84 protein-coding genes, 4 tRNA genes, 6 rRNA genes and 1 pseudogene (2 of these 95 only partly in view) are annotated in these 115,343 nt (G+C 47.2%); 47 read left to right on the forward strand and 48 right to left on the reverse strand.

Annotation, left to right across the window (positions count from 1 at the left end):
- The 18 genes from HYN46_RS01850 to rrf (HYN46_RS01935) form a co-directional block, all read left to right on the forward strand.
- Window positions 1-6,308, forward strand: partial view of a type I polyketide synthase gene (locus HYN46_RS01850; RefSeq protein WP_114897850.1) — the 3' portion only. The gene continues 802 nt to the left of window position 1, outside the view; 6,308 of the gene's 7,110 nt are visible here — the last part of the coding sequence; the start codon falls outside the window, past its left edge; the stop codon is at window positions 6,306-6,308.
- 3 nt (window positions 6,309-6,311) lie between these two features.
- Window positions 6,312-10,739, forward strand: a complete 4,428-nt coding sequence (locus tag HYN46_RS01855; RefSeq protein ID WP_114897851.1) for a type I polyketide synthase — start codon at window positions 6,312-6,314, stop codon at window positions 10,737-10,739.
- Window positions 10,740-10,776: 37 nt separating this feature from the next.
- Window positions 10,777-11,061: an acyl carrier protein gene (locus tag HYN46_RS01860; RefSeq protein ID WP_114897852.1), complete on the forward strand. Its 285-nt coding sequence runs from the start codon at window positions 10,777-10,779 to the stop codon at window positions 11,059-11,061.
- A gap of 5 nt (window positions 11,062-11,066) precedes the next feature.
- Complete coding sequence (locus tag HYN46_RS01865) at window positions 11,067-12,242, forward strand: glycosyltransferase (RefSeq protein ID WP_114897853.1); 1,176 nt, start codon at window positions 11,067-11,069, stop codon at window positions 12,240-12,242.
- A gap of 3 nt (window positions 12,243-12,245) precedes the next feature.
- Window positions 12,246-13,040: an alpha/beta fold hydrolase gene (locus tag HYN46_RS01870; protein ID WP_114897854.1), complete on the forward strand. Its 795-nt coding sequence runs from the start codon at window positions 12,246-12,248 to the stop codon at window positions 13,038-13,040.
- Window positions 13,040-13,903, forward strand: a complete 864-nt coding sequence (locus HYN46_RS01875) for a class I SAM-dependent methyltransferase (protein WP_114897855.1) — start codon at window positions 13,040-13,042, stop codon at window positions 13,901-13,903. The genes HYN46_RS01870 and HYN46_RS01875 overlap by 1 nt, the downstream gene beginning before the upstream one ends.
- Window positions 13,900-15,120: a hypothetical protein gene (locus HYN46_RS01880; RefSeq protein WP_114897856.1), complete on the forward strand. Its 1,221-nt coding sequence runs from the start codon at window positions 13,900-13,902 to the stop codon at window positions 15,118-15,120. Before HYN46_RS01875 ends, HYN46_RS01880 begins: the two co-directional genes overlap by 4 nt.
- On the forward strand, window positions 15,117-16,337 hold the full coding sequence (locus HYN46_RS01885) for an efflux RND transporter periplasmic adaptor subunit (RefSeq protein WP_114897857.1): 1,221 nt from the start codon (window positions 15,117-15,119) through the stop codon (window positions 16,335-16,337). Before HYN46_RS01880 ends, HYN46_RS01885 begins: the two co-directional genes overlap by 4 nt.
- Window positions 16,337-17,026 (forward strand): ABC transporter ATP-binding protein, encoded by a 690-nt coding sequence (locus tag HYN46_RS01890; RefSeq protein WP_114897858.1) that lies wholly within the window; start codon window positions 16,337-16,339, stop codon window positions 17,024-17,026. The genes HYN46_RS01885 and HYN46_RS01890 overlap by 1 nt, the downstream gene beginning before the upstream one ends.
- A gap of 1 nt (window position 17,027) precedes the next feature.
- The gene (locus HYN46_RS01895) at window positions 17,028-18,194 is read left to right on the forward strand and encodes an ABC transporter permease (RefSeq protein WP_114897859.1); all 1,167 of its coding nucleotides are present in this window, start codon (window positions 17,028-17,030) and stop codon (window positions 18,192-18,194) included.
- A gap of 10 nt (window positions 18,195-18,204) precedes the next feature.
- A complete protein-coding gene (locus HYN46_RS01900; RefSeq protein WP_114897860.1) occupies window positions 18,205-19,377 on the forward strand; it encodes an ABC transporter permease in 1,173 nt (390 codons plus the stop codon).
- Window positions 19,358-20,608, forward strand: coding sequence for a hypothetical protein (locus tag HYN46_RS01905; protein ID WP_114897861.1), 1,251 nt, complete (start codon window positions 19,358-19,360; stop codon window positions 20,606-20,608). The genes HYN46_RS01900 and HYN46_RS01905 overlap by 20 nt, the downstream gene beginning before the upstream one ends.
- Window positions 20,609-20,780: 172 nt before the next feature.
- The gene (locus HYN46_RS01910) at window positions 20,781-21,212 is read left to right on the forward strand and encodes a hypothetical protein (protein WP_114897862.1); all 432 of its coding nucleotides are present in this window, start codon (window positions 20,781-20,783) and stop codon (window positions 21,210-21,212) included.
- 590 nt (window positions 21,213-21,802) lie between these two features.
- A 16S ribosomal RNA gene (locus HYN46_RS01915) occupies window positions 21,803-23,325 on the forward strand.
- A gap of 148 nt (window positions 23,326-23,473) precedes the next feature.
- Window positions 23,474-23,550 (forward strand) — tRNA-Ile (locus tag HYN46_RS01920).
- 65 nt (window positions 23,551-23,615) lie between these two features.
- Window positions 23,616-23,691 (forward strand) — tRNA-Ala (locus HYN46_RS01925).
- A 340-nt stretch (window positions 23,692-24,031) separates the two neighbouring features.
- Window positions 24,032-26,920: ribosomal RNA gene (locus HYN46_RS01930) — 23S ribosomal RNA — on the forward strand.
- 184 nt (window positions 26,921-27,104) lie between these two features.
- Window positions 27,105-27,219, forward strand: a 5S ribosomal RNA gene (gene rrf / locus HYN46_RS01935).
- Window positions 27,220-27,399: 180 nt separating this feature from the next.
- Here rrf (HYN46_RS01935) and HYN46_RS01940 read toward each other — a convergent pair.
- A complete protein-coding gene (locus HYN46_RS01940; protein ID WP_114897863.1) occupies window positions 27,400-27,807 on the reverse strand; it encodes an AAA-type ATPase lid domain-containing protein in 408 nt (135 codons plus the stop codon).
- A 611-nt stretch (window positions 27,808-28,418) separates the two neighbouring features.
- Between HYN46_RS01940 and HYN46_RS01945 the strand changes: the two genes are divergently transcribed.
- The 5 genes from HYN46_RS01945 to rrf (HYN46_RS01965) all read left to right on the forward strand — a co-directional run bounded on the left by HYN46_RS01945 (window position 28,419) and on the right by rrf (HYN46_RS01965) (window position 33,818).
- Window positions 28,419-29,941 (forward strand): 16S ribosomal RNA (locus HYN46_RS01945).
- A gap of 137 nt (window positions 29,942-30,078) precedes the next feature.
- A tRNA-Ala gene (locus tag HYN46_RS01950) sits at window positions 30,079-30,154 on the forward strand.
- A gap of 41 nt (window positions 30,155-30,195) precedes the next feature.
- Window positions 30,196-30,272, forward strand: a tRNA-Ile gene (locus tag HYN46_RS01955).
- A gap of 358 nt (window positions 30,273-30,630) precedes the next feature.
- A 23S ribosomal RNA gene (locus tag HYN46_RS01960) occupies window positions 30,631-33,519 on the forward strand.
- Window positions 33,520-33,703: 184 nt separating this feature from the next.
- Window positions 33,704-33,818: ribosomal RNA gene (gene rrf / locus HYN46_RS01965) — 5S ribosomal RNA — on the forward strand.
- The 16S, 23S and 5S rRNA genes sit together here with 4 tRNA genes alongside, the layout of an rRNA operon.
- 534 nt (window positions 33,819-34,352) lie before the next feature.
- On the opposite strand, the gene HYN46_RS01970 is transcribed toward rrf (HYN46_RS01965), so the two are convergent.
- Together HYN46_RS01970 and HYN46_RS01975 are read right to left on the reverse strand one after the other, a co-directional pair.
- Window positions 34,353-34,604: a hypothetical protein gene (locus tag HYN46_RS01970; RefSeq protein WP_114897864.1), complete on the reverse strand. Its 252-nt coding sequence runs from the start codon at window positions 34,602-34,604 to the stop codon at window positions 34,353-34,355.
- Window positions 34,605-34,634: 30 nt separating this feature from the next.
- A complete protein-coding gene (locus HYN46_RS01975) occupies window positions 34,635-35,174 on the reverse strand; it encodes a M23 family metallopeptidase (protein WP_114900525.1) in 540 nt (179 codons plus the stop codon).
- Between the two features lie 389 nt (window positions 35,175-35,563).
- On the opposite strand from HYN46_RS01975, the gene pstS reads away from it, so the two are divergent.
- The 5 genes from pstS (at window position 35,564) to phoU (ending at window position 40,574) form a co-directional block, all read left to right on the forward strand.
- Window positions 35,564-36,601: a phosphate ABC transporter substrate-binding protein PstS gene (gene pstS / locus HYN46_RS01980; protein WP_114897865.1), complete on the forward strand. Its 1,038-nt coding sequence runs from the start codon at window positions 35,564-35,566 to the stop codon at window positions 36,599-36,601.
- Window positions 36,602-36,889: 288 nt separating this feature from the next.
- Entirely contained in the window at window positions 36,890-37,843 is a 954-nt protein-coding gene (pstC, locus tag HYN46_RS01985) for a phosphate ABC transporter permease subunit PstC (protein ID WP_114897866.1), read from the forward strand.
- A complete protein-coding gene (pstA, locus tag HYN46_RS01990; protein WP_114897867.1) occupies window positions 37,843-38,706 on the forward strand; it encodes a phosphate ABC transporter permease PstA in 864 nt (287 codons plus the stop codon). The genes pstC and pstA overlap by 1 nt, the downstream gene beginning before the upstream one ends.
- Before the next feature lie 132 nt (window positions 38,707-38,838).
- Entirely contained in the window at window positions 38,839-39,741 is a 903-nt protein-coding gene (gene pstB, locus HYN46_RS01995) for a phosphate ABC transporter ATP-binding protein PstB (protein ID WP_407640766.1), read from the forward strand.
- 110 nt (window positions 39,742-39,851) lie between these two features.
- Window positions 39,852-40,574 (forward strand): phosphate signaling complex protein PhoU, encoded by a 723-nt coding sequence (gene phoU, locus HYN46_RS02000; protein ID WP_114897869.1) that lies wholly within the window; start codon window positions 39,852-39,854, stop codon window positions 40,572-40,574.
- 133 nt (window positions 40,575-40,707) lie between these two features.
- Here phoU and HYN46_RS02005 read toward each other — a convergent pair whose 3' ends face one another.
- Window positions 40,708-40,971, reverse strand: coding sequence for an oxidative damage protection protein (locus HYN46_RS02005; protein WP_114897870.1), 264 nt, complete (start codon window positions 40,969-40,971; stop codon window positions 40,708-40,710).
- 210 nt (window positions 40,972-41,181) lie between these two features.
- On the opposite strand from HYN46_RS02005, the gene argE reads away from it, so the two are divergent.
- On the forward strand, window positions 41,182-42,369 hold the full coding sequence (gene argE / locus HYN46_RS02010; RefSeq protein WP_228254859.1) for an acetylornithine deacetylase: 1,188 nt from the start codon (window positions 41,182-41,184) through the stop codon (window positions 42,367-42,369).
- On the opposite strand, the gene HYN46_RS02015 is transcribed toward argE, so the two are convergent.
- Window positions 42,342-43,013 (reverse strand): 4'-phosphopantetheinyl transferase family protein, encoded by a 672-nt coding sequence (locus HYN46_RS02015; RefSeq protein ID WP_114897871.1) that lies wholly within the window; start codon window positions 43,011-43,013, stop codon window positions 42,342-42,344. The two genes, argE and HYN46_RS02015, sit on opposite strands and share 28 nt — an antisense overlap.
- Window positions 43,014-43,246: 233 nt before the next feature.
- Between HYN46_RS02015 and argA the strand changes: the two genes are divergently transcribed.
- Together argA and HYN46_RS02025 are read left to right on the forward strand one after the other, a co-directional pair.
- Complete coding sequence (gene argA, locus HYN46_RS02020) at window positions 43,247-44,596, forward strand: amino-acid N-acetyltransferase (RefSeq protein WP_114897872.1); 1,350 nt, start codon at window positions 43,247-43,249, stop codon at window positions 44,594-44,596.
- Window positions 44,597-44,788: 192 nt separating this feature from the next.
- Window positions 44,789-45,682 (forward strand): sulfite exporter TauE/SafE family protein, encoded by an 894-nt coding sequence (locus HYN46_RS02025; RefSeq protein WP_228254860.1) that lies wholly within the window; start codon window positions 44,789-44,791, stop codon window positions 45,680-45,682.
- Between the two features lie 9 nt (window positions 45,683-45,691).
- Here HYN46_RS02025 and HYN46_RS02030 read toward each other — a convergent pair whose 3' ends face one another.
- The 6 genes from HYN46_RS02030 to HYN46_RS02055 all read right to left on the reverse strand — a co-directional run bounded on the left by HYN46_RS02030 (window position 45,692) and on the right by HYN46_RS02055 (window position 53,085).
- A complete protein-coding gene (locus tag HYN46_RS02030; protein WP_228254861.1) occupies window positions 45,692-46,354 on the reverse strand; it encodes a prolyl hydroxylase family protein in 663 nt (220 codons plus the stop codon).
- A gap of 45 nt (window positions 46,355-46,399) precedes the next feature.
- On the reverse strand, window positions 46,400-48,469 hold the full coding sequence (gene glyS / locus HYN46_RS02035; protein ID WP_114897874.1) for a glycine--tRNA ligase subunit beta: 2,070 nt from the start codon (window positions 48,467-48,469) through the stop codon (window positions 46,400-46,402).
- Entirely contained in the window at window positions 48,466-49,488 is a 1,023-nt protein-coding gene (glyQ, locus tag HYN46_RS02040) for a glycine--tRNA ligase subunit alpha (protein ID WP_114897875.1), read from the reverse strand. Before glyQ ends, glyS begins: the two co-directional genes overlap by 4 nt.
- 249 nt (window positions 49,489-49,737) lie before the next feature.
- Entirely contained in the window at window positions 49,738-50,574 is an 837-nt protein-coding gene (locus HYN46_RS02045; RefSeq protein ID WP_114897876.1) for a M23 family metallopeptidase, read from the reverse strand.
- 119 nt (window positions 50,575-50,693) lie between these two features.
- Window positions 50,694-51,611 carry a HEAT repeat domain-containing protein gene (locus HYN46_RS02050; protein ID WP_114897877.1) on the reverse strand — a complete coding sequence of 306 codons (918 nt, stop codon included), beginning with the start codon at window positions 51,609-51,611 and terminating at the stop codon, window positions 50,694-50,696.
- 187 nt (window positions 51,612-51,798) lie between these two features.
- Window positions 51,799-53,085, reverse strand: a complete 1,287-nt coding sequence (locus HYN46_RS02055) for a glutamate-5-semialdehyde dehydrogenase (RefSeq protein WP_114897878.1) — start codon at window positions 53,083-53,085, stop codon at window positions 51,799-51,801.
- Between the two features lie 343 nt (window positions 53,086-53,428).
- On the opposite strand from HYN46_RS02055, the gene HYN46_RS02060 reads away from it, so the two are divergent.
- Window positions 53,429-54,748 (forward strand): alpha/beta fold hydrolase, encoded by a 1,320-nt coding sequence (locus HYN46_RS02060; protein ID WP_114900528.1) that lies wholly within the window; start codon window positions 53,429-53,431, stop codon window positions 54,746-54,748.
- Window positions 54,749-54,768: 20 nt separating this feature from the next.
- Here HYN46_RS02060 and HYN46_RS02065 read toward each other — a convergent pair whose 3' ends face one another.
- Both HYN46_RS02065 and nagZ read right to left on the reverse strand, forming a co-directional pair.
- On the reverse strand, window positions 54,769-55,650 hold the full coding sequence (locus HYN46_RS02065) for a class I SAM-dependent methyltransferase (RefSeq protein WP_228254862.1): 882 nt from the start codon (window positions 55,648-55,650) through the stop codon (window positions 54,769-54,771).
- Window positions 55,651-55,735: 85 nt separating this feature from the next.
- Entirely contained in the window at window positions 55,736-56,764 is a 1,029-nt protein-coding gene (nagZ, locus tag HYN46_RS02070; protein WP_114897880.1) for a beta-N-acetylhexosaminidase, read from the reverse strand.
- Window positions 56,765-56,987: 223 nt separating this feature from the next.
- Between nagZ and HYN46_RS02075 the strand changes: the two genes are divergently transcribed.
- Window positions 56,988-59,270 carry a carboxy terminal-processing peptidase gene (locus HYN46_RS02075; RefSeq protein WP_114897881.1) on the forward strand — a complete coding sequence of 761 codons (2,283 nt, stop codon included), beginning with the start codon at window positions 56,988-56,990 and terminating at the stop codon, window positions 59,268-59,270.
- Between the two features lie 71 nt (window positions 59,271-59,341).
- Here the strand turns inward: HYN46_RS02075 and HYN46_RS02080 are convergent, their stop codons facing one another.
- From HYN46_RS02080 to HYN46_RS02095, 4 genes are all read right to left on the reverse strand, one after another.
- Entirely contained in the window at window positions 59,342-59,575 is a 234-nt protein-coding gene (locus tag HYN46_RS02080; RefSeq protein WP_114897882.1) for a hypothetical protein, read from the reverse strand.
- 106 nt (window positions 59,576-59,681) lie between these two features.
- Window positions 59,682-61,064, reverse strand: a complete 1,383-nt coding sequence (gene creD, locus HYN46_RS02085; RefSeq protein ID WP_114897883.1) for a cell envelope integrity protein CreD — start codon at window positions 61,062-61,064, stop codon at window positions 59,682-59,684.
- 107 nt (window positions 61,065-61,171) lie between these two features.
- Window positions 61,172-61,600, reverse strand: a complete 429-nt coding sequence (locus tag HYN46_RS02090; protein WP_114897884.1) for a hypothetical protein — start codon at window positions 61,598-61,600, stop codon at window positions 61,172-61,174.
- 144 nt (window positions 61,601-61,744) lie between these two features.
- Complete coding sequence (locus HYN46_RS02095) at window positions 61,745-62,191, reverse strand: PACE efflux transporter (protein ID WP_114897885.1); 447 nt, start codon at window positions 62,189-62,191, stop codon at window positions 61,745-61,747.
- A 198-nt stretch (window positions 62,192-62,389) separates the two neighbouring features.
- On the opposite strand from HYN46_RS02095, the gene HYN46_RS02100 reads away from it, so the two are divergent.
- A complete protein-coding gene (locus HYN46_RS02100; protein ID WP_114897886.1) occupies window positions 62,390-63,310 on the forward strand; it encodes a LysR family transcriptional regulator in 921 nt (306 codons plus the stop codon).
- Window positions 63,311-63,346: 36 nt separating this feature from the next.
- Here HYN46_RS02100 and HYN46_RS02105 read toward each other — a convergent pair whose 3' ends face one another.
- The 4 genes from HYN46_RS02105 to HYN46_RS02120 all read right to left on the reverse strand — a co-directional run bounded on the left by HYN46_RS02105 (window position 63,347) and on the right by HYN46_RS02120 (window position 67,882).
- Window positions 63,347-64,564, reverse strand: coding sequence for a BaiN/RdsA family NAD(P)/FAD-dependent oxidoreductase (locus HYN46_RS02105; RefSeq protein WP_114897887.1), 1,218 nt, complete (start codon window positions 64,562-64,564; stop codon window positions 63,347-63,349).
- 70 nt (window positions 64,565-64,634) lie between these two features.
- Entirely contained in the window at window positions 64,635-65,498 is an 864-nt protein-coding gene (locus HYN46_RS02110) for a 1-aminocyclopropane-1-carboxylate deaminase/D-cysteine desulfhydrase (protein ID WP_114900529.1), read from the reverse strand.
- 46 nt (window positions 65,499-65,544) lie between these two features.
- Window positions 65,545-66,867 (reverse strand): hypothetical protein, encoded by a 1,323-nt coding sequence (locus HYN46_RS02115; protein WP_114897888.1) that lies wholly within the window; start codon window positions 66,865-66,867, stop codon window positions 65,545-65,547.
- Window positions 66,860-67,882, reverse strand: a complete 1,023-nt coding sequence (locus HYN46_RS02120) for a hypothetical protein (RefSeq protein WP_114897889.1) — start codon at window positions 67,880-67,882, stop codon at window positions 66,860-66,862. The genes HYN46_RS02115 and HYN46_RS02120 overlap by 8 nt, the downstream gene beginning before the upstream one ends.
- Window positions 67,883-68,292: 410 nt before the next feature.
- On the opposite strand from HYN46_RS02120, the gene HYN46_RS02125 reads away from it, so the two are divergent.
- Window positions 68,293-69,990, forward strand: a complete 1,698-nt coding sequence (locus tag HYN46_RS02125) for an AMP-binding protein (RefSeq protein ID WP_228254863.1) — start codon at window positions 68,293-68,295, stop codon at window positions 69,988-69,990.
- A 74-nt stretch (window positions 69,991-70,064) separates the two neighbouring features.
- Here HYN46_RS02125 and HYN46_RS02130 read toward each other — a convergent pair whose 3' ends face one another.
- Window positions 70,065-72,968, reverse strand: a complete 2,904-nt coding sequence (locus HYN46_RS02130) for a valine--tRNA ligase (RefSeq protein WP_114897891.1) — start codon at window positions 72,966-72,968, stop codon at window positions 70,065-70,067.
- Between the two features lie 255 nt (window positions 72,969-73,223).
- Here HYN46_RS02130 and HYN46_RS02135 point away from each other — a divergent pair, with 255 nt between their 5' ends.
- Window positions 73,224-74,048, forward strand: a complete 825-nt coding sequence (locus HYN46_RS02135; RefSeq protein WP_114897892.1) for an SDR family NAD(P)-dependent oxidoreductase — start codon at window positions 73,224-73,226, stop codon at window positions 74,046-74,048.
- Between the two features lie 100 nt (window positions 74,049-74,148).
- On the opposite strand, the gene HYN46_RS02140 is transcribed toward HYN46_RS02135, so the two are convergent.
- The 6 genes from HYN46_RS02140 to HYN46_RS02165 form a co-directional block, all read right to left on the reverse strand.
- Entirely contained in the window at window positions 74,149-75,618 is a 1,470-nt protein-coding gene (locus HYN46_RS02140) for an efflux transporter outer membrane subunit (RefSeq protein WP_210009493.1), read from the reverse strand.
- Window positions 75,619-75,644: 26 nt separating this feature from the next.
- Entirely contained in the window at window positions 75,645-78,833 is a 3,189-nt protein-coding gene (locus HYN46_RS02145; protein WP_114897894.1) for an efflux RND transporter permease subunit, read from the reverse strand.
- Between the two features lie 12 nt (window positions 78,834-78,845).
- Window positions 78,846-80,138, reverse strand: a complete 1,293-nt coding sequence (locus HYN46_RS02150) for an efflux RND transporter periplasmic adaptor subunit (RefSeq protein ID WP_114897895.1) — start codon at window positions 80,136-80,138, stop codon at window positions 78,846-78,848.
- Window positions 80,139-80,534: 396 nt separating this feature from the next.
- Window positions 80,535-81,209 (reverse strand): MOSC domain-containing protein, encoded by a 675-nt coding sequence (locus HYN46_RS02155; RefSeq protein ID WP_114897896.1) that lies wholly within the window; start codon window positions 81,207-81,209, stop codon window positions 80,535-80,537.
- A gap of 47 nt (window positions 81,210-81,256) precedes the next feature.
- Entirely contained in the window at window positions 81,257-83,560 is a 2,304-nt protein-coding gene (locus HYN46_RS02160) for a site-specific recombinase (protein ID WP_114897897.1), read from the reverse strand.
- 324 nt (window positions 83,561-83,884) lie between these two features.
- Window positions 83,885-84,877 carry a polyprenyl synthetase family protein gene (locus HYN46_RS02165; RefSeq protein ID WP_114897898.1) on the reverse strand — a complete coding sequence of 331 codons (993 nt, stop codon included), beginning with the start codon at window positions 84,875-84,877 and terminating at the stop codon, window positions 83,885-83,887.
- A 419-nt stretch (window positions 84,878-85,296) separates the two neighbouring features.
- Here HYN46_RS02165 and rplU point away from each other — a divergent pair, with 419 nt between their 5' ends.
- Together rplU and rpmA are read left to right on the forward strand one after the other, a co-directional pair.
- Entirely contained in the window at window positions 85,297-85,614 is a 318-nt protein-coding gene (gene rplU, locus HYN46_RS02170) for a 50S ribosomal protein L21 (protein WP_114897899.1), read from the forward strand.
- A 73-nt stretch (window positions 85,615-85,687) separates the two neighbouring features.
- Entirely contained in the window at window positions 85,688-85,951 is a 264-nt protein-coding gene (gene rpmA / locus HYN46_RS02175; protein WP_114897900.1) for a 50S ribosomal protein L27, read from the forward strand.
- A 65-nt stretch (window positions 85,952-86,016) separates the two neighbouring features.
- Here the strand turns inward: rpmA and HYN46_RS02180 are convergent, their stop codons facing one another.
- From HYN46_RS02180 to HYN46_RS02190, 3 genes are read right to left on the reverse strand one after another with little or no spacing between them, the layout of a single operon-like run.
- The gene (locus tag HYN46_RS02180; protein WP_210009301.1) at window positions 86,017-86,505 is read right to left on the reverse strand and encodes an OmpA family protein; all 489 of its coding nucleotides are present in this window, start codon (window positions 86,503-86,505) and stop codon (window positions 86,017-86,019) included.
- A gap of 55 nt (window positions 86,506-86,560) precedes the next feature.
- Window positions 86,561-87,805, reverse strand: a complete 1,245-nt coding sequence (locus HYN46_RS02185) for a diguanylate cyclase domain-containing protein (protein WP_114897902.1) — start codon at window positions 87,803-87,805, stop codon at window positions 86,561-86,563.
- Window positions 87,802-88,272 carry a YfiR family protein gene (locus HYN46_RS02190; protein WP_162818063.1) on the reverse strand — a complete coding sequence of 157 codons (471 nt, stop codon included), beginning with the start codon at window positions 88,270-88,272 and terminating at the stop codon, window positions 87,802-87,804. The genes HYN46_RS02185 and HYN46_RS02190 overlap by 4 nt, the downstream gene beginning before the upstream one ends.
- A 435-nt stretch (window positions 88,273-88,707) precedes the next feature.
- Between HYN46_RS02190 and lolA the strand changes: the two genes are divergently transcribed.
- Window positions 88,708-89,427: an outer membrane lipoprotein chaperone LolA gene (gene lolA, locus HYN46_RS02195; protein WP_114897904.1), complete on the forward strand. Its 720-nt coding sequence runs from the start codon at window positions 88,708-88,710 to the stop codon at window positions 89,425-89,427.
- A gap of 49 nt (window positions 89,428-89,476) precedes the next feature.
- Here the strand turns inward: lolA and HYN46_RS02200 are convergent, their stop codons facing one another.
- Window positions 89,477-90,247 carry an SDR family oxidoreductase gene (locus HYN46_RS02200; RefSeq protein ID WP_114897905.1) on the reverse strand — a complete coding sequence of 257 codons (771 nt, stop codon included), beginning with the start codon at window positions 90,245-90,247 and terminating at the stop codon, window positions 89,477-89,479.
- Window positions 90,248-90,291: 44 nt separating this feature from the next.
- The gene (locus HYN46_RS02205) at window positions 90,292-91,599 is read right to left on the reverse strand and encodes a hemolysin family protein (protein WP_114900530.1); all 1,308 of its coding nucleotides are present in this window, start codon (window positions 91,597-91,599) and stop codon (window positions 90,292-90,294) included.
- A gap of 287 nt (window positions 91,600-91,886) precedes the next feature.
- Here HYN46_RS02205 and HYN46_RS02210 point away from each other — a divergent pair, with 287 nt between their 5' ends.
- The 3 genes from HYN46_RS02210 (at window position 91,887) to cysG (ending at window position 96,255) form a co-directional block, all read left to right on the forward strand.
- The gene (locus HYN46_RS02210) at window positions 91,887-93,332 is read left to right on the forward strand and encodes a DEAD/DEAH box helicase (RefSeq protein ID WP_114897906.1); all 1,446 of its coding nucleotides are present in this window, start codon (window positions 91,887-91,889) and stop codon (window positions 93,330-93,332) included.
- Between the two features lie 170 nt (window positions 93,333-93,502).
- Entirely contained in the window at window positions 93,503-94,774 is a 1,272-nt protein-coding gene (gene serS, locus HYN46_RS02215) for a serine--tRNA ligase (protein ID WP_114897907.1), read from the forward strand.
- A 95-nt stretch (window positions 94,775-94,869) separates the two neighbouring features.
- The gene (gene cysG / locus HYN46_RS02220) at window positions 94,870-96,255 is read left to right on the forward strand and encodes a siroheme synthase CysG (protein ID WP_114897908.1); all 1,386 of its coding nucleotides are present in this window, start codon (window positions 94,870-94,872) and stop codon (window positions 96,253-96,255) included.
- 57 nt (window positions 96,256-96,312) lie between these two features.
- Here cysG and HYN46_RS02225 read toward each other — a convergent pair whose 3' ends face one another.
- The 5 genes from HYN46_RS02225 to HYN46_RS02255 all read right to left on the reverse strand — a co-directional run bounded on the left by HYN46_RS02225 (window position 96,313) and on the right by HYN46_RS02255 (window position 102,047).
- A complete protein-coding gene (locus HYN46_RS02225) occupies window positions 96,313-98,097 on the reverse strand; it encodes an OmpA family protein (RefSeq protein WP_114897909.1) in 1,785 nt (594 codons plus the stop codon).
- Between the two features lie 333 nt (window positions 98,098-98,430).
- Window positions 98,431-98,862 carry a ClpXP protease specificity-enhancing factor gene (locus HYN46_RS02235; protein WP_114897911.1) on the reverse strand — a complete coding sequence of 144 codons (432 nt, stop codon included), beginning with the start codon at window positions 98,860-98,862 and terminating at the stop codon, window positions 98,431-98,433.
- Between the two features lie 96 nt (window positions 98,863-98,958).
- Window positions 98,959-99,642 (reverse strand): glutathione S-transferase N-terminal domain-containing protein, encoded by a 684-nt coding sequence (locus tag HYN46_RS02240; RefSeq protein WP_114897912.1) that lies wholly within the window; start codon window positions 99,640-99,642, stop codon window positions 98,959-98,961.
- Window positions 99,643-99,839: 197 nt separating this feature from the next.
- Window positions 99,840-100,763: a metal-dependent hydrolase gene (locus HYN46_RS02245; RefSeq protein ID WP_114897913.1), complete on the reverse strand. Its 924-nt coding sequence runs from the start codon at window positions 100,761-100,763 to the stop codon at window positions 99,840-99,842.
- Window positions 100,764-101,081: 318 nt separating this feature from the next.
- The gene (locus HYN46_RS02255; RefSeq protein ID WP_407640767.1) at window positions 101,082-102,047 is read right to left on the reverse strand and encodes an AraC family transcriptional regulator; all 966 of its coding nucleotides are present in this window, start codon (window positions 102,045-102,047) and stop codon (window positions 101,082-101,084) included.
- Window positions 102,048-102,233: 186 nt separating this feature from the next.
- Here HYN46_RS02255 and HYN46_RS02260 point away from each other — a divergent pair, with 186 nt between their 5' ends.
- Window positions 102,234-103,712, forward strand: coding sequence for a DUF2252 domain-containing protein (locus HYN46_RS02260; protein WP_114897916.1), 1,479 nt, complete (start codon window positions 102,234-102,236; stop codon window positions 103,710-103,712).
- Between the two features lie 65 nt (window positions 103,713-103,777).
- Here the strand turns inward: HYN46_RS02260 and HYN46_RS02265 are convergent, their stop codons facing one another.
- The 5 genes from HYN46_RS02265 to rplM all read right to left on the reverse strand — a co-directional run bounded on the left by HYN46_RS02265 (window position 103,778) and on the right by rplM (window position 107,446).
- On the reverse strand, window positions 103,778-104,512 hold the full coding sequence (locus tag HYN46_RS02265) for a cytochrome c1 (RefSeq protein WP_114897917.1): 735 nt from the start codon (window positions 104,510-104,512) through the stop codon (window positions 103,778-103,780).
- Window positions 104,509-105,735, reverse strand: coding sequence for a cytochrome b (locus HYN46_RS02270; protein ID WP_456061859.1), 1,227 nt, complete (start codon window positions 105,733-105,735; stop codon window positions 104,509-104,511). Before HYN46_RS02270 ends, HYN46_RS02265 begins: the two co-directional genes overlap by 4 nt.
- A gap of 32 nt (window positions 105,736-105,767) precedes the next feature.
- On the reverse strand, window positions 105,768-106,361 hold the full coding sequence (petA, locus tag HYN46_RS02275) for a ubiquinol-cytochrome c reductase iron-sulfur subunit (RefSeq protein WP_114897918.1): 594 nt from the start codon (window positions 106,359-106,361) through the stop codon (window positions 105,768-105,770).
- A gap of 260 nt (window positions 106,362-106,621) precedes the next feature.
- Window positions 106,622-107,014 (reverse strand): 30S ribosomal protein S9, encoded by a 393-nt coding sequence (gene rpsI, locus HYN46_RS02280; protein WP_114897919.1) that lies wholly within the window; start codon window positions 107,012-107,014, stop codon window positions 106,622-106,624.
- Between the two features lie 3 nt (window positions 107,015-107,017).
- Window positions 107,018-107,446, reverse strand: coding sequence for a 50S ribosomal protein L13 (gene rplM / locus HYN46_RS02285; RefSeq protein WP_114897920.1), 429 nt, complete (start codon window positions 107,444-107,446; stop codon window positions 107,018-107,020).
- 219 nt (window positions 107,447-107,665) lie between these two features.
- Here rplM and pdxA point away from each other — a divergent pair, with 219 nt between their 5' ends.
- From pdxA to HYN46_RS02300, 3 genes and pseudogenes are all read left to right on the forward strand, one after another.
- Window positions 107,666-108,652, forward strand: coding sequence for a 4-hydroxythreonine-4-phosphate dehydrogenase PdxA (gene pdxA, locus HYN46_RS02290; protein WP_114900532.1), 987 nt, complete (start codon window positions 107,666-107,668; stop codon window positions 108,650-108,652).
- Between the two features lie 108 nt (window positions 108,653-108,760).
- Window positions 108,761-109,582 (forward strand): annotated as a pseudogene (gene rsmA, locus HYN46_RS02295) (16S rRNA (adenine(1518)-N(6)/adenine(1519)-N(6))-dimethyltransferase RsmA); the annotation flags it as partial.
- 77 nt (window positions 109,583-109,659) lie between these two features.
- Entirely contained in the window at window positions 109,660-110,502 is an 843-nt protein-coding gene (locus HYN46_RS02300; protein WP_114897922.1) for a symmetrical bis(5'-nucleosyl)-tetraphosphatase, read from the forward strand.
- Here the strand turns inward: HYN46_RS02300 and HYN46_RS02305 are convergent.
- From HYN46_RS02305 to hflX, 5 genes are all read right to left on the reverse strand, one after another.
- Complete coding sequence (locus HYN46_RS02305) at window positions 110,445-110,996, reverse strand: hypothetical protein (RefSeq protein WP_114897923.1); 552 nt, start codon at window positions 110,994-110,996, stop codon at window positions 110,445-110,447. The two genes, HYN46_RS02300 and HYN46_RS02305, sit on opposite strands and share 58 nt — an antisense overlap.
- Before the next feature lie 111 nt (window positions 110,997-111,107).
- Window positions 111,108-111,593, reverse strand: a complete 486-nt coding sequence (locus HYN46_RS02310; RefSeq protein WP_114897924.1) for a DUF2147 domain-containing protein — start codon at window positions 111,591-111,593, stop codon at window positions 111,108-111,110.
- Window positions 111,594-111,794: 201 nt separating this feature from the next.
- Window positions 111,795-112,484, reverse strand: coding sequence for an LrgB family protein (locus HYN46_RS02315; RefSeq protein ID WP_114900533.1), 690 nt, complete (start codon window positions 112,482-112,484; stop codon window positions 111,795-111,797).
- On the reverse strand, window positions 112,484-112,954 hold the full coding sequence (locus HYN46_RS02320; protein ID WP_228254864.1) for a hypothetical protein: 471 nt from the start codon (window positions 112,952-112,954) through the stop codon (window positions 112,484-112,486). Before HYN46_RS02320 ends, HYN46_RS02315 begins: the two co-directional genes overlap by 1 nt.
- Window positions 112,941-114,401 carry a ribosome rescue GTPase HflX gene (hflX, locus tag HYN46_RS02325; RefSeq protein ID WP_114897925.1) on the reverse strand — a complete coding sequence of 487 codons (1,461 nt, stop codon included), beginning with the start codon at window positions 114,399-114,401 and terminating at the stop codon, window positions 112,941-112,943. Before hflX ends, HYN46_RS02320 begins: the two co-directional genes overlap by 14 nt.
- A 377-nt stretch (window positions 114,402-114,778) precedes the next feature.
- Here hflX and HYN46_RS02330 point away from each other — a divergent pair, with 377 nt between their 5' ends.
- Window positions 114,779-115,343, forward strand: the 5' portion of a protein-coding gene (locus HYN46_RS02330) for a GNAT family N-acetyltransferase (protein ID WP_114897926.1). 191 nt of this gene lie beyond the right edge of the window; the window shows 565 of its 756 coding nt (coding positions 1-565); its start codon is at window positions 114,779-114,781; its stop codon lies beyond the right edge, outside the window.

A 115,343-nucleotide genomic window follows, 5' to 3' on the forward strand; every position in this document is an offset into this window, starting at 1 on the left:
CGCTTGCCCGAGCGGTATCTGCGAAGTGTTCTTCCATTGAAGTTCTGATTAATACCTTGCGAACACGGATTGCTGGTCAGTTGCATCAGGCACAAAGTTTAAGTGTGTTTGCAGAAGGCAATGCTTGGGCAACGTCTCATGGCACACGTTATCCCATTGCACAAGGCCCGATGACCCGAGTCAGTGATACGGCTGCTTTTTCAGCGGCTGTAGCGGATGCTGGAGGTTTGCCCTTTACTGCACTTTCCTTGATGAACGAAGCTTCATCTCGCGACTTGCTGGAAGCGACACGTCAGCAAGTTGGTGATCAGCCGTGGGGTGTGGGGGTGTTGGGTTTTGCAGATCGAGCGATTCTTGATCCGCAGCTCGCATTGATCCGTGAATTTAAGCCCAGTGTTTTACTGTTGGCTGGTGGTCGTCCATCACAAGCCCGTCCGTTTATAGAGATGGGTATCGCGACTTATCTCCATGTCCCTTCACCAGGATTACTTGACCTCTTTTTGAAAGAAGGGGCGACACACTTTGTTTTTGAAGGCCGCGAGTGTGGTGGTCATGTTGGGCCACGCTATAGCTTTGTGCTGTGGGAGCAAGTGCTTCATTACTTGACTGAATATGAACATCCAGAACGCTTGCATATTTTGTTTGCGGGCGGAATTCATGATGCCAGATCCAGTGCCATGGTGGCTGCTATTGCGGCGCCACTGGCTGCACGCGGTGCAAAGGTCGGCATATTGATGGGTACTGCGTATATCGCAACAGCTGAGGCGGTGAGTGCTGGTGCGGTATTGGCTGATTTTCAAAGTCGAGCGCTGGCGGGTTCGACGACTGCTTTGGTTGAGACTGCTCCGGGGCATGCGATTCGCTGTATCCCTTCGGGTTTCATGACTTTGTTTGCCAACGAAAAGTCTCGTTTACAACAACAAGGGGTGGATCAGAAACAGGCTTGGAAACAGCTTGAAGATTTGACCGTAGGTCGTTTGCGTATTGCGACCAAAGGCGTTGATCGGGTTAATGGCCAGCTTGTTGCAGTATCCAGCCAAATTCAGTCCGATGAAGGCATGTATATGATCGGCCAAGTCATTGCCATGAAAAGTGCAGTGACCACGATTGCCGAACTCCATCAAGAAGTGACGACAGGTGCTGTCGCATATTTAAATGCGTTGACCCCACCTGAACTGATTCCTGCGCATCAGGCTGAACCGATTGCGATTGTCGGCATGGCTTGTCTATATCCGGGCTCTCCAGATTTGGAAAGTTACTGGGAGAATATTCTTTCTGAGCGTGATCTGGTTACTGAAGTTCCAGAAGAACGCTGGTCGGTCTCTCAGTATTATCGCGGTGCCAATGCACCTGCCGATAAGAGTGTGAGCAAGTGGGGGGGCTTCATTCCCGATACCCCTTTTGATCCCCTTAAATTTGGCATTCCGCCTGCGTCTTTAGCGGCGATTGAGCCTGTGCAACTGCTGTCATTGGAAGTTGCTGGTCAAGCGCTACGGGATGCAGGGTATGAACAGCGCTGGTTCGACCGTGAAAAAACGTCAGTAATTTTTGGGGCTGAGGCCGGGATGGACCTCAGTAGCCAATACACGTTTCGTAATTTATGGCAGCAATACGGCGGTGATATCCCGCCAGAGCTTGCCAATACACTGCCTAAGCTAACCGAAGATTCTTTCCCTGGCATGTTGGTTAATGTCATTTCAGGGCGTATAGCCAATCGTTTGGGATTGGGCGGTGTCAACTATGCGGTGACATCGGCATGTGCCAGTTCTCTTACGGCAATTGAACTTGCGGTTAAGGAGCTACGTGCACATACCAGTGAGATGGTGCTTGCTGGTGGTGCTGATTTTCATAATGGTATCAATGATTATTTGATGTTCTCTTCCGTAGGAGCACTATCCGCCAAAGGCCGTTGTCGTTCTTTTGATAATGAAGCCGATGGTATTGCTTTAGGCGAGGGTGTTGGTGTGGTGGTACTAAAGCGTTTGGCCGATGCCAAACGTGATGGCGACCGGATCTATGCTGTGATTGATGGAATTGCCGGATCTAGTGATGGCAAGGGCTTAGGTCTGACAGCACCACGCAAAGAAGGTCAGAAACGATCCCTTGAGCGAGCTTACTGGCAGGCAGGTATCTTGCCAGCTGATATAGGCTTGGTCGAAGCGCATGGTACGGGCACAGTCGTTGGGGATCGCACCGAGCTTCAGACCTTGACTGAAGTTTACTCTGCGGGCGGGGCACTTGCAGGTCAGGCGGGTCTTGGTTCGGTGAAAAGCCAGATCGGCCATACCAAGTGTGCTGCGGGTGTGGCGGGCTTGATTAAGATTGCCAAAGCACTACATCACCGTGTATTGCCTGGGACCCAATCTATTACGAGTCCGAATGACTGGTATCAACCGAGCAGCAGTCCATTTAATTTAAATTCGCAGGCTCGTCCTTGGCTTGCACCTAGTCACACGGCTGCACGTGCTGCAGTAAGCGCATTTGGTTTTGGCGGTGCGAATTTTCATGCAGTGTTGTCTGCATGGCCTGCCCATCAGAGTGTCTATGGGGCGCTGAGATTTCCTGCTGAGTTATTTGCAGTACGCGGTCATAGTCTGGCGGATGCGACAAACACGCTGGGTCGTCTCAGTACGTTGATCACGGCCTCAAGTTCAGCGCTTTACTTGCGTGACCTAGCCGTGACACTTTGGGAGGCGGGTTCAGGTCCTGTGCAATTGGCTTTTGTTGCGGGAAGCTTAGAGCAACTGCAGAGCAAGATCAGCGGTGCATTGACACAAAGCCGTGATCAAGGGATTAGCTATCGCGATGCAAATGCTGCCAATGGCAAATTGGCCTACTTGTTTTCAGGGCAAGGCAGTCAATATCCGGGCATGCTGCGTGAACTGTTTGTCTATTTTCCTGAGTTACAGGATATTTTGGCAGTAGGTGCTGAGCATGTGCCGATCCTCTATCCAAATACAGCTTATGATGATGCGACGCATGCCGAGCAGCAGCGAAAGCTGACGGATACCCGTCAAGCACAGCCCGCATTGGGTCTGGTTGAGTATGCGGCTTTCCGCTGGTTGTCAAACTTCGGTTTGAAACCTGATATGGCTGCAGGGCATAGCTATGGGGAGCTGGCTGCGCTAGCAACTGCTGGTGCATTTGATGTAGAGACGCTGATCAAGCTATCGCAGGCTCGTGCAAATGCCATGGTATCCGTCGAGTGTAACGATCCCGGTAAGATGGCGGCTGTTAGTTTGGATGCCACGGCACTTGAACACCTTTTGACAGATTTTTCCACAGTGGTCTTGGCCAATCAAAATAGCCCGACTCAGACGGTTATCTCTGGCCCAAGTCCAGATGTTTTGTCTGCGATGGCGCATCTGAAGGCACACGGTGTAGCTTGTAGGCAGATCGAAACGGCCTGTGCGTTTCATTCACCGCAGATGATTGGTGCTAGCCAACGTTATGCGGATGTACTCGAAAACTATGAAATTGGGGAGCTGCAATGGCCGGTTTATTCCAACCTGACTGCGGCGCCTTATGACTCTGCCGCCGTCAATATCCGCACCACGTTAAGTGCGCATATTAGTCATCCGGTTCGTTTTGTCGCTGAAATTGAGCGCATGTATGCTGATGGCGCTCGGGTTTTTCTTGAAATTGGTCCAAGAACGGTATTGACGCGTCTGGTGGGTCGTATTTTGAAAGATAAACCCCATACGACTATAGCTATTGATCATGACCATAAAGGACTAAAAGGACTGTTTGAGTCACTTGCGCAACTGGCAACGCTATTGCCTGATTTTGATGCCAGTGCACTTTACAAGGGGCGTGCGACGGTTATTGACTTGGATCAGCCGCAGGTTTTGTCTGCTTCGACGTGGATGGTCAACGGTGGACGTGCATGGCCGCTCAAAGGCAAAGCGCCTGCACATGCTGGCGTAGTGACACTGAATCCTGTGATTCAAGTTGCAGCGGGTTCTGTAGTGCAGCATGCCGTTGCACAAGTCAGCAGCACACCCAATGCAGATGAACAAGCGATCGTTAGCTATCTCAACAATATGCGTGACATGGTCCATGCGCAGCGCGATGTGTTATTGGGTTTCTTTGGTGCGCCGACTACGGTTAGAGCCCCAGCACCGAGTCCTACATTAGCTGTGCCTGTGTTACCTACAGTGACTGCTCCAATAGAAGTTGTTGCACCTTCCTCAGCCATGCCGTCTAGCCAAGATCATCGCAGTATTTTGCTGGCTTTAGTCAGTGATCGCACCGGATATCCCAGCGAAATGCTGGATCTGGATTTGGATCTTGAGGCGGACCTGTCGATCGACTCCATCAAGCGTCTGGAAATTATTGGTGAGTTGTCTCAGAAGTTGTCGCTGAGGAGTGCGTTAGGTACAGGTGCGGATGCACTGCTTGAGCAACTCGCAACACAAAAAACATTACGCGCAGTCCTCGACTGGCTCAAACAGCATTTACCAGATGCTCAAGTGCCTACTGATAGAGCGACAGAGACAACTGCGGCACCTGCCGTGAAAACCCCACAACCTGTTGCCGAGATATTATTGGCGATCGTAAGCGACTGTACGGGTTATCCGGTTGAAGCATTGGATCTGGACCTTGATCTTGAAGCGGACTTGTCGATTGATTCGATCAAACGTCTGGAGATTGTGGGTCAGTTGCTTAATCAACTGAATGCAGCAGGTGGCGCTGATCGGGACGCCATGTTGGATCATTTGGCGGCCTGCAAAACGCTCAAAGCAATGTTGGACTGGTTACAAGACTCTCACCAGTCGACCAATCAACCGACGACAAATGCCTTAGTTAAGGAAAATGCTGCGGATGCGATTCCCTTTGAACGCTATATCTTGCGTAGTCAAACTATCGAACCTCAGAAGTCTGCAACCTTAAACTTGTCAGGTTTACGTTTTTTGATGACCAACGATGGGTTGGGGATTGCGACATTACTGGTACCGCGCCTTGAGCAGTTGGGAGCACGTGTTCAACTGGTCGATTTTACGAATGGCGTGGAGTTGATCCCGGAACTGACTGAGATTGATGGATTGATCCATCTGTGGAGCATCAATCCACAGAGTCAGATTGATGATATCAAACGTTTCTTTACCGCAACCCGCACCGCACTCTTGCATAAGATGCGTCATCTGTTGGTGTTGACGGGTCTGGGTGGTGATTTTAGTGCGACCAGCCCAGACTATGTACGTGGTGGTGGCATGGCAGGGATGATCAAGTCCTTGTCTCGGGAGTTCACTGAACTCCGTGCCCATTGGGTAGATGTGGACACCCATGAAGCGCCTGATATCTTGGCGGGTTATATTGAGTCTGAACTTCATTCAGCCGATGCATTACCTGAAGTGGCTTGGCGTCAGGGACATCGTCGGCAGTTGAATATTCTACATTCTGAACTAGACCCTGCCAGTATCGCGAATTTGCCACTGAATCGAGAGAGCGTTGTACTGCTGACGGGTGGGGCACGAGGTATTACTGCACTGGTGGCGGTTGAACTGGCTCGGCGTTATCAGTGTCATGTCGAGTTGGTAGGGCGTTCTGCACCACCTCAGGATGTGGAGTCCGAGGCAACGCGCGGGATCAGCGATCAGCGTTTACTGCGCCAGGCTTTGTTGGCCGAAGACAAGACCCGTAAGCCTGCCGAGGTCGAAAGACTGGCGCGTCGCCTTTTGGCAGATCGTGATTTTCGGGCTACGCTTGCAGCCGTTCGTGCTGCGGGCAGTACAGTGAATTACACGGCACTGGATGTCCGTGATGATCAGATTTTTAGTGATTTTATTACCAGTATTTACCATCAGCGTGGCCGTATTGACGGTGTGATTCATGGGGCCGGCGTGGTTGAGGATAAACTGGTTCGTGACAAGAGCGATGAAAGTTTTTCCCGTGTTTTTGATACCAAAGTAAAAGGCGCAGTGATTTTAAGCCAGCATATTCGTAAAGATGTCGGGTTTGTGGTGTTTTTCTCAAGCGTCGCCAGTGCCTTTGGCAACCGTGGGCAAGTGGACTATGCAACTGCGAATGATGTACTCGACAAATTGGCGCATCATTGGCAGTCGCAAATTGATGGTCGGGTATTGTCGGTGAATTGGGGGCCTTGGGCGGATACCGGCATGGTCTCTGAGTCGCTCAAAAACGAATATGCACGTAAAGGCATCGGCTTAATTCCTCAACAGCAAGGTGTGGCCGCACTCCTTGCAGAGCTGGGTAGCCAGTCCATTGAAACGCAGATTGTACTGATGTCTGGTCGACCAGAAAGCTTTGCAGGTGAGACGCGTAAAGCCAAATTGGTTGAGATCTAGTGTATGGCTAGAATCGCAATTGTAGGGATGGCTTGCTTGTTTCCCGGTGCATCCAATATGCGCCAATTCTGGGAAAATATCTGCAATGGCGTGGATGCGATCAGTGATGTGCCAAACGCACGTTGGGATGCCAGCTATTTCGATCCGAACTCGAAGGCGGTTGATCGTTTCTACTGTCGCCGTGGTGGTTTTGTGGATGACTATGCGGATTTTGATCCGTTGCAATTTGGCATTATGCCTAATATTGCCGAGGTTGTTGAACCGGATCAACTGCTTACCCTCAAAGTTGGCTATCAGGCTTTGCAAGATGCAGGCTACAGTGATCGTGATTTTGCCCGTGCGAGGACGGGTGTTATTGTCGGGCGTGGTAATTATGTCAGTGCTGGGGTACTGCGGTTAGAGCAGCATGTGAGGATGTTGCCGCAGATTATCCAGACACTGCGTGACTTATTTCCGGATATGACCGAAGAGGCGTTGGCGGAGGCACGTACGCGCTTGCAAGCGGAGCTGTCCTATTATGGCCCTGATATGGCCTCGGGCCTGATTCCGAATTTGATAGCCTCGCGTCTGGCCAATCGTCTGGATTTGCACGGTCCTGCTTATACGGTTGATGCCGCGTGCGCCAGTTCCTTACTGGCTGTTGAGCAGGCTTGTGCCATGCTATCACGGGGTGATGTCGACATGATGTTGGTTGGCGGCGCTCATCTGACGCATGATTTGACCTTCTGGGCGACATTTTGTCAGTTGGGGGCATTGTCTCGGCGTGGCATTATCAGTCCACTATCGGCAGAGGCCGATGGCATTCTGGCTGGCGAAGGCGTGGGCATGGCTGTGCTGAAACGTTTAGAGGATGCAGTGACGGATGGGGATCGGATCTATGCAGTGATCGAAGGGGTAGGTTCCTCCAGTGATGGCCGTAGTAGCAGTCTGGTTGCACCTTCGGCCAAAGGTCAGGGCATTGCGCTAGAGCGTGCTTGGCAGAATTTGCCTTTTACACGAGATGATATTGGCTTGGTTGAAGCGCATGGAACCGGAACTCCGACAGGGGATGAGATCGAGCTTGAAACCATGGCGGACTTCTTTGGTCCGCATGTCGGCAGTGGAGAGCGTCCCGTCATTGGCTCTGTAAAGTCGATGATCGGCCACACCATGCCCGCTTCAGGGATGGCGGGTTTAATCAAGACGGCGCTATCGATTCATCATGGTGTACTACCACCGACTTTGCACTGTGCGGAACCTCATCCTCGACTCGCTACAACGCGATTTCGTGTTACGGCAAAAAGTGAACCGTGGTTGCAACCGCGTGAACAGCGGATTGCTGCACTGAATGCGTTTGGGTTTGGCGGTATCAATGCCCATCTGGTGCTGCGTGGGCTGCCTAGTGACCCTGCAAGTAATTCGGTGGCGGCCTTACCTGATGTATTGATGCTCGCCGCAGAAAATCCTGAAATGTTGCTTGCTCATTTGGATGCCCTGATCGCAGGTCATAGTGTGCCTGAAGGTTCTGGGGATTGTCGCTTAGTGGTGATTGCTCCTGATGCCAAGCGTTTAGTGACTGCACGAAAAGTCGTGGCGACAGGCAAGCCACATTCCGGACGACAACAGATTTGGTTTACCCCGCGCGGGTTACTCACGGCGGGCGGTAAGTTGGCTTTTGTCTTTCCGGGAGTGGATAGTGCATTCTCCCCTCAGGCAACCGATCTCGCTGGTTTCTTTAATCGACCATTACCGGCATGGTGTCAGACGCTTGACCCGAGCCAAGACCTGCTGAAAGTCGTCCTTGGCCTTCTCGGATTTAATCGCTTTTTATTTGAAATCTTGACGGAATTGGGCATTCAACCACAGGGCTTCGCTGGGCATAGCGTGGGAGAATGGAGTGCCATGCTGACCTCAGGGATGATGGATCAGGCTTTATCAGATCGGACCAATGCCGGTCTTGATTTTGATGCCATGCGGTTTCCCGATGTCCAGTTCCTTGCCGCTGCCTGTGATCAAGCGACTTTAAGCGCAGCTCTGATCGATCTATCTGACATCGCAATCTCTCATGATAACTGTCCACATCAGGTCATTGCCTGCGGACAGCGCAGTGCAATTGCGGTGACGGCCGAGCGGTTACGCAGTCAGAGTATCTTTGTCCAAATCTTACCCATTGTTTCAGGGTTTCATTCTCCATTATTTGCCGATCATATGGATTGGTATCGGGATTTCTTTGGGGCTGCAGAGTTGCGCGAACCCGCACTTCCAGTGTGGTCTGCGACCAGTACCAAGCCTTTTCCCAAGGATATGGATGCGAAGCGTCAGTTGGCGTTGGATCATTTACTCGAACCTGTGCGTTTTCGCGAATTAACAGAAGCGCTCTATGACGATGGCTTTCGCGTTTTTGTGCAAGTGGGTACTGGTTCACTCCCCGGTTTTATTGATGATACGTTGACGGGTCGTCCACACCATGCACTACATGCTAATCACGAAGCGCGTAGTGGCCTAGCACAGTTGCAGATGCTGAGTGCTGCGCTATGGGTTGAGGGTGCCGAACTGGATTTAAGTCTGTTGCAATCGACACAAACACAGCCGCCGCAAGTGGCAATGGATTCGCCACTGAGTGCAACATCCCGACGTTTAACGCTGGGCGTTCCATTGCTGCGTGTTCATGATCCTCTCCCTCGTCAATCTCGTTCAGATGTTGGGCGATCGTTTGCAGCACCTCGCTTATCTGATTCGATCGTATTGCCCAATGATCCTGTCGGTCGTTTGATGCGTGATACCTTGGCGGATATCGAGCAGGCTGGACGTGACGTACTGGCGCTTTGGCAGCAACACCGGGCGGGTCATGTCCCACCTGCATCGTTACCAGCGTGCTTATCGACCACACCAACGGCTTTAGATCTCGATACTCGAGTTACCCGTCTTTTGGATTTAGAAACCACCATTCCTTGGGTGAAGGATCATGCGCTTTATCCGCAGCGACCCAACTGGCCCATCATGGCCGATTGTCATCCAGTCGTGCCATTGACCATGGAGGTGATGCTGGTGCGGGAGGCTGTCGAACAGGCGATTGCAAATCTGCGTCCTGCTTGGAAGGTGATCGAAGTACGCAGCATTCAAGCCTATAACTGGTTGGTAGTCACAAAACCTGTGACGGTTGAAATCACCCTGCAGTCCGTAGCCGAAGACACGATCGCTGTGGAAATCGTCGGTTATTTTAAAGCGCAAGTTGTTGTGGCGGCAGAGTGGCCGGTTGCGCAAGTTCAAAAATTGGCACCATTGCAACAGCCTCGTAAGACGGCGGTGAGTGCACAAGAGCTCTATAGTCAAGGTTGGATGTTCCATGGTCCAACTTATCAAGGGGTGGAGCAGTTTAAACAGATTGGGATCAATGGTATTGATGGTGTGCTACGTGTGCCCAATGGCAGTGGGTCCTTACTGGATAATATGGGGCAGCTAGCGGGTTATTGGGTGATGGAACAGCCGGATAATTGCTTGGCGATGCCGATCGGTGTGGATTGCATTCGTTTTCACGCCACTGATCCCATACCCGGTGATCTGACCATGGCAGAGGTGCGTGTTCGCGAAGTCGATACCCTTAATTGTGTCAGTGACCTTCTACTGCGTAACGCACAGGATCAGGTGTGTATCAGTATCGACGGCTGGCGCACACGCCGTTATCAGATGGATAAAGTATTCTGGGAAGCATCGCGATTATTGTCGAAATATACCGTCTCAAAGCGCGTGCCGCCGAACGTAATGCTCTTTGATGATCGTTATGACACCGCCATATTGCGTGAATACATAAGTCGGCGTTATCTGACTGAAAAAGAACGCCACCTCTATGAGAACTTGGCACCCCGCAAGCGTCGGCAGTGGCTCAGTGGTCGAGTTGCAGCCAAGGATGCTGTACTGACGTGGGTTCGTGAACGAGGCGCAAGCTTAGTCTATCCGCAAGAAATCGTGATTGTGAATGATGAGCAGGGGGCGCCACATGTCCATGCAAATGTCACGAAGAGCGTGCATGATCATGGGAATGATCATTTATATATTTCGATTTCGCACAAAGATCATCTCGCGGCAGCGATTGTCGGTATTGAACCGGTTGGCATAGATATTGAACGCGTAGAACTACGGGATGCAGATTTTATTGCTATGGTTTTTAGTCGAGAAGAGCAAGCACTCTTAATGCAGGCATCGGAATTACCGGAAGTCTCCTATACCCGTGGTTGGGTGGCCAAAGAGGTCGTGGCTAAGGCCGCTGGGACTGGACTCGGCGGCCATTTACGCGACTATATCGTCACGGCACGTGATGGAGACTGTCTGCTCATTAATGATCGCTGGGTTGTCACGCATCACCTGCATGATCATGTCTTGGGTTGGAGTTTAGATAGTCAATTGTCTTTTTCTCAAGAAGAGTCTGAATCAACCACACACGAATTTCTTTAATAACATTATTAATAATAGGGAAGTCTAAGAGGTGACTATGAGTGATAACCAAACAGTTTTAGCCGTTGTGATTGAGAAGATTCGTACATCCATTAACGAAGACTGGATCATGGACTATGAGATTGATGCCACGACGCGTTTTAATGATGATCTTGAAATTGAAAGCATTGAATTTGTCAAAATTGCCAATGCCATCCAGCAACATTACGGTACGCATCTGAATATTGCCGATTGGCTAGCGGGAAAAAGTATTCATGAATTGATTGGATTAAGTGTGGGTGAACTGACTGATTATGTGAGCGCGGCATTAGCGAAGGGATAAAACGTATGGCACGAATTCTATTTACGGCGCCACCACTGGTTGGGCATCTTAATCCAGCTCTTGCCCTTGCGGCGGTCCTTGAACGGCATGGACATGAGATTGCTTGGGCAGTACATGCAGAGCGAGTGGGTTCTCGACTGCCTGAGGGTGCACGGGTCTTTTCGCTGGATGCGGGTGATGCGGTTAATGGCATTGAAGTTCCTGCGGTCCGTGGCATAGAAAGCGTGCGTTTATTCTTTGAGGATTATTCGATTCCGCTCGCCGAGCAAAGCTTACCATTGCTTGAAGATGCGGTCCGCAGCTTCAAACCCGATGTGATGGTGGTTGACCATCAGATGCCTGCAGGGGCGTTAGTCGCACGCAAATTTCAGTTGCCGTGGGTGTCTCTCGTGACCACAACCGCATCCATCCTCAAGCTCTCACCCATGCTTGATGCGTGGGTCGCTGAACAATATATGGGGTTACAAAAACGCTATTTGCCACCTCAGCTAATCACAGAACGACCAGATTTCTCACCTTACCGCGTCATTGTGTTTTCGATCGAAGCACTGCTCGGTCAGGAGCACGCTCGGGTTGAAGCTCCTTATGCCTTTGTGGGCCCAACACTGGGTGGCGGACGTCGGCATGTTGATTTCCCTTGGGATTGGTTCAAAGACGATACAAAGAAATTATATGTGAGTCTAGGGACGGTCAGTCGAGATCGGGACACGCGTTTTTTCGAGGTGATCATGGAGGCATTGACGGGTCTGGATCATATCCAAGCCGTTATGGTGGCGCCTGCCGTTCTGAAAGACAAAGCGCCACCTAATGTCTTGATTTCTGATTTTGTACCGCAATGGGAACTGCTACAAAAGGTGGATGCAGTGATTTCTCATGCCGGTCATAACACGGTGTGTGAAACGTTGTCTCATGACCTGCCACTCATTGTGGCTCCAATCCGTGACGATCAACCCGTTATCGCTCGGCAAGTGATTGATGCCGGTGCTGGAATTTTTATGCGGCATGGCAAGGTGACTGCCAATACGGCACGTAACACCATCCTTGAGCTGTTTGCCAATTCGCAGCTTGGTGTCGAGTCTGCTCGTTTAGGAGCCGCTTTAAGAGCTGCACCAGGTGTAGAAGGTGCCGCAGAGATTGTGGAAAGTTTACTGCAGCCTCAGCAATTACAAGTAGGTGGCTAAGGGATGCGGACAGTTATTCATCATGATGTTGAGCTGTCTACTTTAAGCTTAGGGCCAGAGGATGGTGAGCCCGTCGTCCTGCTGCATGGCTTGGTTTCGGGCAATATGGCGACGTGGTATACCTCCATCGCTATTCCACTTGCGACTTCAAGTCGTGTGGTGCTTTATGATTTACGTGGACATGGCAACAGTAGTCTGCCACCGCAAGGTTTTGATCTGGATAGTCAGGTTCAGGATTTGCTTGCTGTATTGAATCATTGTTTGGCTGGACGTCAACCTGTTGATCTTGTTGGTCATAGTATGGGAGCTCTGATCGCACTGCGCTTTGCACTACGTTTCCCACACCTCGTTCGTCGGTTGGTGCTGGTCGACGCACCTATGCCAGCGAAGCAATGGGTTGCACCTAGTTTGGTGGCTGCAGAATCAAGTTCTGTGTTGGCACAGTGGATTAATGAACAGCCTTACTTGGTCAACGACGTGCGTGGTCGAAGACGGGAACGGATCCATAAACGCCTAGAGTCGCTGTTGTTTGGAACGAGTATCGTTGCCGATGTCTTGGCGATGGATGTTGAACGTGATGAGGACCTTCGGGACTATACCCAACCCGTTCTTCTTATTTATGGCCGTGCATCACCGTGTCTTGCGGCAGGGCATCATTTGCATGAGACTCTACCCAATGCCGAATTGCGCTTGTTGGACTGCGGTCATTATGTGCCTGTGGAGGCACCCGATACACTACGGCAAATCCTTGAACAGTATTTAAATAAAAAAACGCAACGCATCACGGAATCCGAATAATGGACACGAATAAGGACAATGTCGCGGTATCGGCACTTTATACGGCAGGCACATGGCAATGGGCAGGCTTGCCGGGTTCTGATGCGGTGACACCCGCGGACTCTGAACGCGTTTTTAGTTTTGTAAATCGCTATATGGTGTTTTATACCTTTTTAAATCCCAAAACGTTTTCTCTACGTCATCAGCTTTTGCATCGTCACACAGCGATAGATTACTTGCGTGAGCAGTCGGGCTGTACTCGTACAGTGGAGGTTGCTTGCGGCTTTTCACCGCGCGGGGCCAGTGTGAGTGCAGACCCCGCACAGGAATATATTGAAATCGATTTGCCCGATATGATCACTTTCAAAGAAAGGCAACTCCAGAAAAGTGCTGAAGGCCGACAAGTTTTGGCCCGTGATAACTTCAAACTGCGTCCAGATAATATTCTGACGCTGGACTTTGTCGCAAATTTTGCTGATCGACGTACGGCGGTAATTACCGAAGGCCTGATGATGTATTTTACCCGTGAGCAGCAACTGCCGATATGGCAGTCGATTGCACGATTAGTCAATACGACAGATGGGGTCTATCTCTTTGACTATATTCCCTTAAGTGAGGAACCCGCTCGGAGCTGGTTAGGCGCTATTCTGCATTTTTTTCGAGTGAAACTGTTTGGTAAGGGTGATTTTGCTTACGATCAACGTAATCGCGAAGATGTTGCTCAAGATTTGCGTGCCAGTGGTTTTGGTCAGGTTGAGTCGTTTATTACGGGGGAGGTTGCAAGTCTCTGGAATTTGCCACAGGCGAATGTGCCAAGCCGGACGATTATCTATCGTTGCAGTGCAAGTTCAATGGCGCAAATAGCGACTGAGGAGCCAATATGAGTCAACCTCGCTATGTCCGCCGTCTATCTGCATTGGAACGTTACTCTTTAGTGCTGGATAGGGTCTATCGCTACCATGTCGATGCTATCCTTGAAGGTCGGGGTCATGTGGACACTGCTCAGTTACAACGTGCAGTAGATCAAGCCGCAGCCGCCAATCCCGCGATTCGCGTTCGCTTGCGTGGCTTTCTCGCTTATACCAAATGGGTTGATAGTGGTATTTCACCGCAGGTGCGTGAGATGCCTTTATCGGACTGGGACGGGAATAGTGAGCGGGGAGCGGCGTTTCTTAAAGAGCGTTTTGATGTGATGCGCGGTGGGGCTGTAGTTGACGTGTTGGTTGTGCCGTGTCGTGATGGGTATACGCGGATTGTTTTTCGAGCACTGCATGCTGCTTTTGACGGTCGTGGTTGTCTGCATTGGGTTAATGAGATCTGTCGTGCGATGCGTGGCGATGCGCTGCATGGCTCAGATTCATCCCTGACTGATCTGGATATACAAGCGCAGTATGAAAACCAAATAGAGCCTGAGCCTCCTCAGCCTCCCTCCAATTGTATTCCTGTTATACCGCCTGCTGTTGATCATACACAACAGCCCCTTGCATATATTTGGCGTCGTACAGTGATTGATAATAATGTCTCGCAAATGCTGACACGGACAGCGGTTTTTTTGGCAGAGTGGGCCCGTAAACGTGAAGAGGGAGATGTCGGTTTTACTATTCCAATCGATTATCGCGGCCTCCGTACGAATGAAATGAGTATCGGCAATTTGACCGGCTATGTGCGGCTGACCGTGCCACCCAATGCAACGTCACGTCAATTGATGCAGCAGCTCATTGGCAAGATCCGTGCAAAAGCAGATTGTCGACAGTTTCCTGGGATTCGTAAACTGCTCTGGATGCCCGTTTGGCTCATGCTAAGGCAACTGATGCCGAAGGTAGATGCCATTTTACATACGGTCACGCCAGCATTGCCCAGTGGTGGCATTGTGTCCATGGGCAATTTTGTGCCGCAAGATTATTCTTTTGAGGGCTTCGATGCGCACATGCTCTACGGTATTCCGGGGGCAGTCGGTAAGCTCAATGTTGTTTTTATCAATTACCCGAATTACACCGTAGTCAGTATAGCTGCGCCAGCAACCTATAACGATCATGGTCAGCTTGATGAACTCATTACGGCCTTTCAACAGCATTTTTCGAATACAGGAATTACACCTTGAGTGACATTGATATCAATAAGTTAAGGGTGGACCGTCAGCAGACTTCATCCCCAACCGTGACGAAGAAACGCCGTGTCAAAGTGTGGCATATCCTTGTGCTACTCTTCGTTGCAGCTTTGGCTTATTTTCATTTCTTTCCTTCGGCAGTGCTGGTACAGACCACGCAGGTGGTCAGTGCTTGGCCATCTCAGCAGTATGTCCTACTTGATTCTACGGGCTATGTGGTTGCACGACGCAAGGCGGCTGTGGCTTCGAAGGGAACCGGACGTGTGGAATGGCTTGGTGTGAGCGAAGGTCAGCATGTCAAACAGGGCACGGTGATTGCTCGTCTTGAAAACCATGATGTTGCATCAGCCTATAAAGCGGCAGTCGCAAACAGTGATGGCGCAGCCGCAGGGGTGCTCTCCGCACAAACGGTACTCAGCGATGCCAATGACAATTTACACCGCGTCTCTTTTCTTTATAACAAAGGCTTGGTCGCGCAGATTACGATGCATGAGGCACTCTCACGCGTGACACGCGCAAAACAATCGGTTGCAGGTGCGCAAGCCACTTTGGCTGCGGCAAGAGCGAATCAGGACAATGCGCAGAGCGCGCTGGACTATACCGAAATCCGCGCACCTTTTGATGGTGTCGTTATTGCGCGCTCTGCCAATGTCGGGGACATTGTCACACCACTCTCATCCGCTGCTGATGCAAAGGGTGCTGTTGCAGTGATGGCGGATATGAGCACTTTAGAAGTGAATGCCGATGTGTCTGAATCCTCACTGGGGAGTATCAGTGTCGGGCAGCCCTGTGAAATCGCTTTAGATGCATTCCCTGATCGCCGTTTCCGCGGTGAGGTGAGCGCAGTGGTTCCTGCGGTCAATCGTGCTAGTGCCACGGTGACTACCAAGGTGCGGATTATTGATATCGATTCCAAAATACTGCCAGACATGAGTGCTCGCGTGAGTTTCTTGTCCAAGCAAGTCCCCGTAGATCAAAACAAGCCCGTGCTTGCCGTGAGCCCGCAGGCAATCGTCAAGCGTCATGATCATGATGTGGTTTATACCCTGTCGGCCAAGAACACGGCTCAGGAGATTCCTGTGACGGTGGGCGCACAGTTGAGTGGTGTGCGCGCTATTCAAGGCAATCTTAAGGTGGGAGAGGTCCTTGTTTTAGAGCCAGCCAAGAAAATCGTTGATGGCACGTTATTAAAACTGCCGGAGACACATTGATGCCTACGCTGATTAGCATTAGTAATCTGGTCAAGACGTATCAACGGGCTAATCAGCTGGTTCCTGTGCTATTGAATATTAATCTTGAAATTGCTGAGGGAGATTATGTCTCGCTGATGGGGCCATCAGGATCAGGCAAAAGCACGCTGCTGAATTTGATCGCGGGTATTGATAAACCAACCAGCGGCTCGCTACTGATCGGCAATGTGGATATTGCCGCTTTACCAGAAAGTGAACTTGCGACCTGGCGTGCAGGCAATGTCGGTTTTATTTTTCAGTTTTATAACTTAATGCCAGTCTTGAATGCATTTGAAAATGTTGAGTTACCACTCTTGTTGACGGGACTGAATAAGTCTCAGCGCCGTGAGCATGTAGAGACCGCATTGTCCATGGTGGGGTTGAGTGATCGGATGGACCATTATCCCAATGAGCTTTCTGGAGGGCAGCAGCAACGGGTGGCGATTGCGCGTGCATTGATCACAGACCCTACGCTCATTGTTGCGGATGAACCGACAGGCGATCTGGATCGACAGTCGGCGGATGATGTTCTGAGTCTTTTGGATCGCTTAAATTCTGAGTTAGGGAAAACCATTGTCATGGTGACGCATGATCCGAAATCAGCTGCACGAGCCAAACGCCTCATTCACCTTGAAAAAGGTGTTTTAATCTCAGCAACAGAAGATCACTGAGATGAAGGCCGCCTATATTTTTCGTCTCGCCAGTAGGAATATGTGGCGGAGTCGTCTGCGCTCGGTACTGACTATTGCCGGAATTGCGGTTGCAATCATTTCTTTTGGTTTGCTACGTACTGTGGTGGACTCTTGGTATGCGGGCGCTGAGCTAGGCGCTTCGGGTCGTCTGATCACGCGCAACGCGGCTTCTCTGGCTTTTCCACTGCCACTCAGTTATGGCGAACGAATTCGTCGTCTTCAAGGTATCAATGCCGTTACGTGGGCGAACTGGTTTGGCGGGATATATATTGACGAAAAACATTTCTTTCCTCAGTTTGCCGTTGATCCTGAAAGTTATTTTAAGGTCTATCCTGAATATGTGATTGACCCCACTGAACTTGCGGCATTTCAGCATGATCGCCGGGGTGTGGTAGTCGGTAGTAAAACGGCCAATAAATATGGCTGGAAAGTGGGGGATCAAGTACCTCTTCGAGGTACGATTTATCCAGGGACATGGAGTTTCACCATTCGTGGCATCTATCACGGGCGTGATGATAAGGTGGATACCAGTCAGTTCCTTATGCATTGGGCGTATGTCAATGAAAACATCAAGGCATTGGTCCCTTCACTTGCCGATCGTGTCGGCATCTTTGTGATTGATAGTAGCAATCCTGCCAATGCCGCGATTACATCAGCAAGCATTGATAGCTTATTTCGTAATTCTTTATCAGAAACTCGCACCGAAACGCAAAAAGCTTTTCAACTGGGATTTATTTCGATGGTCGATACCATATTACTTGCGATTCAAACTGTCGCTTATGTGGTTGTCCTGATCATCATGGCTGTGATGGCAAACACCATGGCGATGGCCGCACGTGAGCGTACTCGAGAATATGCGACTCTAAAAGCCTTGGGCTTTAGTCACGCCTTTGTCTACAGTCTGATTATTGGTGAGTCGGTCACGATGGCACTCCTCGGTGGTGGTCTTGGGATTGCACTGACTTTTCCTTTATCGAAGGCATTTTTCTCAGCCACGCGTGATTTGTTTTTGGTTTTTGAGGTCATGCCGATGACGATTATCTTGCAAGTGATCGCCTCCTTACTCATTGGCGTCATGGCTTCACTGGCTCCAGCCATCAACAGTTCTCGGGTGAGAATTGTGGATGGCCTGCGTGCTGTGACTTAAGGGGGGACATATGAAACGTGGATTATCTTTTTCATATGTAGCCCGTAATCTCGTGGTACGTAAACTCACTACTATTTTGACCGCGAGTGGTATGGCGCTGGTGGTCTTTGTATTTGCAGCAGTATTGATGACCTCTGCAGGTTTGCGTCAAACCCTCTCTGGAACGGGTTCCTATGACAATGTCATGATTATACGACAGGGCTCTCAAACTGAAGTACAGAGTACGATCAGTCGTGAGCAGGCCAATATTCTCTCGTCATTACCGGGTTTATCCAGTGACGGCGTGGGGAATCCTATTTTGTCACCTGAAGTGTTGGTACTGGTGAACATGCCACGTAAAGATGGCGGGGGCTTGGCGAATATTGTGGTGCGGGGCACGAGTGAAAATGGCTTGCATATGCGGCCCCAAATTCATATTCAATCTGGAAGACAGTTTAGACCGGGCTCTTCAGAGGTCATTATTGGTAAAGGCTTAACCCGTGGAAAGTTAGGGTTACGTTTAGGCGATACGATGAGCTTTGGTTTACGTGAGTGGCGGATCGTCGGGGTCTTCGATGCAGGAGCAAGTGGCTTTGACTCTGAGGTGTGGGGAGATGGTGAGCAAATGATGCAAGCTTTCCGTCGTCAGAGTTACTCTTCGGTGGTCGTGAATCTCCGGGATCGCGTCAGTTACGATGTCTTTGCCGAAGCCGTGAAACAACAGCCTCGTTTGAATGTGGATATCCGCCGTGAGTCTCTGTTTTACGCCGATCAGTCTGAGAAGATGACCAATTTTATCGATATTCTGGGTAATACCATCACGGTTATTTTTTCGGTGGGGGCGGTGATTGGGGCGATGATTACCATGTATTCCAGTGTGGCAAATCGCACTCGAGAAATCGGTACTCTGAGGGCTTTAGGATTTCAAAGAAGCAATATTGTCTCGGCATTTTTACAAGAAGCGATGTTACTGGGTTTTATTGCGGGTGTTTTTGGATTAATCGGTGCGTCATTTATGCAGTTCGTTGAAATCTCAACGACCAATATTCAGACTTTTTCTGAGGTGGTCTTCAAACTGATTTTGACGCCTGCTATTGTATTGCAAGTCATGTTGTTCTCTTTATTCATGGGTGTATTAGGTGGCGTTTTGCCTGCGATACGGGCTTCACGTCTGGAGATCGTCGATGCCCTTAGAACAGGTTGATGCGTTATCACGTTTGCCCTCCTTAAAGCCCGTGGTAGAAATCAATCGGCGTGTTTCAACGCCGGAGTACTATCATGCCAGCGTGGGCGCAAGCCCAAAGACGCTTGAAGGCCCTCGCAAGGTCATCTTTGCGTTAGCCGGCGTTACTGATGGTTCACTGCAAGCAGAAGATTGGCAACGCGCCATTGATCAGATCACTGCGGTGAATCCTGGACTGCGATTGCGCTGGAATGGCAGTCTGGGATTCTCACGTTGGACCAGCGATGGTTTACCACCCCGATTGCGGATGATTGATGAATGCACTTGGGATTTAAACTCAAGTGCGGGTGCGGAGTTCATTACCGAGACGCCTTTATCTCTGCGTGAGGGCCCAACTGTCGAATTCATTATCGCTAATCAAGGCCATGGTCGTTTATTGGTTATTTTACGTACGCTCCATGCTATCGTAGATGGTATGGGTAGCTTTCATGTGCTCTATGAGTTGTTCCGTGCTTTGCGCGGAGAGCCATTGCTCGGCAGTAATGCTTCCTTTAGTGATGTCGATTTGATGCTCGCCGTACAAGCCCCGAAGAGTGAGTCCATGCATCGGCCGACATGTTGGCTTACAGGAGAGCCTGAAGGCGATACGCAGGGCGACGATTGGTGGCGGATTAAGTTGGGTCCTGTGCGCAAGCAACTGTTAGCTCATTTGGCCGTGACACTGGCCGAGTTTGCACATCAGCGTAGCGACTTGCCAGTGATGGTGGCGATCCCTGTTGATCTACGTCGTCATGCACCAGGTTTAATCTCGACAACCAATTTTAGCAGCATGGTGTTGGTGCGATTGGAAAAGGGCGATGGAATCGGTGTCTTTAAAGAGCGGCTACAGGCTTTACTCGATGCCAAGCGTGATGCCGCTTTTGCACCGATTTTAAATCTGACCCGTTGGTTACCACTACGTTGGTTTGATCAATTGCTGGGACGTACGGAGAAGAATTATTTGACAAGGAAGCCTTTAGAGACATTTTTGATCTCTAATTTGGGGCGGTTGGATGTAGAAGGCATGAGTGCACCGGGTTTCACCGTGGATGATATGGTGGCGCTTCCACAGCCAGGTACACCCTTCGTTGTTTTATGTACGATAGATGGCGAGGTGGAAATCATTCTCGGGCTGCCTCGTATTTTATCGAATCATGGTCGTGTAGAAGCGTTGACAGCTTTTTTACAGCAGCGGATGGCAGACAACGCATAACAATAGATGGTATCAAGTCAGGTAGTTATTTGAGCCAGCGAAAATAGGAGATCGGGTCATTAGTATTCGCGAGAGAGCCAAAGTCTGGAAAAGCACCATCAATGAAATCTTCATTTACGATGCGGTGAAGCTTTTCGAGCCATTCCGATATTTTTTCTTTATCGGAGGATTCGTGCTGTCTGTTATTGCATTAGTGTATAAGACTGAATTAAATGGATATACAGGTTATTTACCCTCATCCATCAACAGTGGTGGGATCGGAGCCTGTCGATTCTTGGTCGATGCTTATATTCCACTGGTTCTGATTTATTTTATATGTGTGTTGATGGGCTTGAATAAAGAAAGAATTCATCAAGCGAATCTTGCTATTAAAAGGAATAAGTTCGCCAAAAAACCTGTGCTTCTCGCCACTATATTTTTACTTGTTGTTCCATACATCTTTTTTATCAGCCATAGCCCTGCCATGAGCTCGTTCTTTAATTTAAACAAATATGGCAATTTGGTGGTTTCGATTCCTTTATTTAGCTATAGCACCGTACAGTCTTTTACGATTGTGGCATGTAGCTTACTGGCCCGAAAATTTGCAATTTATGACGAGCAATAAAACACACTACTCTAAAAAGCTTTAAAACGTCTTAAAACCATACAAACTTCGCATTTCGCCTACAAACTGATCATCCGGAAGGATAATTGAAGAAAGGGTTTGACAGGGTTGAGGAAATGTATAGAATGCACCCCACAGCGACGTTGACTGTCTTAGAAATAAGTAAGAAAAACAGTAGCTTAAGTGTTTTGGCGGATGTTTGAGTAGTTTTGGCGGTTGTGTTTGTAGATTTTTAGAACGTGTGTTGCACGAATTAAAAATAGATAAAGATTAACGTTGACAATGAGAAAAACTTCTGTAGAATACGCCTCCTACCGCAGCGAACCAGACGATGGACGTAGCGGGTGAGATTGGGATTGATGAGTCAATGGGCTCTAGGTTTTGATTTTACGAAAGACTCTTTAAGAACTTGTGAAGAACAACTTGTGTGGATTTTTGCTGGTTACGATGAGATAAATTATCATTTAGTAATTGGTAGAAATTACTCGCAATTCATTTTAGGTAATGATTGAAGTAATGATGTCTTAAGTGACATATAGCTAGTGAAAGATGAGCCAAAGATTGGTGACCTCAAGTCACTATGAAACATTAAACTGAAGAGTTTGATCATGGCTCAGATTGAACGCTGGCGGCAGGCTTAACACATGCAAGTCGAGCGGAGTACTTCGGTACTTAGCGGCGAACGGGTGAGTAATGCCTAGGAATCTGCCTGATAGTGGGGGATAACGTTCGGAAACGAACGCTAATACCGCATACGTCCTACGGGAGAAAGGGGGCTTTATTGCTCTCGCTAACAGATGAGCCTAGGTCAGATTAGCTAGTTGGTGAGGTAAAGGCTCACCAAGGCGACGATCTGTAGCGGGTCTGAGAGGATGATCCGCCACACTGGAACTGAGACACGGTCCAGACTCCTACGGGAGGCAGCAGTGGGGAATATTGGACAATGGGCGAAAGCCTGATCCAGCCATGCCGCGTGTGTGAAGAAGGCCTTTTGGTTGTAAAGCACTTTAAGCGGGGAGGAGGGCACCACGGTTAATACCCGTGAATGTCGGACGTTACCCGCAGAATAAGCACCGGCTAACTCTGTGCCAGCAGCCGCGGTAATACAGAGGGTGCGAGCGTTAATCGGAATTACTGGGCGTAAAGCGCGCGTAGGCGGCTTGTTAAGTCAAATGTGAAATCCCCGAGCTTAACTTGGGCATTGCATTCGATACTGGCAAGCTAGAGTATGGGAGAGGAAGGTAGAATTCCAGGTGTAGCGGTGAAATGCGTAGAGATCTGGAGGAATACCGATGGCGAAGGCAGCCTTCTGGCCTAATACTGACGCTGAGGTGCGAAAGCATGGGGAGCAAACAGGATTAGATACCCTGGTAGTCCATGCCGTAAACGATGTCAACTAGCCGTTGGGGCCCTTGAGGCCTTAGTGGCGCAGCTAACGCGATAAGTTGACCGCCTGGGGAGTACGGTCGCAAGACTAAAACTCAAATGAATTGACGGGGGCCCGCACAAGCGGTGGAGCATGTGGTTTAATTCGATGCAACGCGAAGAACCTTACCTAGCCTTGACATGTCTGGAATCTTGTAGAGATACGAGAGTGCCTTCGGGAATCAGAACACAGGTGCTGCATGGCTGTCGTCAGCTCGTGTCGTGAGATGTTGGGTTAAGTCCCGCAACGAGCGCAACCCTTTTCCTTATTTGCCAGCACTTCGGGTGGGAACTCTAAGGATACTGCCAGTGACAAACTGGAGGAAGGCGGGGACGACGTCAAGTCATCATGGCCCTTACGGCTAGGGCTACACACGTGCTACAATGGTCGGTACAAAGGGTTGCTAACCCGCGAGGGCATGCTAATCTCAAAAAGCCGATCGTAGTCCAGATTGGAGTCTGCAACTCGACTCCATGAAGTCGGAATCGCTAGTAATCGCGGATCAGAATGTCGCGGTGAATACGTTCCCGGGCCTTGTACACACCGCCCGTCACACCATGGGAGTTTGTTGCACCAGAAGTAGGTAGCCTAACCGTAAGGAGGGCGCTTACCACGGTGTGGCCGATGACTGGGGTGAAGTCGTAACAAGGTAGCCGTAGGGGAACCTGCGGCTGGATCACCTCCTTAACGAATCCATCGGGCCAGCAAGAATCCACAACAAGTTGTTCTTCACAAAAGCAAGCAAGTCGCTAGACTGTATTGTTTGCATCGTTGTCTGTAAAAGACAGTGATCTAAACAAGTAAAACAGTTAAATGACGAGCGAAGCTGGCCTGCGGGTCTGTAGCTCAGTTGGTTAGAGCACACGCTTGATAAGCGTGGGGTCGGCAGTTCAAGTCTGCCCAGACCCACCACTAGCCAGCTGAATAGGTGAAATTTAGTGCGAATCGTAATGGTTTGGGTTAAATGAACTGAATACGGGGTCTTAGCTCAGTTGGTAGAGCGCCTGCTTTGCAAGCAGGATGTCAACGGTTCGACTCCGTTAGACTCCACCATTTTCTAAGCGATTAGGAAATTGAAAGTCGGAATGAAAGATTAAGAGTCAACATAGCTTAGTAGCTAATACTAACCTCTGTTGATTGATCGACACTGTAGTGTTGAGAAATTGCTGAATATCTCTGACCTGACGAAGGCTGAGAAACTCTTTAATAGATTGGAAAAATTGAGTTGTAGTTAATTGTGACTTATTCATCGTACAGAGAATAAGTCACCTAAAACTGAATCAAGCGTTTTGGTCAAATAACCATTGAAGCTGTACGTTGTTCAATCAACAAGACTTTGAATAGAAGCCTTAGATCAGAAGTTGGGATTTAAGACGACCGTTTGGGGTTGTATAGTCAAGTAATGAAGTGCACATGGTGGATGCCTTGGCAGTCAGAGGCGATGAAAGACGTGTGAGCCTGCGAAAAGCTTCGGGGAGGCGGCAACAATCCTATGATCCGGAGATGTCTGAATGGGGGAACCCACTTATCGTAAGATAGGTATTGCAACATGAATACATAGTGTTGCAAAGCGAACGCGGGGAAGTGAAACATCTCAGTACCCGTAGGAACAGAAATCAATTGAGATTCCCTTAGTAGCGGCGAGCGAACAGGGATTAGCCCATTAAGTTTAGAGTGTTTTAGTAGAACGACCTGGAAATGTCGGCCATAGTAGGTGATAGCCCTGTATACGAAAGGGCACTCTAAATGAATCGAGTAGGGCGAGGCACGAGAAACCTTGTCTGAACATGGGGGGACCATCCTCCAAGGCTAAATACTCCTGACTGACCGATAGTGAACCAGTACCGTGAGGGAAAGGCGAAAAGAACCCCTGTGAGGGGAGTGAAATAGATCCTGAAACCGTGTGCATACAAGCAGTAGGAGCGGACTTGTTCCGTGACTGCGTACCTTTTGTATAATGGGTCAGCGACTTATATTCTGTAGCAAGGTTAACCGTATAGGGGAGCCGTAGGGAAACCGAGTCTGAATAGGGCGTATAGTTGCAGGGTATAGACCCGAAACCGAGTGATCTATCCATGAGCAGGATGAAGGTGCCGTAACAGGCACTGGAGGTCCGAACCCACCGTCGTTGAAAAGCCGGGGGATGACTTGTGGATAGGGGTGAAAGGCTAATCAAACTCGGTGATAGCTGGTTCTCCCCGAAAGCTATTTAGGTAGCGCCTCGGACGAATACCACTGGGGGTAGAGCACTGTTTCGGCTAGGGGGTCATCCCGACTTACCAAACCGATGCAAACTCCGAATACCAGTGAGTACTATCCGGGAGACAGACTGCGGGTGCTAACGTCCGTAGTCAAGAGGGAAACAACCCAGACCGCCAGCTAAGGCCCCAAATTTCTAGTTAAGTGGGAAACGATGTGGGAAGGCATAGACAGCTAGGAGGTTGGCTTAGAAGCAGCCATCCTTTAAAGAAAGCGTAATAGCTCACTAGTCGAGTCGGCCTGCGCGGAAGATGTAACGGGGCTCAAACTAGAAGCCGAAGCTGCGGATTTGAACTTGTTTCAAGTGGTAGGGGAGCGTTCTGTAAGTCTGTGAAGGTGTGTTGAGAAGCATGCTGGAGATATCAGAAGTGCGAATGCTGACGTGAGTAACGATAATGCGAGTGAAAAACTCGCACGCCGAAAGACCAAGGGTTCCAGTCCAACGTTAATCGGGGCTGGGTTAGTCGACCCCTAAGGCGAGGCAGAAATGCGTAGTCGATGGGAAATCGGTTAATATTCCGATACTTCTGCATAATGCGATGAGGGGACGGAGAAGGTTAAATCAGCCTGGCGTTGGTTGTCCAGGTGGAAGGTGGTAGGCATGAGTCTTAGGCAAATCCGGGACTCTTTATGCTGAGAGCCGATAGCAAGCTGTACTTGTACAGCGAAGTGATTGATACCAAGCTTCCAGGAAAAGCCTCTAAGCTTCAGTTATGCAGGAATCGTACCCGAAACCGACACAGGTGGTCAGGTCGAGTAGACCAAGGCGCTTGAGAGAACTCTGCTGAAGGAACTAGGCAAAATGGTACCGTAACTTCGGGAGAAGGTACGCTGCTGATGGTGATAGGACTTGCTCCTTGAGCTGTTGGCAGCCTCAGAAACCAGGCCGCTGCAACTGTTTATTAAAAACACAGCACTCTGCAAACACGAAAGTGGACGTATAGGGTGTGATGCCTGCCCGGTGCCGGAAGGTTAATTGATGGGGTTAGCGAAAGCGAAGCTCTTGATCGAAGCCCCGGTAAACGGCGGCCGTAACTATAACGGTCCTAAGGTAGCGAAATTCCTTGTCGGGTAAGTTCCGACCTGCACGAATGGCATAATGATGGCGGCGCTGTCTCCAGCAGAGACTCAGTGAAATCGAAATCGCGGTGAAGATGCCGTGTACCCGCGGCTAGACGGAAAGACCCCGTGAACCTTTACTGCAGCTTTACATTGAACTTTGACTTTACTTGTGTAGGATAGGTGGGAGGCTATGAAGATCGGACGCCAGTTCGATTGGAGCCATCCTTGAAATACCACCCTGGTAACGTCGAGGTTCTAACCCAGCCCCCTGATCGGGGGCGGGGACAATGTATGGTGGGTAGTTTGACTGGGGCGGTCTCCTCCTAAAGAGTAACGGAGGAGTACGAAGGTGCGCTCAGCGTGGTCGGAAATCACGCGTAGAGTATAAAGGCAAAAGCGCGCTTAACTGCGAGACCCACAAGTCGAGCAGGTACGAAAGTAGGTCTTAGTGATCCGGTGGTTCTGTATGGAAGGGCCATCGCTCAACGGATAAAAGGTACTCTGGGGATAACAGGCTGATACCGCCCAAGAGTTCATATCGACGGCGGTGTTTGGCACCTCGATGTCGGCTCATCTCATCCTGGGGCTGAAGCAGGTCCCAAGGGTATGGCTGTTCGCCATTTAAAGAGGTACGCGAGCTGGGTTTAGAACGTCGTGAGACAGTTCGGTCCCTATCTACCGTGGGCGTTGGAGATTTGAGAGGATCTGCTCCTAGTACGAGAGGACCAGAGTGGACGAACCTCTGGTGTTCCGGTTGTCATGCCAATGGCACAGCCGGGTAGCTATGTTCGGAAGGGATAAGCGCTGAAAGCATCTAAGCGCGAAGCCCACCTCAAGATTAGATCTCCCAGGGGTTTACCCCCTAAAGAGCCGTTGAAGACTACGACGTTGATAGGTTCGGTGTGGAAGTACAGCGATGTATGAAGCTAACGAATACTAATTGCTCGTGAGGCTTGACTATACAACACCCAAGCGGTTGTTGTTGGCTTTAAAGGTTATAGATCAAAAGCGCAATCAACATTGCACGCTTGATTCGGATTTAGTAAAATTAGCGACAACTCAATCAGCCCAATCTGTAAGATTGGCAAAGTGAAACAGCAGTGCGAAGACTACTTCAAACGTGCATCACCAAGCCTAACAGTTGTGCTGACGACTATAGCAAGAGTGAACCACCTGATCCCATCCCGAACTCAGAAGTGAAACCTCTTTGCGCCGATGGTAGTGTGGCATTCGCCATGTGAGAGTAGGGCATCGTCAGCTCATTATTCGTAGCCCAAAGCTACACACAAAACCCCCTTCTCCTACGAGATGGGGGTTTTGTCTTTCTACACCATTTAAGATCTGAAAATAATAAAACCCGAAATATAAAACATTAAAGCCCAAGGTTTTTACCTTGGGCTTTTTATTAAGTCTGTTTATTAACCGAATAACGTATACATACTAGGCAATACTCTCAGATTCAGCCTTGATCTCTCCAATCTTAAGCAAGCGTGCGCGAACGATATTACGGCTGATACCGAGTAGCTTAGCAGTCTGTACCTGGTTGCGATGACAATATCTAAATGCACTACTCATCACAGCCTCTTCTATTTTGTCGAAAAGCGCATCGGGGTTTGTTTCAAAGAGATCAATCAGCGCAGCTTCCAACTGTTCAATGGGGTCATCGTACTGAGTTTTTGGGCTTAAAAGCTTATGGGTTGACGATGTTGGGGAGTGCTGGTTGCGGAGTTCCGAACTGCCGATTTGTAGATCCTCGGGCTTGATCACCGAGTCTTGGCAAACGAGGAGGGCATAATGAATGACGTTTTCTAACTCGCGGATATTGCCCGGCCAATTGTGCGATAGCAGTACTCTTTACGGCTTCTTCTATTTCATCAAAAAAGGCACTATGAGTTTGTCTTAAAAACGCCCAAAAACATGAATATTGCCTACAAACTGACCATCTAGTTTGATAATTGAAGAAAGGGTTTGACAGGGTTGAGGAAATGTATAGAATGCACCCCACAGCGACGTTGACTGTCTTAGAAATAAGTAAGAAAAACAGTAGCTTAAGTGTTTTGGCGGATGTTTGAGTAGTTTTGGCGGTTGTGTTTGTAGATTTTTAGAACGTGTGTTGCACGAATTAAAAATAGATAAAGATTAACGTTGACAATGAGAAAAACTTCTGTAGAATACGCCTCCTACCGCAGCGAACCAGACGATGGACGTAGCGGGTGAGATTGGGATTGATGAGTCAATGGGCTCTAGGTTTTGATTTTACGAAAGACTCTTTAAGAACTTGTGAAGAACAACTTGTGTGGATTTTTGCTGGTTACGATGAGATAAATTATCATTTAGTAATTGGTAGAAATTACTCGCAATTCATTTTAGGTAATGATTGAAGTAATGATGTCTTAAGTGACATATAGCTAGTGAAAGATGAGCCAAAGATTGGTGACCTCAAGTCACTATGAAACATTAAACTGAAGAGTTTGATCATGGCTCAGATTGAACGCTGGCGGCAGGCTTAACACATGCAAGTCGAGCGGAGTACTTCGGTACTTAGCGGCGAACGGGTGAGTAATGCCTAGGAATCTGCCTGATAGTGGGGGATAACGTTCGGAAACGAACGCTAATACCGCATACGTCCTACGGGAGAAAGGGGGCTTTATTGCTCTCGCTAACAGATGAGCCTAGGTCAGATTAGCTAGTTGGTGAGGTAAAGGCTCACCAAGGCGACGATCTGTAGCGGGTCTGAGAGGATGATCCGCCACACTGGAACTGAGACACGGTCCAGACTCCTACGGGAGGCAGCAGTGGGGAATATTGGACAATGGGCGAAAGCCTGATCCAGCCATGCCGCGTGTGTGAAGAAGGCCTTTTGGTTGTAAAGCACTTTAAGCGGGGAGGAGGGCACCACGGTTAATACCCGTGAATGTCGGACGTTACCCGCAGAATAAGCACCGGCTAACTCTGTGCCAGCAGCCGCGGTAATACAGAGGGTGCGAGCGTTAATCGGAATTACTGGGCGTAAAGCGCGCGTAGGCGGCTTGTTAAGTCAAATGTGAAATCCCCGAGCTTAACTTGGGCATTGCATTCGATACTGGCAAGCTAGAGTATGGGAGAGGAAGGTAGAATTCCAGGTGTAGCGGTGAAATGCGTAGAGATCTGGAGGAATACCGATGGCGAAGGCAGCCTTCTGGCCTAATACTGACGCTGAGGTGCGAAAGCATGGGGAGCAAACAGGATTAGATACCCTGGTAGTCCATGCCGTAAACGATGTCAACTAGCCGTTGGGGCCCTTGAGGCCTTAGTGGCGCAGCTAACGCGATAAGTTGACCGCCTGGGGAGTACGGTCGCAAGACTAAAACTCAAATGAATTGACGGGGGCCCGCACAAGCGGTGGAGCATGTGGTTTAATTCGATGCAACGCGAAGAACCTTACCTAGCCTTGACATGTCTGGAATCTTGTAGAGATACGAGAGTGCCTTCGGGAATCAGAACACAGGTGCTGCATGGCTGTCGTCAGCTCGTGTCGTGAGATGTTGGGTTAAGTCCCGCAACGAGCGCAACCCTTTTCCTTATTTGCCAGCACTTCGGGTGGGAACTCTAAGGATACTGCCAGTGACAAACTGGAGGAAGGCGGGGACGACGTCAAGTCATCATGGCCCTTACGGCTAGGGCTACACACGTGCTACAATGGTCGGTACAAAGGGTTGCTAACCCGCGAGGGCATGCTAATCTCAAAAAGCCGATCGTAGTCCAGATTGGAGTCTGCAACTCGACTCCATGAAGTCGGAATCGCTAGTAATCGCGGATCAGAATGTCGCGGTGAATACGTTCCCGGGCCTTGTACACACCGCCCGTCACACCATGGGAGTTTGTTGCACCAGAAGTAGGTAGCCTAACCGTAAGGAGGGCGCTTACCACGGTGTGGCCGATGACTGGGGTGAAGTCGTAACAAGGTAGCCGTAGGGGAACCTGCGGCTGGATCACCTCCTTAACGAATCCATCGGGCCAGCAAGAATCCACAACAAGTTGTTCTTCACAAAGACACAGTATGCAAAGCATAAGTCAGCCTTAGGGGTTGAGTTAAGTCTTGAATATTGAGTCAGCATTCCCGAGTTCTTGTAAAAGAATGGGGTCTTAGCTCAGTTGGTAGAGCGCCTGCTTTGCAAGCAGGATGTCAACGGTTCGACTCCGTTAGACTCCACCATATGCTTTAATTAGCAGTGTTTAGCGTTGTACCCCGCGAACGGGTCTGTAGCTCAGTTGGTTAGAGCACACGCTTGATAAGCGTGGGGTCGGCAGTTCAAGTCTGCCCAGACCCACCATTAAGTTGGTGAGGTTTTGAAAGTTGAACGGAAGTAAAGTCAACATAGTTTAATAAAGATCTTCGGATTGACTATTAACCTCTGTTGATTTGGCATCACTTAGTGATGTTGGATTACCTGAATGATCTGCGACCTGACGAAGGTGTAGATAGATCGCAAGATCGTACTCTTTAATAGATTGGAAATTGAGTTGTAGTTAATTGTGACTTATTCATCGTACAGAGAATAAGTCACCTAAAACTGAATCAAGCGTTTTGGTCAAATAACCATTGAAGCTGTACGTTGTTCAATCAACAAGACTTTGAATAGAAGCCTTAGATCAGAAGTTGGGATTTAAGACGACCGTTTGGGGTTGTATAGTCAAGTAATGAAGTGCACATGGTGGATGCCTTGGCAGTCAGAGGCGATGAAAGACGTGTGAGCCTGCGAAAAGCTTCGGGGAGGCGGCAACAATCCTATGATCCGGAGATGTCTGAATGGGGGAACCCACTTATCGTAAGATAGGTATTGCAACATGAATACATAGTGTTGCAAAGCGAACGCGGGGAAGTGAAACATCTCAGTACCCGTAGGAACAGAAATCAATTGAGATTCCCTTAGTAGCGGCGAGCGAACAGGGATTAGCCCATTAAGTTTAGAGTGTTTTAGTAGAACGACCTGGAAATGTCGGCCATAGTAGGTGATAGCCCTGTATACGAAAGGGCACTCTAAATGAATCGAGTAGGGCGAGGCACGAGAAACCTTGTCTGAACATGGGGGGACCATCCTCCAAGGCTAAATACTCCTGACTGACCGATAGTGAACCAGTACCGTGAGGGAAAGGCGAAAAGAACCCCTGTGAGGGGAGTGAAATAGATCCTGAAACCGTGTGCATACAAGCAGTAGGAGCGGACTTGTTCCGTGACTGCGTACCTTTTGTATAATGGGTCAGCGACTTATATTCTGTAGCAAGGTTAACCGTATAGGGGAGCCGTAGGGAAACCGAGTCTGAATAGGGCGTATAGTTGCAGGGTATAGACCCGAAACCGAGTGATCTATCCATGAGCAGGATGAAGGTGCCGTAACAGGCACTGGAGGTCCGAACCCACCGTCGTTGAAAAGCCGGGGGATGACTTGTGGATAGGGGTGAAAGGCTAATCAAACTCGGTGATAGCTGGTTCTCCCCGAAAGCTATTTAGGTAGCGCCTCGGACGAATACCACTGGGGGTAGAGCACTGTTTCGGCTAGGGGGTCATCCCGACTTACCAAACCGATGCAAACTCCGAATACCAGTGAGTACTATCCGGGAGACAGACTGCGGGTGCTAACGTCCGTAGTCAAGAGGGAAACAACCCAGACCGCCAGCTAAGGCCCCAAATTTCTAGTTAAGTGGGAAACGATGTGGGAAGGCATAGACAGCTAGGAGGTTGGCTTAGAAGCAGCCATCCTTTAAAGAAAGCGTAATAGCTCACTAGTCGAGTCGGCCTGCGCGGAAGATGTAACGGGGCTCAAACTAGAAGCCGAAGCTGCGGATTTGAACTTGTTTCAAGTGGTAGGGGAGCGTTCTGTAAGTCTGTGAAGGTGTGTTGAGAAGCATGCTGGAGATATCAGAAGTGCGAATGCTGACGTGAGTAACGATAATGCGAGTGAAAAACTCGCACGCCGAAAGACCAAGGGTTCCAGTCCAACGTTAATCGGGGCTGGGTTAGTCGACCCCTAAGGCGAGGCAGAAATGCGTAGTCGATGGGAAATCGGTTAATATTCCGATACTTCTGCATAATGCGATGAGGGGACGGAGAAGGTTAAATCAGCCTGGCGTTGGTTGTCCAGGTGGAAGGTGGTAGGCATGAGTCTTAGGCAAATCCGGGACTCTTTATGCTGAGAGCCGATAGCAAGCTGTACTTGTACAGCGAAGTGATTGATACCAAGCTTCCAGGAAAAGCCTCTAAGCTTCAGTTATGCAGGAATCGTACCCGAAACCGACACAGGTGGTCAGGTCGAGTAGACCAAGGCGCTTGAGAGAACTCTGCTGAAGGAACTAGGCAAAATGGTACCGTAACTTCGGGAGAAGGTACGCTGCTGATGGTGATAGGACTTGCTCCTTGAGCTGTTGGCAGCCTCAGAAACCAGGCCGCTGCAACTGTTTATTAAAAACACAGCACTCTGCAAACACGAAAGTGGACGTATAGGGTGTGATGCCTGCCCGGTGCCGGAAGGTTAATTGATGGGGTTAGCGAAAGCGAAGCTCTTGATCGAAGCCCCGGTAAACGGCGGCCGTAACTATAACGGTCCTAAGGTAGCGAAATTCCTTGTCGGGTAAGTTCCGACCTGCACGAATGGCATAATGATGGCGGCGCTGTCTCCAGCAGAGACTCAGTGAAATCGAAATCGCGGTGAAGATGCCGTGTACCCGCGGCTAGACGGAAAGACCCCGTGAACCTTTACTGCAGCTTTACATTGAACTTTGACTTTACTTGTGTAGGATAGGTGGGAGGCTATGAAGATCGGACGCCAGTTCGATTGGAGCCATCCTTGAAATACCACCCTGGTAACGTCGAGGTTCTAACCCAGCCCCCTGATCGGGGGCGGGGACAATGTATGGTGGGTAGTTTGACTGGGGCGGTCTCCTCCTAAAGAGTAACGGAGGAGTACGAAGGTGCGCTCAGCGTGGTCGGAAATCACGCGTAGAGTATAAAGGCAAAAGCGCGCTTAACTGCGAGACCCACAAGTCGAGCAGGTACGAAAGTAGGTCTTAGTGATCCGGTGGTTCTGTATGGAAGGGCCATCGCTCAACGGATAAAAGGTACTCTGGGGATAACAGGCTGATACCGCCCAAGAGTTCATATCGACGGCGGTGTTTGGCACCTCGATGTCGGCTCATCTCATCCTGGGGCTGAAGCAGGTCCCAAGGGTATGGCTGTTCGCCATTTAAAGAGGTACGCGAGCTGGGTTTAGAACGTCGTGAGACAGTTCGGTCCCTATCTACCGTGGGCGTTGGAGATTTGAGAGGATCTGCTCCTAGTACGAGAGGACCAGAGTGGACGAACCTCTGGTGTTCCGGTTGTCATGCCAATGGCACAGCCGGGTAGCTATGTTCGGAAGGGATAAGCGCTGAAAGCATCTAAGCGCGAAGCCCACCTCAAGATTAGATCTCCCAGGGGTTTACCCCCTAAAGAGCCGTTGAAGACTACGACGTTGATAGGTTCGGTGTGGAAGTACAGCGATGTATGAAGCTAACGAATACTAATTGCTCGTGAGGCTTGACTATACAACACCCAAGCGGTTGTTGTTGGCTTTAAAGGTTATAGATCAAAAGCGCAATCAACATTGCACGCTTGATTCGGATTTAGTAAAATTAGCGACAACTCAATCAGCCCAATCTGTAAGATTGGCAAAGTGAAACAGCAGTGCGAAGACTACTTCAAACGTGCATCACCAAGCCTAACAGTTGTGCTGACGACTATAGCAAGAGTGAACCACCTGATCCCATCCCGAACTCAGAAGTGAAACCTCTTTGCGCCGATGGTAGTGTGGCATTCGCCATGTGAGAGTAGGGCATCGTCAGCTCATTATTCGTAGCTCAAAGCTACACACTTAACCCCTTCTCCTACGAGATGGGGGTTTTGTCTTTCTACACCATTTAATTTCTGAAAATAATAAAACTCGAAATATAAAACATTAAAGCCCAAGGTAATCGCCTCGGGCTTTTTATTTGTATTTATTCAAGCTATGGAATATAGAAGGATTTTAAAGTCTTCGTGTTAGTGCGATCTAAAATATTTGGAGCCCTTAAGTTTAATCAACTTTAGGGCTTTTTTTATTGTTCAGAATTGATACTGCTGTCTATAGCATCACTGGATGTCGTTATTATATTTTGAAGCTGAGAAGTGGGCTGATCATCGGTCGCTTCATTAGGATTACAGGAATTCAACGCGATAATAAGAGAAAAGAGAATCCACGCTTGTATCGACTGTTTGCGTCTAACTTGTGGTGTTAGGGATAAGTGGCTCAATTGAGTTTTCCTTGTTGCGGATCGAGGAGCATCTATATTTTCCCCGATTTTAAGATAAAACAGAACGGATATTTTGTGTACGGTCTTCTTTATTGTGGATCAATCGTGAATGGCGCCCAGAGGGACTGCTGGGTATCCCAATATTGCAACTGATCAAGATGGATTGATGTGAAAGGAATCCAGTCGTCTTTGCCCTGTTTTTCAGAAAAACCCGTACTCATCAGCAGATCGTCTTCTCTGATCTCCATGATCCATCCTTGCAACGTTCGTCCATCAGTAAGATGGATGCGCTGCTGGTTCCCTTTTTCCGCAAATACTGCAAGTTGCTCCGCTAGGTCCATGACTTTACTCAAATGATGCAAAGTCTTATTTTAGCGCAAATATGGGTAAGGATTTACAGCAGTTCGATTTGGCGATAAATAAATACCATAGTGCAGATGTGTGGTTGTTGCATTACCCGTACTACCGACGTAACCCAGCGTATCTCCGACTTTTACAGTGTCACCGATGCGGTATTTGCCGAAGCCTTCTAAGTGGGCATAGTAATGTTGACTCAAGGCATATCCAACAACCGTAATAGCATTCCCCCCTGCGCCATAGCTGCTGATCCGACTGACAATCCCATCTGTCGTACTATAAACGGGAGTACCACGCTTACTCAGAATATCGATGCCTTCGTGGCTGCGTCCATGGCTGCGCGCATTACCCCAAGTATCTGTCAGTTGATCTGCAGATATGCCTTTGACAGGAATAGGGAGATGAGATGGCAAGGGGGTGCTGGCGAGCTGTTGATAGAATTTTGATTGTGAGTCGATACGCGCAGTTGCGTTTTTAGGTGGAGACGATGCACAAGCGGTGAGTAGGCTTAATGTCAGAATAGCGGAACAACTGTGTTTAAATCGGGTAGGCATCATAGAGTAAATTCCATTTAATGCTGTGATGGTGTAGAACTATGATATCGCTATCGTTTGGAAAAAAATATGCCGCTTACATTAAAGATTGGTTTTATCTAGTGATAAAAGCGACTAAATGTGATTCAGTGAACAGAACAGGATGACTCAACGTCCAGCCTATTTGGGTGATGATTCTGGCAAACTAAAGTGATTTTGATCCCATGAGTGATTGAGTTTTGTCATGACGATAATGTCGATAAAAAAGTATCGTCTTCGTGATTAAAAAAGCCTAAGATGTCGTTTGTAAGAAGACTGTCATAAAAGTATCACAATTCTCATGTCTAATAGCACCGTTCACGAATTCTGTTTTTTATTGATATTGTTGGCTCTATTTTGAGGTCTAAATAATGCGTATTACTTCTTTGATGTTATCTATTCTAGTCTCTGCTGCAACTGTAGGCGTTGTTCATGCAGCTGACGTTACTGGTGCGGGTTCTTCTTTTGCTGCTCCTGTTTTTGCAAAGTGGGCTGATGCGTACAAAGCTAAATCTGGCGTTGGTTTAAACTACCAGTCTATCGGTTCAGGTGCTGGTATCAAGCAAATTTCAGAAAAAACTGTAGATTTTGGTGCATCAGACAAGCCATTGTCACCACAAGATTTGGAAGCAAAAGGTTTGACACAGTTCCCAGCAATCATGGGTGGTGTTGTTCCTGTATTGAACATCAAAGGTATCGCAGCTGGTCAAATTAAATTGACTGGTGATGTACTTGCAAACATCTATTTGGGCAAAATCAAGCAATGGAACGATCCAGCGCTGGTTGCATTGAACCCAAGCCTGAAAGACATCGATGAAAACATCACTGTAGTACGCCGTGCAGACGGTTCAGGTACGACATTCATCTTCACAAACTACTTGTCTAAAGTCAGCGCTGACTGGAAAACCAAAGTAGGTAGCGATACTACTGTTGCATGGCCAGAAGGCGTTGCAGGTAAGGGTAACGCAGGTGTAGCGTCATACGTACAACGTATCAATGGTTCAATTGGTTATGTTGAATATGCCTATGCAAAACAAAACAAATTGTCTTATACCCAACTACAAAATCGTGATGGCGCATATGTATTGCCAGATGACACCACTTTCCAAGCAGCAGCAGCCTACGCTGACTGGGCAAAAGCACCTGCATTTGGTGAAGTGTTGACTAACGAACCAGGCAAGAACAGCTGGCCAATCACTGGTGCTACTTTTGTATTACTACAAAAGAAAGCAGACAAACCCGCTCAATCTAAAGAAGTGTTCAAATACTTCGACTGGTCTTTCAAAAATGGCGGCGCACTTGCAGCACAATTGGACTATGTTCCAATGCCAGCAAACGTTGTTAAGTTAATCCAAGCGTCTTGGAAAACTGAAGTGAAAGATGCAGCAACTGGTAAAGCAGTTTGGTAAGTAGTGAATAACTAGACTGATTTATGAAATAAATAATTCAGAGCTACATCAACGCATGTAGCTCTGTTTTTGACTTTATATGAACTGTGTTTTTTGATTTATATTTTATACAGATGGACGCCATTAGGATTTGTTCATCAAGAGATAGGGGAGACGGAACGGGTTACTGCTAAAGAGATTGCAGTAAGGTTCACGTCCAATTCAAAAGCATGACCTAAAGTGTCTTCGACGATATTGCTGTATTTATAAAGCACCCAAAGATTTGCAACTTGGATTAGATAGGTAATTATGATTACTTCAGAGATAACATCTGCTGCTCGACTGATCAAAGTCGAGAATGGCCGTAATGCCAGATTCCGCGTGATTGTCCTGGGGATTGCTCTGCTGGTACTGATTGTACTCGGCGCAATTATTTTCACGCTGGTTGATGGCTCAATGCCTGTGTTTAAACAGTTGGGCCTCAGTTTCTTTACCAGTAAAGAGTGGGATCCAGTCGCCGGTCACTTCGGGATTTTACCTGCGGTCTACGGGACCCTAGTGACGTCGTTTATTGCACTGATTATTGCAGTACCGATCAGTTTCTTTATCGCATTCTTTCTGACAGAGCTTTGCCCTTATCGCTTCCGGGCTACCTTGAATGCAATCATTGAATTGCTAGCCGGGATTCCCAGCATTATTTATGGCATGTGGGGACTGTTTGTTCTTGCACCGATCCTTGCTGATCATATCCAACCATTACTGACAAAATGGTTCCAGCATGTATGGCTTCTGAAAGACATTTTTGCAGGTCCACCGATCGGGATTGGTTTTCTGCCTGCGGCTCTGATTCTAGCGATCATGATCATCCCATTTATTACTGCGGTGATGCGTGAAGTTTTTGATGTCGTGCCAAAGACTTTGAAAGAAGGTGGTTATGGTCTGGGGGCGAATCGTTGGGAAGTAACGCGTGATATCGTTCTTCCACATACCAAGGTCGCGCTGACTGGTGGTGTGATGCTCGGACTGGGACGTGCACTGGGTGAAACCATGGCGGTTACGTTCATGATCGGTAACGTGAATACTATCAGTATCGGTTTATTCGATTCAGGCAACAGTATTGCATCTGTGATTGCGAATGAGTTTGCTGAGGCACATGATTTGCACATGTCAGCATTGCTTGCCCTTGGTCTCATTTTGTTTTTCATTGCCTTCCTTGTGCTTGCTGTTGCACGCGCTCTCATTCATAAAGTGAAGAAAAGCTAATGGCCACTTATACAATGACTCCGTTTTTTAACTTCAAAAGAAAGTTCGTCAATAAGGCGGTCTTAACACTTGCAACTGTGATTTCAATTTTGGGGATGGCTTTACCATTCTGGATTTTATTCACGGTAATTCAACGTGGTTTTGGTTCATTCAACTGGGCCTTGATTACTCAAATCACTCCACCGCCTATGGCTGAAGGTGGTTTGCTGAATGCGATTGTGGGTAGCTTTTTGATGGTCGGTTTGGCCATGGTGATCGCGGCACCGATCGGCATATTTACAGGGGTATATCTTGCTGAATACGGTCGTGAAAGTAAGCTCGCATCGCTAATCCGTTTTGTGAATGATGTGCTCTTATCTGCGCCATCAATCGTGATTGGTTTGTTTGTTTACATCATCATGGTTGTTCCCATGCATCACTTTTCGGGTTATGCCGGTGTGGTGGCTCTAGCGATTATTGCGGTGCCGGTCATGGTCCGTACCACGGAAAACATGCTGCTTCTTGTACCGGATGTGATGCGTGAAGGTTCCTTGGCACTCGGTTCATCAAAACGCCAAGCGATCTTGCGGATTTGTTTGCCTGCAGCGAAGAACGGCATCATCACAGGTATCTTACTTGCGCTTGCTCGGATCAGTGGTGAAACAGCGCCATTGTTATTCACAGCGTTGAACAGCCCTTACTACTCAACCGATCTTAGTCAACCGATTGCGAACTTGCCAAATACCATCTTTCAATTCGCGATGAGTGCGGACGATGGTTGGATCAGTTTGGCATGGGCTGGAGCCGCATTAATTTCACTGTATGTCGTGATTATTAATCTGGTTGCGCGACTGGTTTTTGCAAGAAACACCACAGGTAAATAAATAGGTAATTAAGTCTACATCTTGATATGCATGATTGTGGGTGGGGAGCTCACCATGTCATATCAGGAACATGCAGAAATTCGAAGGTGCGGCCTTAGCCTATATCCTATCGACAACTTAATAGGTAGTATTATGATGAACGAGATCACAACGAATAGGCAGTCTCAGATGACAACGAATATACAGCCTCCTGAATCTGGAGCGGAAAGCACCCCAACAACGATTCGTACCAATGTCAGTGGTAACGAGAAAAATCGTGCATTGAGTACTTATGCGCCAGAAGAAATTGAAGTCGTGACTAAAAATCTCAATTTGTTCTATGGTAAGAAGCAAGCACTTTATGACGTCAACATGGTCATTCCGAGCAAACGTGTAACTGCGTTTATTGGTCCATCAGGCTGCGGGAAGTCCACATTGTTGCGTACGTTTAACCGCATGAATGACCTGATTGAAGGTTGCCGTATTGATGGTCAAATTCTGCTGGATAACCAAGATATTTTTGATAGCAGTGTTGATATTACGAGCTTACGTCGTCGTGTGGGCATGGTTTTCCAAAAGGCTAATCCATTTCCAAAATCGATCTATGAAAACGTGTGCTACGGTTTACGTCTGCAAGGTGTGAATAAGAAAAGCATTCTGGATGAAGTCGTTGAAACTTCTTTGAAGGGTGCAGCGCTTTGGGATGAAGTCAAAGATCGTTTGCATGATTCAGCCTTAGGTCTATCCGGTGGTCAGCAGCAGCGTCTGGTGATTGCACGTTCGATTGCCATTGAGCCTGAAGTTTTGCTGCTGGATGAGCCATGTTCTGCACTGGATCCAATTTCAACACTCAAAGTTGAAGAGCTGATTCATGAGCTGAAAGAGAAATTCACGATCATCATCGTGACCCATAATATGCAGCAAGCGGCGCGTGTCTCTGATTACACCGCGTTTATGTATTTGGGTAAGGTGATTGAACATACCGATACCAACACCTTGTTCACCAACCCGCATCAAAAACAAACCGAAGACTATATTACAGGTCGTTACGGCTAAGTTTGATGTGATAATGGGAAAAATCGCCTGAAGTACAAGATGATAATACTGAACTTCGGTGCGATTTTTAAACTTAAAATAATACCGAATATCATGAGGAGAACCGTGTCATGGTCGCGACTAAGGAAGATTTTGGACATCATATTTCCCAACAGTTCAATGAAGACTTGGGCAAAGTTCATGCTCAGTTTTTAGCAATGGGTGGACTGGTCGAGTCGCAAGTTGCGAATGCAATCCATGCACTACTGGATACTGATGCTGCACTGGCAACCAGTGTTCAAGAGAATGATGCACAAGTAAATGCGATGGAAACCCGTATTGACTCTGATTTATTGCAAATCTTGGCATTGCGTCAACCTGCGGCAAGTGACCTACGTATGGTGATTGCTATCAGTAAAGCCAATACCGATCTTGAGCGGATTGGCGATGAAGCGACGAAGATTGCACGTTTGGCGAAGACTGCGAGTGAGGAGGGTGAGTCACCACGTGGCTATACCGAAACACGTCATATTGGGAATCAAGTCCGCCTGATGATCCGCGAAGCGTTGGATGCTTTTGCACGCTTGGATGTTGAAAAGGCATTTCAAGTTTTGCAAGCCGATGCCGAAGTGGATCGTGAATATCAAACCGCTACCCGCGCGCTGATGACTTATATGATGGAAGATCCACGTCATATCAGCCGCATGATCAACGTACTATGGGTTCTGCGTTCGCTAGAGCGTATTGGTGACCATGCGCGTAATTTGGCTGAACAAGTGATCTATATGGTGAAGGGCGCGGATATTCGCCATGTCAGCTTTGATGAAGTTGAGAAGCAAGTTTTCAGTAAATAAATCATCCCGAGAAGGCGATCTCATTGCTTAGAGGAGATCACTGATCATGAAAAAGTCACTCTGTTTTACTGGAGTGGCTTTTTTTATATCATCGAGAAATAAGGCTGTACGTTTTGATACGTAAAATGAGAGGCTATGCTGGTTTCCAGCCAACAGGACGTTCATAATCCTGATTGGTGAGAAATTTCGTACGCTGTTCATCTAAAAACACTTTAGATTCAGGTAACATCACGTTCAAGCGGTTTTCGTTGATCAATAGGGTTTGATGCCCCATCCACTCCTGCCACGCTTTTTTAGACACATGGTCAAAAATATCTTGGCCTTTAGCGCCAGGAAAGGGTGCAAACTCTAAGCCTTCTAGCTCTTGTTGATATTTACGACAGAATACGGTGCGCATGGGCGTTGCTTCCTAGTGACTTCTTGGACTGACAGACTCAGATGCGGCAAGTTATTTCGCAGCGTGCACTATTTTAGTCTTTCAAGGCACGGAGTGCTAGGTTAAGCTCAATGAAAGTCTGCAATGAGTTTGTTCAGTTAAACAAAGGCTCATCAGATAGATGAATGGTAAAGATTCAAATGCAAAGACGATCACAATGGCAGGTATAACATGGCGGATTTAAAAATGGATGGTCAAACGCGTCAAATGATTGCAGAGTTAGTTGCGATCCCCAGCGTGACGTGTACCAATGCCAAACAGGATCAATCCAATCTTCCGGTCATTGAGCTGCTTGCGACTTGGTTTACTGATTATGGCTTTCAGTGTGAGATCATGCCGGTTGCCGATGGCAAAGCGAATCTGATAGCAGTACTTGCCAATGGCGCAACTGATCTGACAGGGGGGCTTGTGCTTGCTGGGCATACGGATACCGTCCCCTTTGATGGTGAATTATGGAAGAGTGATCCGTTTACACTGACCGAGCGTGATGGCAACCTGTATGGGCTAGGTACAGCCGATATGAAAGGATTTTTTGCCCTCATCCTACAAGCCTTACGTGCCTTACCGAATGCCAAGTTTAAAGCGCCCTTGATCGTCATAGCCACCTGTGATGAAGAAACATCGATGGCAGGTGCTAAGGCATTGGTACAAGCTGCGCAGAAAAAAGAAGGTCGCCAAGGCCGTTTTGCCTTGATTGGCGAGCCGACTGATCTTAAACCGGGTCGGTTGCATAAAGGCGTCATGCTAGAACGCATTTTAATTACCGGTCAGGCGGGGCATTCGAGTGATCCTAGTCTGGGGCGGAATGCATTGGATGCCATGCATGAAGTCATGACCCGTTTGATGCGTTATCGCGATGGCCTTAAAGTGCTTCAACAACCCATCTTTGCCGTGCCACACCCCACGTTGAATCTCGGTTGTATTCATGGCGGGGACAATCCGAATCGCATTTGTGGTTTATGTGAATTACAGTTTGATGTTCGTACTTTACCTGGTATGAAGATGCAGACGATCCGAGAGGAGATTCGGCAATTGATTGCTGACGTGGCGCCTACGTTTGGCGTGGAACTGCTGTACGAGCCAGCAAGCTCTGGCGCACCTTCCGCCGAAACACCAGCGGACTCTCCCTTTGTACAATATATCGAGGGTTTGACAGGGCAAACAGCAGGAGCCTTGGCCTTTGGTACAGAAGCGCCTTATTTCCGTCAATTAGGTATGGATACGGTGATTCTTGGACCGGGTCGCATTGAACAAGCGCATCAGCCTGATGAATATATCCCGATTGCTAATATTGAACCGATGGTCGGGTATCTAACTCAATTGATTAAATATTATTGTGTGTTGGGTGAGGCGAGTTGAGCTAAGCCTTGCCAAGCCACACTCACCACCTGCTTATCCAAATTAAAACTTCGATATTGCCATGCGCCTAATAAAGCATGCTCAATCAATTCATCTGCATTTTGCGTATTAAAACTATTGAGATCGATTCGAATCCCCATGCCGTGTGCTTTTAGAATCGCTTCTTTACGTGTCCATGTCGTGAGCCATTGGTTATGGGAGCTCGGAGGTGATGAATCAGGGTTTTTCCAAGCGTCATATTCAGTCGGATGAAAATAACGCTTAGCGAGCGATTCAGCTGGAAAATCTCTATTTTTATCTTCAATATCAACGCCAACTGATAAATGACCTCGGCACCACACCAGCACAAAGGCATCGTGGCTATGTGAAATATTAAAGCTGATCGCATGATCATTCAGATAAGGCTTGCCATTCACGGTTTGATCGAAGGTAAGCTGTTCAGGATGAATGCCGAGCGCCTGCGCCAGTATTTCTCTACGCCATACCCGTGCTAGCAATTGCCGTTGCCGACGATCTGCATGACGCGCAACACCGATCTGGTCTTGAGTGGTTAGCAAAGATAATAAACGTGACTCTTCCTCCATATTCACTTGGGAAAAATGACGAATCTCAATATGAATAACAGTTGAATCGCTTACAGGCATCGGGTGTGGGCGGTTGAATATTGGATTGACTAATATAGCGTGTTTAATGCGGTAAGCGCAGGGTTCTATTTAAAGAATGCAAGTCAGATGCTGCGCAAGCGATCTTTTTCCTGCTAACATCATATTTTAACAGTTCGTCTTTAAAATCGAACTTAACATTCACCCCTTTTCGCGTCGCTTTTCTCATATAATCGAACACAATTTAATTCGTGTGTTTTGCAGCAGGATTCCCCATGGCCGATGATTTTCTTTCCCCAGATACCATGACCGACAACTATGTCCATTGGTTCCGTAACTCTGCGCCGTATATCAACGCGCACCGAGGGAAAACCTTCGTTCTGATGTTTGGTGGCGAGGCGGTAAATCATGATAATTTCCGCAATATTATTCATGACATTGCTCTGCTGCACTCACTTGGGATTCAGTTGATTCTGGTGCATGGTGCACGTCCCCAGATTGATGAAAACCTTATTGAATATGGTCTAGAGACCCCATTTCACAATGATCTACGTGTGACCACGCGAGAAGCACTGCGCTGCGTATTGGATGCGGTGGGCTCTATTCGTCTTGAGATCGAAGCATTGCTGTCCATGGGCTTGGCGAACTCCCCAATGTATGGGGCGCGTATTGATGCCGTGTCTGGTAACTTCGTGACGGCAAGACCGTATGGCGTGCGTGACGGTGTGGATTTCCAATTGACTGGCGAAGTGCGTTCAGTGGATACCGAAGCGCTGCAAAAAAGCTTGGCCAATCGCAATATCATCGTTTTAGGCCCAACAGGGTATTCGACCACAGGTGAGGTTTTTAATCTATTGGCTGAAGAAGTCGCCGTAGAAACTGCAATTACCATTAAAGCCGATAAGTTGATTTTTCTGGGTGAACATGAAGGTATCTCAGGTAAAGACAATCGCTTGCTTCGTGAGTTGATCCCTAATGAGGTGGATCAGTTCCTGCGTGGCAAGAAGCTGGATAGTGAAATACTGCGTCATATGCATGGCTCGGCTGAGGCTTGCCGTGGCGGCGTGCGCCGTGTTCATATTATCTCCTATGCTCGTGATGGCGCGCTGCTCCAAGAGCTCTTTACGCGAGATGGTTCTGGCACTCTAGTCAGTAATGATCCTTATGAAGAAATTCGTACCGCTGATATTGATGATGTCGTGGGTCTGATTGAGTTGTTGCGCCCGCTTGAAGAAGAAGGGATTTTGGTCCGCCGTTCACGAGAGCGTTTGGAGACTGAGATTGCACAGTTTGCAGTCATTGAGCGTGACGGCATGATCGTGGGCTGCGCAGCACTGTATCCTATTCCAGCACAGCCCAATGAGCCGCCTGCGGCTGAAATCGCCTGTGTGGCGATTCACCCCAGTTATCGTAAATCGAGTCGTGGTGCCGAGCTGTTAGATTATCTGGAAGCAAAAGCGCTTAATAAAGGCATCAAAAATCTGTATGTGCTGACCACGCGTACAGCGCTTTGGTTTATTGAACAAGGTTTTGAACCGACTGAAGTCGATGACATGCCTGAAGCACGCCAAGCGATGTATAACTATCAGCGTAACTCCAAAGTGTTTGTTAAACGCTTAGGTTAACGTTCAGCTAAAACTGAACCGATGTTTACTAAGTTGGCATGATTGGGATCATGCCAACTTTTTTATTTTTAAGAATGCAAGTCACAAAATATTTAAGATGATTTATCAATATATAAAGCTTAATTTGATCATTCTCAAATGATGTAAAAACGCTAACCTGTTATTACTCTTTATTGAATCGTAGTGATGGCAATGAGTGATCTTTATTTTATTTTAGCCGGTATAGTCGTGGGGTTTGCTGTTGGGGTAACGGGGGTTGGTGGGGGATCTCTGATGACGCCGATTTTGATTAGCGTGCTCGGCGTTCCTGCACAAATTGCGATTGGGACAGATCTTCTATACGCATCCATTTCTAAATTCTGTGGTTCCGCAGTTCATGCTAAAAAACTGAATATCGTTTGGTCGGTGGTATTTTGGTTGGCACTGGGTAGTATTCCCGCCTCATTTGCGACCACATGGGCGCTCAATCATTTTTTTAGCAGTGCCAATGAGTACAAGAAAATTCTGACTTTAGTGCTCGGCTTCATGTTGACGCTGACAGGTATTTCGATCGTCTTTCGCAGCAAGATTGAGGACTTTTTTCAGCGCATCCGCTTAAAGAGAAATCAAGAGGCAAGCATCGCACGTGATGACTTTAGTGATCCCTATGACGTCAAAAACAATATCCCTGTCTTGATCATGGGTGTGGTTCTGGGTGTCCTCGTTACTTTGTCCTCAGTCGGAGCGGGGGCGTTTGGTGTGATGGCGCTCCTGCTGCTATTTCCCAATTTACCCATGATACGGATCATTGGTTCAGATGTGGCGCATGCTGTATTGCTGACATTGGTTGCAGGACTGGGACATTTGTTCTCGGGCAATGTTGATTTTCATATTTTGACTTTCTTATTGATCGGTGCGATCCCCGCTATTATTGCCGGAACCTTGCTCAGTTCCAGTCTACCTGAACGCATAATCCGACCAATCCTTGGCATAACCTTGCTCTTGCTCGGGATTAATTTTTTAGTGAATCCCTCAAAGGAGAAACCGCATAAGGTAGAAACTCATCCGGTTGCAACATCACCCGTTTCACTCTCTACCAGCTCTTAAAAGGGCTGATTAAGCACATTTATAGCTGTACATGACATCAGTCCTCAGCACATATTTACGCCCACTTAGAACTGGCGCACCTTCGTGGAGCTGTTGATGTTCAAAGATCAATACTTGTCCTTGAGTTGGTTTAATTAAAGCAAGCTGCGTCTCTTTGCAGGGGCGTAGCATGCCGCTCTCGCGATAGAAAATGGTTTCGCCACCCTCAAATTCATCATTGAGATATATTAAGAGCGATAGCTGACTACTCAACCAATCATTTTTTTCAAATGACGCGTCGTAATGAGGTTTAAAGGTTTGCCCATTTTCATAGAGATAAAAACGAAATCGTTCGTTTAATCCTGCTAAATCCCAGCCATTTAATGAGGCTGGCAAAAGCGGTCTTAGCCGTTCAAACAATTCATCGGCAAGTTCAAAACTATCGTAAATCACACGTTGATTATTGCGAACATCTAGACGAAGTTCTGATTGTTTGTATCCAGTATTAATCAGAGCTGCTTCATAAGCAAATTGATGACTTCTTTCAATAAACTGCTCACACTCTGTTGAGTTGAACACTTGATCAAAGGTGATGATGAGTGGTTCTTCGAGATAGGTTCTTTTTGAGTACATGAGATATTCCTTATTTAATAATATTATTAATCCTTTTTTTAATTCAAAAAAATCAGGCATAAAAAAAGCGGACAGAAAGCATCTGTCCGCTTGATATAACGTACGTCAACCTTGCAATAAACTGACATCTGCCACACTCAAGAACAATGCTCTTAAACGCGTTAGTAAGCGCAAACGATTTAGGCGCAGTGCGGCATCATCGGCATTCACCATCACGCTTTCAAAGAACGCATCAATCGGCGTGCGTAGAGCCGCCAATTGTGACAGTGCAGGGGTATAGTCCGATTGGGCGAGTAATGGGTGCACTTTAGGTTCAAGTGCCTCTAAGGTCTCGTACAGCGTCTTCTCAGCAGGTTCAACCAGTAGTGCTGTATCAATTGCGCCCAAACTTACCGTTTCTTTAGCCAAGATATTTGCTACACGCTTATTGGCTGCAGCCAATGCGGTTGCTTCAGGCAAGGCGCGGAAATTCTGTACCGCACGAATACGCTGATCAAAATCGAGTGGTGAGACGGGGTTCAAGGCTTGTACCGCCTGAATCACGTCTACTTCAATGCCTTGATCTTCATACATCGAGCGATAGCGACTTTCCAAGAAGGCTTTGGCATCTTGAATGGTCTTGGATGGATTTTCGATTCGGGTCGCATAGTTTGTGACGGCTTGTTCGACAAGGTCGGTCAAGCTTAAGGTCAGGCGCTTTTCAATCAGAATACGTAAGATCCCAATCGCGACACGGCGCAGACCAAACGGGTCTTTGTTGCCTGTCGGCGGTTGGTTGATGCCAAAAATACCTGCTAAGGTATCCAAGCGATCAGCCAATGCAATGCTGACGCCAGTCAATGTTTGCGGTAAAACGTCGCCTGCAAACTTCGGTAAATATTGCTCACGAATGGCCGTCGATACATCTGAAGGCGCGCCTTCGAGTGCTGCATAGTAGCTGCCTGCAATCCCTTGGAGTTCAGGAAATTCACCTACCATTTCAGAGGCAAGGTCGCACTTCGACAACTTCGCCGCTTGGATCGTGTGTTCAACATTGCCACCGATTTGACCTGCGATATACGCAGCCAGCGTTGCAATGCGTTCGGTTTTATCCCAGAGCGTGCCCAGCTGTGCCTGGAAGATGCGATTTGCAAGCTTCTCTTGGCGGGCGGCAAGCGGTTGCTTCTGGTCTTGTTTAAAGAAAAACTCTGCATCGGTCAGGCGTGGGCGAACCACTTTTTCATTTCCCAGCGTGATTTGCGTTGGGTCTTTACTTTCAATGTTTGATACCGTAATGAAGTAAGGCTGTAGCTTGCCGTTGCTATCGACCAGACAGAAGTACTTCTGATTATCCTGCATGGTAGAAATCAAGGCTTCTTGTGGCACATGCAGGAAGCGGGATTCAAACGTGGCACGCAAGGCGACAGGCCATTCGACCAGACCTGTGACTTCATCACGCAAATCCGCAGGCACGAGCGCCTCGGCATTGACTTCATCGGCCAGTTTTTTAACTTGAGTGTCAATCAGTTGTTGACGCTCATCAAAGTCCGCAACGACATAGGCATTGCGCAGCGCTGCCAAATAGTCTCCAGCAGATGACAACGTGATTGCCGCAGGTGCATGGAAGCGGTGACCATAAGTTTGATTGCTACTTGCAAAGTCCTGGATGGTGGCAGGAATGATCGTCGCATCTTTCATCAGGACGACCCACTGTACGGGGCGAACGAATTCGGTACGACTTGCCGCAGAGCGCATGCGTTTGGCAATCGGCAATGCATTCAGTGACTCCTGCAAGAGTGCAGGCAATAAATCGTCAAGTGATTGACCTGTTACGGTTTTGCGATGAACCAGCCATTCGCCTTTATCGGTAGGGATACGAATGAGATCTGATACTTCGATCCCAGCACCCTTAGCAAAGCCAATAGCCGCAGGGGTAGGCGTGCCATCAGGCTTAAACGCACCAGCAACCGATGGACCGCGACGCTCTTCAACACGATCGGGTTGATGACCTTCGATGCCTTCAATCAAAATCGCAAGGCGACGTGGCGCGGCGTAGGCATTGATCTTGGCATACGGTAAACCTGCACTTTGCAGTCGTGTTGTGACTTCACTCAGTAAGGCATCACGCAGTGTTTTTAAGCTTTTTGGCGGGAGTTCTTCACAGCCTAATTCAAAGAGTACAGTGTGCAGACTCATTTCGACTTCTCCGCTTTTGCTGCTGCTTTATCAATTTGTGCTTGCTCGGAGGCTTTTTCCGCTGCGAGTTTTGCCAAGACTTCATCGCGTAGTGCTGGCTCTGCCATTGGGAAGCCAAGCTTTGCGCGCGAGTTGACATAGCTTTGTGCGATCGCACGGGCAAGACCACGTACACGCAGGATATAGCGCTGACGTTCTGTCACAGAGATTGCACCACGCGCATCAAGCAAGTTAAAGGTATGCGATGCTTTGATGACCATCTCATAAGCGGGTAGTGGTAATTCAACAGCCATCAAACGATTCGATTCACTCTCATAAAAATCAAAGAGTTCAAAGAGTTTTTCGACATTGGCGTGTTCAAAGTTATAGGTTGATTGCTCAACTTCGTTTTGATGAAAGACGTCGCCATAGGTCACAGTACCGAATTGACCACGTGTCCAGACGAGATCGTAGACCGAGTCTACGCCTTGCAGATACATGGCAAGACGCTCAAGACCGTAAGTGATTTCCCCCGTAACTGGGTAGCACTCCAAACCCCCGACTTGCTGGAAGTAAGTGAACTGTGTGACTTCCATACCGTTCAGCCAGACTTCCCAACCCAGACCCCAAGCACCCAGTGTAGGCGATTCCCAGTTGTCTTCAACGAAGCGGATATCATGAGTCAGCGTATCGATACCAATCGCTTTCAACGAGTCGAGATAGAGCTGTTGAATGTTGGCTGGATTGGGTTTCAACACAACTTGGAACTGATAGTAATGTTGCAGGCGATTTGGGTTTTCGCCATAGCGGCCATCTTTTGGACGACGTGAGGGTTGTACGTAAGCCGCATTCCACGTTTCGGGACCAAGCGCGCGCAAGAAGGTTGCGGTGTGGAAAGTACCAGCACCCATTTCTAAATCATAAGGCTGGAGGACCACACAGCCCTGATTTGCCCAATAATTCTGCAGGGCAAGAATAAGTTCTTGAAAAGTGAGATTAGAAATGGCTTGGCTTTTGGTGGTGTTCGTGGCGGTGCTCATGGCAATCCATGCAAAGTTTCAAAATTGGTGGGTAGTATAGTGAATTTTGGAAGGATTTTCACGGGGGAGTATCATGCTGCATCAGTGCGATTCAATAATTGTTATGCAGGCTTGGTGATCTGTTTTAGTGAGATTAACGTTGACTGGTATATTGACTTGCGAAGTTGAGGGTGTTTATGACGATGATTCATATATCACAACATTCTGATTCTTTTTGAGAATCAGAATGTGAAGGACAATATAGGTGGATTATGGACAGTTCGGAATCACCACCCCATTATTATCTTTGGCTTCATCATTGCCCCAGCGCGCGAGATAATATGCTGAGACCCATTGATTGGCAGGTCCTACATCCAGATCTGTCTTTAACCACCAGTGATTAAAGCTTGTGCCTGAGCCGACTTGTGGTCCCCACACTTTGCAATAGACATAATTGGTTCCCGCATTCAATGTACCTGTGACGCTACCCCCGGGCGTGTTGTAGCCCGAAGCATTCGCAAAGGTATCTACCCAGTATTTGTTGGTCGTTGGAGGTGTGGTTCCGCCACTGCAATTGGTACTGGTTCTTGTCAAGGGGTTATTCGGATTGAGATAGATCGGTCCTTCACCTTGGATCAGCGGGTTCACAATATGTTGATTATCGGCATCTGTTAAACCGGGGGCGTAGAGTTGCTCATGATGTAAGTGGTAATTGGGCGAGCCCACATTGCCCATAATTCCAATCTGCTGACCGCGTTTCACGGTTGTGCCTACAGGAACGTGAGAGCTCATGTGCATATAGGTAGTAAACCAGCCGTTGCCATGGCGGATTTCAATGCCGCCTGGATAGAACTCTTGATGAACATAGCCATCAGCCGCTGCAAGAATCGGGCTGCCAGTGGGCATGCCCTGACGATACATATCCATCTTTTTGTCATCAGGGTTATGACCCACATAGGTTTTGATTTCAATCACACTTCCGCAGGCAAAAGGCAAGCGAAAATCTGGACGGTTTGGTAAATTGTCTGCCGCAGAGACATTAGATACTAGGGATAAAATAGGAATGATGACACTGAGATTAAATAGCTTGGTGTACGAGAAAATCATAACTATCGCCTTGTTTTAAAATTATTTTTAAAGAAAGTATTTCTAATATTTCATTTTTCTAATGCTGTTTGACCAGCAGGTCAAGTATGCGTGTGTTTTTTATCCAGAGTCAACCTGTCTTAGTCTACCGTTCGTCTGCTTTCATGAGGATGCCCGATAGCGGTTTTTGCTTGCATTACAGTATTGATCTCTTGTGGACTCAGTGTGTAGTCCCCGAGTGCATTGAGTGCAATATCTCGAGTTGTCGGAGTCTCATGGTTATTATTAACGATTTGCATTAGGCTGTTTTTAATGCGATCTGAGCGGATGTCACTGCTTAACAGCGTCGAGATCGCGGCTTGTCGCACGTCGACACTGGCATCATTTAATGCGGGATATACAGCTGTTTCTAGTTCCGCGCCTTTTTGCCATTGGCTGAGCTGCACGAGGCTACTACTCCTTATCGCAGGGTCAGGATTTTGGATTAACTGACCCAATCGAGATACGATGCCTTGGCTCTCATTGGTCAGGGCTGGGTCGTAATGTAGTGTTTGGATCACTGCGCGTAAAACCTGCGGATCACGCTCCATGTTTAGGGCTTGTTGAAGTTGCGTGCGGACATCTGGGTCACTGAATCCGTAGGATTGTAATAACGCATAGCCATCTGCACGCTGCTCTGGACTGCTGCTCTTGGTCAGGCGTAATGCAAAGGCTTGTACTTCGGGTGAGGGATGACTGAGGAGCAGGATCTTGATTTGTTCGCGTTCTTCTTTTGAATTCGCACGCTCAAAGCGCAAAAATACATCTTGTTGGGCTGTGGGATCTATTATTTTTGCTGGGGTGGGTGTTGGGGCTCCATCATGGGTGATCGTGACTTGCTCAGATTTATGAAACTTGTTTTCTGGAGTTTGTTGTTTTGGGGAGTCCATCGCTGTGGTTTCAATGGCAGTTTCTGGCGTGGGAGGAGGGGCGGAGACGATGAACCAACTGATACCCGCACCGATCAAGAAACACAGCCCGCTGCTACAGAGCAATTGAGTCAAATTATAGTTTTTCATTATTATCCCTGGGTGCAACGATGTCCTTCAAACTACATTATTCTATTTTTTCCACAAGAGATATCTTTTAGATAATTTCATATTGCTTTATTTAATACAATAATGTCTTCGCAGGGCACGGTTTTATGCAAAAAAAAGGATGCGTTCTCCTAGAGGCATCCTTTTATTTTGAGGCTGATATAAAGTTTTACACCCGAATCTGACCATCCCCAAGTACAATCCATTTCTGCGACGTCAGACCTTCAAGACCTACAGGTCCGCGGGCATGGATCTTATCGGTTGAAATACCAATCTCGGCACCCAAACCATACTCAAAGCCATCAGCAAAACGGCTGGATGCATTGATCATCACCGAGCTTGAGTCAACTTCATTCAAGAAACGACGGGCTTTGCCATAGTTCTCAGTCAGGATGACATCGGTATGGTGTGAACCATACTTATTAATATGAGCAATGGCTTCATCTAAGCCATCAACCACTTTAATGGCAAGAATCGGTGCAAGATATTCTTCATACCAATCTTGCTCAGTCGCTGGAAGTGCATCACTCAAGATGCTACGCGTAGTTTCATCACCGCGCAATTCCACACCTTTTTCACGATACAGTGCCGCAATTTGTGGCAAGAATTCAGCCGCAACAGGTGCGTCAACCAATAAGGTTTCCATCGCATTACATACGCCATAGCGGTGGGTTTTGGAGTTCAGACAAATCGGTAAGGCTTTGACCAAGTCCGCTTGGCGCTCAACAAACACATGGCAGTTGCCATCTAAATGCTTGATCACTGGCACGCGTGCTTCACGGCTGACACGTTCGATCAAGCCCTTGCCACCACGTGGAATGATCACATCGACATAATCACTCATGGTGATCAGTAAACCGACAGCGGCACGGTCAGCGGTATTGATCACCTGCACGCTAGACTCCGGCAAGTTTGCAATCTTGAGTCCGGCCTGAATGCTCTTGGCAATCGCTTGATTTGAATTAAAAGCCTCTGAACCACCGCGCAGGATGATGGCATTGCCTGATTTTAGCGCCAGCGATGCTGCTTCTAAGGTCACATTAGGGCGTGACTCATAGATCATGCCAACCACACCCAGTGGAACGCGCATTTTTCCTAGTTGAATACCAGAAGGGCGATAGGTCAGATCCGTGATCGCACCAATCGGGTCAACCAAGGCAATGACATCGTGCAGACCATCGAGCATGCCTTTAAAGCGTGCGGGAGTCAGTTCCAGACGATCAAGCAAAGCCGCATCAAGGTTATTTGCACGACCATTTTGCATATCAATCGCATTGGCTGCGAGGATATCGGCTTGTTGATTTTGTAATTCTTGAGAGATGGCTTGCAGCGCAGCATTTTTGCTTTGCGTTGTTGCGCCAGCAAGAATGCGTGATGCCGCGCGGGCTTGCTGGCCAAGCGTCGTCATCATCTGTTCGATGCTTTGGGTAGTGGCTTGGTGAACGGCCTGATTCATGACAAACACCCGAGACAAATTTGGAAAAATTGACTTTTAATTATAACAATTTTCGGGTAAAAAAACGTTTGTTTTACTTTGTATATTGAAATATCCGTTAAATCAGAAGTTTCCTTAAGATCACATGGTTCAGCGAGCAGATTGAGTTGGCGTTTGAGACGACGAAGTGTCCTTAGTCGGCATATTCAATCCGTTATAAATATGCTATTGTTTTCGAGATAAAGGATCCTAGGACAAATGGATTGTCCTTTAATGGAAAATAATGGAGAGCATAATGATGAATGCTATGACCAGTGTTCGTTTGAAGGATAGGCCAAATAATTTAGCTGGAAAGCAAAGTTTTATGGATAAAGTTGTGCAACACATTGATACTTTTCCATTTTATACAGAATACAATCGAGGCGCTCTCAAAGAAAGTCCCCGTGTACATTGGATCAATGGCTGGAAGGTTGAATTTCTTGCATTTGCAAATGAAGCTACCCGTCATTTACCGCCTGTCGTGATTTTAGGTGGCGCATTTCAAAATTTTAATTCTTATAAATACTGTGTCGAGCCATTACTTGAGACAGGTTCTGTCATTCTTGTGGATTTACCCTCTCTCGGCAGTAATGATCAGGTTCATAATTTGGTCACGGGTGAGCGCTCATTGGATTTAGACATTGGTGATCTTGCTCAAATTTTAGGAGATTGGACCAATTCCGTTCATTTAAATAAAGTCTCCATGATGGGCATGTCGCTAGGTTCGGTCATTGCGGCAAACTTTGCTGCTGCACATCCAGACAAAATGTCGCGTTTGGTGCTGATGGGCGTGATGCAGCAAACCCGCAAAAGCTGGCGGATGCTGATTCAGGAAGCATGTGATTTATTACATGAAAATCGCATGGTAGAGTTTGGTCAAGCCATGGTTTTGTTTTTGGTCAATCATGCCCGAATGAAAGAAACCCGCATGTCTCCGACTGCACGGAAGCTGTTTTTTCAGCAAATGTCTAACTTTGGCCTGAATGAACGGCTGCGCTACGAGATTAATGCTAATCGCTTGCTTCGTATCAAACATGTACCGAGTCCAAGCTGTCAAACCTTGGTGGCCACGGGTCAATATGATAGCTTTACCTTACCGCACGAAAATGCCAAGTTCGCATTAAGCTGCCCACATATGCAATTTGCCCTGATCAAAAATGCCGATCATGTGCCGCAATTGCAAAAAAGACGTGAAACTCTGGAACTCTTTACCACATTCTTACGTGGAGAACCCATTGATCAGCTCGACGGCATCATGCCGATGAGTCGTGAAGAGCTCCAACAAATGGATCGTCGCGGTGAAGAGCGGGTTAAACTGGTTGATTCGACATGTCAGATGACACACCGAACCAAAGTTGATTTTAATATGACAGTCAACGTCGTGGATCTTACGTATTTTGGTTTATTGCTTGAAGCGGGCAGTGAAGCGAATGCCGCTGCGATACTCGCTGAGCCACGTGACTTATCGATCCATTTGCCGTCTGTGGATAGCGAAGGCAATGTCTCCACTGAAAGGCTTTCTATCGAATGTCTGATCTTTGAGCAAGTAGGTACGCAAGTGCGCGCGTTACTTAAGCATGGTAACTTTGAAACCTCAGATCGTTTGTCAGCGATGTTAACCAGTCGCGCGGTCATACGCGACTAAGCTATTTTCTCATCAGTTATTTACGCTTTTGCTTCAATCACCCAAACCAAGTCCCCAAGGTGCTTGGTTTTTTGGTTTTCAGCATCCGAGTTTCCTACAGAGTTGCTATTTTCAAAGGCAGGTTGAAAAACTTTGATGTCAGAAAATCCAGCCTGCTTCATCGCATCGATGATTTCTACAGGCGAGATGAAGTGAAAGGCAAATGCACTCCTTGACATGATCCTTAGCAGTTTACTGCTTTGCCAAATCAGTCTTCCTAAGCGGCGGGTAATTGGTTCGGGATAGATATCGGTCAGATAAATGCCGACTTTAAAGCGACGCAGTCCTGTTGAGAGTTGTGTCCATAAATCGTGTAGCATGTCTTTGGTAAAATAATTGACCAGCCCTTCGCTAATAATGACCAAGGGCTTGCTCTCATCAAATGTGCTCAGAAGCTGCTGAAATCCCTCACCAAATAAATCGACGGCTTCTATGCGGGGCTGTGGGTTCTCTATCTGCATTAAAGCGCTGCGTTTGGCTGCGGCCATATCCGGTAAATCGGCTTCGACATAGACCAGATTGGGATGTTTCTGGCGATAGCGCCAACCGCGTGGTGAAAGTCCGGTCGCAATTTCTAGTACCTGTGCATCTGGGTGCGCTGCCAGAAATCGATCCAGTTGACGATCAATCAACTGATGTCGTTGGCGCAGGGTCGAGCGCATGCTGTCACCGATGATGAGCTCTGCCCATGATTCCAGTGGGCTGACCATCTTGGCGAGGAAGCGACCTTTACTGCTGGCCAGTACGGGGTGTGAGATACCCTCTTGAAACCAGATATAACCCGTGTAGTGCGCTGTAAAAGAAATATGACGATGTGGGGATTCTGCCACAGGAGGCTTCTGAGGTATGGATTGTTTTGACACGTTTTTTTTACCGTCCTTGGCTTAAGTCTTCATTTTGTGCACTGCACAAACATACAAATCATGGGTGAGTGAGTATAAAGGTTTTTTAGGTTGCAAAACGCTCGCGAATGGCGCGTGCTTGCATGTTTGCGATTTCCCATTCATCGCCCAAGGCAATTGATCCATCGATCAGGTTTAATGTACCGAGTTTACCTCGCATTTTGGCGAGTCTTGCTTGGTTTGGCATGGGCGCATCTACCACCGCATGCAGCGCATCCAGAGCAGCTGCGCGGTCATTACACACCAGTCCCATGTCACAGCCTGCATGGAGTGCGGCAAGGATACGCGCGCCTGCACCGCCCGCCACACAAGCCGCTTGCATAGTCAGATCGTCAGAAAACAGCACGCCATCAAAACCCATTTCACCACGGACAATATCTTGCAGCCAATGCTTAGAGAAACCTGCAGGATTGGGATCGACTTGCGGGTAGATCACATGTGCGGGCATGAGGGCATCCAGTTGATCGGCGACCTCAAAAAACACGGTCATGTCTTGTGCGCGAATTTCATCCAGTGTGCGGTGATCGACAGGAGCGGCCACATGCGAGTCGGCTTCGACTGAGCCATGACCGGGGAAGTGTTTCCCTGTCGTGGCCATGCCTGCACGGTGCATGCCTTGCATAAACGCGCGCGATAGTTGAATGACGATATCTTTATGCGCATGAAAACCGCGATCACCAATAACGTGACTGATGCCATTCACATCCAGCACGGGCGCAAAACTAAAATCAATCCCGACCGCCAGTACTTCACTTGCCATCAGCCAACCCGCAGTTGCCGCAGCGCTGAGTGCTTCATCGGGATCAATGTCATAGAGTTGACCCAGCATGCCCATAGCCGGCAAACGGGTGAAACCATCACGCAAACGTTGTACTCGGCCGCCTTCTTGATCGACGGCGATCAGGATATCGGGGCGGACGGCACGGATGCTATCGGTTAAGTCGCGAACTTGCTGTGGGCTTGCCACGTTGCGACCAAATAAGATCAGACCACCGACTTGCGGTTCCTTGAGTAATTGTTGATCATCCTGTGTGAGCGTCAGCCCCGCAATATCTAACATCAGTGAGCCGATCATGGCGTTGTATCTCCAAAAACCATATACATAACGATTAAAACAATTATTATAGGGAAAGAGATACGACAATACCCGATTTTCCTACAGGTCTGCTACATTCAACAGGGATAAGTTCGTGGCAGAATTGCATTTTTAATGATTGATGTGGTAATTGATGAGCCGTTCGAATATGAACCCAGTCAAAAGCCGTTTGTTTTAACGATCAAGGACTTTGTAGATAGATATGAAACCAAAGAAAACAGAGCAAGACGTAGCGTCAAAAGCACAAGCACAAGTAACACAAGGTTCTGGGGCACAGGTTAAGGCACGATTTACCACCAAATTGCAGACTATAGTCGGTGCAATTGCTGTAGCGAGCGCTGGATTATTCTTTTCTCAAGTGTATGGCGAGGCAACAGCCTCCGCAGTTGATAAAAGTTCGGTTACGGCGACTACAGGTGCACCGCTGGCACCGACACGTGAACAAAGTATCGTTACACGCCAGATGGCGATGTATATGGATACCCAGCATTATCTCAATATGCCTTTAGATGCCAGTGTTTCTCAGCGTGTGCTGGAAATGTATCTGGATAATCTTGATGGCGACCATGCCTTATTTCTTGCATCGGACATTGATGAGTTTCGCAAAAAATATGCGACAACCCTAGGTGCATCCATGAAGAAGGGGGATTTAACCCCCGCCTTTGCCATTCAGAAGCGCTTCACGGAGCGTTTGAAGGATTATTATCAGTATTCGCTAGATCAATTGGATCAGCCGCAAAACTTAAAGCGCACTGATAGTCTGAATATTGATCGTGAGAAAGCACCGTACTTCAACAGCACTAAAGAACAGCGCGCTTACTGGCAGCAACAGCTGGTGTCTGAGCTAATCTCGCTGACGATTTCGCAAGAAGAAGAAACCGCCAAGCAAGCCGCGTTGAAAGCCGATCCTAAATTGGCCGCAGGTCAAGACTTGAGCCCGCCAAGTGAGCTCAATCCTGTTGATACGTTAAAGAAGCGCTTTAAACGTAAACTGCAGCAAATTGATCGTATTAAAAGTGACCGCGTGCTTGAGGGATTGCTCAATGCTGCTTTAGCAACCTACGATCCGCATAGCCTTTATTTTGCCCCTGTTGAAGCGATGGAAATGAATCGCCAGACAACCCTGCAACTCGAAGGGATCGGTGTGTCGATTCGTCCAGAGCGCGGCAATGATGACTATACCCGTGTAGAAACCTTGGTGGATGGTGGTCCCGCCAGTAAGTCTGGTTTGGTTAAACCGGGTGATCGTATTGTGGGTGTCGCACAAGATGGACAACCGATGGTGGATGTGGTCGGCTGGCCGAGCAGTGAAATTGTAGGGCTGATTCGCGGTAAGCGCGGTACCAAAGTCTTGCTAAAACTACAGGCGAAAGATGCTGCCGCGCGCACCATCACCTTAACCCGTGATGTGATTCAAGAAGAAGACTCTGGTGTGCAAGATCGTGTCGTGAATGTCCAGCGTGATGGCAAGACCTATAAAATGGGCGTGCTCGACATTCCTTCGTTCTATTTGAACTATAAAGCACGCCGTGATGGCAAAAACTATCGTAGCGTCAGTGAAGATACACAAAAAGCCCTGATCGACTTAAACAGTAAGAAAGTCGATGGCCTTGTGGTTGATCTGCGCGGTGATCCAGGCGGCTCCTTAGAAGAAGTTGCTAATATGATCGGGCTATTTATTAAGCAAGGTCCTGTAGTACAGATACGTGATCGTAATGGCGCCATTACCGCCTACCGTGATGATGATGGCGGTGCTGAGCTGTATAAAGGCCCGATGATTGTATTGGTCAACCTTGCTTCTGCATCGGCCAGTGAGATTTTTGCTGCGGCGATTCAAGATTATGACCGAGGTCTGGTTGTGGGTAGTACCACAACGGGTAAAGGAACCGCACAGGTTCAACTCGATAACTTGGCGTACGGTTTAGCAACCTTAACCCAGCGCAAGTTCTATCGAGTATCTGGTGGCAGTACGCAGAATAAAGGTGTAGTCCCTGACATTCCTTTTGTCAGTATCTACGATGAAGATTTGGGTGAGCGTAAAGCCAAGAATCCACTCAAGTGGGATACGATTCCGACCGCACCGTTTATTCCAGAGGACAACTTGAAGCCGCTGGTTCCACAGTTGACGGTTGCCTCTAAGGCGCGTCAAGAGGCTGATCCGCAATACGTCTATTTGTCTAAAATCAAAGAGATCAGTAAAGCGCATAAAGATCAAAAAGTATTGTCTTTAGATCTGGATGCCCGTCGTAAAGAAGTGGATGCCATTGAGGTGCAGACGCTTGCGGCTGAGAACGAGCGCCGGAGTAAGACCGGTTTAGTTCCTTATCCTAATTGGCAGACCTATCAAATCTCGCTAGATGCGCAAGCTGAAGCGCGTGCCAAGATTTCAGAAGGCAAGCGCCCACCACTTCCTGAAGAGGAAGCCTTCATCACTGAGTCCGCAAATATTCTGCTGGATCAAGTGAAGGCTAAACAAGCTAAGTAATTCTGGCAGTGTCTTCAAATCGTAAAAACCACTCCATATGGGGTGGTTTTTTTATGATGATGCTTAAAGAATTAGGCTTCTAAAATAACGATATCATTTAATGCCCCTGATGTTGAGAAGATATAGAGCTTTCGATCATGTTGACCGATCAACATACTGCCCAAATTTAAAAAGCCCTGTTTGGTCTCACGATAATACTGCAGGATATCGGTTTTCTTGATCGGATCAGGAACTGAGTCAAACTGACCACATATGGAATCTGGTTGAGGTAAATGGTTCGTCGTGGAAAAAAGAGTTGTGTTCATCAGGTGATCCTCACGGTGATGATCTGTTGTGTAAAAATTGCGATGGATCAGACTGAGGCATCTCTGCGTGTGTAGAAGTGCCTCCGCCCACATTGTCATCACACGTTTAGTTTTCGAGACTTGCCGATGATGGCGGTTTGATTTTTGAGGCACTGTTTGATGCATTGATGTCGTACCAATCGATATGACGGGTCAGGAACATCGTGGCAGCGATCAGGCCAAATACCAATAAAGCACCTAAGATCATGGTCATTTCTTCCGTTTGGAGGATGAGATACATTGAGCTGTACATCAGGGACAGGATGCCTGTGAGGAGTAGGGTGCGTCCGATTCCCTTGAGGACGTAATAGACGTAGTAACTAATCAAAAATACACAGGCGATACTGGACCCCAAATAAGCCAGTGCAAAACCGACATGCTCGCTAAAAGACAGCAGTAACAGATAAAACACGCCAAGTGCAGCAGCAACCAGTGTGTATTGCATCGGATGGATCGGCAGTTTTTTCAGGACTTCGAACAAGAAGAAGGTTCCGAAAGTGATCAGTAGGAACAGCATCGCGTATTTAATCGAACGATCAGAAAGCGTGTAATTGTCCACGGCTTCGATCAATTTGACCGAGAATGCGCTACTTTCTGCATTTTTCAATGCATCACAGGCCGGGGCCTCATTTGCATTCAGGCAGGCATTTAGATGCTCGGCATTCTGATTGCTGATATAGGTATTTTGCCAAGATGCGCTAAATTGGTTGGATTGAATTTTCTTTTGTGGCAGTGACGCGCCGTAGAAGCTGGGGTGGGCCCAGTTTGCATCCATGGACATGGACATGTCTTTGCCGACCGGAATGACTGCCAAGCTGCTCATGCCATTTAGGCTGAAATCCAGACTAAAATCAAAATGTGGGTTTTGTGCACTAAGGACAATAGGTACCTCAGTATAGGTCATGCCCAAGGGATTACTGCTATCGCCAGTAGGGAAGTCAAAAGTGAATTTTTGTCCACCGAGGGTCAGGATGGGTTGATTGGTGAGGCCGCGTAGATCTGAAATACTCAAACGGAGTTTGGCTTTATCCCAATGAATGGTTTGATTTTGTTCAGGAGTAATTAATTGCTCCGGCAGTGAAAACTTGCCTTTGACAGAGAGATTGTCGACATAGGTAATTGCTTTATAAATGCCACGTTTGAAATTGGTATTACTGACTTGTAGTTGGTGACTCCATGCGGAGTCTTGCGGGGTCAGGAGAATGTTGTAATCAACCAGACATTTTTTTGCGATGTCTTCTTTACAGACAACCTGTAGGGTCGTTGGAACCACGATATAGGGTGCTAGGATGGTTTGTGGATTGACGTAATCCTTACCAATGCCTTGGATGACGTCTTCATTGTACTGCTGACGCTCTCTGACCAGACTGGAGAGCATCGTCAGTCCGATCATAAAGAGTAAAACCAGAAACCCGATGACCACGAACTTCGAGGTTAAGAATCGAGCCATGTTGCACACTCCCACATATAAATAAGAGTGTGCAGTGTGGAAGCTTGATATGGGTTACTTATGAAGTGAATATGAAAGGGGTGAGGAGTTTCGATGAAGTCAGCGACTTACTGAATTTTGCTATCCAGTAGCGTGCGAATATCTGATATACACGCATCCAAATCCCATCCAAGCCATGCAGGCTCAAACACTGAAGAGTAATGCGCGCGATGATCACTGCTGACCAATACTCGAATCGGACAGTCTTCTTCCATCATCCGCCATGGGAAGATCGGTGCTTCGGCATCAAGCAAGAAAGGCAAATCACGCAGATCAATGACCATGCCTGCAAGGAACTCAGGAAAGCCAATAATCGAGAATTCATCGGCACGTCGGCGAATGTATTCGAGATCATCCCATTCTGCGGTGAGGCGTGTTTCAGGTGCGCTAAAAGCAATGACACCGATCAGATGATAGTCACGGGTGGTGTGTAGCCAGGTCTTGTAACGGACTGGCGTTTCGACTTCGAGAGTGACGGGTTCTATACGGTGGGGCATGGTGAGTATTTTCAGCGATTTGGCTCTGGAACGAAATTGTACGCGGATTACAAGGTGGGGTCAAAACCGAAGCGTGATTGGTAGGTATGTGGGTATAGATAAGACCGTTAAGATCATTGATCACTTAACGGTCTTTTGTGATGACTATGCGGTTCGCGTCTTGGTCCGTTTGACGATTTTCAACTTGGGCAAACCAAAGATACGGTCAAAGCCCCAGTTAAAGACGAGACCATACACCAGATAAAACAGCATAAATGCAATATCCGTGATCAGCGCTTCCCACAAGCCAATATTTAAAGTCCAAGCCAGCAGCGGCAGAGAAACGGTCATTAAACCGGCCTCAAAACCAAAGGCATGGAGAATACGCCGTTTGAGCGTACGGATTTGGCTCTTTTGGCGCGCTTCCCAGCGTTCAAAGAGTTTGTTAAACAACAGATTCCAGCCCATGGCAATCAGGGACAATAGGATTGCGAGCGCCCCAAGGTGCGCCTTGTCCTCATGAAAAAATAGGGCAGCAATCATGATAAAGAGTACAACTGCAATGGATTCAAAGAGTGCAGTATGGATAATTCTACGTTTTAGGCCTTGCATGATCTTTCTCAACTTTTTAAAGCGGTCTGATTTGAAATTGATGTTTCAAATGCTTAGTTAGCCGCGATAAGTTGACTTTATATCGAAATACATGATACTTAAAAGTTAGTACCTTTCAGTTTTTTTGATAGATTGGTGGTCTCGAGTTTTAGATAATAATCTTAATGATCCACAAGGCTTTGATTAATAGGTGTTTCGATGCTCGAACATGGTGTGAATGGCTTTGTAGTCGGCAACGTCTCTGTTGAAAGTTGGCGCGTTTTTTTATTGGTGGTTGAGCACGGCTCTTTTTCGGCGGCAGCACGACAACTTCACAAAGTCCCTTCAGCGATCAGCATGATGATTGCCAATCTTGAAGCCGACTTGAATCTGGAGTTATTTGATCGCAGCCGACGGGAACCGATCCCCACGGCTGCTGCACGAGCTCTTCTACCCAATGCGCGCTATGCCATCCAGCAATTGCAGCAACTTGAGACGCATGCCTTGTCATTGTCGCAAGGATTAGAAAGTACGCTCACCCTCGTTGTTGATCCTGCATTGCTGGTTGGGGATTGGATAAGTGTTCTGGGCGATTTAGCGACAGCTCACCCTGATCTTGCGGTTGAAGTGTTGGCTGCACAAGCCTCTGACGCGATGCAACTGCTTCATGAAGGGCGTGCGCAATTGGGACTCTTACTTGAACGACCACAAATGGATAATCGTGAAGGATTCTTTGAGATTCATAGCGAGACATTTGTTGCCGTGATGTCACCCAAGCATTCCATCTTTGTGACTCAAGAAAGCATCAACTTTGATGATTTGATGGCCTCGCGGCAGATCGTTGTTGCAAGTTGGAATGCGGATGAGGTCGATGAACGTTTCGCAATGAGCAGTCAAATCTGGCGAACCGACAATTACACCTCAGCGGTCGGCTTGATCCAAGCTGGATTGGGGTGGGGGATGCTGCCGCGTTCGATGGTACGGTCTTATATTAACTCTGGATCACTGGTAGAGATTCCGCTAGAGAACCTTAAAAATACCATGGTGCTTGCAGTGGATATGGTGTGGTCCAAAGAGCAACCGATGGGGCTGGCCACGCGTTATATTCTGGATCGAATCGGGGCGAGCTATCTACGCTAAGTTCGCGTTAGCGAAGCACTTAAAATCCCTATCAGGTTAGACAAATTGCCCTGCAGCATGTCCAGACGCCCAAGCCCACTGAAAATTAAACCCGCCCAAGTGGCCTGACACATCGACCACTTCGCCAATGAAATACAAGCCCGCTTGTTTCTTGCTTTCCATCGTTTTGGAAGATAGTTCAGTCGTATCCACCCCACCCAAAGTGACTTCAGCAGTCCGATAGCCTTCGGTGCCCGAGGGCTTTTGTGACCAATGCTTTAAGGCATGTGCAATGTCTTCAAGCGTACTGTCAGAGAGTTGTCCCAGTGCTGTTTCAGCATGAGTTGGCCAGAGCAGAGTCTGAAGTTCTAGCACCAAGCTCTTGGCAAAGCGTTCATAGAGATGGGTGCGCAGTAAGGTCTTGGGATGTTGCTGCTTGAGGCGTTTAAAGCTCTCAGCCAGTTCTACTTCTGCTTCGGTCGGGAAGATATCCATGGTGATGGCTTCACCCACTTGCCAGTAATTCGATACTTGCAGCGCCGCAGGACCACTGATACCGCGATGGGTAAACAGGATGGCTTCATTAAACGATGCCGCATCGGTACTCATCGTACCATCGACAGCAAGTCCTGATAGGCGCTCAGAGACGGCCTTAAACCCGTCTGTGAAGGTAAATGGCACCAGACCTGCGCGAGTGGGGAGTACATGGTGGCCAAACTGCTTCGCCACGTCATAGCCAAAACCACTGGAACCTAACGTTGGGATCGATAATCCGCCACTGGAAACCACCAAGGATTCCGCACTGAATATGCCGAGATTGGTGGTGAGCTTAAAGCGGGCCGAGGGATGAACTTTACTGTTTTCAACAGTCTCAATCTGCTGAATCTCGCATAGCGTTTTGATCACCACATTGACTTTCTCACACTCAGACAAGAGCATATTGAGGATGTCTTTGGCGGAGTCGTTACAGAAGAGTTGACCGTGTTTGCGCTCGTGGTAGGGGATCTTGTATTTTTCGACGAGTGCAATGAAATCCCATTGGGTATAGCGATTCAGCGCTGAGATACAGAAGTGCGGGTTATTGGAGATAAAGTTTTCTGGTTCAACAAATAGATTGGTGAAGTTACAGCGCCCGCCACCAGACATGAGGATTTTTTTACCCACTTTATTACTGCTATCGAGCACGAGTACACGACGCCCACGTTTGCCTGCGTGTATTGCACACATAAGACCTGATGCACCTGCACCAATGATGATGACGTCGTAACTATTCATGGGAAACGTATTTCTTGGGGTTAGGCGGAAAAGGCGGCATTATACGCGATTTTACTCCCAGCTTTGCAGGCTAGGTCTGCTGATTGATACCGCTTAAGTTGCCTTGCAAGCCACCGGTATGAATCGCCAGAATTTTGCTGTGCGCAGGGAAGTAACCGCGTTCAATTAAGTCAAAAATCCCAAACAGCATTTTTCCTGTATAGATCGGTTCGAGCTCAATTTGAGTTTGCTTTTGAAAATCATGGATAAAATCGAGTAGCTCAGGTGTAGTCTTGGCGTAGCCACCAAAGTGATAGTCCAAGCACAGATCCCAATTGGTGCGGGTTGCCCATTGCCTGATTTCATCAAAAAGAAAACCACCTTTGAGTGCAGGGAAGCCCAAGACTTTTTGTCGTTCAGCACTTGAGTTAATGATCCCCGCTATGGTGCCACCAGTGCCTACGGCACAGCAGATCACATCGAAGTTTGCACGATCCTGCACGGTCAATATCTCTTCGCAGCCTTGTACTGCCAGTTGATTGGTTCCGCCTTCTGGAATCAGGTAGAACTCACCCAATTTTGCTCGAAGATTTTCGAGGAAATCGGTATCGGTTTTTCGGCGATAATCTGTGCGACTGACGAAGTGCAGTTGCATGCCGTTGGCTAGCGCTTGGGCAAGCGTGGGATTGTCGGCGATTTTATCTGTTAGCTCTTCGCCACGAATGATGCCGATGGTTTGAAAGCCATGCTCTTGACCTGCTGCGGCAACAGCAGCGATGTGGTTGGAGTAGGCGCCGCCAAAGGTAAGGAGGGTAGTGTGTCCCTGTTTCCGAGCTTCAATCAGGTTGTATTTGAGCTTGCGGAATTTGTTGCCTGAAATCGTGGGGGGCAGGAGGTCTTCACGTTTGAGGTGGAGTTGGATGTTGCGGGGCTGAATCTGTGGAAGACGGTGCATGCTAGAGATGCCTGCTTTATTGAACCCGTTAAAGCAGGACATTGGATTAAGATGCTTTTCCATAGTATTCTACAAGGAGTTTTTCTATGGTTTTATTAATTTTGGATGCATCTATTTTATTCGATATTTTTAATAATAAAGAAATACTTCTATTGTTTTTAATGTCAATTTCATTAAGTTTATGTTTTTCAACAAGCTTAATCCAGTTTAATTGAGGTTTATCGGACGTTAATTTATGTAAAATTCTAGTATCGCTAGGTAGTACATTATTTAAATAATAGGCCCATCTATCTACAGTTATTCGATCAAGGATTTGTGATGCTTCACTTTCAGCACTCCAAGCAACTCCATAAGAATTTCCTAGTACAATGCATAAAAGAGCACTTATGCATGCAGGAAGTGCGGGGGTTGGAATTGTCGATCCGAGTTTAGAGAGGTTCTTAACAGGCGTGGCTTCATTGTAGAAGTTATTTAAACCTTCATGAGCTCGAATAATAGCTTCGGCTGCTTTTACAAAGGTGTCACTGCGAAGGTTCTCTGGTACATAGTCGAATCCACCTACTTTAAGCAGTGCACTTTTTAACCCACTTACAACAGTTGCTTTTCCATCAGCATAAGCCTCGGCATAGGTGTGCCCTATTTGCCACTTTTCTGTATCGCGTAGATTTAACCAAAGCGCTGGTAAAAGTACATTAATATTAGCAAGGGTATGTTCTAAGTTAGCCCCATTATTTTTTTTCGCGGCATTCATTAATACACTAATAGTAAGCTTGTAATAAAAATATGGCGAGCTTTTAAGCATTTCAACACGTTGATCTTTATCATTGAATGTTTCATCTTCAAGCGCATCTCTAAAATCAACAAACTTCTTAGCAACTTCAACCTTAGGCCGACCAAGAACCCCTTTTATGCATGCTTTCAGTGAGCCAATGGCTTCAGCTTCATCTATTTCTTCAGCGTCACTTTCTACAGTTTCCATCTTGGAGAAGTGTGTAATGAGTTCATATGTATGCCGGAGCCGCATTCCTTCGGTGGATGATATAATACCCAGTTCTTCAGCCAGTCGTACCGCATCCTTAGTTGTTAAGATATCATCAACATCATCATCTTCATTTACATCGGGTTTTCCAAGCATTTCCCCTAATAAGCCAACGCCTACAGTGGAAAGTTCTTTTTTCAAAGCGGTTATTGTTTTTCCCCAGAGATAATTTATGGCCATTTCAAAATGCCCTGCATCAAATGCAGAAACAATTTGATTTCTATCCTTAATACTAAGCTGTTCTGCATATTGTGATATCTCAGCAGGAGTTTTAGCACTAGAAGGAATTAGGTCACTATTTTTTTGTTGCCATAACGCGATGTTATACATTTTCATTTCCTTTAAATTCTGACCAACCGTCTTGGGATTGCATAAAAACAGCAGTCAAACCTTTACCGATTTTCATCCCCAGAGCTTCAAATGCTCTTCTTCGCGCGCCACCAACTATGCCATGTTCTTGTCTTAGCTTCACAAAACAGTTATAGCCTAGAAGTTGTCCAGAGTCATTGAATAAAATAATTCCATCAGAATTTAACATCCCATTTAGTAGATACCCTTTACTTTCTAATTCAGATGGGGGTATTTGATCCTTTTTAAGAGATTTAACCAGATCTGGGAAACTAATTGGTTTTTCAAGTATTACACCATCATTAGATAGGAATGCAGGCGCTTTCGTTCGATTTGTGACGGCAATAATACAGCCATGCGATTGACGAAGAGCTTCGAAGAGCATTCTTGATACAAAACTGATAGTAGGCTCTCGTTCAATATCCTCAGTTTTCTCGGTAATGGCTCCAACCAATGCATCCAAAAATTGAAGTGGAGGGGGGCTATTATCTTTTCTATGGTTTAAAAAAATATAATGATGTCCTCCATTATTGCAACGGATTTCAACGCAATCATCGGCAATTTGGTAGGCTTTCACAATTGGGAAAACAGGATTTTTATCCATCAATACTACATCAATTAATACAGATATAGGATGACTAGACCCTCTGAATACCCCGTATTCAATACCGTTAGAACTTCCTTGTATATAAACTAGCCATCCACTTGTTGCAAGCGGTGCACATTTTTTTAGAGCTTGTTTTATTCCAGAAATATTAGCACTTGAACTCCCTATTTTTATACGTTCAGCTTCGGGAAGCATGCTTATAATATTGTTCATATTGTTTGTTAGATAGACTTTAGGACATAGACTAATCCCTTCTTCTTGGTATCTGGATAATAATACAACTAATTCAACCAAGTGTAAGTTATCGGCTAATAATTCTATTTTACTATTCTGGCAAAATTCTGAGACGCCGCCAATTAATTGAGTTCTAAAAGTTATATTTGTTGACATTGTTTAGCGATCCTATTGCTAATACTTTCTAGGATTTATTCTATCAGATATGATGTTATTCTGAATAAATAAAAATTGCTCAAAATTTCATTTTTAATATTTATATTGGTTTTGTGAAACTAAACACGCTCGATTAATTTTCGGTTAACATTAAGTTTCACAGATTGAAAGTACTCAGAGAATCTATGCTGTAAGTATTCGCAAGATACATCTTGATTTTTTTGATAAAAATCAAGATGTATAAACCTAAGTTAGAGTTGAAATGTAGTTCCATTCATACTTTTTGATTGTTTCGTTATATTTTAAGACTTCATTCTGACCATTTCCATCATTGACACCCCATCATCCATACGTTAAACCTGTTTTGAACAACATACCCCTGAAAATAATGAAACATCACAAGGAAAGAGATGATGACGAATGGCGCACCAACCAACCGCAAAAACCTGATCGATTGTGTCCTGCATTGGGAACAGCAAAAACCAGATGCCATCTACCTGACCCAGCCTTATGGCGATGGTAACATTGTTGATTACACATGGCGTGAAGTGACTGATCAAGCCCGTCGTTTTGCTGCATATCTCCTGTCTTTAAACTACCCCAAAGGCAGTAATATCGCGATTTTGGGCAAAAACAGTGCCCATTGGATCATGGCGGATATCGCCATCTGGATGGCAGGCCACGTCAGTGTCCCGCTGTACTCCACGTTAAATGCGGAAACCGCACAATATATTTTGCAAGATAGTGAAGCCAAACTGCTGATCTTGGGCAAGATGGATGGCACAACTGATACGTGGAATGACGTTAAAGATCATCTGCCAGCAGGTCTACCCATCATCAGCCTACCGATGTCACCTCGCAATGATGTCCCACAGTGGCTAGACATCATCAAGCAGTATCCACCGCTGCAAGACGTCATCCAGCGTGATGATGATGCGCTGGCGACCATCGTGTATACCTCGGGCAGTACGGGTAAGCCCAAAGGCGTCATGCACTGTTTCCGCTCCATGACTGCGGGGATGCAAGGACTACAAGATGAGATGGGTGTGACGGAGAACGACCGCATGCTGTCTTATCTTCCACTGGCCCATGTGGCCGAGCGTGCGGCAGTCGAGACCAACTCCCTGTACTCAGGATTTCGACTGTATTTTGCCGAGAAGCTGGAAACCTTTCAGGCCGATATTAAACGTGCGCGTCCTACCATATTCTTCTCAGTCCCTCGGTTGTGGATGAAGTTTTACTTAGCCGTGAATCATAAAATGTCACCCGCGAAGCAGCGCATTTTGTTTGCTATTCCGATCCTGTCGGGATTCATTAAGAAAAAGATTTTAACCGAGCTTGGCTTTGATCAGATCCGCTTTGCGCTCACTGGCGCTGCACCGTTACCACCAGATATTATTTTGTGGTATCGCAAGCTCGGCTTAGAGCTGCTTGAAGTCTATGGCATGAGTGAAGACTTCGGAAACTCGCATTTAAGCCGTCCGGGCAAGGTGCGGATTGGCTATGTCGGCAGTCCTACGCCGGGTACGCTGAGTCGTATTGCTGCCAATGGCGAACTTGAGGTTAAAAGCCCAAGCCTGATGCTGGGGTATTACAAGCTGCCGGAAAAGACCGCAGAAGAGATGACACCTGATGGTTTCTTGCGAACAGGAGATCGTGGTGAATTTGATGCAGAAGGTCGCTTGCGGATTACCGGACGGGTTAAGGAGCTGTTTAAAACCAGCAAAGGTAAATATATCGCGCCTGCGCCAATAGAGAACAAATTTAATCATCCACAGCTTGAAGTGAGTTGTGTCACGGGGCCAGATTTGCCTCAACCGTTTATTTTGCTCATGCTCTCATTAGAAGCGCGGCAAGCGTTGGACAAAGGTACATTGAACCGTGAAACGCTTACGGGTGAATTCGATAAATTAATTAGCCAAGTGAATGCAACTCTAGAAGACCATGAAAAGCTGGCTTTTGCGGTCATCGTGAAAGATCAGTGGACGATGGAAAATGGCTTCTTGACGCCAACCATGAAGATCAAGCGCAATGTGATTGAAGAGCGCTATTTGCCATTTGCGGAAGGATGGCAGAAACAAGGGGTTCGGGTGATTTGGGAAACGTAATCCAAAAGTGATTCATAAAAAAAAAGCGCGATCCGTTTAAGGCATCGCGCTTTTTTTTATGCTTAACGGTTATTTTACAGAGCCGCTAATTGAGTCATTTGCACTTGCAAACGTCCCAACTGCTCTTGTTGCTCAGCAAGTTTGGCGCGTTCAACTTCAACCACGGCAGGCGGTGCTTTGGCAACAAAGCCTTCGTTCGACAGCTTGTTCGATAAGATATCGACCGCTTTTTGCAGTTTATCAATGGATGATTGCAGGCGCGCTTGCTCAGCTTTGGGATCAACCAAACCTTTCATCGGGACAAACAAACTGACCTGCGCAATCACGCTGCTGCAAGACAGAGGCGGCTCGACATCGGCATCCAGAATCTCAAGTGACTCGACCTTCGCCAGTGCTTTAAACAGTGGTGCAATACGTTCCAATTGCTCACGTTCAGTCGCTGAAAGGTTCTTCAGCAAAACAGGCAACAGGCGTGCATTACCCAAGTTCATTTCACCGCGAATATTACGCACTGCGCTAATCAGATTTTGCAACCACTGCATGTCTGACTCGGCTTGATCACTGATCTTGCTGAGGTCGGGTTGTGGGTAAGCTGCCAGCATGATGGACGGTGTATTTTTACGACCAATCATCGGTGCCAGTGTTTGCCAGATTTCTTCACTAAGGAATGGCATGAGTGGATGCAGCAAACGTAAACTGGTTTCTAGTACTGCAAGCAGTACACGACGGACTTCGGCCTTACGTTCGGGGCTGGTATCGCCGTTGAGTACAGGTTTGGTCAGTTCAACGTACCAGTCGCAGTATTCATTCCAGACAAAGTCATAGATGGTCTGGGCGACCAGATCCAAGCGATAGTCGCCAAAGTGCTGATGAACCGCAGCTTCTGCACGTTGCAGACGGCTCATGATCCAGCGCTCAGGCAGCTCCCACAAGTCTGGGCGGGCTTCTTGTGCGATCTCATGGCCTTCGCAGTTCATCATCACGAAGCGCGTTGCGTTCCAGATCTTGTTGCAGAAGTTTCGATAGCCTTCAACCCGTTTAAGATCGAACTTGATATCACGACCGGTATTGGCGAGTGCACAGAAAGTAAAGCGCAGGGCATCCGTACCAAAAGCGGGCAGACCATCGGCAAATTCTTTACGGGTGGCTTTTTCGATCTTAGGTGCATCCTTAGGATTCATCAAACCCGTGGTGCGTTTAGCAACGAGGCTTTCCAAATCAATGCCATCAATCAGGTCAATCGGGTCAAGCACGTTACCTTTGGACTTGGACATCTTTTGTCCTTCGCCATCACGTACTAGACCGTGTACATAGACGGTCTTAAACGGCACTTGCGGCGTGCCGTCTTCGTTTTTGACGAAGTGCAGGGTCATCATGATCATCCGGGCAACCCAGAAGAAAATGATGTCAAAACCTGTGACCAATACATCGGTTGGATGAAAGGTTTTCAGCTCTGGAGTATTTTCTGGCCAGCCCAGTGTAGAGAAGGTCCAGAGTGCTGAAGAGAACCATGTGTCGAGCACGTCCTCGTCTTGACGTAGCGGTAAATCACTCGCCAAGTTGTGCTTGCTGCGCACTTCGGCTTCATCACGCCCAACATAGATATTACCCGCGTCGTCATACCATGCAGGGATACGATGTCCCCACCACAGTTGACGCGAGATACACCAGTCTTGCAGGTTATTCATCCACGCCATATACATGTTGGTGTATTGCTCAGGCACGAACTTGATCGAGCCATTCTGTACCGCTTCGACCGCAGGCTTGGCGAGTTCTGCCATGCTGACGTACCATTGGTCGGTCAATAATGGCTCAACGATCACGCCAGAGCGGTCCCCTTTGGGCGCTTTTAAGGTATAGGGTTCGATCTTGTCCAGCCAGCCATTTTCAGTGGCTTCCAGCACAAGCTTCTTACGGGCAGCAAAACGCTCCAGACCCGCGTATTCAGCAGGGGCGGTGATGGTACTGGTAATCGGCGCACCCGCTTTTTCAAAGTAATCAAACTCGCCCAAAACTTCGGCATTGAGATTGAAAATATTGATCATCGGTAGGCTATGACGCTTACCCATTTCAAAGTCATTGAAGTCATGCGCTGGGGTGATTTTGACGCAGCCAGTTCCAAATTCTTTTTCGACATATTCATCGGCAATAATCGGGATCAAGCGTCCAGATAGTGGCAGGCGAACTTGTTTGCCGATCAAATGCTGGTAGCGTTCATCAGTAGGGTTAACGGCAACCGCTGTGTCGCCTAGCAGGGTTTCTGGACGTGTGGTTGCCACAACCAGATAGTTGTTACCGTCTTCGGTCTTCAGATTTTCATCCGCGAAGAAATATTTAAAGTGCCAGAGTGAGCCCGCAGTTTCGACACTCTCAACTTCAAGATCTGACAGTGCAGTGTGGAGCTTTGGATCCCAGTTCACCAGACGCTTACCACGGTAGATCAAGCCTTCTTCATGCAGGCGTACGAACACTTCTTTGACCGCATTGGATAAGCCATCATCCATGGTGAAACGTTCACGTGACCAATCAACCGATGAACCCAAACGACGAATCTGCTTCGTGATGGTATTGCCTGACTCGGCTTTCCATTCCCAGATTTTTTCCAAGAATTTTTCACGGCCTAAATCATGACGGCTGACCCCTTGTGCCGCCAGTTGACGCTCGACCACCATCTGTGTCGCAATCCCAGCATGATCAGTGCCGACTTGCCACAAGGTGTTGTTGCCTTTCATACGGTGAAAGCGGGTCAGAGCGTCCATGATGGCATTATTAAAGCCATGACCCATGTGTAGGCTACCAGTCACATTGGGTGGCGGGATCATGATGGAATAAGGCACGCCTGAACCTGATGGCTTAAAGTAGCCATTCTTTTCCCATTCGGCATACCAACGGCTTTCAATCGCAGCAGGATCAAAAGTCGTGGCAATGTTATTGTCAGAATTGGTGGTTTGGGACAAGTCAGTATCAGGTGCGGTCATGGTATTCCAAGCATTTTTTAAAAAAGTTCAGCAGCAAAATGCGCTGCAAACTGATGACTAAAGGGTAATGGCCTATTGTAGCGGATTTTGATCGGATTTTGAGGGTGGTTTTGAGGGGATTGTACGTTGTCGATTTTTTAAGAAATGATCGCGCTTGGGTCATGTTCAATATCGGCTTGCTGATGTGATACTCTCACAGCATAAGATTTAGACATGTTGTCATGTCACGTTTACAGACTATCGAGCGATTATAAAATGACGTCATCTAGAACACAGCAAGGGAAGCTATCGAATCAAACCGTGTGGATCACCGGTGCATCCAGTGGCATCGGTGAGGCATTGGCGATTGCCTGTGCGGCACGTGGGGCCAATGTGGTTTTGAGTGCACGCCGCTTAGATGAGCTTGAACGGGTCAAGGCGGCTTGTGAGGAAGTGGGGCTTGGGCAGTTTTTAGCGGTGGCCTTGGATGTGACTGATGATATCGCTTGTGATCAGGCTTATTTTGATATTTCCAAACAAATGGGCAAGGTCGATTGGCTGATTAACAATGCTGGCATCAGTCAGCGTTCACTCATCAGCGATACACTCACAGCAGTTGACCGTAAGATTATGGAAGTGGATTACTTTTCGGTAGTGAATCTGACGCGCAAAGTCCTGCCGGATATGTTGAAGCGTCGATCTGGTAAAGTCATTTTTATTTCCAGTGTTGCAGGTCTGGTGGGCACGCAATATCGGGCCAGCTATGCTGCGGCTAAAGCGGCCGTTCATTTATGGGCCAATAGCTTGCGTGCTGAAGTGGGCGGGCAGGGGATAGGCGTTAGCGTGGTCTTCCCCGGTTTTGTAAAAACCAACGTTTCGGTTGCAGCGCTAGTGGGCGATGGTTCAGAGCAAGGGACTATGGATGATGCGCAACATACGGCCATGAGTGCCACCGATTTTGCCGAGAAAACGGTTAAGGCTTTATTGGCGAACCGAGAATATATCGTGGTGGGCGGTGCGAAGGAAAAAGTTGCTGCGCTCTTATCGCGAGTCTCGCCCACGCTGTTGTATAAGGTCATTCGTCGCACGAAAGTCACATAAATTTTTAGAAAAGCGGTGCAATAAAAAATCCCCTCTGATTACAGTGGGGATTTTTTTAATCTGGCATTTTTCTACGTAGAAAAATGACTAGATTTAGAGATTAAGGCTTAGCAACTTGTGCAGCAGTCGTATTGCCATTAGTCACAGGCTGAGCATCTAGACCAACACTATTGGTCGCGCCGCCGCCCAAAGCCGTATACAAATTCACTTGACTCAACAGTGCCTGCTGTTTCAAGGTGATCTGGGCTTGTTGACTGCTAAATAAGGCATTTTGTGCAGTCAATACACTCAGATAGCTATCCACACCTGCTTTAAAGCGAGACTGTGAGAGATCATAGTTAGACTGTGATGCCTCAACCAGACGGTTTTGGGATGCAAGACGTTCATCCAGTGTAGCGCGTGTTGCCAGTACATCAGAAACATCACGGAACGCAGTTTGAATGGATTTTTCATAGGAGTTCAGAGCCAACTTCTGGTCAACACGTGCTGACTCAAGAGTTGCTCGACGTGAGCCCCAATCAAAGATCGGCAGGTTAATTGAAGGTCCTACGCTCCATGCAAAAGAGCCCGATTTAAACAGATCGGACAATTGCGAACTGCCATAGCCGACATTACCAGTGAGGGTAATCGAAGGGAAGTAAGCCGCACGTGCCGCTGCAACATTACCGCCTTGTGCTTTGAGCAAGAACTCTTGCTGCGCGATGTCAGGACGATGCTGTAGCAATTCACTTGGCAGACCAGCTGGCAGGTTCTGACTTGCGGTGATCTGGTTGATCGCGCCAGTTGGAAGCAGATTGTCAGGTACGGTTTGGCCCACGACTAAGGTCAAGGCATTGCGGTCCTGAGCGATCTGAGTTTCAGCGTTTTTGGCAGCAAGAATCGCTGTTTCCACATTGATTTGGGCTTGTTTCACAGGTACTAATGAAATAATCCCTGCTTTAAACTGCTTTTGATTCAGATCATAAGACTCTTGTTGCGATTTCAGCGTTTGCTTCGCCAACTTGAGCTGCTCTTGGTCAAACGCTAGTTGCAGATAGTACTGAGCGATGGAACTCACCAAGCTGATCTGTGCGGTTGAACGTGCACTTTGGGTCGCAAAGAAGCTTTGCAAAGCAGAATCTTTGAGATTCGCAACACGTCCCCAAAAATCGAGTTCATAGCCGGTTAGAGCCAAGCCAGCATTGTACTTGGTCGTGTTATCCGATTTGTTACCTGTAGTCGTTGAGCCAGCAGTTACACCTAAGCTAGGGAACTGAGCCGCACGACTGATTTGATATTGCGCACGCGCTTTATCGATATTCAGCGCTGCTGCACGCAGGTCACGGTTGTTCTCGAGTCCCAATTGAATCAGTTGTTTCAATTGAGGATCGGTAAAGAAGTCAGACCAACCCTGAGAGGCAATGGATGAGCCAGCAGGGTCGTTTGCATTTTGACCCAGCAGCGTTGGGAACGCTGTGGAGGTCAAGTTGCTTGCTGCTGCTGGATCAGGCTGACGCAAAAGGCTGGAACAGGCAGACAGTGCCAAAGGCAATGCCAGCAGGGTGAAAGCAACTTTCACCGATTTGGACATGGATTTGACACTTAATTGATTTGCTTTCATTTTTCAGTATCCAAAGAGTGCCCTGTAGAAGGGGTGGCAGATGTTGGTGTCGCTGTAGCTGTTGCGCTAGGAGTTGATTTTCCTTTGAAAATACTACGGATCCAGAGATAAAACACGGGAATCAAAAACACACCGAGGATCGTTGCACTGAGCATCCCGCCGATAACCCCTGTACCAATCGCATGTTGGCTACCTGAACCTGCACCATTACTGATGGCAAGTGGGAGTACGCCGAGAATAAATGCGAACGAGGTCATGATGATCGGACGTAAACGAATGCGAACCGCATGCAAGATGGAGTGAATGAGATCTTCACCTTGTTCTTGTAGGGCGACCGCAAACTCCACAATCAAAATCGCGTTTTTGGTCGAAATCCCGATCACGGTCAGCAGACCCACTTGCAGATAGATATCGTCGGATAAACCGCGTGTCCATGTTGCAAGTAGAGCACCCATCACACCCAGTGGAACCACGAGCATGATTGCAAAAGGTACGGACCAGCTCTCATAGAGTGCGGCCAAACACAAGAAGACGATCAGCATGGAAAGCGCATAGAGGGCAGGAGCCTGTGCACCAGAAGTTTTTTCTTCTTGTGACATACCCGTCCATTCAAAACCGATACCCGGTGGAAGTTTAGAAACAATTTCTTCCATGGTTTTGAGTGCATCCCCAGAGCTCTTACCGGGCATGGAGTTCCCTTGAATCTCAAATGCTGGGAAGCCGTTATAACGCTGTAGTTGCGGAGCACCATAAGTCCAGCGACCTTGCGTAAATGCAGTCAATGGGACCATAGCGCCTGAGCTACCGCGCACATACCATTTACCCACGTCTTCTGGTGACATCCGTGAATCAGCCTCACCTTGCACATAGACCTTCTTGATACGGCCTTTATCCAAGAACTGATTGACATAAGTACTACCCCACGCGGTGGAGATGGTGCTGTTGATATCCGCAATCGAAACACCCGTCGCACCCGCTTGGGCTTGATTGATATCCAGATTGTATTGCGGTGAATCTTCTTGCCCGTTTGGACGAACCCCAACAACCGTTTTGTTGTATTTCGGATCCATTGCGGCCATGCCGAGCAATTGATTACGTGCTTCCATCAACTTTTCATGTCCCACACCTGCACGGTCTTGCAGATACATGTCAAAACCGTTGGCTACACCCAACTCAATAACCGCTGGTGGTGGGAAGGCGAAGACCATGGCATCTTTAAGCTGTGAGAATGCACCCATCGCACGACCAGCCATTGCACCCACACTTTGGCTTGGCGAAGGACGTTTTTCCCAGTCTTTTAAGCGAACGAACGCAATCCCCATGTTCTGACCGGTACCACTAAAGCTAAAGCCGGCAACCGAAAAGACACCTTCGATATCATTCTTTTCGTTGTTCAAGAAGTGATCTTCAACCTTTTTAATGGTTTTCAGGGTACGTTCTTGAGTCGCGCCTGCGGGTAATTGGATCTGGCTAAACAGAATGCCTTGGTCTTCATCAGGCAAGAATGCTGATGGTAAACGGAAGAACAAGAATGCCATTAGTGCAATCACGGCTGCATACACAATGATATAGCGTGCACTTTTTGCCAGCATGATGCCAACTAAAGTCTGATAACGCGCACTGCTGCGATCAAATACACGATTGAACCAGCCAAAGAACCCTTTTTTCTCATGGTGGTTAGGATCAGGCGCTTTCAATAGCGTCGCACAAAGTGCAGGTGTCAGAATCAACGCCGTGATGACCGAAAGTCCCATTGCAGAGATCAATGTCACCGCAAATTGACGGTAGATCACACCGGTCGAACCACCAAAGAAGATCATGGGAACGAATACCGCCGACAAGACCACACCGATACCGATCAAGGCGCCTGTGATTTGATCCATGGATTTCCGTGTTGCCTCCACAGGACCCAACTTGTCTTCATGCATTACGCGTTCAACGTTTTCAACCACCACGATCGCATCGTCAACAAGTAGACCGATGGCGAGTACCAAACCAAACAGCGTCAACGTGTTGATGGAGAAACCGAAGAAGTTCAAAATTCCAAAGGTACCCAGCAAAACAACAGGCACCGCAATCGTTGGAATCAAGGTTGCACGGAAGTTTTGTAGGAACAAATACATGACCAAGAAAACCAGCACAATCGCTTCAACGAGTGTTTCGATCACATTCTTAATCGAAATCTTCACAACAGGCGTTGTGTCGTAAGGCACAATAACGTTTAAGCCAGCAGGGAAGTTTGGTTTCAATTCTGCCATTTTGGCTTCAACCGCAGCGGCAGTTTTCAGCGCATTTTGACCCGCAGCCAGTTTGACCGCGACCCCAACAGCCGGTTGACGGTTATATCGTGCGATGGTGTCAAAGTTCTCACCGCCTAATTCAACCCGTGCAACATCCCCTAGACGAACTTGCGCACCATTGCTGGTGGTTTTCAGGAAGATCTGACGGAATTCTTCAGGGCTTTTCAATAAACTTTGCGCGGTGACTGTCGCATTCAACGCTTGTCCTGCGACAGCAGGTGTTCCGCCCAATTGTCCTGCAGACACTTGAGCATTTTGTGCTTGAATCGCGCTTATCACATCAGATGTGGTGAGTTGATAGCTATTGAGCTTTGCAGGATTCAGCCAAACACGCATTGCGTACTGGGTACCGAAGACTTGCAGGTCACCCACCCCTTGAACACGGCTCAGCGGATCAATCACATGACTCACGACATAGTCGGAAATCGCTGCACCATCCATACTGCCATCAGAGGATACAAAACCAAGCACCACCATAAAGGTGCGGCCTGACTTGCTAACAGTAACCCCTTGCTGCTGAACAGATTGAGGAAGCAAATTAATACCAGCTTGCAGTTTATTCTGTACTTGGACCTGCGCAATATCAGGGTTTGTACCCGCCTTAAAGTTCAAAGACACGGACACCGAACCGTTTGATGCACTGGTAGAGGACATGTAGTACAGTCCATCCAAACCTTTCATCTGCTGTTCAATGATCTGTGTGACTGAGTCTTCAGCAGTTTTTGCAGAAGCACCTGGATAGAAAGCGCTGACTGTAATGGTTGGCGGCGCAATATTCGGGTATTGCGAGACTGACATACTAAAAATAGACAGCAGACCACCGAGCATGACCAGTGCGGCAAGCACCCATGCAAATATGGGTCTATCAATAAAAAAACGAGACATAGCAACCGCTCCTTAAGAATGAGCCGAAGCTGTTGGTTTGGCTGGCTGAGCGGTTGCAGGTTTTGCAGAACCGTTCACAGGCGCATTACTCGCATTAGCGTCTGCACCTTCTGGGGCTGCAACAGTTGCTTTGACTTTAGTCACACCCGGTCTGATTTTTTGTGAGCCTTCGACTACAAGGCGGTCACCATCTTGTAAGCCACCCGTGACGATCCATTTATCACCTTGAGTGACTGATGTTTGCACGATACGTGGGCTAACCGTACCGTCTGGCGCAACCACAATGACGGATGCCTCACCCTTAGGCGTATGCGAAACGGCAGGTTGTGGAATCAAGAAAGCATCATTAGCAACACCTTGATTCAGCTTAGCTTTAACATACATGCCTGGCAGAAGTAATCCATTTGGATTTGGCACCAAAGCGCGCAGGATAACGGAGCCACTCGCCTGATCTACGCTGGCGTTTGAAAACTCAAGGCGGCCTTTGATCGGATAAGGGCTACCATCTTCCAGTGTTAAGCTAATCGTTGCGCTATCTGGTTTACGCAGTGATCCAGACTGAATTTGTTGACGCAATTTGAGCATATCGGCACTAGACTGACTGATATCCACATACATCGGATCCATCTGCTGAACCGTGACCAGTGGAGTGCTCTGGTTTGCAGTGACGAGAGCCCCTGCAGTCACATTAGAAACGCCACTTTGCCCAGTAATGGGTGAGCGTACAGTGGTGTATTCGAGATTAATTTGAGCACTGCGTAGAGAGGCTTGGCTCTGTGCGAGGTCGGCTTCTGCGGATGCTGCAGCTTGTACGGCATTGTCATAGTCCAGTTTACTCACCGCGTTGCTGGCGATCAGATCCTTATAACGTTTGCTGGTAATTTGCAGCGTCGCTAGATTGGTTTTGTTCTTTTGAACCAATGCTTGTGCTGCTTCAAAGTTTGCACGCAGGATCGCTGGATCAATCTGATACAAAGGCTCGCCAGCTTTCACGATGCTACCTTCAGTGAATAAGCGCTTCTGGATGATGCCGCCTACTTGTGGAATCACTGGGGAAAGTTGATAAGCTGCAGTGCGACCAGCAAGCTCAACATATTGGGTGACGGGCTGGCGCTGAGCGACAACGACCGTCACTTCAGGCAAAGGAGCCGCACCACCGGCTCCTGCGCCTCCAGCAGCAGCGTCTTTTTTACCGCAACTGGTCAGAGCGATGCTTGCAGCGAGCGTGGAGAGAACTAATACTGAGGACCAAGTTGTCGTGCTCTTATAGGACATTTGATTTGATGTAGTATGGCGCGATTTCATAACAACCCCTTGTGATCATAGGCACTGCTGAATTGATGTTGCGATCTAATCGCAATAATTAACAGAAGCATTAACATGTTGATTGTGTAAGACAGTTAAGACGGTGCTGTGAAACAGTGTTTTTTTCGAAAAATTGTTGGGTAAATCATTAGAACTAACAATATAGACGATGTTGCAACATAATTCAGCAAGGATACATCGCACTGTTTCAAAAAACGTACCGAATGGTATAGATCGCAAAGAGTACTGCTTAGTACAGAATGAAGCAAGAGCCATTCACGATTAAATTTCAAAACTTAACATTTCATTCAACAGGTTCCAAAAGGAAAGATCACATAATTTGTATCGATCAATACAGATTATGTCCGAACTGTGACCGAAAAGCTAGTCTCGCGGTTATAAATTCTTATTCAAATATTCAATGCGATGATCCAGACGGTTTTTCCAATCTATGGCTAAACCTGAACACTGTGCGGCTTGCGCCAGAACTTCGGGCAATGGCCGGTGACTGGTCACAATCCGGTTGAACTCGGCAATGCTTAAACTCTGATCAAATCGTTCTAATCGTTTGATGGGATCGCCGACATGAATTTTCCCTGAGCGCAAAACCCGGTAATACCATCCCGTGATGTAATGCTCTGCAATAAATTGAGACAAAAGGTGAGTGTCGAAGCGGTGATTGATCTTCCAACATGGGCTACGGGGCTGGGACACCTGAACAATGACGGATCCCATTTCATAAATATCCCCAATATGAACATTCGTGTCATCCAGGCTTTGGCTGGAAATGTTCTCACCAATTGAACCAGCAACGGCGATGCCGCTGAGATCTGGATAGTGCTGTGTAATGGATTGATAGCTGCTGAGCGCATATTGATGCAATGCTTTATCTATCCCACCATGCACCCGTTTGTCGGCTTGGATATCACCCACTATACCGAGCTCGTTAATCTCTGCCGATGAGATCGGGTCTTTGAATATCCCCGTCTGCTGGCCTTCGGGCATCAAGGTTTGTAATTTCCCCGCATAGAGGGCCTCAACAACGGTTCCCTGCAAGAGTAGACTTTCCATAAACACATCTCCCGAAAACCGAATCTTAGTCCATCAAATATATCTCGCTAATGGGCTTGGGGTTCGGATTGTTTTGCTTTTGGAGCCAGTACTGCAGAACTCTCAGAAGGATTATCCGCAGTCGTATAGTTATCGGTTTGACTCTGGGTGGCTGGGGGTAAGAAGAAGTCAGAAGGTCTGGTAAAAAAGTGACTCAGAATCAACTGACCCAGAGGAATCCATTGGTTAAAGGATACTCGGCGTGCTTTGAGTGCGACAAACAGTGCAAGTGAGAAACTGACGAGCAAGTTGGTCATCCCAATTAACAGGACACCGAGAAAGGAGATCAATACGGTCGACAGGTCGATGTCCGCACGCAAGGTAAACACCGATTGGGCAAAGTTAACCGAAGCAAAGGCGATATGCCTGATATCAAGCGGTAAGCCTAGAATGTAGCCTACAGTTCCCATGCTGCCGAGCATGATCCCAAACCAGAAATTACCGGCCAAAGCTCCTAAATTATTTTCAATATAAGTCGAGACTTTATCTAGACGTTTTGGTGACATCATGTTCTTTAAACGTCGATGCTGACGCAGGCGTGTCCCGACAGAGTGATAAACCGCTAAGTTATCGTAATAGCCTGCGATGAGTCCCGATAAAAATAAGCAAACTCCTGCAATCGCGGCATGAGGGATTGCCAGTGATTCAAAGGGGTTGATGTCATGTAAGAGCACATGGGCTTTTTGAGGGGTGAGGAGTTGCTGGCCTAGCAGTGTCTGCCATAAATAGGCAATCAGGAGGCCGATTGGCATCGCAACCGAGATATTGCCAATGATGGCAATAAACTGAGTCCGCATGATATTGACCGTCAAACGTGCCAGATCCGCAAGCTGGGTTAATTGTGTCTGTTTGGTTTTACCGCCTTGGTGCACCGTTGCCGCTATAGCTGCGGCTGTCATTGCGGGTTGCTTGGTGGCTACTGTGAAGTGCAGCACATGGATCAGCATAAACCCAAACGAGTAGTTCATGCTTTGGGTAAGCGCTTTGATGAAAGGCGCGAGCGCTACTCGGCCAAGCAGAACCTTGATTGTTGCCATGCAGGCAATGATTGCTCCTGCGCCCATTGCAGAGCGCAACATGCCAAAATAGCCCTTACGATCATCCGTGACATAGTGGCCACCTGTTTTACTGGCATTCTCAGTGACTTGGAGTGCCATTAACTCGGTGTTGGTGGAGATCAAGTCACGGATACTGGCATGACTTTTTTGTTCATGAAGTAATAGTTGCAGTGTGGTGAGCAAAGGGTTTTCGGAGTAGATCACCTGAATGTTTTTCAGGATCGCTTTGTCAGCAGGATTTTTCTCTGTACTGATCTCAGATGAGAGTTTATTGTTGGTCTGTTCGACATAGGGAATACGCTGAAAACTTAACAATAGTTCAAACAGTAGTTCCATTCGCGTCAAACTTTGCTCAATCCGAATCATCAGATTGGTGAGACGAATGCTTACCCCGTAACGCTTGGTATTTTTACGCAGGCGAAAAAGAATGTCGCGGCATTGTTCAATCATCACCGCGGTTGGGCGTTCATCAGGAATTTGCGATAAGGCTTCGTCCGATGGGTTTTCATCGGGTATGACTGTATTGGTATTATTGATTTCACGTAAATAAAGCGGTTGATAGCTTTCAACAAAATCAATCACTTCTCGATTTTGTGCCATGAATGGCGACTCAAACTCATCAATAGTGGGGTCGATGCGAATGAGTTCGGGTTCCAAGCCCATCGCCGTGATGCGATAAGAGATGACCATCAGTGCATTAAGCAATTGGTGCTGCGCAGAATGCAGCAATTCATCATCCGGTTCGGAGGTCGCCAAGCAATGAATCAGGCGATACCACTGCTGAGGTTTGATGTGATTGAGCCAACGTTCATCGCTTTCTTTGTAAAAAACAGTATTGAACAAGGTATCGACTTGATTGTCCAACTGCATCGGCGGAATGACATGCCAGATTAAGCGTTGGGTCAGTGCGGTAAAGAAACCATCATTGGCCAATATCCCGATATCACTATACAGACGAGCGGGTGAGTAGAGTCGTAGCAAAGACAGCATATAGTCGGCAAAAATACTGCCTAGCTCGGTTTTCTCTTCCAATAAGTCAATCAGTATTTCAAGCCGATCTTCAATTTCAATCGGGTTATGGCTGGAAGCGGGTCGTATTTGCTCAATCAGATCAAACAAGGGTTGTATCGAAGGAGCATCAGTAGCGACCTGCGACTGCATCTCACCGATCAGCAATTTAAGCGCTGGTTCAAGATTCTCCAAGGATGCTTTAGGCATACTGGCATGCATGATAATAATTGATTCTTCTGGCATAAGCTGATGTGTACCGATTCAAATGTAGCAAGAGGTTTTTTTAGGCTTTTGAAAACAAAACTTTTGAAAGCATTCAAAAAATTGCTTATTCATAATGCATTTGTACAAACCACTGTAGAGCAAGTTTATGAAACTGTCTGTATCAAACCGTGGTTGTTTATTGACGATGAGTGGTTGTTTTAAGGGGATGAATAGTTTGGAATTAAATCAAGTATTTGAATATATTTAAATTTTGTTGTTTGTTGAATAAGCTCTTGTTATTTTGTTACATTTTTTGAATACGGCATGCATGCTGTTTTTTTGACGATGCATGCCGTTAGGGACTTAATTCAGGCGTGACAACGCCAATTTTGCCAAGTTGATCAGAGATTCTTTATAGATTGAATCGGGGAGTGGCGCCAAAGCCGCAATAGCCAGCTCGGTTTCTTCCTTTGCACGGAACTGGCAATATTCTAGCCCGCCGCTGGTTTTCACCAAGTGCACAATTTTATCTAAATCGCTCAGGCCACCAGTTTGAATACTGCGGCGAATCATCTCGTTATCGCTGTTGTGCACCCGCTGCATGGTAGCAATCAATGGCAGTGTGGGTTTACCTTCAGCTAGGTCGTCACCGATATTTTTACCCAGTGTTGCAGCATCCGAGGTGTAATCCAAAATATCATCGATGATCTGGAACGCATTGCCGAAATGTTCACCATAGGCTTTTAACGGTGCTCGCAGATGTTCGGTATGGGCAAGTAGGGCTGCGCCTTCGGTTGCAATCATGAACAGTCGCGAGGTTTTGCCATAAATGATCTGTAAGTAGTCTGCCTCAGTCGAGTCGGGATTGTGCTGATGCTGTAATTGCAGGACTTCTCCTTCGGCAATTTCACAAGTGCCACTCGACATAATATGCAGCAGTTCTAAATCCTTTAAGCTCACCAACAAATCAAACGCACGAGCAATCAAGTAGTCGCCCACTAAAACGGCTGTTGCATTGGTCCATGTGGCATTGGCTGTTGGACGACCACGGCGCAATCCAGACTCATCAACGACATCGTCATGCACGAGCGTCGCGGTATGTAGCATTTCGATAATGGCAGCCAATTTCAAATTATGATTGCTGTGTTTCTCATCTTGTTGGCTTTCGTCAAAACCACAAGCACGGGCGGCCAGTAATGACATGAGAGGACGCATGCGTTTACCGCCTGCTTCCACGACATAACTACTGACTTGCAGCACCAATGGAACTTTGGAGTTGATTCCTGTTTTGATAAAATGATCCATTGCGGCGAAATCATCGGCGACAGGCTGTAAAATACTATTGAAGTCGGTCATATTTAACGCTGCTCATAGCTGCTCATTTAAAAGCACGCTTTAACGAATTTAATTTTAACTAAAAGCGAAAAGCCCATAGATCAAAAGGGGGCACCTTAAATAGATGCATAGATTTGGAAATTTCCAAACAGAATCACGTTTATAAACATCATGTCACTCCATGCTAACCGCGTCTTGTTGCAACTTCTAGTCTCAAGAATGCATTTTTTATGCTTATTCATCCAGCCCATCGCGTATTGAACAAATATTTTGCGTAATCTGGTGATAAAATGTGCAAAATATTGCTTGTCGTAGCTAAGTAAAATCTCTACAATGCGCGGTCTAATGATTTGTATGAATCAACCCAGTGACGCAGGTTTGAAGCCCGAAACATCTTTCGTATCGGCACCGCGAACACGGGTAATAGTTGAGTGTGTAATATGAGTGCATATGCAGTGATTCAAAGCGGTGGTAAACAGCACCGTGTAACCGTTGGTGAATACTTGAAAGTTGAACTGCTGAAAGCAGAAACTGGTGCAAGCATCACTGATAGTGAAGTATTGATGGTTGTGGATGGTGATAACATCCAAATCGGTGCGCCGACTGTTGCTGGTGCAAGCGTAACTTACGAAATCCTGAGCCATGGTCGCCATGATAAGATCCGTATCGTTAAGCATCGCCGTCGTAAGCATTACCACAAAGAACAAGGTCATCGTCAGTGGTTCACCGAAATCAAAATTACTGCAATTACTCTGTAATTCGTAAATTTGTTTCTGGTTTAATTGTTGATTTTGTTTTTAAACTTATTTTTCGCTTGAGGAGCTAAAACTCATGGCACATAAAAAAGCTGGTGGATCAACCCGTAACGGTCGCGATTCCAATCCTAAGATGCTTGGTGTGAAAATGTACGGCGGCCAAAAAATCGTCGCTGGCAACATCATTGTGCGTCAACGCGGTACTGAATTCCATGCTGGCGCAAACGTCGGTATGGGTCGCGATCACACTCTGTTTGCAACTGCTGATGGCATCCTCCGTTTTGCGGTTAAAGGTGCATTCGGTCGTCGCTACGTGATCGTCGATCCAGTTCAAGCATAATATTTAAATATTTGTTTGTATTGAAATAAAAAATCCGCCGAAAGGCGGATTTTTTTATATGTCGTTTATTGAGTTTTCACAATAATGGCAACGCGGCGATTCTCACTGCGTCCTTCTGGCGTTGCATTATCCGCAATAGGATTTGCTTCACCACGTCCAACGACCTGGATATCTTTGGCAGGGATACCGCCTTTAATTAATGGTTCGGCAACGGCTTGCGCCCGTTTGAGAGATAATTCTTGGTTATAGGCTGCTGCGCCAGTATTGTCCGTGTAGCCATTGACCAGTAAATGGGTGACATCGACTTTAGTCAGTTGCTGACCGACACCAGTAATGGTTTGAGCGGTTTCAGGTTTGATATCTGATTCATTGCTGTTGAAGAGAAGTTTTTCAGGCAAGCCTAGAGTCCAGCCTTCTTGTTGTAGAACAAAGCCCTGGCTTTTGAGGACGGCAACTTGCTTTCTTGAAAGACCATTGAGGTTTTGACACGCGGTGATCGAAAGTACGAGTGCAATACAACTGCCGATTTTTAGAAAACTCATATAACGTTTCAAAATAAACTCCTTGGATCGTGATTGCTTGAAAGAGAGCAAGTGGGTTTAGGGTATTTTAATCGGATAGATACCAGCTATTACTTGGCGATCGTTTGGCGTGATACATGGCCGCGTCGGCTTTTGCCAGTAACTGTTCCGGCGTTTGACAATCTTTTGATAGCGCAATCCCAATACTGAGATGAATAAACAAACGCTGTCCATTGGGTAAGTAAATGGGGTCGTTCAGGGTCTCAAGAATCGCCTCAGCCACAATGATGGCATTTTTTTCATCAACGATTTGCGGCAAGATTGCTGCGAATTCATCCCCACCTAAGCGCGCCAAAAAATCTTTTTGGCGTAAGCGAGATTGTAGGCGAACGCTGGTTTGGGTTAAAACAAAATCACCTGCAGCATGACCATAAGTATCATTAATTTCTTTAAAACGATCATTGTCAAAGAATAGCAAGGCAAGCTGTGAGCTGTCTTTGGCTTGATGAAACAATGACTCTAAGCGCGTTTCAAAGTAGCCCCGATTGGGTAGCCCAGTCAGACTGTCATGCTGCGCTTTATAGGTCAGCGTATCGTTTTCTTGTTTCAAGTTTTGATGCCAGAGTTCAATTTCGTCTAATAAACTATTGAAGTCTTGGCTGAGTTCGTCGAGTTCTTGAATTTTTGCCTTAGGGAGTCTGAGATTAAAGGCACGTTGTTCTCGGACTAGATTCGCTACTGTCGTCATTTTTTCAAAAGATTGAACAATATAGCCGTGCGTGCGATATGAAAAATAGCTGACAGAGATGAGTGTAATCACCAGACAAAGCACGAGTCCCAACAGGACCTGACTTAAAAATTTGGTAATGACTTTAGAGTTGCCTGAAACCCAGACGGTCCCTACGGTCTCATCGTCATGTTTAATCGCTTCCGATGTTGGATTCAAAAACATAAAGTGATTAAAGAGCTGATCCAGCGTATCAAAAGAGCCTTTTTTGGTGTTTTTGAGCTCGGCTAAAACCTGGCCATGGATGTCCTCGATTCGAATGGTAGAGAAGTCATCGCGATAGGCCAGTTGGTCAATCGTTTCTTGAATAGCGGGGCGATCATTAAACACGACTCCAGCTTCAACTCGGTAACTGACAGTGCTGGCGATCAATTGCAAATTTTTCTTGGCATAATTATCGAGTGCAAACAAGGACAATACAGATAGAGAAAAGCCGCAGATAAGCAATGCAATCAAAAGGACGACAAAGTGCGTACGCTTAAAGATGTGCTTTAACGTGGGTTGGGTCTGAGAGCCAATGATGGTGCTAAAAAATGTTCTTTTCATTGCGCCGCCTTTTTCTTGCGCCCCAGCAGCAAAACGTTTGGGTCGACGCGTACGCCGCTGCGTGTCAGTGAGTCAAGATTGACTGTAAAAGTAATGGGTGAGGTCTCTAAATTCAAACAAAAGCTACTGCCTACCTCGCAGTTTGGATTATTTTCACTGATGATGAGAATGGGCTTACTCTGTCGTGCTGCGATGACTTTTTGCTGGTCGTTAGGAGAAATATCTCCAAAATAAATCGCGTCACACTGGCTAGCGAGCGTATTGGCATCATAGTTTTGTTTAGAGACGACGATTTTATTCATAGTTTCTGATGCGTCGAGTTTCTCAAGTAAGCTTGAATGTTTTGTGGGCGTCACGATGCACAGATTAATCGGTGTAGGTGGCGGAACCCAGCGGGTATAGCTCATAATCCCAAGCACTGTGCGTTTGACTTCTTCATCTTTATTCGATGTTGTACCGTTGCCCATGTCCGTAGGCGCCGCATAGACTTCGGAAAAGCAGCACAACAATATGAATAGACAAATTTTTTTTAAAATTTGGTGAATCTGGTACGGCATTCTGTTTTCCAACATATCGTTTGGCCGATGTGTATATAAAGTCTGCATTACTATCGATCATCCTTGACGATATCACTTCTTTTTTAATTGCGCAGATTTCAATTACTGGCTCGTCATGATAAACGTTTTTGAGGTCTATGTATCATTCTCGTGACCTGTTTTACGATGTTGTTTTTAAGGATAGCTATATAGGTGATCGTGCAAGATTCATCCTTAATGTTTACCAAATCCAACCTTTCTGATATCACTCCACACAAAACAGCCCTAGAAAGCCACCGCAACAATCTGCAAAATAGCCCCATAGATAGAGGCGATTGAATTTACACATTTAAATTGGGGAAAAATATGCGTCACTTGCAACGTTCATTGGCGATTCTTCTGGCTTTTAATACCGCTGCGGTCTGGCCCGTTATTGCCAGTGCTGCGCCTGCAGCAGGACAAATGACGACTCAAGTGGCCGCCACTGAAGCGCAAGCAACGACATCATTGAATGCTTTGTTAAATAAGTTAGGCAGTTTACAAGCCAATTTTAGTCAAACCACAAAGGCAACCGCACCTTCTAAGCAGGTGGCTTCGTCTAAAGCTGGGCTCAAGTCGAGTCATCTGGGGCAAACGTTTAGTGGGGTGATGCAGGTGAAGCGTCAGGGATTGTTTCGCTGGGAGACTACAAGCCCGATGAAGCAATTGATCGTAACCAGTGGTAAAACCGTATGGATCTATGATCCTGACTTACAACAGGCCACGCGTCAGACTTTAGATGAGCAAATGAGCAATACACCGGCATTGTTACTGTCAGGCAATGCCGCACAGATTATGAAGTCCTATAAAGTGACGCAGCCGAATAATGCAATTCCATATTTTGTGCTCTACCCACGTGCGAAGGATGGGGTCTTTGAAAGTCTAGCCATTCGCTTTGAAGGCAATATCCCCACCCAGATGGTGCTTGCTGACTCTTTGGGGCAGCAGACCACAGTGGTATTTAGCGATGCGAAGTTGAATCCAGTCATTGCGAACAGTCAATTCCAGTTCGTACCCCCTAAAGGCGTCGATGTCATTGATCAGTAATGCTGACTTGCAAGAGCCCTTCTCGCAATGAGAAGGGCTTTAATCGTTCTTACTTGCCAACAAAACCATTGAGCCAATGATTCAAGCGGTCTGGTGCGAGGCCTGAGATGGCATAGAGTACTCGCGTTGATAAGCCGACTGGTGTATGGGTCGGTGTAAGTAATGAACGGGCGGTAGCCACGCGGACAATTGCAGCCGCTACATCTTGTGGGGTGAGGTGGACACCCAATTTACGGATACTTGCGGCATCCATATCAGTGACCATGGCTGTTTGCACAAACAGTGGCATCACATCGACTACACGAATGCCGTAAGTGCGCCACTCATTATCCAATCCTTCGGTTAAACCCCGTATCGCAAATTTGCTGGCAGAGTAAGTTGCAAGACTGGGCTGTCCATAAATTGCAGAGGCTGAAGAGACATTGACCACCCGAGAGTGAGGGGTTTGCTTTAAGTATTGCAATGCACTGTGGCAGCCGTTGACGACGCCTTGGACATTTACGTCAAAAATTTGTTTGTGCTGTTGAATACTAATGTTTTCAAAAGGGCCGGAATATAAAACCCCTGCATTATTGATCAATGCATCCAAGCGATTGGTTCGCCCAAAAAATATCGCTAAAGATTTCTCCCAGCCTTTCGCATCAGTGACATCGAGTTTTCCTGCCAAGGCATTTTCACTGCCAAATTCTAGTGCGAGTTTCTTCACCGCAGCTTCATCACGGTCGTAGAGGCCAACAAACCATCCGAGTTCTGCAAAAGCACGTGCAGTGGCTTGACCAATCCCTGCGCCTGCGCCCGTAATAAAAACCGCTTTTTTCATAAAAGGAACGTCCTTGTAGCGTGATGTTGAGTGAAAATTAATATTTATGACGTTTTCTTGGGTACGTTCGTCAGGCGAGTCACGAGCAACTGATCGATCTTATAGTTGTCAATATCGACAACTTCAAACTTGAATTCACCGAATTCAACAAAATCAGTGCGTTTCGGGATCTTGCGCAGCATATACATGATAAAACCAGCAATGGTTTCGTAGTTCTCTTCATCAGGAAATTCAGCAATGCCTAACGCATGTTTGACATCTTCAATCGGCGTTACACCATCGACTAACCAGGAGTTTTCATCGCGTTGTACCACCTGTTCTTCTTGATGCTGACTGACCAAATCGCCCATGACCGTGCTCATGACATCATTGAGCGTGATTACGCCGACAACCAGCGCATACTCATTAATCACTACGGCAAAGTCTTCGCGGGTGATTTTGAAACGTTCTAATAGCTCCGATAAGGTCAGAGAGTCAGGAATCATGAGCGCATTACGAATGGTTGCTTCATTGATCTGAGCAAGAGGTTGGTTGTTGATAATCCGGAGCAGGATATCTTTGGTATCCACATAGCCAACCACGCTATCGATGGTTTGATCACAGACCAGAAATTTTGAATGAGGATGTGCGGCAATTTTTTGTCTTAAACTTTCACCATTTTCTTTCAAGGTGAAGTAAACAATACTTTCGCGCGAGGTCATGGATGAGGGGACGGTGCGTGATTCCAGCTCAAAAACATTTTCAATCAAGTGCAGTTCTTGTTTTTGAATGGCCCCAGCTTGTGCCCCTGCATCCACCATGGCCGCGATATCGTCGTAGGTGATTTCATCATTGCGCACAGTAGAGATATTGAATAGTTTAAATAAACCATTGGCTAAGCCATTGATGCACCATATTAAAGGAGTACAGGCTTTGATAAAGAGCAATAACGGATTAACCAAGCGAATCGCCACTTGCTCGGGCGAAGTCATGGCAATACGTTTAGGCATCAAATCTGCGAACAGCACAAACATTGATGTCACAAACAGGAATGAGAGAATAAAGCTGATCGTTGGGAGCGCTTCACCGCGATAAAACTGGCCAATAAAGTATTCAATATACGGGGTAAATGCGGCTTCACCGATGATCCCCGCCAAGATGGCGATGGCATTCAGGCCGATTTGCACAGCGGCAAAGAAGTTCCCTGCTTGATCTTGCAGGGTCAGTACTTTTTGCGCATCAAGCTGACCTTCAGCATGCAGCATTTTCAGTTTGATTTTGCGTGCTGCAGCGATGGAGATTTCGGACATGGATAAGAAGGCACCAAAAATCACAAGGATGCCGATGACCAAAAAATTATTGAGCAAGCTCACGTTGATACCCTTTTTAATGGCTACAAATTGAATGCGTAGCTTATAAAATTTAAGTTGTGATGAATTACAGCTTAAATTTACAACAGGATGAAGATAAAGTAAAAATTGGATTGTGTCAGTGACAAAAAACAACATTCGCCATGTCATTCGACAGGCTTGACTATACTACGAACAATGCCTAAGCCGAAGCTGTTATAATGACGTTTATGTTGCGTATTGACATCGTGGAATACATCACAACACGACAGCTCAATTGCAACCACGCCTTGAATGATGAGCGGTATTTTATGTCTTTAGTGGTAAATGATTCTTTAGCAACATCTGCAACACAGCCCATTGATCCGGCGCAACCTGCGCAGAAAACATTTGCACAACTTGGTTTGTCCCCAGCAATCGTTCGTGCGCTTGAAGCGCAGGGTTATACCTCGCCAACCCCGATCCAGATAGAAGCCATTCCTGCAGTGATTGCGGGCCGTGATCTCTTGGCGGCTGCGCAAACGGGTACAGGAAAGACGGCGGGTTTTACGCTCCCTATTCTTGAATTGCTCTCCCGTATTGATTTTTCACGTGTACCGCATAAAGCCAAGATTCGCACGTTGATTCTTACCCCGACACGTGAACTGGCTTCGCAAGTGGAAGAAAGCGTTCGTGTTTATGGGCAACATATTGATGTCAAATCGACAGTGATTTTTGGTGGTGTGAATATCAATCCACAGAAAGAACGTTTGAATCGCCGTGTCGATATTCTGGTGGCGACGCCTGGGCGTCTACTTGATCATATTGGACAGAAAACCATTGATTTGTCTGGTGTTGATACGCTGGTGCTTGATGAGGCGGACCGTATGCTGGATATGGGCTTTATTCGTGATATTCGTCGAATTCTGCCGTTATTGCCTAAAGTCCGTCAGAACCTTTTATTCTCGGCAACGTTCTCCGCAGAGATTAAAACCTTAGCCGCAGGGATTTTGAATGATCCAGTCTATATTGAAGTCGCAAAGCAAAATGCGCCTGCGGAACTGGTCAGCCAAGTCGTTCATCCCGTTGACCGTGAGCGTAAACGTGCCTTGCTTGAGCATCTGATCACTACCAATCGTTGGGAACAAGTATTAGTCTTTGCTCGGACCAAACATGGTTCCAATCGCTTAGCTGAGCAGCTTGATAAAAGCGGTATCTCCGCCATGGCGATCCATGGCAATAAGAGTCAGGCCGCGCGTGAGCGTGCGCTCAGCGAGTTCAAAGCGGGCCGTTTGCAAGTGTTGGTCGCAACCGATATTGCAGCGCGTGGAATCGACATTGATCAACTTCCACACGTCGTAAACTATGAGCTTCCCAATACCCCTGAGGATTATGTGCATCGTATCGGTCGTACAGGGCGTGCAGGCAGTGAAGGTGAGGCCTGTTCGCTGGTGTGTATTGATGAGCTTGGCCTACTGGCCAATATTGAAAAACTGATGAAGCGCAAGCTTGAACAGCGTGTAATCAAAGGCTTTGAGGTCGACCCAAAAATCAAAGCGGAACCGCTGCGTAAACCGCAAGTACAACGCCCCCCACGTGACCATAAAAATGGCCCAAAAGGAAATCCGCGTAGTAATTTAAACGGTGGTGCAAAACCTGCAGGTGGTGGCGGTCAAAATCCTTATAGCAATCAACAGAAGCCACAAGGCGGCAAACCAAATGGCAATGCGCCAAGCAGCCGTCCACCGCGTCGTAAATCACCAGCTTCAGGGCACTGATTGTAGGATTGCGGTTGATGGCTGATTCGTGATGGCGTGGGATGGTTGGGATAAAAGTGATTGTATGTCGACCATCTACCCATCACGGATTAAACCCCTTACACTATCGTGTATAGATTTTACTTATTCCCTTTTTGGCCTTTGGCTTTGACGATATTACGGACTTTACGATGTTAGACCCTAAATTACTGCGCAATCAACTGGATGTCATCAACGCGGCTTTAAACAAACGGGGTGGCTTGCAACTTGATGCAGCACTCTGGGCATCGCTTGAGTCACGCCGTAAAGATTTGCAGGGACGCACTGAGACGTTACAAGCCGAGCGTAACAATGGGGCGAAACAAGTTGGTCAGATCAAAAAGGCGGGTGGTGATGCCTCAGAACTCATGGCGCGTATGCAAGCGGTTGGTGAGGAAGTAAAGGCTGTTGAAGCAGAGTTTGATGCGCTGCAACTGGAAATTGAAACCCATGCTTTGAGCATCCCGAATATGCCGGATGACTCTGTGCCTGTGGGTACTGATGAAAAAGACAATGTTGAAATTAGCAAGTGGGGTACACCGCGTCAATTTGATTTCCCAATCAAGGATCATAGCGATTTGGGCGAACAAATGGGTGGTTTGGATTTTGCCAAAGCCACAGAAATTACTGGTTCACGTTTTAGTGTACTCAAAGGGCCATTGGCGCGCCTGCAACGTGCGTTGGCTCAGTTTATGGTGGACTTCCATACTGAAAAACATGGCTATACCGAAGTTTATGTCCCTTTACTCGTGAATGCCGACAGTTTAAAAGGTACAGGTCAACTCCCTAAATTTGAAGAAGATTTATTTAAGTTGTCTGGTGAAAAACCTTATTATCTGATCCCTACCGCAGAAGTGCCTGTCACCAATTTAGTGCGTGATGAGATCATTGATGAAAAGACCCTCCCTTTAAAGTTTGTCGCGCATACACCGTGTTTCCGCAGTGAAGCGGGATCATATGGTCGTGATACACGTGGTCTGATTCGTCAGCATCAGTTTGAGAAAGTGGAACTGGTGCAGATTGTAAAACCTGAAGATTCACTACAGACGCTTGAGACACTGACTGGTCAAGCGGAAGCCATTTTACAAGCGCTTGAGCTGCCTTATCGCAAAGTGCTGCTCTGTGGTGGCGATATGGGTTTCTCAGCAGCAAAAACCTATGATCTTGAAGTCTGGTTACCGAGCCAAGACACGTACCGTGAAATTTCAAGCTGCTCTATGTTTGGCGACTTCCAAGCGCGCCGTATGAAGGCACGTTATAAAGCGGATAAGAAAACTGAGTTTGTGCATACCCTCAATGGCTCAGGTTTGGCAGTCGGTCGTACATTATTGGCGCTCATGGAAAACCATCAGCAAGCCGATGGCTCGATCAATGTTCCTGTTGCTTTGCGTCCATATGTCGGCGGACTTGAGTTCATTAAATAGTTTTAAAAGCCATACTATTTTTGATAAGAAAGCCCGCCGGATAAAGGCGGGACAAATAGCCAAAGGGCGATGCCTCATTAGCCGGATGAATTTGTATGGATGTATTACCCATAGCTCTCAAGCTGACTGGTCAACTGTGTTTGGTGGTTGGCGGGGGAGCTATTGCACGCCGCAAAGCGGATCTGCTGGTTCAAGCGGGTGCCATACTCCATGTCATTGCGCCGGACGTATTGCCTGAGCTTGTGCAACTCGCGCAGACCAGTGGTGGATTGGTGACTTTGGCAAGCTATTCTTCAGATCATGATTTGAAACCTTATCGCTTGGTGATCGCTGCTACGGATGACCCTGCAGTGAACAGCCAAGTTTTTGAAGAGAGTGAAGCGCTGAATATTTTGGTGAATTCGGTTGATGATCCACCGCATTGTCGTTTTATGATTCCTGCCATTATTGATCGTTCGCCGTTAGTGCTTTCCGTATCCAGCGGTGGGGCATCTCCTGTGCTTGCACGTCAATTGCGTAGCAAGATTGAGTCTCTGATTCCTGAGAAATTTGGCGAGCTTGCAAAGTTTTCTGGTGATTGGCGACCGCAGGTCAAAGCCGCAATCGTAAACCCAAATCAGCGACGCATATTTTGGGAAAACCTCTATGCCAGCACGATTGGTGAGCAGGTGCTGAATGGCTTACGCGCAGCAGCAGATGCCGCGATGCCTAAGGTTCTTGCCGATTGGCAAGCGAATGCACAGCAACAAGGCGAAGTCTATCTGGTTGGTGCGGGACCCGGTGATCCTGATCTATTGACCTTTAAAGCCTTAAGACTGATGCAGCAGGCCGATGTGGTGGTCTATGATCGTTTGGTGTCAGCACCGATCTTAGCGCTAGTTCGCCGGGATGCCGATCGTATTTATGTTGGCAAGGCTCGTGCTGATCATGCCGTGCCGCAAGAAGATATCAATCAACTGCTGGTGCGCTTGGCTAAAGAAGGCAAGCGGGTTTGTCGCTTGAAAGGTGGTGATCCCTTTATCTTTGGACGTGGTGGCGAAGAGATTGAAGAGCTGGTTGCTTCTAACGTTGCATTCCAAGTCGTTCCCGGAATTACTGCCGCGTCTGGCTGTAGTGCTTATGCGGGGATTCCACTCACTCATCGTGATTATGCACAGAGCGTGCGCTTCCTGACGGGTCATCTTAAAGAAGGTTCACCCGAGTTACCATGGGATGAGTTGGTATATGAGAATCAGACCTTGGTACTCTATATGGGGCTGGTTGGATTACGGAATATCTGTAAACAGCTAATCGCACATGGTTTACGTGAGGATATGCCTGTAGCTTTAATCAGCAAAGGAACAACCCCCGATCAGCAAGTAATTGTGGGCACGATCGCAACGATTGCAGATTTGATCGAAGGGCAGCATGTTCCTGCACCAACGCTGACGATCATCGGTGAAGTGGTGAAGCTACGGGATAAGTTGAAGTGGTTCGAGTGATTGTATGCATAAAAAAGGACTGCATAAGCAGTCCTTTTTTATGCAGATTCTGATCAATTACGATCCAGCACCGACCAGCGCAAAGCTAATGCGACGGTTTTGAAATTTACCTTGTTCGGTTGCATTGTCTGCGATTGGTTTGCTTGAGCCTAAACCTTTAGCAGTTAACGCAGAGCCATTAACACCTTTGCTGACGAGATAAGCCGCAACAGACTTAGCACGTTGCTCAGAGAGCGCAACGTTTGCTTTTTCGTCGCCTGTAGAGTCGGTATGACCTGTGATTTCAAGTTTGAGGCTTGGAATCGCTTTGATCAGCGTTGCGGCTTGATCGAGCACCGCTTTGTTTTCTGCAGGCAGAGTTGCACCACCCGTAGGGAAGTTGATCACTTGCAGATTTAACGCATGAATCACATCTTCTGCTTTTGCATCAGTGGCTTTGATTGATGATAGTGCATCAGTCGCTGCTTTAACGCTATTGCTGACTGCAGTCGCTGCATCCAGTGGTGCAGCGGCAGTTACGGTCACACCCGTACCAAATAGGGCTTTTAGACGGTCAATCAGTTTTGCAATTTCAGTTTGGTCTGGACCATTGACGACGACGTTGTCACCGCTCAATTCTAAGCTGGTATTCGGCGATGCTTTGATTGCACCCAATGCTTCGCTTAAACCGGCTAGGCCTGCAAATGACGTTGCATAAGTGCTGTCAATTTTCAGATCGCATTTTGCAGCTGGTCCAAATTGAGCTTGAACGGCTTCAATAAAATTCTTTTGCAGATCTGCGTTGCCAACAGTACCTTGGCAGTTCAGAAGCTCACCATGTGCACCGGTATGCAAGGAAAGTGTAGCTGGAGCTAATGTTGTTGGAGTCGTGCTAGCGGCTGGGGTCGTAGATGCCGCCACAGGTACGGTTTGTTGTTGGCATCCTTTCCAGAAGAGTAGACCCAAAATGATCAGGATAATCACAGCAACCCACGGGAGTGCGCGTAGGAAGAAAGAAGCTGGTTCTTTCACCGCTTGAGAGGCTGCTGTACCAACCTTGGCAACAGTATCACCCGCTGCCGCTGCAGTTTTATGAACCGCATCGCCCGCAAGATGAGCAGCAGATGCTGCGGCAGCGCCCGTTGCAGCCACAGCTGCGACAGTGGCCTCCGAGGTTTTCGCAGCAATATTTGAAGCGCCTTCAACGACACTTGTGGTGACTTCGCTGGCTTTATCCGCAACGCTGGATGCCGCTTCAGAAGCAGTATCCACAGCAGTCGAGGTGACCTCAGAGGCTTTTTGAGCCACTTCAGATGCCGTATCGGCAATTGCATCACCCGCTTGACGCAAGATGCTGCCGAGGCTGGCTACACTTTCTTTGACTGTATTGTATGCCGCAGCACCAATCAATGCCGGTAAACCTGCAGCAGCATAGATCCAATCAGGGAAATGACCTTGTAGGTGCTCTGCTTGACCATCCAGTAGTTCGCTCATGCCTTCTTTACCGAGGCTGGCGGTTTGCTCCAAGCTATGAATGGCTTTTAAGCTGCGATCTGCGACGAGGTTGAGTGCCTGTAGACTTGTCGCATCATCAAGACCGCCTAAGGACGTCAGTTCTTTGTGGGCTTCTGAAAAATCGGTGTCTTGCCAAAGTGCTGCAGTATCTTGTTTGTCTAAAATTTCGAGAACTTTGCTCGTTCCTTGAGTTTGATTCAGATTGACCAAACGTCCAACCACAAGAGCAAGCGCGGCGTTAATAAATCCTGTCGCCTTATCCATTCCAAGACCAAAATGCTGTGTTGTTTCGCTAACAAGTCCTGCACCCTGAGTTTCGCGTAAGTGCTGTAGCAAAGATAACGTCATTTTCAAATTCCTCTCTCTTTATTTATGCAAAGTTATGACAAACCATGATGGTAAACGTCTTGTTGTAGATCATCTTTGATGAATAATGGTTTGATAAGCTTGATCAGTTTCTCTCATCGCCAAGTGGCATAAATACCAACTTTTCATTGAGTTCGTGAGTCGCTCGTTTTTTTGATGTACTCCATTACAAGCATAAAAGACAAACTTGAATCCATGAATGAGTAAGGCATCAAAGGTAGCATGGCTGAATGACAAATTCATCACTGAAATCATCTATTACATAGATGAAATTCAGAAAAATTTACATCATTAAAACGTGCTGAAGAGGTGTGATCAGTCCAGAACACGCAAGCTTGGCTTTTTCGGTGCTTCTACTTCATCCGCAGAGCGCTCTTGGTCACTGGATAGCGCAGTATCATCTTCATGTTCGGCTGGATATTCGCTGGCATCAAAGAATAAGCCTTGACCATTCTCACGGGCATAGAGTCCCATGATGGCGCGAATCGGGACATAAACTTGTTGGGAAACCCCGCCAAATCGTGCGCTAAATCCGACGGAATCATTGTCCATTAGTAATTGTTGAACCGCATGTGGTGCGATATTCAGTACAATTTGACCGTCTTTGATATATTGCTGTGGGACAAATACACCATGTTCTTCCGCATTGATTAATAGATAAGGCGTTAGCGCATTGTCATTGATCCATTCATAGATCGCACGCACAAGGTAGGGGCGTGTTGGGGTGACAGTTATGGGTGTGTTCATGATGAACTCTCGCAGTTTATAGGTTCAACTCGACGTTAAGGCATTGCAGATAGGCTGAATTTTACAGCAATATTTGACCAACTTGTTAGATTGTTACTAATCTCGGTTTCTGGCGCGTTCTTGCGCGGTAAGCGAGCGAACAAATGCGGGGCGATCAAATAGACGTTGGCAATAGGTGAGCAGCGGTTTGGCCAAATTAGGTGTCAACTGTATCCCCATTTGTGGCAAACGCCATAGTACTGGAGCCAGCAAGCAATCACATAGGCCGAAGGTATCACTTAAGAAATACGGCTGATGTCCAAATAGTGGTGATAAGCTAATCAACGAATCAGTCAGGGCTTTTCTGGCTGCTGCTGCTTTCTTGACATCTAGCGATGAGGGGTCTGTCAGCAAAATATCTGCTGCGACGAGCCAATCGCGCTCAATCCGCCACGCATATTGTTTCACCAATGCCCGTGCGCTCGGAGAGTCGGGATGTAAGCGAGTCTGGCGATAGCGATCATCTAAGTATTCTAAGATGATACGACTTTCAAACAGGCGTAATTCGCGTTCAACCAAAGTGGGCAGTGTGTTATAGGGGTTTAGCGCAGCGAGGTCTTCAGGACGATCATCGGGATCGACGAGGATCAGGGTGTATTCGATGTCTTTTTCAGCCAATGCCAATCTAACACGATGGCTATGATGCGCGTCAGGATGCGCATATAAGAACAAGCCATTTTGTAGAGGAAGATTTGCTTGTGTTGATAAAGACGTGGTGTTGCCAGACGAAGCTGTAGACATGAATACATCGTGTTATTAGTTGATCTAAAAGTATAAAGCAGTTTGGGGATGATGCGAGCAGTTTTTGTAAAGTTCTTTTCAAGGATCAGAAAATCATAAAATAAAGAAAAGAATCATTTTTTAGAGTTTTATGAGGGTATCGATTTATAGTAAAGCCCCAATGCAAATTGTTTTGGTATGCATTGGGGCCTGATCATTTAATACGTCTTGATGGCTTGCACTGCTGGAGATTTTGCAAAGTAATCGAGCGCTTGCTGGGTATTCCCTTCATCAATCGGATTAAATTTTGGAGAAATCCAACGAATTGTTGCAAGCGTCAGGAAGCTTAACTTAGGCACATTCTCTGTTTTACGCCCAACGGTTTCCAGTTTAAGCACTAGGCGTAATAGAGATTGTTTACCGAGTTTGAGACTTTCTGCATCAGTATCTTGACGTGCAAGATTGCGCCCAGTCGATGCCAAGAAGTAGAGGAATAGCGGGAATACGGCCGCCATTAGCGCTTGTCGACTCACATAAAACCCGAGTTGGTTTTGGCAGAGATGCTCGTATAAATCAAATGCAACGGTACGATGCTCGACTTCTTCTGCGAGATGCCAGCGAAATAGATCAGCAACGACAGGATCAGCAAGATCCCATGAGGTATTATCCAATGACCACTGACCCAGAACGCCAGTGAAGTGTTCAATGGTTGCAATGATACCTACACGTAAGATGAGCCAGGGTTTTTCAAGGGATTTGAGTTTCAGCGCCGATATTCCTAAAGGGGCATCTCCTAATAGCTCCTCGAAGAGCCAGTTGACACGGCCTAGTACTTCATCTGTATTCATGCCATGCGCATGAAGAAAGTCTTGGGCACTTGCGTGAGCACGCGCATGAATGGCCTCTTGGCGGATAAAACCCTGCACATCAGAACGTAGAATGGGGTCGGTTACATAGGGTAGGGCTTTATTAAAAATGCGGCAGAACCAGAACTCACCAGCAGGCAGCAGTAAATTAACCCCATTGATCGCATGCGACGCGAAGGCATCGTTTGGAATCCAATGCAGTGGTGAATTGGATAGATCAAATTCGACACGACGTGCTTTTAATGGATGATGATTTGGGTGAACGGCTGCATTCATTTCATGAACCTCAACATAGTGAGCCGATCAGTCGGGAATACCTTTCATATAGTTAATTCTGAAAACAGATTAACGATGTCGAACTTAGTATCCAAAGTGATCAAGGCTATCCATAATTTATCTTTGACAAAGGCGATGAGTTTTAGTCTGGCTGGCTCAAAACAACCGAGGTTTAGGCGCAGAGATTTGATGGAGTTCTTGGATAAAGAAGCATCGGATTAACAATTAATGATCAGTATAGAGCAGTGTTTCTCAAAAATAATTGATCGTAGCGACAAATTACACATGGCTCCGTAGTCAATGCTCACATTACGTCAGTCAATGCTTACCTTCAGGTTGCTTACGTGCGCGGTAGCTCATCGGGGTTTCACCCGTCCAACGTTTAAATGCCCGGATAAATGCAGAAGGTTCTGAAAATCCTGTTTGATAAACGATTTGATCTAAAGGGGCTTGAGTCTGGGCCAATAGCTGCTGTGCTAAACGTTTACGGTAATTCGCTACAACGTCATTAAAGTGGGTTCCGATATGGGCTAGATCTGCACGCAAAGTGCGTGGATTTTTATTCAGTAGGGTTGCAACACTTTCCAGCGTGACCTCTCCAAGTTCCAGTAAACCAGCTAACTCACCTTCAATTTTATGAACCAATTCACGACGATCCAAATCGGATATACGTTGCAGTGCCAGGTTTTCATGTACAGTCAAGAGTTGCGGTTCAGCTGCTGGTGAGGGGCGTTCTAGAAACTTTGCATCAAAGCGAATGATGCCCTCATCCGCCCCAAGATGCACTGGGCAGCGGTAGATACGTTCATAGTCTATAGCAGATGCGCCTTTTTCGTAGATGAAGCAGATTTCTTGAGCCTGAAATTTCGAGTCAGTAACGTGCCATAGAAACGTGATCAATGCCGCAACTGCGCATTCTAAGTAGTGTCTGACTGGATGCTCAAAGCCATAGAGAATCGCGCTATCTCCTTCAATTCTAAACTTAATATGCAGTGCATCCGTGAGAAGACGATGGTAACGAAGCGTGCGCTCCAGCCCCTCACCAAAGGTAGGGCTGCTCAAGAAAAGATATTCGATGACTTGACCCCGAAAAGCGGGCATCGCTCCACCGATATGCAGTCCGATATCGGGATCTCCGCTGACTTTTTCAGCAGCTGCCCAAAATTGCCCTTGAGGTGAGTTGATTTGACGCACGTTGGGGTCTGGTGGCGAATCCGGCATACCTACACTGGCAAAGATTGCCGCGCAGTCTAGCCCAGCTTGCTTCATTGCATGGTACGTCATCCACAGAAAGATTCCAGAATCTGTGGCTGGTAACTTGTTTTGAGGCATAGCGAAAGAAATCTCAGATGGGGGACAAGGCAATAGATTGCTGAATTAATGTTTTACATACAAATTTCTATATTGCCAAGACCCTATTATCAGTTAGTTTACAGCTAATATGCCAATCAACTGAATCTGGAGAGTTTTATGGTGACACCAACCCGTGTGAGTCAGCATAAACTGCAGCAGGAAAGCGCAATTGATTTCAATGCTGTTGAAAAAGATTTTCCGCATATTTTGGATCTGACCGCACATAGTCCTTTGGGAAAACTATTGGACCGGGAAGCGAATCTTGCGCTGGGTCGTGCTCAGCGGAAACAAGTATCACGGCAGGTTTTAACCGAGATTTCCCAACGCCCCCGAAATTTTAATTTATTGTCCGTGTATCGCGCTTCAAATGTAGGGCGATTACCCGCACTGTTGCCAGTACGTGCCAGACGCATGTCAATTTCGCCATTCACGTTTTTTCGTGGCTTACCGCTGGCGATGGCGATGGATCTGGGACGAGAGCCCCATAGTGGTTTGTTTTTACAGATATGTGGTGATTGTCACCTGCTTAATTTCGGTGGTTTTGCGAGTCCTGAACGACATTTACTGTTTGGGATTAATGACTTTGATGAAACTATTGTGGGTCCTTTTGAGTGGGACCTCAAACGTCTTGCCACCAGTTTTGTGATAGCGGCGCGCGAGATATCTTTGTCAGCAGACGAGGCACAGCAGGCCGTGCGTATCGTCATGGAGTCTTATCGCGACTATCTACAACAGATGACCAATTTCTCCCCACTTGAAGTCTGGTATCAAAGCGTCGATGCTAAAGATGTACTCGCAGCGACGGAAAGTCGAAAAACGCGTAAGATTCGTGCGACCAAAATGACTGAAGCACGCCACAATACCAGTAAAGCCGTTGTACCCAAATGGACTGAACTGAATGGGGAAGGTAAGAGAAAATTCATTGACGAACCGCCCCTAATTTTTCATCCCAAAGAGGGAGATCCCTTTGCAGCAGGTGTGCGTCCTTTTTTTGAACGCTATCGAGAGAGCTTGCCTGAAGATCGACAAACGTTATTTGATCGTTATCGCCTAACCGATATCGCTATTAAAGTAGTCGGGGTAGGGAGTGTGGGAACGCGCTGTGCCGTTGCTATGTTTGAAAGTGCGGATTCTGAAAAAAATGGCACTGAGCCATTAATTCTACAAATGAAAGAGGCGCGTCGATCGGTGTTGGCAGATTTTGTGCCTGTGCATTATGCCAATCAAGGTGCCAGGGTGGTGCATGGACAACATATGATGCAAGCGGCCAGTGACATTTTCTTGGGCTGGGCAACTAGTGGGCGGGTCAAAACCAATTATTATGTGCGTCAATTGCGTGATATGAAGATGTCGATTGATATCGAAGAGATGGATGGTACTTATCTCATGGAATATGCCAAAAGCTGTGGTATGGCGCTTGCACATGCCCATGGCAAAGCCGGCAATCCTGCCGTGATCACGGGCTATTTAGGAAAGAGTGATCGCTTCATTCAAACCATGCAACGCTATGCCGTAGCCTATGCTGATCGTAATGAAGCGGACTACGCCGTGTTTATGAAGGCCGTTGTTGCGGGAAAAATTAAGCGTTCGGATTAAAGGGGATTCGCGCGTTGCTGATTGGTAAGAGCTGTATATGCGTACAGCTCTTTTTTGCAAAAAAGTTATTTTACATCCTTCCAATATTCTTTATTCAGTAGATACACAGGAATTAAAAACAGCAGTAAGAATCCGATGACAAACAAGCCATAAATCTTGCGTATGTGTTGTTTGGGTTCTGAGGCATAGTTTAAGAAATTCACCAGATCGCCCACTTGAGCTGCGAATGCTTTATCCCCGAGCTGCTGATGCAGACCTGCCAGTACATTGGGCATCGCGACATCTTTGATCACTTTATTATTAAAGCCCAATGGCCGCTTATTATCGGGATAGAAACTGAGTAAATAGGTGTAGATCCAGTCTGGGCCATGCGAACGTGCTTCCAAGCTTAAATCCGGTGGAGCGACACCAAAGGCTTTTTTTTGCATTTCTGCATCGGTCTTCGCATCGATTCCGTCGTAAATCTTAGAATTGGTCAGTGCCATATATGTTTTGATCTGCTCTGGGGAGAGTGCCAGATCCGCCGCCATGCGTTCATAGCGTAGATATTTCAAAGAATGGCAGCTTACACATGTGGTCATAAATAGCTCTGCACCGCGTTTGAGTGAGGCTTGATTCGTGATATCAATGGGTGCCGCCTGACATGCATAGTCATGATGGATCAACTGCCCGGGATGTGCAGGATCAGGTGTTGTGAATGTGCCACAATTTTCGGCATATGCGGCACGGCCTGTCATAAGGAGTACACTGCAAAGCGTAAGAGCAGGAAGAAATAGATACTTAGTGATGCTGATCTTCATTTTCGACCTCCTGTAACGCGATCTGGAGGCAATCGGTAGGTTTCCGCTCCGGTATAAAAAGGCATAAGTAGAAAGTATAGAAAATACAAAAGAGTAAAGAGCTGGGCAAGTAACTGATTATTGATAAAGGGAATAATCGGATGATCAGCGGGTGTCATACCCAGAATGCCTAGAACGAGAAAGCTAACAACAAAGATACCCAGTGCAATCCGTGACAGTCGCCCTTTGTAGCGCATCGACTTCACGGGTGATCGGTCCAGAATGGGCAACAAGAACGGAATGGCGACTGCACCAGCCAAAGCAATGACGCCGCCCAGTTGATCGGGGATTGCCCTCAAAATGGCGTAGAAAGGGGTGAAATACCAGACCGGGGCAATATGAACCGGCGTTTTTAATGGGTTAGCCGGTTCAAAGTTTGCGGACTCTAAGAAGTAGCCTCCACCTGTGGGGAAGAAGAACACGATGCCGAAGAAGAGGATTAAGAAGACCACGACGCCGACCAGATCGTGCACGGTGTAGTAGGGGTGAAAAGGGATACCGTCTAGTGGGATGCCTTTTTTATCTTTGAGCTTTTTGATGTCGATGCCGTCAGGATTGTTCGAACCGACATGATGCAGCGCGATGATGTGCATCACTAATAAAATCAATAACAAAAGGGGAAGAGCAACGACATGCAATGCAAAAAAACGATTGAGGGTAATGCCTGAAATGGTGAAATCACCGCGTACCCAAGTCGATAGTGAGTCACCGACCCCCGGCACAGCCGCGGGCAGATTCAGAATGACTTGCGCGCCCCAATAGGACATATTGCCCCAAGGCAGCAGATAGCCAAAGAAACCTTCTGCCATCAAGCAGACAAATAAGCCCATGCCAATGAACCAAACCAGTTCACGTGGTTTTTGATAAGAACCATACAGCAATCCGCGAAACATATGCAGATAGACCGCGATAAACAGCATGGATGCCCCAGTTGAGTGCATATAGCGAATCAACCAACCGGCATCAACATCGCGCATGATGTATTCAATGGAATCAAATGCGCCGCCGCTGCTTGGGTTGTACATCATGGTCAACCAAATGCCAGTGACGAGCTGATTCACCAGCATCATCATTGAGAGCACGCCGAAGATATACCAAATATTGAGATTCTTTGGCACATAGTACTGTGACATGTGTTTTTTATAGGTTGATGTGAGCGGGAAGCGGGCATCAATCCATGACAAGATTTTTTTACTGATTTCAGTCAAGGCAGTCATCATGCATCCTCGCCAATGGTCAGGATATTGCCTACCAATTTATGTTTGGGAATTTCCATATTGCGAGGAGCAGGTACATCCTGAAAAACACGACCCGCTAAATCATATTTAGAGCCATGGCAGGCACAGAAAAAACCACCAACCCAGTCGGTACTTAGCTCTGGGACGCCAATTTCAGGTCGGTAGTTTGGGGCGCAGCCTAAGTGGGTACAGACGGCAACCATGACCAGGATATGTGGGTCACGAGAACGATACTCGTTTTTAGCATAATCTGGTTGCTTGGATTCAGTAGATTCTGGATCACGTAATATTGGGTCATTGATGGAGAGGTTATACAGCATATCATCCGTGCGGCGGACGACATAAATGGGTTTCTTTTGCCACTCGATCACGATCATCTGCCCTGCTTCAAGAGCGCTGATATCTTGCGAGACGGGTGCACTATCTGCGCGGGCTCGAGCACTGGGGTTCCATGATTCAACAAAAGGGGTTAACGCCGCAACGACACCGACCGCGCCCATGGCAGCAGTGGTTCCAATGAGCATGCGACGCCGACTGACATTGACGATCTCGGCTTCAGAATCGCGACTCATAAAACACTCCTACAGGACATTATTGCTTAACCTTTACTGCAGAAGAATTGCAGCAAAATAGATTATGCAAAAATCGGGCAGATTTCATGCATATATATGAATCTCAATGTTAAGTATAAATGATCAGGAAAGCTATGCTTGTCGTGGTGTGATCTGAGGGAGGGTATGTTTGATTATATCCGCCTTTAAAAACAACAAACCCCGAACAATGTCGGGGTTTGTATAACCAAAACGATAATCGAACTCTTGTCGAGAAAGAATTAACGTTTTGAGTATTGAGGACGTTTACGCGCTTTGCGTAGACCGATTTTCTTACGTTCAACTTCACGCGCATCACGGGTAACAAAACCAGCTTGACGCAGTGCAGTTTTCAGCGTTTCGTCAGATGCATACAGTGCACGAGTGATCCCGTGACGAATTGCACCCGCTTGACCGCTCATGCCGCCGCCTTTTACGGTGACGAAAATGTCGTATTTTGCGATGCCATCAACCAACTCAAGTGGTTGACGAACGATCATACGTGAAGTTTCACGTGCAAAATATTGATCGAGCGTTTTGTTGTTGATGGTCAACGCGCCTGAACCTGGAGACAGGAACACACGAGCGGTAGCGGTCTTGCGGCGACCAGTGCCGTAATTACGTTGTGTAGTCATGGCTTACAGTTCCAGAACTTGTGGTTGTTGTGCTTCATGCGGATGTGTTGCACCTGCATATAGCTTCAGTTTGGTGATCATGGCAAAGCCAAGAGGACCTTTTGGAAGCATGCCTTTGATAGCACGATGAAGAACATCAGTAGGCTTATGAGCGATCAACTTGGTGAAGTTGGTTTCTTTCAAGCCGCCTGGGAATTCACTGTGGCGATAGTACATTTTGTCCTGAGCTTTTTTGCCAGTAACTTGTACTTTGTCCGCATTGATAACGATGATGTAATCACCTGTATCGACGTGCGGTGTGTAGCTAGGTTTGTGCTTGCCGCGCAGACGACTCGCGATTTCAGTCGCGATGCGACCGAGGGTTTTGCCGTTTGCGTCGACGACAAACCAGTCGCGTGTGACGTTTTCTGGCTTTGCGCTGATAGTTTTCATTGCATGAATGCCTTTATAAGGTGTGTGTGAGAGTTTACGGGGCTCTCAAAACAGACCGCGAATTATAGGGAACTATTGGCGACTTGACAACCAATTTTATGATGAATTGGCGATTTCTTTTGTAGGAAAGTGGCCTTTGCTTCGATTTATTGTGTGGCAACAGGCGTTATAATGCCAATATTCAATGTTTATTGTGATGGGTGCAAAATGAGTTCGCCGATTTTACCGCTTTACCTCACCACAGGCGAGCCAGCAGGGATTGGGATTGACATCACCTTGGCGCTCGCAGCACTTCCCTTCGGGCAGCGCATTGATCGCCCACTCGTCGTACTTGCTGATCCCGCTCTGATGCTGCGTCGAGCACGGAAGTTAGGTTTAGACGTGAACTTGATTGATTATATGGGGCAGGAGATCCCTGCACCGATAGGCAGTCTGTATATCCGCCCCGTACCGTTACGCGTATCAGTCGTGGATGGTCAGCTAAATCCTTTAAATGCGCCTTACGTGTTAGAGCAGCTTTCGGTTGCTGCCGATGCCTGTCTGCATGGGCGAGCCGCAGGTGTCGTGACGGCCCCCGTACAGAAGTCAGTCATCAATGAAGCAGGTATCGCGTTTAGTGGTCATACTGAATATTTTCAGGAAAGAGCGGGTGTCGCGAAAGTGGTTATGATGCTGGCGACGCGGACATTGCGGGTCGCACTCGCAACGACGCATTTGCCCCTTCGGGCGGTGCCGGATGCCATTACACCTGCACTACTCACTCAGATTTTGACGATTTTGATTCATGACTTGCGTACAAAATTTGCGATTGCTCAGCCGAAGATACTGGTGTGCGGACTCAATCCTCATGCGGGTGAAGGCGGCTATTTAGGTCGCGAAGAAATTGAGGTGATTGAGCCTGTGCTTGCCGAATTCCGCGCGCAAGGTATTGATGTCGGGCATGCGTTGCCTGCGGACACCTTATTTACCCCACGCTTATTAAAGGATGCAGATGCCGTATTGGCGATGTATCACGACCAAGGTTTACCCGTACTTAAGGCACTTGGTTTTGGTGAGGCGGTCAATATTACGCTCGGTCTACCGTTTATCCGAACCTCAGTTGATCATGGCACTGCGCTTGATCTGGCTGGTACGGGTCGAGCCGAGGCGGGGAGTTTGGTTGTAGCGGTGCAGTTGGCGAATGAGCTGGCGAATGCTCACCTCTAGAAAGTAGTTATAAACAGTCAAAACTTGTTTAACCGAATAGCCCCCCATTTTCTTTCCTAGTTCTATAGAATACGCACTTGGTTAAATTTATAAGTCTTGAGAAATCCTATGTCCGAAACTGATGCTTTTGATAGCGATGCCTTGCTCTTCGCTGAACCTGAGTTAAAAGGTCATAAAGCACGGAAGCGTTTTGGGCAGAATTTTTTGCACGACCAACGGGTGATTGGACGCATTGTGCAGGCCGTTGCGCCGCGCTTGGGGGATAATCTGATTGAGATTGGACCGGGTATGGGCGCATTGACTGCTCCGCTATTGGCCGCCTCTGAGCACCTAACTGTCCTTGAGCTTGACCGCGACCTTGCGGCAACACTGCCCGCTCGGATGGGTCATCCACAGCATTTGACTATTGTCGAAGGGGATGCGCTACGCTTCGATTTTGCCAATATCATTAAGCTGGATCAGCCACTACGTGTGGTTGGTAATCTACCTTATAACATCTCGACGCCTCTACTTTTTCATCTGATTCGCTATGGCGCATTGGTAAAAGACATGCATTTTATGCTGCAAAAAGAAGTGGTTGATCGTATTGTGGCAGAACCAACCAGTAAGGATTTTGGGCGTTTATCGGTAATGATTCAGTATTATTGCAAGCCGACCTTTTTATTTGAAGTGCCGCCGGGCGCATTTAATCCACCGCCTAAGGTCACCAGTGCGGTATTTCGTCTAGAGCCTTATGCCGTTAAGCCCATTCAAGCCCGCAATGAAAAGATACTGGCAGCGTTGGTGTCACAAGTCTTTAATCAACGGCGTAAAACCTTGCGCAATACCTTGAAGGGCCAAGTGGATGAGGCCGGTTTTGCCCAATTAGGCATTAGCCCAATGGCACGCCCTGAAACCTTGAGTATTTTTGATTTTGTAGCTTTGGCTGATTATGTCGATGAGCATGGTACCTCAAGCGCTCAGACGATTCTGAACGATGACATCGATTCGGAAGGGAATGATCAATAATGCCCGTGCGCTATAATTATGTGATTGGTGATTTGCAAGGGTGTTTTGCTGCGACTCAAGCGCTACTTAAAGAAATCAATTTTGATGAAAAGCAGGATCACCTGTGGTTTGCAGGGGATCTTGTTGCACGCGGTGAGGATTCACTGGCGACGTTACGTCTGGTCAAGCAGTTATGTGAGTCTGGAGTTGCTCATACGGTTTTGGGTAATCATGACCTTAATCTGCTTGCAGTTTGGCGCGGGTTTAACAAACTGAAAAAAAATGACCGGACAGCCCCGATTTTCGATGCACCTGATGCAGTCGTACTCTTGAACTGGCTGCGTAAACAGCCTTTGTTGCTAAGACCAAATCCGGATTATGTGCTGACTCATGCCGGTTTGCCGCCGACATGGACGACTGAACAAGCGGAGCATCTGGCATTTGAAGTGGCTTTGGTACTCCGAGGCACTTTTCTTGAGCTTGATCGTTATTTGGCTCATATGTTTGGTAATCAGCCCGATCAATGGTCGGATGAGCTCACTGGTGTTGAGCGGCTACGTGTAATTACCAATTATTTCACACGCATGCGCTTGATTGATGGTGATGGCCGCTTAGAACTTGATTTTAAAGAAGGGCTAGATGCACCTATGCCCAAAGGATTCTCGCCTTGGTTCACGTGGCCGACAGTCGTTCCTCGTACAGAAAAAGTGCTTTTTGGGCATTGGGCGGCATTGGAAGGTGCTGCACCATTGAGCCGAATGGTCGCTTTGGATGGCGGCTGTGTGTGGGGTGGTAGTCTTATTGCTTATCGATTAGAAGATGGGCAACGGTTTGAAACGCGATCGGGCTGTGGACTCGGGTAACAAATCCGCTCAACACGCCAATTGACGATGTGATCACGGACCAGTTCAAAGCGTAACTGATCGCGGTTTTCCCCTAGTTCTAATGCGTAGTGATTAAAATAGTGCTGATAATATTGATGATGTCGTTCTTTGTTCAAGACCTGCGCTTGAACAGATAACCATGCATAAGGATCAATGTCACCATAGAGTTTGGGCAAAATGTGCTTTAGGTAATTTTTGCCCGCACCCTGCCATTGATGATCGGGATGGGTATTGATCGCAAGATGCGCCAGCAGTGGCTTAGGGATTTTCTCTTGGAGTTTATGGGTATCTTGGCTATAAAGATCTTGTTCTAATTTGCAGACAGCCCAGTAAGGCGAGATGAAATAGGCAGTTAAAAACGACAGAGTCATTAAGCCCAAAGCAATACCACTCACCAAGCGCTTGTGATTTTTGAAAATCTGCCAGATGAGTGTACGTTGTAAATATTGCAGTAAAAATTGTGGCGAACGCATGTTTAATATTTAGTTATCTATCGGCGTGCATACAAATTAACATAAAAGAATGAACAACAGCATGACGCTTTGTTGTCCATCTTCAATATTTTTTATATTTAGTGCATCCAGTTATTCAGCTGCTTTATCTTCGCGATACCACGTTTGGCTGCGACCTAGCAGTGAGAAACCGATAAAACCGCGAATAACCAGTTTTTTACCATCGCTATTCAGTTTAATTTTAGCGCTGTAAATGTGACCGCTGAGCGGATCGAGAATTTTACCGCCATCATATAAACCTTCTTCGCTGGGGTTTGCTTTGAGTCCAGTCAGGACATTAAGACCTTCAATGGGTTTGCCAGTAAATGGGGCGGGGCAATCAATACAAAACTCTTCAGGCTTATAGCCAGCATGAGACAGGACTTTAATAATTTTACCGCTATACAGCCCATTGGTATTTTTTTCGATTTTAATCAGTGATTTTGCATAACCCGTTTTATCATCAATGCTGCGCCAAGTTCCTGAAATGTCGGAACTCTCTGCATGACTGATTTGAGATAAGCATAGCAACGCACCCAGAAAAAAACTGTTGGAAGCGGTGCGGAAGGCTGTGTTCATGTGTTCATCCTTGAGCTCATGGGGAGGGAATATAGTTTAAGATCATGCTTCTAAACGCACAACCAGATGGTAACGTGAGAGCTCATCGTAATCATAGCTGAGTTTCAATAAATACCACAAAACATTCATTAAAATCACACATAAAGATGACGTGATAAATTGATTTGCTTTAAAAATTTATGAAAAAGAAGCCAAAACACGCTAAGAGAAAACGCAAATGACCCAAATGGCGGTCAGGACACCATTAACCGCCATGCCAAAAGCCGCATATTCCCCCGCCACAGGACTTCTTTGCCAAGCTTGAGCAGTACCAATAGCATGCGCTGCCAGACCGAGTGCAAACCCAGCGGCGCGTTCGTCATCTAGATTACGTAAAATCAGAGGCGATAGTGCTGCACCGACCAGTCCTGAAAAAATCACAATAAAACTGGCGAGTGTCAGTGGTGCATGAATTAGGGTGGCGACATTGAGTGCAATAGGGGTGGTTACTGCGCGTGTTGCAAAGGCGAGGATGGTGGGTTCAGACAGATGTAATCCATAAGCAATCGACATAGGCAATAAACCGCCCATTAGCGTTGCAATGCCTAGAAGAATCGAAAGTCGTTTGATCGGAAGCTCATCAAAGCGAATTGTTGCTAAAGGAATAGCCAGAGCCACGGTGGCATAGCCTAAGAGACGATTAAATAGTGGTGCGACAGCATCGGCATAGGATTGATACTGCCAGTGGCAAAGTGCCAGTAAGCCTGAAACAAACACAATGGCGATCACGACCAGAGGCAGCTTAGGGAAGCGCTGATTGAGCAATTTGGCTGCGATATAACCAATCAGGGTGAGTGCAAAACCGATCCACAGTAAAGTCGTCGTAGAAAAATGAGTTGTTGTCAATGTCATCATAACCACCGCTTTGCTAAATACGCATACAGCCACATCGGGATCAACGTACTGATGAGCATAATCATGACGATTTTGATGCCTTCATTACCGAGGTTTAACAGCAGTATACCGACACCGGCACAAATAGGTAAAAAAGCAAAGAGACTTTCTTTTAAGATTCGAGAGTTTGCGACAACAAAGCGATGCGGGATCTGACCTTTAACGTGGCGATAACATAGGGCCGCGCCGAGCAGTAAAAACAGTCCAACCAGATTCCCTAAATTTTTGTAGCCCAATAGACCCATTACCCAAACACAACATTCGCGGGTGACGATGATGATCAGGACCACGAAAGTCAGCATCGGCAAGTCTATGGTTGCAGGTGCAGGGGATGGCTCATCATCATCAATGATATGGGTGTCTTTATGCGTCTGGTTCAGATCTTGATGATCTAAATCGTTAGGAGGGGCTGAATCAATGTCGGACATCAGAGATCTCGTGATTGAGTGAGGCTACAGCGTGATTGAACTCATCCTCGTCATCTGGATTGACCATGCCATTGTTGAGCAAGTCAGAGCGTTTTGCTTGATCCTGTCTGACTTTTTCTTGCTCAAAGTGTTCAAGTGTACGTCTGAACAGTACAGCTTCTTCTTCGGGCAAGATGAGGTCTGGATCGATATGAGACTCGGCCAGTAAGCGCGCGAGTGCGGGGGTAGACAAGTTGATGGTCAGCTCTGCGGCACCGTCATCTAAAGTATTTTCGGTTTGGATGACCCCTAGGCGATAGAGCTGACTGCGTAGACGTCCTGCTGAGACGGGCAGCGTTAAGTGAAAGGTTGAGACTTTACCGACGGCCAAACGCTGATGGACTGCTTGTTTAAGCAAGTCCAAACCCGCACCACTATGAGCGGAGACATAGACGCGATCAGGCACATTGGGTTCGCCTTCATGTAAAGAAGGGGCATCGCCACTCACATCAATTTTGTTATAAACCCGCAGAATTGGCACTTCGGCACCAATTTCACGGAGTACAGCTTCCACCGCATCGATTTGTTCGTCGCGGTCAGGGCTACTTTGATCAATCACATGCAGGAGTAAGTCCGCTTCTAAGGTTTCTTCCAGCGTTGCGCGGAATGATTCGACGAGCGCATGGGGGAGGTGTCTGACAAAACCAACGGTATCAGCCAATACCAACGAACCTAAACCTTGCCAATCCAAGCGGCGCAAGGTGGGGTCCAGTGTGGCGAAGAGTTGGTCTGCCGCATAGACGTCGCTATCTGCCAGCCGATTAAACAGAGTGGATTTGCCTGCATTGGTATAACCTACCAGTGAGAGGGTGGGAATATCAGCTTTCTGACGTGCAGCACGACCCTGTTTACGCGTTTGACGAACACGATCCAGCTTTTCTTTAAGCTGACCTACACGAACACGCAGCAAACGGCGGTCGGTTTCGAGCTGAGTTTCCCCAGGACCGCGCAGTCCAATCCCGCCTTTTTGACGCTCAAGGTGGGTCCAACCACGCACAAGGCGTGTGGAAAGGTGATCGAGCTGAGCCAATTCAACTTGCAGTTTCCCTTCAAAAGTTCGGGCACGTTGCGCAAAAATATCCAGAATTAAACCAGTGCGATCCACCACACGGCATTGGAAGATTTTTTCTAAATTGCGTTCTTGGGCGGGTGTCAATGTATGATCAAAGATCACGAGATCAATGTCGTGTTCAACAACATATTGATGAATTTCTTCCGCTTTCCCTTTCCCAACAAACAGCCTAGCATCGGGTTTTTGCCGTGAGCCTGTGATCAAGTCGATAATCTCGGCGCCTGCTGACTGTGCAAGCAGGCGAAATTCCTCAATGTCTTGACTGTCGATATGATAGATATTGAGGTGAACCAGCAGTGCGCGTTCGCCACCACTCGGTCGGTCAAACAGTTCCATACGTTTCCATAGAATTCTAAAAGCAAAAGGCTTTCTTTTACATTAAGGGTCTGCTAAAGACAGCAGCTCTGTTATGTGTAGATTAAACACATGGATTGGTTTAGCGCTATAAATTGGGGTATTAAACAATGTTGTTCATACGCTGCCAGTATACCATGTCTAGCTTGACTTGAATTTAACCGCTGCATAAAGTGATCGAATGGCGATATTATCTTTTCCATACGGATCATAAGGCGCGTACGCGGTGAACTGCTGCATATGGACATTCTTGGTATATAATACGAATTGATCACAACAGTTTTGCAATCAAGATTTCATCAAATTGCAAGATATACTGACTATAATAAAATGTTAGCCTGTTGTAGTGAGCTACGTTCATGCCAAACATTTTAGTCAGTCCTAGTTCTAACAATATGACTGTTAATAATATGAAAAAAGCTAAACCAGTACAGTCGCTTACTGTGCGATTGGCGGAAAGCACTGAAGATGTCCAATGCGTTCAGCGCTTGCGTGCGAATGCTTTTGGTCCTGCTTTTGGCATGACCTTTGAGAGTGGTTTGGATCAGGACCGTTTTGATGGCTTTTGTGCGCATTTGATGGTTTTTGATGGCGAACAATTGGTCGCGACGACGCGGTTATTAGATCGTGAACGTGCCTGCCTCGCGGGTGGATTCTACAGTGAGCAGGAGTTTGATCTGCATGATGCCTTAAATGCAACAGAGGGCAATGTGCTTGAGATCGGGCGTACTTGTGTGGCACCGGATTATTCGTCCATGCGTGCTATCCAGACCTTGTGGCAAGGGGTTTATGAGATTGCAATGCTTTGGAATACCCAAACCGTCATCGGTTGCGCATCTGTACCTTTGGGTATGGGGGATTGTCAGGGGTGGTTAAATAGCTTACCTGAGGAACAACGTCTAGCGTTTCATGTCAGAGCGCGGC

The sequence above is a fragment of the Aquirhabdus parva genome (genome assembly GCF_003351745.1).
In the GTDB taxonomy this organism is placed as follows: domain Bacteria; phylum Pseudomonadota; class Gammaproteobacteria; order Pseudomonadales; family Moraxellaceae; genus Aquirhabdus; species Aquirhabdus parva.

What these genes read in the sequence shown, in the direction of transcription:
- HYN46_RS01855 (WP_114897851.1), top strand. Translation starts at nt 6,312, where the DNA reads ATGGCTAGAATCGCAATTGTAGGGATGGCTTGCTTGTTTCCCGGTGCA.
- HYN46_RS01860 (WP_114897852.1), top strand. Translation starts at nt 10,777, where the DNA reads ATGAGTGATAACCAAACAGTTTTAGCCGTTGTGATTGAGAAGATTCGT.
- HYN46_RS01865 (WP_114897853.1), top strand. Translation starts at nt 11,067, where the DNA reads ATGGCACGAATTCTATTTACGGCGCCACCACTGGTTGGGCATCTTAAT.
- HYN46_RS01870 (WP_114897854.1), top strand. Translation starts at nt 12,246, where the DNA reads ATGCGGACAGTTATTCATCATGATGTTGAGCTGTCTACTTTAAGCTTA.
- HYN46_RS01875 (WP_114897855.1), top strand. Translation starts at nt 13,040, where the DNA reads ATGGACACGAATAAGGACAATGTCGCGGTATCGGCACTTTATACGGCA.
- HYN46_RS01880 (WP_114897856.1), top strand. Translation starts at nt 13,900, where the DNA reads ATGAGTCAACCTCGCTATGTCCGCCGTCTATCTGCATTGGAACGTTAC.
- HYN46_RS01890 (WP_114897858.1), top strand. Translation starts at nt 16,337, where the DNA reads ATGCCTACGCTGATTAGCATTAGTAATCTGGTCAAGACGTATCAACGG.
- HYN46_RS01895 (WP_114897859.1), top strand. Translation starts at nt 17,028, where the DNA reads ATGAAGGCCGCCTATATTTTTCGTCTCGCCAGTAGGAATATGTGGCGG.
- HYN46_RS01900 (WP_114897860.1), top strand. Translation starts at nt 18,205, where the DNA reads ATGAAACGTGGATTATCTTTTTCATATGTAGCCCGTAATCTCGTGGTA.
- HYN46_RS01905 (WP_114897861.1), top strand. Translation starts at nt 19,358, where the DNA reads ATGCCCTTAGAACAGGTTGATGCGTTATCACGTTTGCCCTCCTTAAAG.
- HYN46_RS01970 (WP_114897864.1), bottom strand. Translation starts at nt 34,604, where the DNA reads ATGGACCTAGCGGAGCAACTTGCAGTATTTGCGGAAAAAGGGAACCAG.
- HYN46_RS01975 (WP_114900525.1), bottom strand. Translation starts at nt 35,174, where the DNA reads ATGCCTACCCGATTTAAACACAGTTGTTCCGCTATTCTGACATTAAGC.
- pstS (WP_114897865.1), top strand. Translation starts at nt 35,564, where the DNA reads ATGCGTATTACTTCTTTGATGTTATCTATTCTAGTCTCTGCTGCAACT.
- pstC (WP_114897866.1), top strand. Translation starts at nt 36,890, where the DNA reads ATGATTACTTCAGAGATAACATCTGCTGCTCGACTGATCAAAGTCGAG.
- pstA (WP_114897867.1), top strand. Translation starts at nt 37,843, where the DNA reads ATGGCCACTTATACAATGACTCCGTTTTTTAACTTCAAAAGAAAGTTC.
- pstB (WP_407640766.1), top strand. Translation starts at nt 38,839, where the DNA reads ATGATGAACGAGATCACAACGAATAGGCAGTCTCAGATGACAACGAAT.
- phoU (WP_114897869.1), top strand. Translation starts at nt 39,852, where the DNA reads ATGGTCGCGACTAAGGAAGATTTTGGACATCATATTTCCCAACAGTTC.
- HYN46_RS02005 (WP_114897870.1), bottom strand. Translation starts at nt 40,971, where the DNA reads ATGCGCACCGTATTCTGTCGTAAATATCAACAAGAGCTAGAAGGCTTA.
- argE (WP_228254859.1), top strand. Translation starts at nt 41,182, where the DNA reads ATGGCGGATTTAAAAATGGATGGTCAAACGCGTCAAATGATTGCAGAG.
- HYN46_RS02015 (WP_114897871.1), bottom strand. Translation starts at nt 43,013, where the DNA reads ATGCCTGTAAGCGATTCAACTGTTATTCATATTGAGATTCGTCATTTT.
- argA (WP_114897872.1), top strand. Translation starts at nt 43,247, where the DNA reads ATGGCCGATGATTTTCTTTCCCCAGATACCATGACCGACAACTATGTC.
- HYN46_RS02025 (WP_228254860.1), top strand. Translation starts at nt 44,789, where the DNA reads ATGAGTGATCTTTATTTTATTTTAGCCGGTATAGTCGTGGGGTTTGCT.
- HYN46_RS02030 (WP_228254861.1), bottom strand. Translation starts at nt 46,354, where the DNA reads ATGCCTGATTTTTTTGAATTAAAAAAAGGATTAATAATATTATTAAAT.
- glyS (WP_114897874.1), bottom strand. Translation starts at nt 48,469, where the DNA reads ATGAGTCTGCACACTGTACTCTTTGAATTAGGCTGTGAAGAACTCCCG.
- glyQ (WP_114897875.1), bottom strand. Translation starts at nt 49,488, where the DNA reads ATGAGCACCGCCACGAACACCACCAAAAGCCAAGCCATTTCTAATCTC.
- HYN46_RS02045 (WP_114897876.1), bottom strand. Translation starts at nt 50,574, where the DNA reads ATGATTTTCTCGTACACCAAGCTATTTAATCTCAGTGTCATCATTCCT.
- HYN46_RS02050 (WP_114897877.1), bottom strand. Translation starts at nt 51,611, where the DNA reads ATGAAAAACTATAATTTGACTCAATTGCTCTGTAGCAGCGGGCTGTGT.
- HYN46_RS02055 (WP_114897878.1), bottom strand. Translation starts at nt 53,085, where the DNA reads ATGAATCAGGCCGTTCACCAAGCCACTACCCAAAGCATCGAACAGATG.
- HYN46_RS02060 (WP_114900528.1), top strand. Translation starts at nt 53,429, where the DNA reads ATGGATAAAGTTGTGCAACACATTGATACTTTTCCATTTTATACAGAA.
- nagZ (WP_114897880.1), bottom strand. Translation starts at nt 56,764, where the DNA reads ATGATCGGCTCACTGATGTTAGATATTGCGGGGCTGACGCTCACACAG.
- HYN46_RS02075 (WP_114897881.1), top strand. Translation starts at nt 56,988, where the DNA reads ATGAAACCAAAGAAAACAGAGCAAGACGTAGCGTCAAAAGCACAAGCA.
- HYN46_RS02080 (WP_114897882.1), bottom strand. Translation starts at nt 59,575, where the DNA reads ATGAACACAACTCTTTTTTCCACGACGAACCATTTACCTCAACCAGAT.
- creD (WP_114897883.1), bottom strand. Translation starts at nt 61,064, where the DNA reads ATGGCTCGATTCTTAACCTCGAAGTTCGTGGTCATCGGGTTTCTGGTT.
- HYN46_RS02090 (WP_114897884.1), bottom strand. Translation starts at nt 61,600, where the DNA reads ATGCCCCACCGTATAGAACCCGTCACTCTCGAAGTCGAAACGCCAGTC.
- HYN46_RS02095 (WP_114897885.1), bottom strand. Translation starts at nt 62,191, where the DNA reads ATGCAAGGCCTAAAACGTAGAATTATCCATACTGCACTCTTTGAATCC.
- HYN46_RS02100 (WP_114897886.1), top strand. Translation starts at nt 62,390, where the DNA reads ATGCTCGAACATGGTGTGAATGGCTTTGTAGTCGGCAACGTCTCTGTT.
- HYN46_RS02105 (WP_114897887.1), bottom strand. Translation starts at nt 64,564, where the DNA reads ATGAATAGTTACGACGTCATCATCATTGGTGCAGGTGCATCAGGTCTT.
- HYN46_RS02110 (WP_114900529.1), bottom strand. Translation starts at nt 65,498, where the DNA reads ATGCACCGTCTTCCACAGATTCAGCCCCGCAACATCCAACTCCACCTC.
- HYN46_RS02115 (WP_114897888.1), bottom strand. Translation starts at nt 66,867, where the DNA reads ATGTATAACATCGCGTTATGGCAACAAAAAAATAGTGACCTAATTCCT.
- HYN46_RS02120 (WP_114897889.1), bottom strand. Translation starts at nt 67,882, where the DNA reads ATGTCAACAAATATAACTTTTAGAACTCAATTAATTGGCGGCGTCTCA.
- HYN46_RS02125 (WP_228254863.1), top strand. Translation starts at nt 68,293, where the DNA reads ATGATGACGAATGGCGCACCAACCAACCGCAAAAACCTGATCGATTGT.
- HYN46_RS02130 (WP_114897891.1), bottom strand. Translation starts at nt 72,968, where the DNA reads ATGACCGCACCTGATACTGACTTGTCCCAAACCACCAATTCTGACAAT.
- HYN46_RS02135 (WP_114897892.1), top strand. Translation starts at nt 73,224, where the DNA reads ATGACGTCATCTAGAACACAGCAAGGGAAGCTATCGAATCAAACCGTG.
- HYN46_RS02140 (WP_210009493.1), bottom strand. Translation starts at nt 75,618, where the DNA reads ATGTCCAAATCGGTGAAAGTTGCTTTCACCCTGCTGGCATTGCCTTTG.
- HYN46_RS02145 (WP_114897894.1), bottom strand. Translation starts at nt 78,833, where the DNA reads ATGTCTCGTTTTTTTATTGATAGACCCATATTTGCATGGGTGCTTGCC.
- HYN46_RS02150 (WP_114897895.1), bottom strand. Translation starts at nt 80,138, where the DNA reads ATGAAATCGCGCCATACTACATCAAATCAAATGTCCTATAAGAGCACG.
- HYN46_RS02155 (WP_114897896.1), bottom strand. Translation starts at nt 81,209, where the DNA reads ATGGAAAGTCTACTCTTGCAGGGAACCGTTGTTGAGGCCCTCTATGCG.
- HYN46_RS02160 (WP_114897897.1), bottom strand. Translation starts at nt 83,560, where the DNA reads ATGCCAGAAGAATCAATTATTATCATGCATGCCAGTATGCCTAAAGCA.
- HYN46_RS02165 (WP_114897898.1), bottom strand. Translation starts at nt 84,877, where the DNA reads ATGACCGACTTCAATAGTATTTTACAGCCTGTCGCCGATGATTTCGCC.
- rplU (WP_114897899.1), top strand. Translation starts at nt 85,297, where the DNA reads ATGAGTGCATATGCAGTGATTCAAAGCGGTGGTAAACAGCACCGTGTA.
- rpmA (WP_114897900.1), top strand. Translation starts at nt 85,688, where the DNA reads ATGGCACATAAAAAAGCTGGTGGATCAACCCGTAACGGTCGCGATTCC.
- HYN46_RS02185 (WP_114897902.1), bottom strand. Translation starts at nt 87,805, where the DNA reads ATGAAAAGAACATTTTTTAGCACCATCATTGGCTCTCAGACCCAACCC.
- HYN46_RS02190 (WP_162818063.1), bottom strand. Translation starts at nt 88,272, where the DNA reads ATGGGCAACGGTACAACATCGAATAAAGATGAAGAAGTCAAACGCACA.
- lolA (WP_114897904.1), top strand. Translation starts at nt 88,708, where the DNA reads ATGCGTCACTTGCAACGTTCATTGGCGATTCTTCTGGCTTTTAATACC.
- HYN46_RS02200 (WP_114897905.1), bottom strand. Translation starts at nt 90,247, where the DNA reads ATGAAAAAAGCGGTTTTTATTACGGGCGCAGGCGCAGGGATTGGTCAA.
- HYN46_RS02210 (WP_114897906.1), top strand. Translation starts at nt 91,887, where the DNA reads ATGTCTTTAGTGGTAAATGATTCTTTAGCAACATCTGCAACACAGCCC.
- serS (WP_114897907.1), top strand. Translation starts at nt 93,503, where the DNA reads ATGTTAGACCCTAAATTACTGCGCAATCAACTGGATGTCATCAACGCG.
- cysG (WP_114897908.1), top strand. Translation starts at nt 94,870, where the DNA reads ATGGATGTATTACCCATAGCTCTCAAGCTGACTGGTCAACTGTGTTTG.
- HYN46_RS02225 (WP_114897909.1), bottom strand. Translation starts at nt 98,097, where the DNA reads ATGACGTTATCTTTGCTACAGCACTTACGCGAAACTCAGGGTGCAGGA.
- HYN46_RS02235 (WP_114897911.1), bottom strand. Translation starts at nt 98,862, where the DNA reads ATGAACACACCCATAACTGTCACCCCAACACGCCCCTACCTTGTGCGT.
- HYN46_RS02240 (WP_114897912.1), bottom strand. Translation starts at nt 99,642, where the DNA reads ATGTCTACAGCTTCGTCTGGCAACACCACGTCTTTATCAACACAAGCA.
- HYN46_RS02245 (WP_114897913.1), bottom strand. Translation starts at nt 100,763, where the DNA reads ATGAATGCAGCCGTTCACCCAAATCATCATCCATTAAAAGCACGTCGT.
- HYN46_RS02255 (WP_407640767.1), bottom strand. Translation starts at nt 102,047, where the DNA reads ATGACGTACCATGCAATGAAGCAAGCTGGGCTAGACTGCGCGGCAATC.
- HYN46_RS02260 (WP_114897916.1), top strand. Translation starts at nt 102,234, where the DNA reads ATGGTGACACCAACCCGTGTGAGTCAGCATAAACTGCAGCAGGAAAGC.
- HYN46_RS02265 (WP_114897917.1), bottom strand. Translation starts at nt 104,512, where the DNA reads ATGAAGATCAGCATCACTAAGTATCTATTTCTTCCTGCTCTTACGCTT.
- petA (WP_114897918.1), bottom strand. Translation starts at nt 106,361, where the DNA reads ATGAGTCGCGATTCTGAAGCCGAGATCGTCAATGTCAGTCGGCGTCGC.
- rpsI (WP_114897919.1), bottom strand. Translation starts at nt 107,014, where the DNA reads ATGACTACACAACGTAATTACGGCACTGGTCGCCGCAAGACCGCTACC.
- rplM (WP_114897920.1), bottom strand. Translation starts at nt 107,446, where the DNA reads ATGAAAACTATCAGCGCAAAGCCAGAAAACGTCACACGCGACTGGTTT.
- HYN46_RS02300 (WP_114897922.1), top strand. Translation starts at nt 109,660, where the DNA reads ATGCCCGTGCGCTATAATTATGTGATTGGTGATTTGCAAGGGTGTTTT.
- HYN46_RS02305 (WP_114897923.1), bottom strand. Translation starts at nt 110,996, where the DNA reads ATGCGTTCGCCACAATTTTTACTGCAATATTTACAACGTACACTCATC.
- HYN46_RS02310 (WP_114897924.1), bottom strand. Translation starts at nt 111,593, where the DNA reads ATGAACACAGCCTTCCGCACCGCTTCCAACAGTTTTTTTCTGGGTGCG.
- HYN46_RS02315 (WP_114900533.1), bottom strand. Translation starts at nt 112,484, where the DNA reads ATGACATTGACAACAACTCATTTTTCTACGACGACTTTACTGTGGATC.
- HYN46_RS02320 (WP_228254864.1), bottom strand. Translation starts at nt 112,954, where the DNA reads ATGTCCGACATTGATTCAGCCCCTCCTAACGATTTAGATCATCAAGAT.
- hflX (WP_114897925.1), bottom strand. Translation starts at nt 114,401, where the DNA reads ATGGAACTGTTTGACCGACCGAGTGGTGGCGAACGCGCACTGCTGGTT.